Here is a 102,461-nt window from a genome sequence, read left to right as displayed (position 1 = left end):
GGTCGGCGCCCCGCCCGGGGGTGGCGGCGGTGCGGGAGGTTTCCGAGGCCGTCCCGGTGGCGGTGGTGGTGGTGGCCGCCCCGGTCAGCGCGGCGGCGCGGCCGGCGCGTTCGGCCGTCCCGGCGGTGCGCCGCGACGTGGCCGCAAGTCCAAGCGGGCGAAACGCGCCGAGTACGAGAACATGCAGGCGCCGGTCGTCGGCGGCGTGCGGTTGCCGCACGGCAACGGCGAGACGATCCGGCTGGCCCGCGGCGCGTCGCTCTCCGACTTCGCCGACAAGATCAACGCCAACCCGGCCTCGCTGGTCCAGGCGCTGTTCAACCTCGGGGAGATGGTGACGGCCACCCAGTCGGTCGGCGACGAGACGCTCGAGCTGCTGGGCAGCGAGATGAATTACGTCGTCCAGGTCGTCAGCCCGGAGGACGAGGACCGCGAGCTGCTGGAATCCTTCGACCTGACCTACGGCGAGGACGAGGGCACCGAGGAGGACCTGCAGACCCGGCCGCCGGTGGTGACCGTGATGGGTCACGTCGACCACGGTAAAACCCGGCTGCTGGACACGATCCGGAACGCCAGCGTGCGCGAGGCCGAGGCCGGTGGCATCACCCAGCACATCGGCGCGTACCAGGTTTCCGTCGACCTCGACGGCAACGAGCGGCTGATCACCTTCATCGACACCCCGGGTCACGAGGCGTTCACCGCCATGCGTGCCCGCGGCGCGAAGGCCACCGACATCGCGATCCTGGTGGTCGCCGCCGACGACGGCGTGATGCCGCAGACGGTGGAGGCCATCAACCACGCGCAGGCGGCCGACGTGCCGATCGTGGTGGCGGTCAACAAGATCGACAAGGAGGGCGCCGACCCGGCCAAGATCCGGGCACAGCTCACCGAATACGGTTTGGTGGCCGAGGACTTCGGTGGCGACACGATGTTCGTCGACATCTCCGCCAAGGAGGGCACGAACATCGAAGCGCTCGAAGAGGCGGTGCTGCTGACCGCCGACGCGGCCCTGGACCTGCGGGCCAACCCCGACATGGAGGCCCAGGGGGTGGCGATCGAGGCGCACCTGGACCGCGGTCGCGGCCCGGTCGCCACGGTGCTGGTGCAGCGCGGCACGCTGCGCGTCGGCGACTCGGTGGTCGCCGGCGACGCCTACGGCCGCGTTCGGCGCATGGTCGACGAGCACGGCGACGACGTCGAGGAGGCGCTGCCGTCGCGGCCGGTGCAGGTCATCGGCTTCACGTCGGTCCCGGGCGCCGGGGACAACTTCCTCGTCGTCGACGAGGACCGCATCGCCCGCCAGATCGCCGACCGGCGCAGCGCGCGGCGACGCAACGCGCTGGCGGCGCGGTCCCGCAAGCGCATCAGCCTGGAGGACCTGGACTCGGCGCTGAAGGAAACCAGCCAGCTCAACCTGATCCTCAAGGGCGACAACGCCGGTACGGTCGAGGCGCTCGAGGAGGCCCTGATGGGCATCCAGGTCGACGACGAGGTGGAACTGCGCGTCATCGACCGCGGCGTCGGTGGCATCACCGAAACCAACGTCAACCTGGCGTCGGCGTCGGACGCGGTGATCATCGGGTTCAACGTGCGCGCCGAGGGCAAGGCGACGGAGCTGGCCAACCGCGAGGGTGTGGAGATCCGCTACTACTCGGTGATCTACCAGGCGATCGACGACATCGAGAAGGCCCTGCGCGGCATGCTCAAGCCGATCTACGAGGAGCAGGAGCTGGGTCGCGCCGAGATCCGCGCGATCTTCCGGTCCTCCAAGGTCGGCATCATCGCCGGCTGCATGATCAGCTCCGGGGTGGTGCGGCGCAACGCGAAGGCCCGCCTGTTGCGGGACAACGTCGTGGTCACCGAGAACCTGACGATCAACTCGCTGCGCCGGGAGAAGGACGACGTGACCGAGGTGCGCGAGGGCTTCGAGTGCGGTATGACGCTGGGCTACTCGGACATCAAGGAAGGCGACATCATCGAGTCCTACGAGCTCGTGCAGAAGGAGCGCGCCTGACACCGCCGACGATGCGAAAAGGGATGTGTGTGATGAGGTGGGGGTACCCCCGCGAGCGGGGGAAAGGCGGTGAATAAATAATGGCGGACCCCGCAAGGGCGCGCCGACTGGCCAAACGCATCAACGCGATCGTCGCTTCGGCGATCGAATTCGAGATCAAGGATCCCGGGCTGGACGGGGTGACCATCGTCGACACGAAGGTCACCGCCGACCTGCACGATGCGACGGTGTTCTACACCGTGATGGGCCGCACCCTCGACGAGGAGCCGGACTATGCCGCCGCGGCGTCCGCGCTGGAGCGGGCCAAGGGCGCGCTGCGGACCATGGTGGGGGCGGGCACCGGCGTGCGCTTCACGCCGACCCTGACCTTCACCCGCGACACCACGCTGGACACCGTGGCGCGGATGGACGAATTGCTGGCGCGCGCCCGCGCCGCGGACGCCGACCTGGCGCGGGTCCGCTCGGGGGCCAAGCCGGCCGGGGATGCCGATCCATACTGCTCCAGCGGGTCAAGCGACGAGGACACCGGTGACGACGACCGACGCGAAGACTGAGCCGTCCCGCGCCGCGGGCGCCGGGGCACGCGTCGACGCCCGCGGCGCGGTCGAATTGCTCTCGGCCGCAGCGACTATCGCGGTGGTCGCCCATGTGCACCCCGACGCCGACACCATCGGCGCGGGGCTGGCGCTGGCCTTGGTGCTGGACAAGTGCGGCAAGAGCGTCGAGGTCGGTTTCGCCGAACCGGCGGCGCTGCCGGAGTCGCTGGCGTCGCTGCCCGGCTGTGGGTTGCTGGTCGGTCCGGAGGCGATGCGGCGTGACGTCGATCTGGTTGTCACCGTTGATGTTCCGAGCGTCAAGCGGCTCGGCGCGCTGAGCGAGCTGGCCGGTGCGGGCCGGGAGGTGCTGGTGATCGACCACCACGCCTCCAACCAGCTGTTCGGGACCGCGAACTTCGTTGACGTGTCGGCGGACTCGACCACGATGCTGGTCGCCGACATCCTCGACGCGTGGGACAAGCCGATCGACCCGGACGTCGCGCACTGCATCTACGCCGGGCTGACCACCGACACCGGGTCGTTCCGCTGGGCCACCGCCCGGGCGCTGCGGCTGGCGGCCCGGCTGGTCGAGGCGGGCGTCGACAACGCCGCGATCAGCCGGACGCTGATGGACAGCCACCCCTTCGACTGGCTGCCGCTGCTCTCCCGCGTGTTGGGGTCCGCCCACCTGCTGCCCGACGCCGCCGGTGGCCGGGGGCTGGTGTATGCCGTTGTCCGGCACCAGGATTGGGTCAGTTCGCGCCCGGAGGAAGTCGAGAGCATCGTCGACATCGTGCGCACCACGCAGCAGGCGGAGGTGGCCGCGGTGTTCAAGGAGGTCGACCCCCAGCAGTGGTCGGTGTCGATGCGGGCCAAGGCCGAGGTGGACCTTGCCGCGGTCGCGTCCGCGTTCGGCGGGGGTGGCCACCGGCTGGCCGCCGGCTATTCGACAAGCGGCCCGATCGACGACGCGGTGGCCTCCCTGCGCAGCGCCCTGGGCTGATTGCCCGACTCTCCCCCGCGAGCGGGAGGTGCCCCCACCGCACCTCGCTCCGCGAGCTGCTGCGTAGTCGGGCGGGCTAGAACGCCCAGCTGCCCGAACGCTGCAACACGAACCCGTGGTCGCCGCTGGTGGTGTCCAGGCAGGCCACCAGGTTGTCGGCACCGACGGCGCACGTGACGTTCAGGTGCGTCAGCTTCTGACCCACTCCCAGCAGCTTGCCGCCCGGCGGCAGGGCCGCCGGATTGCCGTCGCAGCCGCCGTAGGACATCCGGCTCAACTGATAGCCCGGCCCCTTGAAGTCGGCCGACCCCACCAGGCAGTCGCCCGGGTGCGGGCGCCCGCCGAGCACCGGAACGTCGTCGATCCCCGGCATGTCGCCCTTGCACTTGATGTCCTGTGACGGCTGCGGCGCGGGCGCGGGACCGCCGTAGAAGTCGCACGCCAGCGAGTACGGGGTGGAGAAACTGATCCGGGGAGCCGTGCCCGGCCCGGAGCTGACCACATAGCCGTCCGCCGGGACGGGGGCGAAACCGTCCAGGCTGGGAAAGCCCGGCGGTGGCTGCGCGGCCGCCCGCGGCGCCGCGGGCCCCACGACGGCGAACGCGAGCGCCAGAGCGCCCAGAAGGACCCTCACGGTGACGTCGACGATCGCACGCATCAGCTGATCGTATGGGTTGCCCTCAGTTCACCCATAAACCAGCGGCGATCAAAACCGACCCGAGGGCCATGACCAGGCCTAATGCCGGCCATTTCCACATCCGGGGCCGCCGGCGCGCGCCCGTGAGAAGCGCCCCGATGCATGACACCAGCAGCGCCAGGGCGATCCCGCCGACGATGACGACCGTCCCGGTGAAGGTGCGGTGGACGAAGTGGGTGACCCCGGGGCTGTCGCAGTTGTCGCTGCATATCGGCAGCATCAACCACATCGAGGACAACAACGCCACGGCGAACGCGCCGGCGCTGACCACCAGCTGCGCGACGAAGAGCAGCGCGGTCGCGACGGTGTCCGCGGTCGCTCGTCCGCGCCGCTGAGCCGGCGGAAAGGGCGTCACCGGTTCCGGCGGTCGGCTAACGGACCTGGGCCCGTCCGCGCCGCAGCACCGCCTCGCGGTTGGCCGCGATGTCGTCGCCGCTGGTCCGGAACTGGCGGGCCGCCATCGCTTCCAGCCACAGCCCCGCGCTGGTCTGCGAGTCGTCGATCCGGTGATAGGACGCCAGCAACGCGCGCACCGCATCCTGGTTGTTGCCGACGATCGACGCCGCCACGCCGCGGGCGGCGCTCAACAGCTGTGCGTGCGGCACCACCTCGGTCACCAGGCCGGCGCGCAGCGCGTCGGCGGCCGACAGGTAGTCCCCGGTCATGCTCATGCGCCGGGCCAGCCCGACGCCCACCTTCTGCGGCAACCGCACGCTCAGCCCCCAGGTCGGCAGCAGGCCCACGCGGGCGTGGGTGTCGGCGAACCGGGCGTTCTCGGAGGCGATCAGGATGTCGCAGTACAGGGCCAGCTCCAGGCCGCCGGTCACCGCGGCGCCGTTGATCGCACCGATGACCGGCTTGCTCAGCGGTGGCCACCGCGGGGAGATGTCCGGAAGCGCCGAGGAGCCGCCCAGCTCCTTGAGGTCCAGGCCCGCGCAGAACACCGGGTCGGTCCCGGTGACGATGATGACGTCGACGTCATCATCGGTTTCCGCGTCGGCCAGGGCCCCGAAAAACTGATCCCGCAGCGCCGAGGACAGCGCATTCCGGGACTGCGGCCGGTTCAGGGTCAGGGTGCGCACCCGCTCGTCGGTCTCGATCAGCAGGATGTCGTCGGTCATGAGATCACCGTAGAGGGTCGCCGGCCGCGCCTATCGTTGGAGGCATGTGCCGGAACATCACCGAGCTGCGGGGCTTGCAGCCGGCGGCCACGCCCGAGGAGATCGCGGCGGCGGCGCGCCAGTACGTGCGCAAGGTCAGCGGCATCACCCGCCCCAGCGCGGCCAACGTCGAAGCCTTCGAAGCCGCCGTCGCCGAGGTCACCGAGACGACGGCGCGGCTGTTGGCGGCCCTGCCCCCGCGGCGTCAGCCGCCCAAGACCGTCCCGCCGTTGCGCCGGCCCGAGGTGGTCGCCCGGCTGGCCGGGGCGCAATGACGCTCAGCGCCACGACCCCTACCACGACGCCCGCGCTGAAGGAGTGGAGCGCGGCGGTGCACGCCCTGCTGGACGGGCGACAGCAGGTGCTGCTGCGCAAGGGCGGCATCGGGGAGAAGCGCTTCGAACTTGCCGCCGACGAGTTCCTGCTGTTCCCGACGGTCGCGCACAGCCACTTCGAGCGCGTGCGGCCCGAGCATCGCGACCTGCTGGCGGCGGCCGCCGCCGACAGCACCGAGGAGCGGCTGGTGATCCGGGCGGCCGCCAAAGTCGTTGCGGCCGTGGCGGTTAACCGGCCCGACGGCCTGCCGGCGATCGAGGACCTGCACATCTGGACCGCCGATTCGGTGCGCGCCGACCGGCTCGACTTCCGCCCGAAGCACAAGCTGGCCGTGCTGGTGGTGTCGGTGCACCCGCTGGCCGAGCCGGTGGACATCGCCCGCGCACCCGACTACGGCGGCTGCAAAAGCTGGGTGGAGCTGCCCCTGCGGGCGCCGCTCGCGGCGCCCGTTCACGACGACGCCGCGCTAGCCGAGGTCGCCGCCCGCGTCCGCGGCGCCGTTGGCTGACAGGTCGAGGGGGCCGACGGGCAGCAGCAGCCGGGAGCGCCCGTAGCGCACGGTGTGGGTGGCCGGCTTGGACTGCCGGCCCGTCAGGATCGGCTCGTCGGTGCCCAGGTTGCGCGCGTAACGGGGGAACCAGCTGCCGGCGATCAGCACCCGGATGCGGTTCCCGGCGCGGAAGCGGTGGGCGGTGCCGTCGAGTTCGATCCGGACGGTTTTCTTCGAGTTCTTGGCGGCGGAGGCCAGCCGCCGGTAGCCGTCGCTGACGTTCGTCGACCGGCCTTTCTGGTCGACCTCGCTGACCCGGACGAACAGGTCGACGTGGGGATTGTCCGCGCCGTGGGCCAGCTCGACGACGGGGCTGCCGTAGACGCAAAGGTCCTGAGTGAGGGTGAGGCTGGTGAAGGCCAGCACGTCGTCGCGCGCGGCGAGCCGGCTGTCGTCGCGGTAGCCGCCGTTCGGCGACAGCAAGGGGCCACCCGTCGTGGGTGTCGGATCGGCGGGGTCGTAGCGGAAGGTGGCCGGCGCCAGCCGCGCCAGGTCCGTCGGCGCCGTCTCGCCGAGGTGGCCGCCCGGCCGCAGGTACAGCGCGCGTTCGGTGGTGGCAGGCGGCCAGTCCGCCACGTTGCGCCAGCCCTGCCCGGTGACGCAGACCCGCACCCGGCTGGGCCGGCCCGCGGGCGCGCCGCCCAGATGGGTGTCCAGCCAGTCCAGGGATTCCCGCATGCAGGTGCTCAGCCCGGTGGTGAGCACCTGGGCGTGCGTCCAGGGGCCCATCGTGAGCGCGACGTCGAGGCCCCGGCGGCGCAGGTGCGCGTATTGCTGCAGCGTCTGCCTGACGAAGATGTCCTGCCAACCGCCGATCAGCAGCACGGGCGCGTCGACGCGATCCAGCGCGTCGCCGCAGCGCAACGCGTCCCAGAACGGGTCGCTGGGGTCGGTGTGCTCGACCCACGACTCGAACCAGGGCGCGCCGGCGCCCAGCAGCGCGCGGGCCGTGTCGCCGACCGGGAGCCCGAGGGCCGCCTGCGCCACCTTGCTGCGGTTCTGCAGCTGGCGCAGCGCGGCGCGGACCCGTACCGGATCCTCCTGATGGGCCACCATGTCGCTCCAGCCCAGGAAGTCGTTGATGGCGAACGAGCCGGTGCCCCAGACGGATTCGTTGAAATCGTGCGGGCCCACGGTGATGACGGCCGCGGCCAGCTCCGGCGGGGGATCGGTCAGCAGCGCCCATTGGGTGAACCCGAGGTAGGACAGGCCGACGGTGGCGAAGCTGCCGGTGAACCACGGCTGGTCGCGCAGCCACGCCACGGTGTCGGCGCCGTCGGCCGCCTCGTGGGCCATCGGCTCGAAATCCCCGCCCGACCCGAACGTCCCGCGGACGCTCTGCAGCACCACGTGGTAGCCGCGGCTCGCATACAGGGCCCCGAACAGCAGCGAGAACGGCAAGGCGCGCCCGTAGGGCCCCCGGGCCAGCACGGTGCCGACGGCCGACGCGGTGGCTGGTGCGTAATGATCGGCCACCAGGTCGATCCCGTCCCGCATGGGCACCCGTACGCGTTCGACGGTGTAATCGGTGGTGGCCGGCCGCAGCCCCAGCAGCCGGCCGACGGCCTTTCCGCCGATGTGCCGCAGGGTGTGCAGGGCGGGCTGGGCGGGTCGCGTCGAGGTGATACTCACGGTGCCCAGGTTAAGACCCGGCGTCGGTCAGAACTTGTAGTAAGGCGCCAGGTCGTTGGCGCGCTGCAGATTGGTGGACATGCAGTCCACCTCGGGGTTGGAGTAGACCGTCGAGTAGTACAGCGCCTGCTGCAGCACGCCGTAGCTGGTCTTGAACACGACCATGCAGGAGTAATACCAGTAGCTGTTGTGATAGGTCGGCTTGAGCACCCAGTACTGCGCGGCGCGATGGCCCGCGATGGTGGTCTCGACGGCGTCGGGCGGCAGCGTCTCATCGTAGGTGCGCCAGATGATCGGCTCGACGGCCACCTGATAGTTACCCGCGTCGAAGTGGCAGCGCAGGCCGTCTTCGTGCTCGGGCGGTGTGAATCCCAGGCCGAGCCGCTGGATCACATCGAACGGGATGTCCTCGCACGCGTCGAAGGGGCGCGGGTCGGTGGTCGCCACGATCGGGCTCTTCATCGTGGTCTCCATCGGCGCCGCGGTCGAGCGCAGCTCGACGCCTCCGCCGCCCGTCGGCCCGGGCGCGGCTCCGAGGGACCCCGCCGTGCCTGCGACGGCCGCTGCGACCAGGGCGCCCACCGCCCCGATCAGACGCACCTTGGCGAACACGACACCCCCTGACGGCTCGGCGCTTCCTGCCGGGAGTGTACAAGCCGCGTCGATGAGGCCACAGGGAAACAAGAACACGTTCTAATGCGGCGGGCAAGGGCCGGTACTGCCCGGCCCGGACTCCGGTTCATTAGGCTGGTTAATCGTGGCTGGTCAAAATGCGGGGCACGAATCGCCCAACGGGGGACAACCGACGCTGTGGGCCGTCTCCGACCTGCACACCGGCCACCTCGGCAATAAGCCGGTCACCGAATCCCTGCACCCGTCGTCCCCGGACGATTGGCTGATCGTCGCCGGTGACGTCGCCGAACGCACCGACGAGATCCGCTGGGCGCTGGACCTGCTGCGCCGGCGATTCGCGAAGGTGATCTGGGTGCCCGGCAACCACGAGTTGTGGACCACGACGCGCGACCCCGTGCAGATCTTCGGCAAGTCCCGCTACGACTACCTGGTCAACATGTGCGACGAAATGGGCGTCGTCACCCCCGAGCATCCGTTCCCGGTGTGGACCGAGCGCGGTGGCCCCGCGACGATCGTGCCGATGTTTCTGCTCTACGACTACAGCTTCTTGCCCGAGGGGGCGACGAGCAAAGCCGAGGGCCTGACCATCGCGCGGGAGCGCAACGTGGTCGCGACCGACGAGTTTCTGCTCTCGCCGGAGCCGTATCCCACCCGGGAGGCCTGGTGTCAGGAGCGGCTCGCCGCCACGCGGGCCCGCCTCGAGCAACTCGACTGGATGACACCGACGGTTCTGGTGAACCATTTCCCGCTGGTGCGTGAGCCCTGCGACGCGCTGTTCTACCCCGAGTTCTCGCTGTGGTGCGGGACCACCAAGACCGCCGACTGGCACACCCGCTACAACGCCGTCTGCTCGGTCTACGGTCACCTGCACATCCCGCGCACCACCTGGTACGACGACGTGCGCTTCGAGGAGGTGTCGGTGGGCTACCCGCGGGAATGGCGGCGCCGCAAGCCGCACAGCTGGTTGCGCCAGGTGCTGCCCGACCCGCAGTACGCGCCCGGCTACCTCAACGACTTCGGCGGCCATTTCGAGATCACTCCCGAGATGCGGCAGCAGGCCGCGCAGTTCCGGGAACGGTTGCGCCAGCGGCAGTCTCGATGACCGAGCAGTTGCTGGTCTCCTCGGTACTGCCCGATGTGGGCGAGCTGGCCTCCTCCGAGCTGTATTCCGACCCGCCGGGCCTGGCTCCCTTGCCGGAGGAGGAGCCGCTGATCGCCAAGTCGGTCGCCAAGCGGCGCAACGAATTCATCACCGTGAGGCACTGCGCGCGCGTGGCGATGGGTGAGCTCGGCCTGCCGCCGGTGCCGATCCTCAAGGGTGAGAAGGGCGAACCGTGCTGGCCCGACGGCGTGGTCGGCAGCCTCACCCACTGCACGGGCTACCGCGGCGCGGTCGTGGGCCGCACCGAGGCGGTGCGCTCGGTGGGCATCGATGCCGAGCCGCACGACGTGTTGCCCGACGGCGTGCTGAACGCGATCACGCTGCCCGAGGAGCGCCACGAGCTGGCCGCGTTGCCGGCGGGCCTGCACTGGGACCGAATCCTGTTCTGCGCCAAGGAAGCAACGTACAAGGCCTGGTTTCCGTTGACCAAGCGCTGGCTGGGTTTCGAGGACGCCCACATCGTGTTCGACCTCGACCCGCCCGACGGCGGGACCACCGGGGTGTTCGTCTCCAAGATCCTGATCGACGGGCAGACCCTCGACGGTCCACCGCTGACCGCGCTGAGGGGCCGATGGTCGGTCGAGCGGGGACTGGTGCTGACCGCCATCGTGCTATGACGTCGAGCCGCAGCGGCCCGGCGCCCGATCCCGGGTTGGTCGTCGTCGACAAGCCGGCCGGGATGACGAGTCACGACGTGGTGGGACGCTGTCGCCGCATCTTCGGCACCCGCAGGGTGGGGCACGCCGGGACGCTGGACCCGATGGCCACCGGCGTGCTGGTGATCGGTGTGGAGCGCGCCACCAAGATCCTCGGCCTGTTGACGGCCACCTCCAAGTCGTACGCCGCCACCATCCGGCTCGGGCAGACCACGTCCACCGAGGACGCCGAAGGGGAAGTGCTACAGAGTGTTTCGGCGGCGCACCTGACCCGTGCGGAGATCGACACCGCGGTCGCCGGGCTGCGCGGCGACATCGACCAGGTGCCGTCGGCGGTGAGCGCGATCAAGGTGGACGGCCGCCGCGCCTACCGCCTGGTTCGCGAGGGCCTGGCCGTCGAACTCGCGGCCCGCCCCGTCCGCATCGACCGGTTCGAGGTGTGCGACGTTCGCTCCGATGGCCCCTTCGTCGACGTCGACGTGGAGGTCGACTGCTCGTCGGGAACCTACGTTCGCGCGCTGGCCCGCGACGTCGGCGCCGCGCTCGGCGTCGGCGGGCACCTGACGGCCCTGCGGCGCACCCGGGTCGGCCGCTTCACGCTGGAGCGGGCCCGTTCGCTCGACGAGCTGGCCGAGCGGCCCGCCCTGTCGCTGACCCTGGACGACGCGTGCCTGCTGGTCTTTCCGCGCCGCGACCTGACCGGCGAGGAGGCCGAGGCCGCGGCCAACGGGCGGCCGCTCGCGCCGGCCGGAATCGACGGCGTCTACGCCGCCTGCGACCCCGACGGCCGGGTGATCGCCCTGCTGCGTGACGAGGGCTCGCGGACCAAGTCGGTGGTGGTGATCCGCCCGGCGACGCTGTAGCCGCCGGCTCGATGACGAGGCGAGAGTTCCGGACGGGGGCCGGCGGGGTTAAGTTGCAGTGGGGACTTGGCCGCTGGAAAGGGACGAAGATGTCTAACAAGGTGTACGTCGTCGGCGTCGGCATGACGAAATTCGAGAAGCCGGGCCGCCGCGAAGGCTGGGATTACCCCGACATGGCGCGCGAGTCCGGAACCAACGCGCTGAGCGACGCGGGCATCGACTACCGCGAGGTGCAGCAGGGCTACGTCGGCTACGTCGCCGGCGATTCGACGTCGGGGCAGCGCGCCCTCTACGAGCTGGGCATGACGGGGATCCCGATCGTCAACGTCAACAACAACTGCTCGACCGGCTCCACCGCGCTCTTCCTGGCGGCCCAGGCGATCCGCGGCGGGATCGTCGAGTGCGCCATCGCGCTCGGCTTCGAGAAGATGCAACCCGGCTCCCTGAGCGGGGGCGCCCAGGACCGCGAATCGCCGATGGGCAAGCACGTCAAGGCGATGGCGGAGATCGACGAGTTCGCGATGCCCGTCGCGCCCTGGATGTTCGGCGCCGCCGGCCGCGAGCACATGCGCCAATACGGCACCACGGCAGAGCATTTCGCCAAGATCGGCTACAAGAATCACAAGCACTCGGTCAACAACCCGTTCGCGCAGTTCCAGGAGTCCTACACGCTCGACGACATCCTGGCGGCGCGGATGATTTCCGACCCGCTGACGAAGCTGCAGTGCTCGCCCACCTCCGACGGGTCGGGCGCGGCGATCCTGGCCTCGGAGAGCTTCGTCGACAGCCACGGGCTGGCCGGCCAGGCGGTCGAGATCGTCGGTCAGGCCATGACGACCGACTTCGAGTCGACGTTCGACGGAAGCGCCAAGAACCTGATCGGCTACGACATGAATGTCCAAGCCGCGCAACAGGTTTACGATCAGTCCGGGCTGGGTCCCGAGGACTTCCAGGTGATCGAGTTGCACGACTGCTTCTCGGCCAACGAGCTGCTGCTCTACGAGGCGCTGGGACTGTGCGGTCCGGGTGAGGCGGCCAAGCTGATCGACAACGGCGACACCACCTATGGCGGGCGCTGGGTGGTCAACCCGTCGGGCGGCCTGATCTCGAAGGGCCATCCGCTGGGCGCGACCGGGCTGGCGCAGTGCGCCGAGCTGACCTGGCAGCTGCGCGGCTCCGCGGACAAGCGCCAGGTCGACAACGTCACCGCCGCACTGCAGCACAACATCGGGCTGGGCGGCGCGGCCGTCGTCACCGCCTACCAGCGCGCCGAACGCTAGCGGCGGCGCCGGCCTCGAACGTGCTCTCAGGGCGAAAAAACGGTCGAAATTCCGCCATGACTGCACGTTCGGCGCTGTGAGAGTCAGCCTGATGGCGGCGACCCGCTTCGCCCGGCTTCGCCGCGCTTGCGATCGCCAGCCTGATGGCGGCGACCCGCTTCGCCCGGCTTCGCCGCGGCTGCGATCGCCGGCCTGATGGCGGCGACCCGCTTCGCCCGGCTTCGCCGCGCTTGCGATCGCCGCTAGTCCACCACCCAGATCGCCCGCGCGGCCGGGCTGCCGAGGTCGACCCTCGTCTCGGCGCCGTCGCCCGAATCGATCGCCACCGAGATCATCCCGGCGAATTCCCGCCGGGTCAGGACCCGCAGCTGGGAGTCGAGGTTGATACCGACGTCGGCGAAATAGCGCAGCATCTGCGGGTCGGCGTCGGAAATCCGGGCGACCGTCCCGGTGTCGCCGTCGTCGCACGCCCAGAGCTGACGCGCGGGCGGGGTGGGCACCTGCCCGTCCGACGCGGGGATCGGGTCCCCGTGCGGGTCGCGCTGCGGGAACCCCAGCTTGGCGTCGATGCGGGCGACCAGCCGGTCCGACACCGCGTGCTCGAGCACTTCGGCCTCGTCGTGCACCTCGTCCCAGCCGTAGCCAAGCTCGTTCACCAGGAAGGTCTCCAGCAGGCGATGCCGGCGCACCATCGCCAGCGCCGCCCGCCGGCCCGCCTCGGTCAGCGACACGGCGCCGTACTTCTCGTGGTCGACCAGGCCCTGTTCGGCCAGTTTGCGGATCGACTCCGAGGCGGTGCTGGCCGACACCCCGATCTTCTCGGCCAGCATCTTGGTGCTGACCTTCTCGACCGACCACTCCTGAGCGTTCCAGATGGCCTTCAAATAGTCCTGGCCGACGGCGGTGAGACCGCCACGCTCTTCGTCAGCCTTCACAACGAGAAAGTTTAGGCAACCCAAGCCTGATCGTGTGCTCCTCGACACCTCGCGCAGGCGGATCTCCCGATGGACGGCTGCGGGCCGTAGGCTTGCGGTCGTGCAGCGGTGGCGCGGCCAAGACGAGATTCCCACGGACTGGGGCAGGTGCGTGCTCACCATCGGGGTGTTCGATGGTGTGCACCGGGGCCACGCCGAGCTGATCGCGCACGCGGTGAAGGCCGGGCGGGCCCGCAACGTGCCGACCGTCTTGATGACCTTCGACCCGCACCCGATGGAAGTGGTCTACCCGGGCAGCCATCCGGCGCAGCTGACAACGCTGACGCGCCGGGCGGAGCTGGTCGAGGAGATGGGCATCGACGTGTTCCTGGTGATGCCGTTCACCAGCGACTTCATGAAGCTCACGCCGGAGCGCTACGTCCACGAGCTGCTGGTGGAACACCTGCATGTCGTGGAGGTCGTGGTGGGGGAGAACTTCACCTTCGGCAAGAAGGCGGCCGGCAACGTCGATACGCTGCGGCGCGCGGGGGACCGGTTCGGGTTCGCGGTCGAGGCGATGTCGCTGCTGTCGGAGCACCACAGCAACGAGACGGTGACGTTTTCCTCCACCTACATCCGCTCCTGCGTCGACGCCGGTGACGTGGTGGCGGCCATGGAGGCGCTGGGGCGTCCCCACCGCGTCGAGGGCGTCGTAGTGCGCGGCGAGGGGCGGGGCATGGAGCTCGGATTCCCGACCGCCAACGTCGCGCCGCCGATGCATTCGGCGATTCCGGCCGACGGCGTGTACGCCGCCTGGTTCACCCTGCTCGGGCACGGGCCGGTGACCGGCACCGTCGTCCCGGGCGAGCGCTACCAGGCCGCGGTGTCGGTCGGCACCAACCCGACCTTCTCCGGGCGCACCCGCACCGTCGAGGCATTCGTCCTGGACACCACGGCCGACCTCTACGGCCAGTACGTGGCGTTGGACTTCGTCGCGCGCATCCGCGGGCAGCGCAAGTTCGATTCGGTGAAAGAGCTCATCGACGCGATGGGCAAGGACACCGACCGGGCCCGCACGATGCTGTTGGCGCAGGACTGAGCTGCCGCAGCGTCAGGAAGCAACCAGGTCATCGATCTGGTTGATCGCCGACGTGGAGCCCTCGACGACGCCCATGTCCAGCACCTGCTGAAGCGCCTCGGCCGATTCGAAGGTGCACACGTAGGTCGCGCGCGTACCTCCGTCGTGCTCGGTGAAGGTGTAGACGTTCTGTGCGACCGGGAGTTCGGGGTTCGGGTTGAAGTCCAGGTCGGCGAAGCCGTCGAGAAACGAGAAGCTGTTCGGTTCGTCAACGGCCGTGATCTCCCAGTACCCGGCGTACTTCTCGCCGTCCGGGCCGGTCATGAAGTACGTCGTGCGACTGCCGGGCGTGAGGCTGTGGTCGACGACGGTCGCCGGGTGCGACGGTGGCCCCCACACCTTCTCCAATTGCCGCGGGTCGGCGTACACCTGCCAGATCCGGGCCACCGGTGCGGCGAAGTCCGCGGTGATGGTCAGCGTCAGGGCGTCCGGGTCATGCTTGACGTCGGTCACGGGCATGGGTCAGTCCTCCTCGTTCGGGTCGGTCGAGATGAGTTCGTCGATGCGGGCGACGCGGCCCCGCCACACCTGTTCCAGCTCGGTGAGCATGCCGGCCACCGACCGCACCGCCGCCACGTCACCGCTGGCCAGCTGCTCGCGGCCGCTGCGCCGTTTGGTGATCAGGCCGGCCTTTTCCAGCACGACGACGTGCTTCTGCACCGCCGCGAAGCTCATGTCGTAGTTGCCCGCCAGCGCCGAAACCGAGTGTTCCCCGGCCAGCGTCCGGCGCATGATGTCGCGCCGGGTTCGATCGGCGAGCGCGTGGAACAGCGCGTCCACCCGGTCTTCCTGGTCTACGGTCACGCGGTTAACATACAACCAAATGGTTGTAGGTTGTCAAGCGCACGCCGCTGGCCTGCGATTTCCGCGGACGTCATCGCCGCTGATAGACTCGCCAGCCGATACGGCGTGTGCTGCAGTCCGCGGCGGCCACGCACGAGGAGTTTTCGCGGCACCGATTGATGGAGATGTTTTCGTGGCGCTGACCGCCGAGCAAAAAAAGGAAATCCTGGGCACCTACGGCCTGCACGGTACCGACACCGGTTCCCCGGAGGCGCAGGTCGCGCTGCTGACCAAGCGGATCGCCGACCTCACCGAGCACCTCAAGGTGCACAAGCACGACCACCACTCGCGGCGCGGCCTGTTGCTGCTGGTCGGTCGCCGGCGCCGGCTGCTCAAGTACGTCGCCCAGATCGACGTCGAGCGGTACCGCTCGCTGGTCGAGCGCCTGGGCCTGCGCCGCTGACCCGGGTCTACTGACCGCTACGCCCGCCCGTGTAGAGTGGGAGCGTTCTGGGCCGGTTCGGCCCGAGCGAACGGTGCGGCTACGCAGATCCGCGTGTGCCGTTCCAGCGTGTCATGACGGGAGCAGCCCAGTCTGTATCGGGCGGTCTTCGGTAGTGGCTGCCGGGCTCTCCGGATCTGGGGCAGGTCGGCCGCTTCGATCGATGGCCGTAGCCGCATTCAGACTTTTTCCTCTCGTAGGAAAGCTCTCGGGTTCAAGCGTGACGACGCGAAACAGCTGAATACCCAGAGAGGCCGTACGGACACCTATGTCTGTCGCTGAAATTGAAGAAGGCGTGTTCGAGTCAACCGCCGTTATCGACAACGGGAGCTTCGGCACCCGCACCATCCGTTTTGAGACCGGCCGGCTGGCCCAGCAGGCCGCCGGCGCCGTCGTCGCCTACCTCGACGACGAGAACATGCTGTTGTCGGCGACCACCGCCAGCAAGAGCCCCAAAGAGCACTTCGACTTCTTCCCGCTGACCGTGGACGTCGAGGAGCGGATGTACGCCGCCGGCCGCATCCCCGGTTCGTTCTTCCGTCGCGAGGGCAGGCCCTCGACCGACGCGATCCTGACCTGCCGCCTCATCGACCGGCCGCTGCGCCCGTCCTTCGTGTCCGGGCTGCGCAACGAGATCCAGGTCGTGGTGACGATCCTGAGCCTGGACCCCAACGACCTCTACGACGTCGTGGCGATCAACGCCGCGTCCGCGTCCACCCAACTGAGCGGCCTGCCGTTCTCCGGCCCCGTCGGTGGCGTGCGCGTGGCGCTGATCGACGGCACCTGGGTGGCGTTCCCGACGGTCGAGCAGCTCGAGCGGGCCGTGTTCGACATGGTCGTCGCCGGCCGCAAGGTCGACGATGACGTCGCGATCATGATGGTCGAGGCCGAGGCCACCGACAAGGTCATCGAGCTCGTCGAGGGTGGCGCGCAGGCGCCGACCGAGACCGTGGTGGCCGAAGGCCTGGAGGCGGCCAAGCCGTTCATCGCCGTGCTGTGCACCGCGCAGGAGGAGCTCGCCGGGGCGGCCGCCAAGCCGACCGCCGACTACCCGACGTTCCCCGACTACCAGGAAGACGTGTACTACGCGGTTGCCTCGGTGGCCACCGACGAGCTGGCCAAGGCGCTGACCATCGGCGGCAAGGCCGAGCGCGACGCGCGCACCGACGAGCTCAAGGCCGAGGTGCTCGCGCGGCTCGCCGACACCTACGAGGGCCGGGAAAAAGAGGTCAGCGCCGCGTTCCGTGCGCTGACCAAGAAGCTGGTTCGCCAGCGCATCCTGACCGACCACTTCCGCATCGACGGCCGCGGCATCACCGACATCCGTGCGCTGTCGGCCGAAGTCGCCGTGGTGCCGCGGGCGCACGGCAGCGCGCTGTTCGAGCGCGGCGAAACCCAGATCCTGGGCGTCACCACGCTCGACATGGTCAAGATGGCCCAGCAGATCGACTCGCTGGGGCCGGAGACGTCCAAGCGCTACATGCACCACTACAACTTCCCGCCGTTCTCCACCGGTGAGACCGGCCGGGTGGGTTCGCCCAAGCGGCGTGAGATCGGGCACGGCGCGCTCGCCGAGCGGGCCCTGATCCCGGTGCTGCCCAGCGTCGAGGAGTTCCCCTACGCGATCCGGCAGGTGTCGGAAGCGCTGGGCTCCAACGGCTCGACGTCGATGGGCTCGGTGTGCGCGTCCACGCTCGCGCTGCTGAACGCCGGCGTGCCGCTCAAGGCGCCGGTCGCCGGCATCGCCATGGGATTGGTCTCCGACGACGTCGAGGTCGACGGCAAGACCGAGCGGCGCTTCGTCACCCTGACCGACATCCTCGGCGCCGAGGACGCGTTCGGCGACATGGACTTCAAGTGCGCCGGCACCAAGGACTACGTCACCGCGCTGCAGCTCGACACCAAGCTGGACGGGATTCCCTCCCAGGTCCTGGCGAGCGCCCTCGCGCAGGCCAAGGACGCACGCCTGACGATTCTCGAGGTCATGGCCGAGGCCATCGACGGTCCCGACGAGATGAGCCCGTACGCGCCGCGGGTCACCACGATCAAGGTCCCCGTGGACAAGATCGGTGAGGTGATCGGGCCCAAAGGCAAGGTCATCAACGCCATCACCGAGGAGACCGGCGCGCAGATCTCCATCGAGGACGACGGCACCGTGTTCGTCGGCGCCACCGACGGGCCCTCGGCGCAGGCCGCGATCGACCGGATCAACGCCATCGCCAACCCGCAGCTGCCGACCGTCGGCGAGCGGTTCCTCGGAACCGTCGTCAAGACAACCGATTTCGGTGCCTTCGTGTCGCTGCTGCCGGGCCGCGACGGGCTGGTGCACATCTCCAAGCTCGGCAGGGGCAAGCGCATCGCGAAGGTCGAGGACGTCGTGAACGTCGGCGACAAACTGCGGGTCGAGATCGCCGACATCGACAAGCGCGGCAAGATCTCGCTGGTCCTGGTGGAGGACGACAGCTCGGCCCCGGCCGACGCCCCGGCGGCCGCACCTGCCGATGCCGCGACCGCCAGCAGCTGAGCGTGCCGCGGCGCTGCGCCGCGCCAAGCACACCCCTGAGGTCGAAACCTCGACCGCGCTGCGCCGCAGCACGCTTCCGGGCGGCCTGCGCGTCGTCACCGAGTACCTGCCGGCGGTGCGGTCGGCCTCCGTCGGGGTCTGGGTCGGTGTCGGATCCCGCGACGAGGGGGCCACGGTCGCGGGGGCGGCGCACTTCCTCGAGCACCTGCTGTTCAAGTCGACGCCCACCCGCAGCGCGGTGGACATCGCGCAGGCGATGGACGCCGTCGGCGGGGAGCTGAACGCCTTCACCGCCAAGGAGCACACCTGCTACTACGCGCACGTGCTGGACAGCGACCTGGAGCTGGCGATCGACCTGGTCGCCGACGTGGTGCTCAACGGTCGCTGCGCCGCCGAGGACGTGGAGCTGGAACGCGACGTGGTGCTCGAGGAGATCGCGATGCGCGACGACGACCCCGAGGACGCGCTGGGCGACATGTTCCTGGGCGCGATGTTCGGTGACCACCCGGTGGGCCGGCCGGTGATCGGCACCGCGCGGTCGGTGTCGTCGATGAGCCGGGCCCAGCTGCACTCCTTCCACGTGCGGCGCTACACGCCCGAACGCATGGTGGTCGCGGTGGCCGGCAACGTCGACCATGACGAGGTGGTCGCGCTCGTGCGCGAGCATTTCGGGCCGCACCTGGTCCGCGGGCGCCGGCCCATCGCCCCGCGCAAGGGGGCAGGCCGGGTCACCGGACGGCCCGGGCTGATGCTGGGCAACCGAGACGCCGAGCAGACCCACGTCTCGCTCGGCGTACGGACCCCCGGGCGTAGCTGGCGGCACCGCTGGGCGCTGTCGGTGCTGCACAGTGCCTTGGGCGGCGGCCTGAGTTCCCGCCTGTTTCAGGAGGTTCGGGAGCTGCGCGGGCTGGCCTACTCGGTGTACTCCACGGTGGACATCTTTGCGGACAGCGGCGCGCTTTCCGTCTACGCCGCCTGTCAGCCCGAGCGGTTCGCCGAGGTGATGCAGGTGACCAACGAGGTCCTCGAGTCGGTGGCGCGCGACGGCATCACCGAGGCGGAATGCCGCATCGCCAAGGGGTCGCTGCGGGGCGGGCTGGTCCTTGGCCTGGAGGATTCCAGCTCCCGGATGAGCCGGCTGGGCCGCAACGAACTGAACTACGGCGAGCACCGCAGCATCGAGCACACCCTGCGCCAGATCGACCAAGTGACCGTCGAGGAGGTCAACGCCGTGGCCCACCGGCTGCTGAGCCAGCCGTACGGCGCCGCGGTGCTGGGCCCGTATCCCTCCAAACGGTCACTGCCCCAACAACTTCGGGCGATGGTAAATTAGCCCCGTGGTACTGGGCTTTTGGGACATCATGGTGCCCATCGTTGGCGCGCCGATGGCCGGCGGACCGGGCACGCCCGAGCTGGCCGCGGCGGTGTCCAACGCGGGTGGGCTCGGGTTCGTCCCCGGCGGCCATCGCAGCGCGGACCGGTTTGCCGAGGACATCGCCGCGGCGCGCGCGGCGACCACCGGCCCGCTGGGCGTCAACCTGTTCGTGCCGCAACCCAGCGTCGCCGACTGGATGGCGCTGGATTACTACGCCGAAGAACTCGAGGAGATCGCCGACTACTACCAGGTCGAGGTCGGCCACCCGCACTACGGCGACGACGACGACTGGGAGCGCAAGCTCGAGGTGGTGGCCGACGTGCGGCCCGAGTTGGTGTCCTTCACCTTCGGGGTGCCGCCGCCCGACGTCATCCGGCGGCTGGGCGCGCTCGGCCTGCTGGTGATGGTCACGGTCACCTCGCCGTACGAGGCGGGGGTGGCCGTCGCCGCCGGCGCGGACAGCCTGATCGTCCAGGGTCCGGACGCGGGCGGGCACCGGGGCACCTTCGCGCCCGACATGGAGCCCGGCAACGAATCGCTGCATCATCTGATCGACCGCATCCGCCACGCCCATGACGTGCCGATCATCGCGGCCGGCGGCCTGGGTAACGCCCGCGACGTCGCCGCCGTGCTGCACCGCGGCGCGGTGGCCGTGCAGGTCGGCACCGCGCTGCTGCTCAGCGACGAGGCCGGCACCAGCACCGCGCACCGCACCGCCCTGAAGAATCCCGTCTTCGGCACCACCGTCGTCACCCGCGCGTTCTCGGGCCGCTACGCCCGCGGCCTGGAGAACAACTTCACCCGCCTGCTCGACAACGTGGCGCCGCTGGGCTATCCGGAGGTGAACCAGATGACCTCCCCGATCCGCGAGGCGGCCGCCGCCATGGAGGACCCGAACGGCATACCGCTCTGGGCCGGAACGTCGTTCAAGGAGGCCCAACCCGGGCCGGCGGCCGACATCATCGCCAGCCTGGTCGAGGCCGATTAGGCCAACACGCTCGCCGGATCGGTGAACGGCAGGCCCAGGTCCGTGGCCACCCGCTCGGACAGCAGTGCGCCGTCGTGCGTCGAAAGGCCTTTGGCCAGAGCGGGATCCGACCGGCACGCCGCCTGCCAGCCGCGGTCGGCGAGTTGCAGCACGTAGGGCATCGTCGCGTTGGTCAGCGCCACGGTCGACGTCTTGGGCACCGCGCTGGGCATGTTCGCCACGCAGTAGAACTGGGTGTCGTGCACGGCGAACGTCGGGTCGTCGTGAGTGGTCGGCCGCGAATCGGCGAAACAACCACCCTGGTCGATCGAGATGTCGACCAGCACCGCGCCTGGCTTCATCTGCGCGACAAGCGAATTAGAAACAAGCTTGGGTGCCTTGCCGCCCGGCAGCAGGACCGCCCCGATCAACAGATCGGCGCGCGTGACGGTGCCCTCCAGCTCGTAGGCCGACGAGTAGCGGGTGCGGACCTGTCCGCCGAACTCCGCATCGAGGAGCCGGAGCTTGCCGATGTTGACGTCGAGCACCGTCACGCTCGCGCCCATGCCGTTGGCGACGCGGGCGGCGTTGTAACCGGCCGTACCGGCGCCGATCACCACCACGTCGGCGGGCTTGACGCCCGGAACCCCGCCCATCAGCACCCCCCGGCCCCCGTGGGACCGCATCAGATGATAGGCGCCGGCCTGCGCCGAGAGCCGGCCGGCGACCTCGCTCATCGGAGCCAACAACGGGAGCGCGCCATCGGCGGTCTGCACGGTCTCGTAGGCGATCGACGTTGTGCCGGAGGACAATAGCGCGTCGGTGCAGGCGCGGGAGGCGGCCAGGTGCAGGTAGGTGAACAGCACCTGCTGCGGGCGCAGCAGGCCGTATTCGGACGCGATCGGTTCCTTCACCTTGAGCAGCAGATCGGCATCCGCCCACACCTGTTCGGCCGAGTCGGCCAATTGGGCGCCCGCCGCCTTGAATTCCTCGTCGGGGATCGACGATCCCTCCCCGGCGCCCGCCTGGACGAGCACCTCGTGGCCGCGGCGGCTCAGTTCGGCGACGCCGGCGGGCGTGATCGCCACCCTGAATTCGTTGGCCTTGGTCTCGGTCGGTACGCCGACTCGCATGGTCACCCCTTGCTTTGGTTCGCCCTCAAGTGTGGAGAAAGTTCGGATGCGCCGCAATCGACGTGGAGCGGTGAGCGCCGTGGCTATGATCGGCGCATGACTGACCCCTGCGTGACGGAAACCGTGCAGGTCAACGCCCGCCCCGACGTGGTGTACCGACTCATCACCGACCTGCCCACCCTGGCCTCGTTCGCCGAGGAAGCCGAGGCGATGGAATGGCGCAAAGGGAACGCGGCGCGCCCCGGGGCGGTGTTCACCGGGCACAACGCGAGCGCCAAACGGCGCTGGAGCACCACGTGCACGGTCACCGACGCGGAGCCGGGCCGGCTGTTCGCGTTCGACGTGCGGCACTCCATGCTGCCGATCGCGCGCTGGCAGTACGACATCGAGGCCGCCGACGGTGGTTGCCGGGTCACCGAGAGCACCTGGGACCGCAGGCCCGGCTGGTTCCGCAAGATCGCGGGCAAGGCCACCGGTGTTCCAGATCGCGTGGCCGCCAACGCCGAACACATCCGGCTCACCTTGCAGCGCCTCAAGCAGCGCGCCGAGTCCGAGTAGCCGTGACTCCGCGACGCGAACCCGCCGTAGCCGTCGTCGGAGCGGGCATGTCGGGGCTGTGCGTCGCAATAGCGTTGCTGCGCAGCGGCATAACCGATGTCACGATCTACGAGAAGGCCGACGAGGTGGGCGGGACCTGGCGCGAAAACACCTATCCCGGCCTGGTTTGTGACATCCCGTCGCGGGTGTACCAGTACACGTTCGCCCAAAACCCCAACTGGTCGCACCTGTTCTCGCCCGGCGGCGAGATTCAGGCCTACTTCCGCGACGTCGCCGACCGCTTCGGGCTGCGCGATCGCATCCGGTTCGGCACCGAAATCTCCCACGCGCGCTTCGAGGGCGGCCGCTGGCGGCTGCGGACGGCGGACGGCGTGGAGTCGACCGCGGACTTTCTGATCTGTGCGACCGGCGTACTCCATCATCCGCGCCTGCCGTCGATCCCCGGCCTGGACGAGTTCGGCGGGCACGCCTTTCACTCGGCGCGCTGGGATCATTCCGTCGACGTTCGCGGGCGCCGGGTCGCGATCGTGGGCAACGGGTCGACCGGAGTGCAGCTGGTCTGCGGCCTGGCCGGGGTCGCCGGTCGCGTCATGCTCTTCCAGCGCACCGCGCAGTGGGTGCTTCGCCTACCCAACCCGCGCTACAGCAGGCTCACCAACATCACCCACAACCGGTTCGGCTGGCTCGACCGGCTGGCCTACCGCTGCTACAGCTTCGGTTACGACACTTTCGCCGCCGGGCTCACCAAGCCCGGCCTGCGCCGAAAGATCATGGGGGCCTTGTGCCGCGCCAGCCTGCGCGAGGTCCGCGATCCCGAGTTGCGGCGGGCGCTGACGCCGGACTACACCCCGATGTGTAAAAGGCTGGTGATGTCCAACGGTTTCTACCGCGCCATGCAGCGCGACGATGTCGAACTCGTCACCGCCGGGATCGACCACGTGGAACGTCGCGGCATCGTGACCGACGACGGCGTCCTGCACGAGGCGGACGTCATCGTGCTCGCCACCGGATTCGACACGCACGCGTTCTTCCGGCCGATGCAAGTGATCGGCCGCGACGGCATCGCCGCCGACGACGTGTGGCGCGACGGCCCGCGGGCCTATCGGACGGTGGCGCTGCCGGGCTTCCCCAACTTCTTCATGATGCTGGGGCCGCACAGCCCGGTCGGCAACCTCGCGCTGACCACCGTCGCCGAATCGCAGGCCGACCACATACTGCGGTGGATTCAAAGGTGGCGCCGGGGCGAATTCGACACGGTGGAGCCCACATGGCCCGCGACCGAGAGCTTCAACGCCAAGCTGCGCGCCGCGATGCCGGACACCGTCTGGACCACCGGCTGCCAAAGCTGGTATCTGAACAAGGACGGGGTGCCCGAAGTATGGCCCTTCACGCCGGGGGAACATCGCGCCATGCTGGCCAGCACCGATCTCGACGAGTACGACGTGCGCCGACACGTCAGCGCCGGCTGAGCCGATAGCCCAGGTGGGCGACCTTGACACCGGCCAGCGGCTCCCAATCCAGGGTGCGGCCGTCGGTGCGAAAGCCGTTGCGTTCGTAGAAGGTTCGTGCCCGGTGGTTGTGCTCGGCGCACCACAAGACGACGTCCCCCGAGGGGCTTTCACGCAGCGCGGTGGCGAGCAGTCGCGCGCCGACGCCGCGTCGTTGGGATTCCGCGACGATGTACAGCGAGTCGAGTTCCACCTGCTCGGGGTTCGCTTGATCGGGGCCGAACATGGTCATACCGATTGTCGCCGAACCGGATTCGGCGACCCACATGCTCCAGTGCGGGCGTTGCAGGATTCGCGGGTAGGCGAGGATGGCCCAGCGCCGCGGCGATCCGAGCACGTCGAGCGTGGAATCGGGCAGGATGCCGGTCCAGGATTGTCGCCAGACCGGGTAGTGCATCTCGGCGACCGCGACGAAATCACTCGGTCCGGCTCGGCGGATCGTGACGCCGCCGGCGGTCACGGCCTGGACTGCTCCAGGTAGGCCGCCAGCGCATTGGTCAGGCCGCGCCGCGCCATGTCCAGGTCGGCGTACGAGCCGAGCTGGCGCTCGGAGACCAGCCCGCGCATCGCGCCGGGGATCAGCGCGGCCACCTCGCGCACCCGATCGGGGTCGACGTCGAGGCCGGCGAAGGCGTTCTGGCAGGTTTCCAGCCAGCTCTTGCCCCAGGAGAACAGCTCGGCCGCGGTGCGGGGGAACAGGCGCTCGAGCTCGCCGGGGTCGCGGGGGAGGGCCGCCCGCAGGTTCTCGATCGCGCGCGAGTCCGCCGACGCGAGTCCGCCGTAGAGGGTGTCGATGATGGCGCCGACCCGCTCGCGCAGGGGCGCGTCGGGTGAGATCGGCGTCGACAGCGTCGAGAAGGTCGCGGCCCGCCGCTCGGCGGTGCGGTGCAGGACCGCCGCCCAGAACCCGTCGGTGTCGCCGAACTGGTATTGCACGGCACCCCAGGTGGCGCCGATCTCCTTGGCGATGCGATTGGCCGACACCGAGCCCGGGTCGCCGGAGGCCAGCGACGTCAGCGCGGCCTCGAGCATGCTCTCGCGCGTGGCGTTGCCGCGACGGTTGGGGCGCCGGTTCGCCGTCCCGGCCCCGCTCACCTGCCGAGTCATTTGCCGAGCCTATCGCGCAGCGCGCCAGAAGTTTCATAGAGGGTACTTTGATTTCTTGTCGGCCCGGCCTATCATTCGGTGCAAGGAGGGATCCCGCATGGCTAAGCCGCCCTTGTCGATGAAACCGACCGGCTGGTTCCAGGTCGCCTGGTCCGACGAGATCGGTGTCGGCGACGTGCACAAGATGAAGTACTTCGGCCAGGAAATGGTCGCCTGGCGGGCCGAGTCCGGACAGCTCACCGTCATGAACGCGTACTGCGAACACCTCGGCGCGCACCTGGGGTACGGCGGCAAGGTCGTCGGCGAAATCCTGCAGTGCCCCTTCCATGGGTGGCAGTGGAGCCAGGAGGGCCGCAACGTCTGCATCCCCTACCAGGATCGGCCCAACCGTGGCCGGCGCATCCGCACCTACCCCGTGGTGGAACGCAACTCGTCGGTCTACATCTGGCACGACGTCGAGCGCCGGGAGCCGTACTTCGAGGCACCCGATGTGTTCGGCGCGTTTCACGATGGCAGCGGCGCCGACGACTACTACCCGCAGCAGCGGTTGTACCGGCCGGCCCTGGAGCTGCATCCGCAGTACGTGCTGGAAAACGGCGTCGACTTCGCGCATTTCAAGTTCGTGCACAACACGCCCATCGTGCCGGTATTCACCCGGCATGACTTTGCCAAGCCGGTGTCGTTCGTCGACTTCACCATCACGTTCGAGGGTGACCACGGGCAGAAGATCGAGGACGTCAACAGCGGCGTCGAGGCCGTCAACGGCGGCCTGGGCATCGCGGTGACCAAGAGCTGGGGGATGATCGACAACCGCACCATCTCCGCGGTCACGCCGGTCGACGAGTACACCTCCGATGTCCGGTTCATGGTCTACATCGGCCGCACCCCCGGCAAAGATCCGGACCGGGCCGAGCGCAAGGCGGCCGAGTTCGGTCGCGAGGTGATTCGGCAGTTCGAGCAGGACATCGACATCTGGCAGCACCAGCGCTACTCCGACCCGCCGGCGCTGGCCACCGACGAGTACGAGGGCTTCACCGCTATCCGCAAGTGGGCCAAGCAGTTCTATCCCGATGGTATCGGTGGCAGCGCCGCCGAGGTTTACGCAGCAGCTGAGAAAGGCTCGATGGAATGAATGCACCCGCTGGCCCGATTCGCGTCTTCCAGGTCGGAAGCGGAAACGTCGGTTCGGAGATGATCAAGCGGATCGCCACCTATCCCGATCTCGAACTCGTTGGCGTGCATTGCTATTCGCCCGAGAAGGTCGGCAAGGACACCGGTGAGTTTGCCGGCGCATCACCCAACGGGGTGAAGTTCACCGGCTCCATCGAGGAGATCATCGCCGCCAAGCCCGACGTGCTCACGTTCCACGGCGTGTTCCCCGACGAGGACCTGTACGTGCAGGTGCTCGAGGCGGGCATCGACATCGTGACCACCGCCGACTGGATCACCGGCTGGCACCGCGACAAGAACCACCCGCACCCGTCGGGCAAGCCGGTGAGCCAACTGCTGGCCGAGGCTTGTGAAAAGGGCGGCGCGACGTTCTACGGGACGGGAATGAACCCGGGCCTGAACCAGATACTCGGCGTGGTGTGCTCGGCCGACGTCGCCGACATCGAGAACGTCACCACGATCGAATCCGTCGACGTGTCATGCCACCACTCGAAGGACACCTGGATCGAGGTGGGCTACGGCCAGCCGGTCGACGATCCGGAGATCCCCGCGAAGCTGGAGAAGTACACCCGGGTATTCGCCGACAGCGTGCTGATGATGGCGGACTGCTTCGACCTGCCGTTGGACGAGGTCAAGTTCAGTTACGAGCTGGGCGCCTGCACCAAGGATGTCGACCTGGGCTGGTACACGCTGCCCAAGGGCTCGCTGGGCGGCAACTACATCAAGTACCAGGGCATGGTGGACGGGGTGCCCAGAGTCGAAACGCACCTGGAGTGGCAGATGACGCCGCACACCGACCCGAGCTGGAATATCAAGGGCTGCTACATCACTCAGATCAAGGGTGACCCGTGCATCTACAACAAGCACATGATCTTCCCCAAACCCGGCGTGGACCTGTCGAACCCGGACAACTTCGCCTCCATCGGCATGACCGTCACCGGCATGCCCGCGCTCGCGGCCATCAAGTCGGTCGTGGCGGCGCCGCCGGGGCTCATCACCAGCGCCGACCTGCCGCTACGCGGATTCGCGGGGCGGTTCAAGCGGTAAGCGCTCGGGTCAAGGGTCTTCGAAGCGCTCGGGATGGTGGTAGTCGTTCGTGCGCTGCCCCCGGTCTTGGTCGGGTGGCGGTAGCCACTCGGTCCGGCCATCGGGCAGCTTCCTTGTCCGCCAGCCCTTTTCGATCAGCTTGTGATGCGGCGTGCAGGCGAAGGTGAGCCTGTCGGCGTCGGTCCGTCCGCCGGCGGCCCACTCGTCGAGGTGGTGCGCCTCGCACCAGTAGCCCGGCGCGTCGCAGCCCGGGTGCGTGCAGCCGCGGTCCTTCGCGTACAGGACGATGCGCTGATCCGGCGTGGCGATTCGTCGTGACCGGCCGAGATACAGCGGGCGGCCCGAGTGCTCATCGAACACGGCTAGGTAGTGGTAGGCATGGCGTGCCATCCGGATCACGTCGGGCATCGGCAGCACCGTTCCACCCCCCGTCACCGCGCGCCCGGTGCCGGCCGCCAGCTCCTGCAACGTGGTGGAGACGATGACCGTGACGGGTAACCCGTTGTGCGCGCCCAGCTGCGGATTGCCCAGCTGACCGCGCACCAGGGCGTTGATCGCGTCGTGCTGGCGCTGCGCGTGACTGCGTAAGTCCCTGCCCGCCGACTCGTCATCGGGTTCACCGCCGACGCAGGGCTTTTCGTCGTCCGGGTTGCACATGCCGGGAGCGGCGAAGCGCGCGAGCCAGGCGTCGAGGTTGGCCCGCAGGTCCGGGGAGGCGACCAGTCTGCCGATGCTCATCCCGTCCGGCCGCTGCCCGGCCCACGTGAAGCCGCGCTGCCTGGCGCGGTCGATGTCGGAGAATTTCCCATCGGGGTTGATCCGCAGCGCGCACCGGTGCGCAACCTTTTCGAGCTGGTCGGGCCGCAACTGCGTCGCCTGCCGGGCCAGGAAACGTTCGGCGGCTTCGACCGTCGCGGCGGGCACGGCATCCGGCAGGTCGCGCACGAAGGTCTGAATCACGCGCAGGTGCTGTGCGTCGAGCGCGCCGTCCCGCCAGGCCCCGGCGGTGGCGGCCAGCTCCGGCGGCAGTTCCTGGCCGGTGAGGGTGAGGCGCGGCGAGAGCTGCCTGGCGTCTCGAAGCCGTCGGGAGGCCTCGCTGTAGCTGATCCGCAGCCAGTCACCGATGACCTTGTGGACGGGTCCGCCCAGGTCGGCGGGATCCTCCTGCGCCAGGCCGGCAATCAGGTCGTGACTCGTCGCAACCTGCTGCCGACGTGCGGTCTCCATCCGCTCCAAAACCTGCAGCCGCACGCCGGGGCTCAGCCCCCGCAGGTTGAGCGCGCGCACCGACGCGCCGGCAGCGTCGAGCGCATCCAACGCCGCTGTCACCTCCGGCGGCATCTCTATCGAACGCATGTTCGAACAGTATGCGAAGCCGCGCCCCCGTGAAAGAAGCGGAAACGACGGCTGTGGATAAACACCCGACTGTGGATGAATCGGCCCGGTCTAGGGTGAAGCTCATGCGGGTAGGCGTCTTGGGAGCTAAGGGCAAGGTCGGTTCGGCGATGGTGGCGGGAGTGCAGGCCGCCGAGGATCTGACGCTGTCGGCGGAGGTCGACGCCGGCGATCCGCTCGGCATGTTCACCGACTCCGGCACCGAGGTGGTGATCGACTTCACCCACCCCGACGTGGTGATGGGAAACCTGGAGTTTCTGATCGCCAACGGAATTCACGCCGTCGTCGGCACCACCGGCTTCACGCAGGAGCGCCTCGACCAGGTTCAGGGGTGGTTGGCCGACAAGCCGGGCGCGAGCGTGCTCATCGCCCCCAACTTCGCGATCGGTGCGGTGCTGTCAATGCATTTCGCCAAGCAGGCGGCGCGCTTCTTCGATTCGGTGGAGGTGATCGAGCTGCACCACCCGCACAAAGCCGACGCCCCCTCGGGAACCGCCGCCCGCACCGCGAAGCTGATCGCCGAGGCGCGAAAAGGACTGCCGCCCAACCCCGACGCCACCAGCACCGGCCTGCCCGGGGCCCGCGGTGCCGACGTCGACGGCATCCCGGTGCACTCGGTGCGGCTGGCGGGACTGGTCGCCCACCAGGAGATCCTGTTCGGCACCGAGGGGGAGACGCTCACCATCCGCCATGACAGCCTTGACCGCACCTCGTTCGTGCCCGGCGTGCTGTTGGCCGTGCGTCGCATCAAGGAACACCCCGGCCTCACCGTCGGGCTCGAGCCGCTGCTCGATCTGCAGTGACCCCGCAATGAACGCCGCCCTGCGCACCCAATTGCTGATCGCGTTCCTGTGCGTGGCGATGCTGGTGTACTTCGTGCTACTGGGGCGGATGGCCGTCGCGATGATCGCGTCGGGACGGGCCGCCGCGGTGGGGCTGGGCCTGGCCGTGTTGATCATGCCGCTGATCGGGCTGTGGGCCATGGTGGCGACCCTGCGGTTCGGGTTCGCACACCAGAAGCTCGCCAATCTCATTGCGGCCGAAGGCATGGAGCTCGACACCAGCGCGTTGCCACGGCGGGCGTCGGGCCGCATCGAACGCGCCGCCGCCGACGCGCTGTTCGCCTCCGTGCGCACCGAAGTCGAAGACCACCCCGACGACTGGCGACGCTGGTACCGGCTGGCCCGCGCCTACGACTACGCGGGGGACCGCCGCCGGGCGCGGGAAGCCATGAAGACGGCCCTGGAACTGCAGGACCGCCGGTGAGTAAGACGCTGCTCATCGTTCACCACACACCGTCACCGCACTGCCACGAGATGTTCGAGGCCGTCGTCTCCGGGGCTACCGACCCCGAGATCGAGGGCGTCGAGGTCCTGCGTCGGCCGGCGCTCACCGTGTCCCCGGCCGAAATGCTGGCGGCCGACGGCTACGTGCTGGGCAGCCCGGCGAACCTGGGCTACATGAGCGGTGCGCTCAAGCACGCCTTCGACTGCGCCTATTACCAGCTGCTCGACTCGACGCGCGGGCGCCCGTTCGGCCTGTACCTGCACGGCAACGAGGGCACCGAGGGCGCCGAGCGCGGCGTCATGTCCATCACCACCGGGCTCGGCTGGACCAAAGCCGCAGCGACCGTGCTGGTTTCGGGCAAACCGGACGGGGTCGACCTGCAGGCCTGTTGGGAACTCGGCGCGACGGTCGCTGCCCAGCTGATGGAATGAGCCATCTAGGTGTGGGTCGGCTTGAACGCCTCGGCCGGCTGGGCCAGGGCCAGCGCCGAGCTGGTGCCGATCGGACCGTGCCGATCGAACAGCGTGGCGGCGCCGGTGGCCACCCCGGCCGCGCCGTAATGGCTTTGCGCCGCCAGCCCCAGGAATTCGCCGTCGGGCAAGCGGCTGGCGGTGACGGTGTAGTCCGCATTGATGTAACGCAATCCGCCAGTGCCCCAATGGGTCAGCGAACTCGTGATGTCACCGGCGAAAGCCAGCCGGGTGAACGGGGTCAGGGCGTAGCCCTGGACCATCGGGCGAAAGATCCTTGTCCACGCGAACTTCTGGGAATGGGACTGCTCCCACTCGCCGGCCGCGATGCCCGGGCTGCCCGCGGTGGTGGCCCCGTAGCCCCAAATCAGAAACGGCATGTCGGCCGGGAATCCGCCGGAATCGGCCGGCAGCGGCGGCATGGCCAGGGGTGCCGACCACACCGTCCCGTCGGGATGTTCCCCTCGGCGCAGGAACAGTGCGCTGGCCCGCGCGACGGTGTTGCCGTTCTGCACCAGCGCGCCGTCGACAAGCTTGATCCGCCGGCCTTCCCGCTGCACAGAGGTCCGGATCTGCACCGGCTCGAGCAACGCCGGGCGGAGCAGGTCGACCGTCAGGCGGGCCGGCTGAAAGTCGGGCTCGATGCCGGATTGCTCTATGCCCCAACCCAACAGACCGCCGACATTCTGGCCGCCCATCGCGGCGCCCCACGGTCCCCGGGTCAGCGGGCCCGGCACGTAGGAGTCGCCGTCGACAGTGAAGAACGCCTCGGGCATGATGGCGGAATCGTCGACCGTCACGGCCATCACGATAGGACACCGGATAGTAAGGACCGGGCATGCCTCCAGTGATCGAAATTCCGCGCGACCACAATCCGTTCGCGACGACAGGCGTGACCCGCGACGCCGACGGCGTCCCGCACTACGAAGATCTGCCCGCCACGCTGCTGGACATGCTCGCCGAGCAGGTCGATCGGCGCCCGGACAGCGAGGCGGTGGTCGAGCTCGGCGCCGGCCGACTGACCTACCTTCAGCTCTGGGACCGCGCGGCGCGTGTCGCCGGTGGACTGCGCGCGGGCGGGCTGCGGCCCGGTGATCGTGTCGCGGTGCGTTACCCCGCAGGCATCGACTGGGTGCTGGCGTTCTGGGGCATCGTGATGGCCGGGGGCGTTGCGGTGGCCATCAATACGCGCTCGGCGCAACCGGAGGTCGACTTCGTGCTCGGCGACTCCGGGGCGACGCTGGACCTGGCGGCCGATACCCCGCTGCCCGACGGCTCGCCCTATGTGACGGAGGGGCGGGGCCGCTCCGATGTGGCCGCGCTGTTTTACACGTCGGGCACCACCGGCCATCCCAAGGGCGTCCCGACGACCCACGAAGCCTTCCTGACCAACACCGAGAACGCGATTCGCTGTCTCGACCAGCCGCGCGACCTCGGCGAAGCCATGCGCACGCTCATTTCGGTGCCGCTGTTCCACGTGACCGGTTGCAACTCCCAGCTGCTGGCCGCAACCCGGTTGGGCGGGGCGTCGGTGATCATGCCCGCCCTCAGCCTGGACGGGTTGATCGACACGCTGACCGCCGAGCGCATCTCTGTCATGGTCACCGTCCCGGCCGTCTACGCACTGATGTTGCGGCACAATGGCTTTGCCGACGCCGACGTCTCCGGTGTGCGTTGGGTGGGTTACGGCGGCGCCCCGATCGCCCCGTCGCTGGTGCGTTCGGTGAAGAACGCCTTTCCGCAAGCCACGGTCTTCAATGGCTACGGCATGACCGAGTCGGCCTCGCTGATGACGGTGCTGCCGAGCCGGGAGGCCGTCGAGCACGCCGACTCGGTCGGGTACGCGGTCCCGTCCGTCGATCTCGGCCTGAATCCGTTCGGCGGCGACGAGCACGGCGTCGGCGAGCTGGTGGTGCGCGGCGCGAACATCACCGCCGGCTACTGGAACCGGCCGGAGGCGACCGCGGCGACCATCGTGGACGGCTGGCTGCATACCGGCGATGTCGTGCGCGTCGACGAGGCGGGCCGCGTGCACATCGTCGACCGGCTCAAGGACATCATCAACCGCGGCGGTGAGAACGTCTCCAGCGTCGAAGTGGAAGCCGTGCTGCTGGCCGCGCCCCATGTCGCGGACGCGTGCGTGCTGGCGGTTCCCGACGACGTCATGGGCGAGAAGGTGGGCGCGGTGCTGTTCGGCGGGTCGGACGACATCGACGTGCCTGCGGTGCTCGAGCACTGCCGCGAACAACTCGCGGACTTCAAGGTTCCCCAGTACGTCACGGTGGTCGACAGCGCGCTGCCGCGCAACGCCGGCGGCAAGCTGCTCAAGGGCAAACTCTGCGAGCAGGTCCGCTGGGGGGAACCGCTGCGATGAGCGCGACGGTGCTGGTCGCCAATCGCGGCGAGATCGCGCTCCGAATCATCCGCACCGCAGTCGAATTGGGCGTCCGCACCGTCGCGGTTTACGCCGAGGACGATGCCGAGACTCCGCACGTGCACGCGGCGGACGAAGCGATCGGCCTTCCCGGCGCCGGACCGCGGGCCTACCTGGACCAGGCCGCCGTGCTGGCGGCGGCGAAAAGCTCCGGCGCCGAGCTGATTCACCCGGGTTACGGATTCCTCAGCGAGAACGCCGATTTCGCGCGGGCGTGCGCCGGCGCCGGGCACACGTTCGTCGGACCGGACGCCGACGTGCTCGAACTCGTGGGCAACAAGTCTTCCGCCCGCCGCGCGGCCGTCGCGGCCGGGGTGCCGGTATTGCCGGCGACCGACGGGCCGAGCACCGTCGCGGACGTCGAGGCGTTCTTCGCGGCACAGGGCGGCGCCATCATGATCAAGGCGCTGGCCGGCGGGGGCGGCCGGGGCATGCGCACGGTGCGCAGCGCCGACGAGATCGGCGGCGCGTACCAACAGTGCGCCGCGGAGGCGCAACTGGGCTTCGGGGATCCTTCACTGTTCGCCGAGGCGCGCCTCGACGGCGCGCGGCACATCGAGGTGCAGGTGGTCGCCGCGCCGGCGGGGCACCAGACACGCGCGCTCGCGCTCGGCGACCGCGACTGCAGCATCCAGCGGCGTTACCAGAAAATCGTCGAAATCGCGCCCGCCCAAGGGATTTCCGATGGGCTCCGGCATGACGTGCACCGGGCTGCGGCCCGGTTGTGCGCGCGAGTCGGTCTGCGCGGACTGGCCACGGTCGAATTCCTGGTGGCCGGTGAGGAGTTCGTGTTTCTCGAGGTCAACCCGAGAATCCAGGTCGAGCACACCGTCACTGAGGAAACGACCGGGTTCGACCTGGTCGCAGTCCAGCTGGCGATCGCCGGAGGCGCATCCTTCTACCAGCTCGGGCTACCGGCCGGAATCGCCTCCGACGGCAACGAAGTCATGGGCGAGCCCGCCGCCCACCGCGGCATCGCGATTCAGGCCAGGGTGAACATGGAGACGTTCGCCGCGGACTTGTCGGTCGTGCCCGCGGCCGGCACCATCAGCGCGTTCTCGCCGCCGAGCGGGCCGGGGATCCGCGTGGACACCTACGGCCGGGCCGGACTCGTCGTCAGCCCGCACTACGACTCACTGCTGGCGAAGGTCGTCGCCCACGTACACGGGTTGTCGCCGCGGGCGGTGCTGCGTAAGGCCCGCACCGCCCTGGGGGAGTTCGGCATCGAGGGCGTCCGCACCAACATCGACTTCCTGCGCGAGCTGCTGTCCCATCCGCAGGTCGAATCCGGTTGGGTGAGCACGGGTTTCCTCGACCAGACGCTGCCCGAGCTCGCCTCGGCCGCGGCGTCGCACCGGCAGGAGGTCCCCGCCGCGCCGGTCGAGCTGTATCCCGGCGAGGACGTGCTGCGCGCCCAGTTGGCGGGCACCGTGATCGAGGTGGCGCCCGAGGGCGTCCACGTCAGCGCGGGCAGCCAGCTCGTCGTCCTCGAAGCGATGAAGATGCAGCACGTGCTCGCCGCACCCGACGCGCTTCGGACGGTCCGCGCGCTGGTGGCGCCCGGGCAGGTGGTGGGAACCGGCGACCCGTTGCTGGTGTTCTCGCGCACCGGCGAGGGCCAGGGGGGCGAGTCCGCAGCCGATGCCACGGATCTCGACCGGCCGCGCGCCGACCTCGACGAGGTGCGCAGGAGGCATCTCTTCACCCTCGACGAGGGCCGCGAGGCCGCGGTTGCCAAGCGGCACAAGCAAGGTCGGCGGACCGCGCGGGAGAACGTCGCCGACCTGATCGACCCCGGCAGCTTCGTCGAATACGGCGCGCTGGCCATTGCCGCGCAGCGCAGTCGCCGCTCGGAAGACGACCTCATCGCCAACACGCCGGCCGACGGCCTGATCGCCGGGCTGGCCACGATCGGCGCGGACCGCTTCGGCCCAGCGGCGGCCGAGGCCGTCGTGGTGTCCTACGACTACACCGTGCTGGCCGGCACCCAGGGCATGCGCAACCACGCCAAGACCGACCGCGCGTTCGACCTGGCCGCCCGAAAACGGTTGCCGGTGGTGCTGTTCGCCGAGGGCGGCGGTGGGCGGCCGGGGGACACCGACGTCGGCGGCGCCGCCGGCCTGGACGTTCCGACCTTCCGGATGCTGGCCGCGCTGAGCGGTCGGGTGCCGCTGATTTCGATCGTGTCGGGCCGCTGCTTCGCCGGAAACGCCGCGCTGGCAGGGGTGTGTGACGTGATCATCGCGACCCCGGACGCCAACATCGGGATGGGTGGGCCCGCCATGATCGAGGGCGGCGGGCTCGGGGTGTATCCGCCGGAGGCGATCGGGCCTATCGGCGTCCAGCGCCGCAACGGCGTCGTCGGCCTGGTCGCCCGCGACGAGGCGCACGCGGTGTCGTTGGCCAAACAGTATCTGGCCTATTTCCAGGGCGGCGTGGACGACTGGGCGGCGCCGGACCCGCGGTTGGCCCGGCATGTGGTGCCGCAGAACCGGTTACGCGCCTACGACGTGCACCGGGCGATCGACGCGATCGTCGATACCGGCTCCGTGCTGGAGCTGCGGCCGGACTACGGCGTCGGCATCGTCACCGCGTTGGTCCGCGTCGAGGGCGCGGCCTACGGGCTGATCGCCAACAGCACCCACCACCTCGGCGGCGCTATCGATGCCGAGGCGGCCGACAAGGCCGGCGACTTCCTCACTTTGTGCGAATCGTTTCGGCTGCCGGTGATTTCGCTGTGCGACACCCCCGGCTTCATGGTCGGCCCCGACGCCGAGAAGGACGCGGCCGTCCGCCGGTTCGGGCGGATGTTCGTGCTGGGCGCGCGGCTGACCGTGCCGGTCGGGATGATCATTTTGCGCAAGGGATACGGGCTCGGCGCGATGGCGATGGCCGGCGGGTCCTTCCGGGCACCGCAATTCACCGTCGCCTGGCCGACCGGCGAGATCGGCGGGATGGGCCTGGAGGGCGCCGTCCGCCTCGGGTTCAGCAAGGAGCTGGCCGCCGAGGCCGACCCAGCTCGGCGCCAGGAACTGTTCGACAAGCTGGTGGCCGCGGCCTACGAGCACGGCAAGGCGCTACGCGCGGCCACCACATTCGAACTCGACGACGTCATCGACCCCGCGGACACCCGGGCCTGGATTGCCAGACTGCGGGAGGTTCGGAGCTGATCAGGCGTGGCCGGAACCGCAGCCGACGCCGGGCAAGCAACCCTGTCCGCCCGGTATTCCGCCGGGCCCCGCGTTCGGGCCGCCCGAGCCGCAGCCGACGCCCGGGACGCAGCCCTGACCGCCGGGACCGCCGCCCGGGCCCTGGTTCTGGCCGCCCGAGCCGCAGTTGCCGTTGCCGTCGCAACCGCCGCCGCCCGGGTCATCCTTGATGACCACATGGGAGGGCGCCGCGGACGGCGCGGGTGCCGAGCCGAGGGAACCGGTCATGGCGATCGGGGCAACCGCGATCGCGGCGGCCGCAGCCCCGCCCACCACCAGTCTTTTCGTAAGGGTTAATTTCGAGAACATGCGGGGTCGCATACCACCGACACACCCGTGTAAACATCCATGTAGCGAACGGGAGACCGTTGGCTTTCGCGCGACGGAAGGCGCACCACGATGACCTCACAGGACCTGACCGGCCGAACCGCGATCATCACCGGCGCCTCGCGCGGGATCGGGCTCGCGATCGCCCAGCAGCTCGCCGCCGCCGGAGCCAACGTGGTGCTCACCGCCCGCAAGCAGGAGGCCGCCGACGAGGCGGCCGCACAGGTCGACGGCAACGCCGTGGGCGTCGGCGCGCACGCGGTCGACGAGGACGCCGCCCGGCGCTGCGTGGACCTCGCGGGCGAGCGTTTCGGGAGCGTGGACATCCTGATCAACAACGCGGGCACGAACCCCGCGTACGGTCCCCTGATCGACCAGGATCACGCCCGTTTCACCAAGATCTTCGACGTGAACCTGTGGGCGCCGCTGCTGTGGACCTCGCTCGTGGTCAAAGCAGGGATGGGCGAGCACGGCGGAGCGATCGTCAACACCGCCTCCATCGGCGGCCTGCACCAATCGCCGGCCATGGGCATGTACAACGCCACCAAGGCCGCGCTGATCCACGTCACCAAGCAGTTGGCGCTGGAACTTTCGCCGCGAATCCGGGTCAACGCCATCGCCCCCGGGGTGGTGCGCACCCGCCTCGCCGAGGCGTTGTGGAAGGACCACGAGGACCCGCTCGCATCGTCGATCGCGCTCGGACGCATCGGCGAGCCGGCCGACGTCGCCGGCGCCGTGGCCTTCCTGGTTTCCGACGCCGCGAGCTGGATCACCGGCGAGACCCTCGTGATCGACGGCGGACTGCTGCTCGGTGCCGCACAAGGCTTTCAAACTCGGCCGCAGGGCTAGCCATGACCACCGAAGATGTGGCGGTGGACCTGAAGGCGCGGGTGCAGGCGCTGCTCGACGAGCACGACCCGGCCACCACCGAACCGCGGGAATTCCTTGCCGCGCAGTATGACGCGGGCCTGGCATGGGTGCACCTGCCGCCCGGCTTCGGCGGGCTGGGCCTGCCACGCAAGGCCCAGGAGCTCGTCGACGCCGAGCTCGCCGCCGCGGGCGCGCCGGTGGGGGGCACCGCCAAGAACTACATCGGCATGGGCATGGCGGCGCCGACGATCGCGGCGTTCGGGACCGACGAGCAGAAGCGAAAGTTCCTGCGCCCGTTGTTCAGCGGCGAACAGATCTACTGCCAGTTGTTCAGCGAGCCCGGTGCCGGTTCGGACTTGGCCGGCGTCTCCACGCGCGCGGTCCGCGACGGGGACGACTGGATTGTCAACGGGCAGAAGGTGTGGACGTCGCAAGCGCAGCACGCGACCATGGCCATCCTGGTCGCGCGCACCGACCCGACGGTGCCCAAACACGCCGGCCTGACGTATTTCCTGTGCGACATGACGCAGCCCGGCGTGGAAGTGCGCCCGCTGCGCCAGATCACCGGCGAGGCGGAATTCAACGAGGTGTTCCTCACCGACGTCCGGGTGCCCGACGCCAATCGGCTCGGCCCGGAGGGCGGCGGCTGGCGCGTCGCGACCACCACCCTGAACAACGAGCGCGTCGCGATCGGCACCCGCGCCGGGACGCCGCGGGAGGGCGGCCACATCGGCAAGGTCACCAAGGCCTGGCGAAACCAGCCGGCGCTGCGGGACCCCGCCATGCACGACGAGTTGATGCGGTTGTGGGTCGAGGCTGAGGTTCTGCGGCTCGCGGGTGAGCGGCTGCGCCAGCAGGCGAGCGTGGGTCAGCCCGGACCGGAGGGTGCGGGTATGAAGGTGGCCTTTGCCCGCCTGGCCCAGGCGATCTCGGGCTTCGAGATCGAACTGCACGGTGAGGCCGGGCTGCGCTACGACGACTGGACCATGCGCCGACCGGAAACGGTCGACCTGGTCGGTCGCGAGCCGGGATACCGCTACCTGCGGGCTCGCGGTAACTCCATCGAGGGCGGCACGTCGGAGGTGTTGCGCAACACCATCTCCGAGCGGATCCTCGGCCTGCCGGGCGAACATCGCGTGGACAAGGACAAACCGTGGAAGGACCTGGACCGGTGACAGACCTGCTGTACTCCGACACCGAGGAGGCGTTGCGGGACAGCGTGCGTACCCTGTTCGCCGACCGGTGCCCACCCGAATCGGTGGTGCGAGCCTATGACCCTGAGCCGCAGGGCTTTTCATCCCTGTGGCGGACCCTGGCAGCCGAGCTCGGCGTGGCGGGGCTGCTGGTGCCCGAATCGCTCGGCGGGGCCGGCGCGGGTGCGCGCGAGGCCGCGGTCGTGATGGAGGAGATCGGCCGGGCCGTCGCGCCGGTGCCGTTCTTGTCCAGCGCGGTGCTGGCCACCGTCGCCCTGTTGTGCGCCGGCGACACCGAGACGTTGCCCGCGTTGGCGCAGGGTGAGCTGACCGCCGCCCTGGCGGTGCCGCTGACCGCCGCGCCGGGTGATCGGATCGGGCTGGCCACGATCGGCGCCGACGGGCTGAGCGGATCGGTCACCAGCGTCGCCGGCGCGGCCGAGGCGGACGTGCTGGTGGTGCCGGCCGAGGGACCGGACGGGCCCGAGCTGCACACCGTCTCACGCACCGCGGCGGGGGTGGAGGTGTCGCCCATACTGGCGTTTGACATGACGAGACCCCTTGCCGACGTGAGCTTTTCGGCCGTGGAGTCGTCGCGCGTCGGGCCGGCGGACCGGCCGGTCGCCGAGGCGCTGCGGACGGGGGTGGCGCTGCTGGCATCCGAGCAACTCGGGGTCGCGCAATGGTGCTTCGAGACCACGCTGGATTATGTCAAGCAGCGCAAGCAGTTTGGCCGCGCGATCGGCTCCTACCAGGCGATCAAGCACCGGCTGGCCGATCTGTGGTTCGAGGTCGGCGCCGCGACGGCGGCGGCCCGCTACGCCGCCGACACCTGCGCTCGCGCCGACGAAGACGCGGCCGTCGCGGCGGCGCTGGCCCAGGCGTACTGCAGCGGCGTCGCCGTGCACGCGGCCGAGGAGTGCGTCCAGTTGCACGGCGGCATCGGCATGACGTGGGAGTATCCCGCGCACCTTTACCTCAAGCGGGCCAAGAGCGATCAGTTGATCTTCGGCACCGCCCACCGTCACCGTGCCCGACTGGCGGAGTTGGTCGACCTGCCCCCAACCTAGTTGGGCTCGGATTGATTTTTTCCCCGCCGACCGTCGGAGAACCACGAAATACGTTGGCGCGCAGCCATATTCACGGCGGTATGCGCTCCTCGTTGAACGACCGACACCCGCGGCGGCCGCCGTTTCGTGAGACATTGTCGGTCCGCGGTGGCCGACGACGTGGCCGGCCGCGCCTTGCGGAGGTGAAAAGCATCGGAATGCGCGTGCTGCTGTCCACTCACGATTCCCGCGGGGCGGTCGAACCGCTGGCGGCACTCGGGGTGCAGTTGCGGGCGCTCGGCGCCGAAGTCCGGGTGTGCGCGCCGCCGGATGAGGAATTCGCGGACCTGCTGGCCGGAATCGAACTGCCGCTGAGGCCCTTCGGCGATTCATGGCGCGCGACGGCGGCAGTGCTCACGCCGTCCGAGGTCGAGCTGCGCCGGCACCTGGACGGGCTCGTCGCCGCGCAATTCGACACGGTGGCCGACGCGGCCGACGGGTGTGACCTGCTGGTGACGACCGGCTTCCCCCCGGTGGCCGCGGGAGCGCGGTCGGTGGCCGACCGCCTGGGCATCCCCTATGTCTACGTCAGCTACCAACCGACGATTCTGCCGTCGTCGCACCACCTGCCCCCGACCTACGACGGCCACATCCCGCCGGGCGTGATCGACAACCGGGTGCTGTGGCGGATGGACGCGCAGCACATGCACGCGCTGTTCGGCGCCACGCTCAACGATCACCGCGCGGCACTGGGCCTGCCGCCGGTCGATGACGTCCGCGACTACGCCCTGACCGAGCGGCCGTGGCTGGCGGTGGACCCGACCCTGGGCCCATGGCCGGAAGGCGGCGGGCTGGAGGTGGTCCAGACGGGGGCGTGGCTGCTGCCCGATGAACGGCCTCTGCCGGCGGCCGTGGTGGCGTTCCTCGACGCCGGGCCGCCACCGGTGTACGTCGGCTTCGGCAGCATGCCCATGCGCGCCGCGAACGACCTGTCCCGCGCCGTCGTCGAGGCCATCCGCGCCCTGGGGCACCGCGCGATTCTCTACCGGGGCTGGTCAGGCCTGAGCCCCATCGACGACCGGGACGACTGCCTCGCGGTCGGTGAGCTCAACCACAGGGCGCTCTTCGGCCGGGTGGCAGCCGTCGTGCACCACGGCGGCGCGGGCACCACGACCACCGCCGCGCTGGCCGGCGCACCGCAGGTGTTGGTGCCGCAGGGGGCCGACCAGCCGTACTGGGCAGGTCGAGTGGAGCAGCTAGGCATCGGCACCGCGCATGACGGCCCGGCCCCCACCGCCGATTCCCTGGCGACCGCCCTGAAGACCGTCCTGACGCCAGAGACCCGTGCGCGGGCGGGCGCCGTGGCCGCCAGCATCCGCACCGACGGGGCGATGCTGGCCGCGTCGTTGCTGCTGGATGGCTTAACGCGGTAGCGCCGCGCCGAAGACCTCGGTCATGGCCTGCCAGTGCCGCTCGGCCGCGGCTGGGTCGTATGGCGCGTTGTCGGGCACCGCGAACCCGTGGCCGGCCGGATACCACTCGATGGTGTGCTGCACCCCGGCCGCGGTCAGCGCCTTGTCCAGCTGTTCTGCCTGGTCACGTGTGAAGGACGCGTCGTCCTTGGCGCCGCCCACGTACACCGTCGCGCTCATCCGGTCGGCCAGCAGGTGGGGGCTGTCCGCGGAGTCGGTCACCAGGCCGCCGCCGTGGAACGACGCCGCGGCGGCAACGCGCTCCGGCAGCCGGCCGGCGACGATCAGCGACGCCCGCCCGCCCATGCAGTAGCCGCAGACGCCGAAGCGCTCCCCGGATACCTCCGGCCGGGCCGCCAGGTAGTCGAAGAAGGCGGCGGCGTCGCCGGCCATCTTGTCCGGGGTGACGCTGCCGATCATGCCGAACAGCCGCCTGCGCTCCCGCTCGTCGCCGAACACGGTGGCCATGTCGAACGGGGCCCAATCGCCGCTGCGGTAATACACGTCGGGCAGCAGCACCGCGTAACCGAAGCCGGCCAGCTTGGCGGCCATCTGGTCGAAGGTGTCACGCACCCCGCCGGCATCGCAGTACATGACGACTCCCGGCCAGGGGCCCGGGCCGTCAGGGGTGAACAGGCCGACGGGACAGGTGCCATCGGCGGTGGTGACGCTGTCGGTGATTTTCGGCATGACCTCCGTTTTACTCCCGGGGCCCGGGCGGGATTTTTTGGCGTCGATCCGCCGCGCCCGGCTTCGCCGTGCTTGCGATCGCCGCGGGATTTTTTGGCGTCGATCCGCCGCGCCCGGCTTCGCCGTGCTTGCGATCGCTGCGGGATTTTTTGGCGTCGATCCGCCGCGCCCGGCTTCGCCGCGCTTGCGATCGCCGCTAAGCTTTCGGCGTGCCGATCCCGACGCCCTACGAGGACCTGCTGCGCCTGGTGCTCGAGCGGGGCACGGCCAAATCGGACCGCACCGGCACCGGGACCCGCAGCCTGTTCGGCCAGCAGTTGCGCTACGACCTGTCGGCCGGATTCCCGCTGCTGACCACCAAGAAGGTGCATCTCAAGTCGGTCGTCTACGAGTTGCTGTGGTTCTTGCGCGGCGATTCCAACGTCGCCTGGCTGCACGAGCATGGCGTCACCATCTGGGACGAATGGGCAAGCGACACAGGCGATCTCGGGCCGATATACGGTGTGCAGTGGCGGTCGTGGCCCACGCCGACCGGTGAGCACATCGACCAGATCAGCGCGGCGCTGGAGTTGCTGCGCACCGACCCGAACTCGCGGCGGATCATCGTGTCGGCCTGGAACGTCGGGGAGATCCCGCAGATGGCGCTGCCGCCGTGTCACGCCTTCTTCCAGTTCTACGTGGCCGACGGCCGGTTGAGCTGCCAGTTGTATCAGCGCAGCGCCGACCTGTTCCTCGGCGTGCCGTTCAACATCGCCAGCTACGCGCTGCTCACCCACATGATGGCCGCCCAGGCCGGTCTGTCGGTCGGTGAGTTCGTCTGGACGGGCGGCGACTGCCACATCTACGACAACCACGTCGAGCAGGTCCGCACCCAGCTCAGCCGCGAGCCGCGCCCCTACCCGGAACTGGTACTGGCGCAGCGTGATTCGATCTTCGACTACACCTACGAGGACGTGGTCGTGAAGAACTACGATCCGCATCCGGCAATCAAAGCCCCCGTCGCGGTATGACGGAGCTGGGGCTGATCTGGGCTCAGTCGACATCCGGCATCATCGGTCGCGGCGGCGACATCCCCTGGCGAGTGCCCGAGGACCTGATCCGGTTCAAAGAGCTGACCATCGGGCATACCGTGGTGATGGGCCGGCGCACATGGGAGTCCTTGCCGACCAAGGTCCGGCCCCTGCCGGGACGCAAAAATGTCGTACTCTCGCGACGGAGCGACTTTGTGGCCGACGGGGCGCAGGTGGTCGGGTCGCTCGAGGCGGCTCTCGCCGGATGCGACGGTGAGCCGCGGACCTGGGTGATCGGCGGCGAGCAGGTCTACCTGCTCGCGCTGCCGCACGCCAACCGGTGTGAGGTCACCGAGGTCGAAGTCGACCTGCGGCGCGACGACGACGACGCGCTGGCGCCGGTGCTCGACGACACCTGGCTGGGTGAGACGGCGGAGTGGCAGGTCAGCCGCACGGGGCTGCGGTACCGGCTGCACAGCTACCGTCGGGCATAAAGGTTGGTCTCCGCGACCGTGACATACTCGGACGCGGGGGTCGGTCTCACCAGGTCACAACACGTTGCCAGAAGGGGGATTGGCAGTGATAACCGAACCCACGAAAGCGTTCACCCGCATCTTCAGGGGTTATGAGCCGTCCGCGGTTGACGCCCACATCGAGATGTTGACCACCAAGCAGCAGTTGTTGCTCGACGACGTCGAGAACCTGAGAAGCCGGCTGAAGGCCGCCGGCGACGAAACGGCCGCGCTGCGCAAGGAGGTCGCCGTCCTCACCGACACCTCACCCTCTCCCCACGCGGTGCAGCGCCGGATGGCGCAGATGCTGCGTCGCGCGGTCGACGAGGTTGCCGAGATGCAGGCCGAGGCGCGCAGCGAGGCGGACGCGATGATCGCAGCGGCCGAGGCCGAGGTTCAGGCCGCGCAGCGAAAGCACGAAGAGGAGTTGGCGGAGATGGCCGAGCAACGAAAAGCCATGGAAACCGATTACGAAGAAGCCAAGAAGCAGCTCGAGGCCGAATTGGCCAAGATGCGCGCCGAAACCGAAGCGGCGATCGACAAGGCCTGGCGAGACGCCCAGCGGGAGGCCGACCACTATCGCGAGCAGGCCCAGCGCGCGGCGGACGAGGCGATCCGCCAACGGATCAGCGTCCTCGAGCAGCTGATGGGCGTATTCCGCGACCTCGAAGCCGTTCCGGCGGCCCTCGAGTCGGCCTACCAGGAGCAGAAGAACGCCCCGGAGCCCAGCGTCGTCGTGCCGCTGGACGGCAAGGTCAGCACGGGTTAGCCGGCCCCGGCCGGGGTAAGGCCGCGTCGACGCCGAGCGTTGTCGCACCCGGCCGGTATTCTCGGCGCCGTGTCGATCCCGACCCGCAGGCTGTCGGCCGCGCAAGCCCGGCGAATCGCCGTTGCGGCCCAAGGTTTTACCGAGCCCCGGCCCGTCGGTCCGATCACCCGCGCCCACTTGAGGCGCTTGATATCCAGAATCCAAGTGCTGCAACTTGATTCGGTGTCGGTCGCGGTGCGTGCGCATTACGCGCCGGTGTTCAGTCGGCTCGGGCCCTACGACCGCGACGTGTTGGATCGCGCCGCCTGGGGCCCGCGTTCGGCGCGGCTGCTGGCCGAATACTGGGCGCACGAGGCCGCGCTGGTGGCCGTCGACGACTGGCCGCTGCTGCGGTGGCGAATGCGCCAGTACCGCCACGGTCGCTGGGGCACCCACATCGTTAAGGCCAACCCTCAACTCGCCGAGGACATCGTCGCCGCCGTCGGCGAACTCGGCCCCAGCACCGCAGGGCAGATCGAGGCGCACCTCGCCTCGAAATACGCCGCGCCGCGCCGCAAGAAGGGCACCTGGTGGAACCGCAGCGACACCAAGTGGGTCGCCGAGGCGTTGTTTGCCGCCGGCGTGCTCACCACGGCCACGCGGGTGGGCTTCGCCCGCCACTATGACCTGGTCGAACGCGTGCTGCCGGCGGACGTGCTGGCGCGGCAGGTCGACGACGACGAGGCCGTCCGGGAACTCACGCTGCGGGCGGCCACCGCGCTGGGCGTCGGCACCGAGGCCGACATCCGCGATTACTTCCGGCTGTCGGCCCAGCAGGTCAAGCCGGCCGTCGCCGCCCTGCTCAGCGCGGGCGAGATCGAGCGGGTCGAGATCGACGGCTGGCCCGCGCCGGCCTACCTGCGCGCCGGTCGGGCGGTGCCACGGGCCGACCGCGGCACGGCGCTGTTGTGTCCGTTCGACCCGCTGATCTTCTTCCGGCCCCGGGTGGAGCGGCTGTTCGGTTTTCATTACCGCATCGAGATCTACACGCCGGAAGCCAAGCGTCAATACGGCTACTACGTGTGGCCGCTGCTGATGAACGGGCAGCTGGTCGCGCGGGTCGACCTCAAGGCCGACCGGACCGCCGACACGCTGCGCGTCATGGGCGCCTTCGGCGAGCCCGACGCCCCGCGGCCCCGCGTGGTCGAGGCGCTGGCCGGCGAACTGCGGTCCATGGCGTCGTGGCTGGGGCTGGGCGGCTTCAGCGTCGCGACCCGGGGCGACCTGGCCGCCGACCTGCGGGCGGCCTGCTGATGCGGGCGACGGACAAGGACCTCAAGGACACGCTCTGGAGTGCGGCGAACAAGCTGCGCGGCTCGCTGTCGGCCGGCCAGTACAAGGACGTCATTCTCGGGCTGGTGTACCTCAAGCACGCGGCTGCCCAGCAGTGGAAGTCGTTGGTGGACAACGCGGAATCGTCGAACGCCGGGCGCCTCCTCGATGACGCGATGGAGGCCGCGGCGCTGCCGCGGCTGTACGAGAACCTCGACCGGCGCCGGCTCGGGGAGCTGCTTCGCCTGCTCGACGCCGCGCGGTTCGGCGAGCCGGGCCGCGCGCGGGACCTGATGGGCGAGGTGTACGAGTACTTCCTGGGCAATTTCGCGCGCGCCGAGGGCCGGCGGGGCGGGGAATTCTTCACCCCGCCCAGCGTGGTCCGTGTGCTCGTCGAGGTGCTGGAGCCGTCGAGCGGTCGGGTGTATGACCCGTGCTGCGGATCGGGCGGCATGTTCGTGCAGACCGAGCGGTTCATCGCCGAGCACGACGGCGATCCCGCGCAGGTCACCATCTGCGGGCAGGAAAGCGTCGAACAGACCTGGCGGATGGCGAAGATGAACCTCGCCGTGCACGGCATCGACAGCACCGGCCTGGGCGCGCGCTGGGCCGACACGTTCGTCGACGACCTGCATGCCGGCGTGCAGATGGACTACGTGATGGCCAATCCGCCGTTCAACATCAGGGATTGGGCGCGCGACGAGCGCGACCCGCGCTGGCGGTTCGGTGTCCCGCCCGCCGGCAACGCCAACTACGCCTGGATTCAACACATCCTGTCGAAACTGGCCCCAGGCGGTAAGGCCGGCGTCGTCATGGCGAACGGCTCGATGTCGTCGAACACGTTGGGGGAGGGCGCTATTCGCGCACGGATCGTCGACGCCGACCTGGTGTCGTGCATGGTCGCCCTGCCCGCGCAACTGTTCCGGAGCACCTCGATTCCGGTGTGCCTGTGGTTCTTCGACACCGACAAGGGCGAGCGGTCCGGTCAGGTGCTGTTCATCGACGCCCGCGGGTTCGGCCGCCTGGTGGAGCGCGCCGAGAGGGAGCTGACGGACCAGGAGATCGTCCGGATCGGCGACACCTATCACGCGTGGCGTGCGTCGGAATCCGCGGCCGCGAAGGGCATTGCCTATCAGGACATTCCGGGATTCTGCGCGTCCGTGTCGCTCGACGACATCGCGGCGGCCGGTTATCCGCTCACGCCGGGCCGCTATGTCGGTGCGCCCGCCACCGAAAACGACACCGAGCCGGTCGAGGCCAGGATCGTCCGGCTGACCGGCGACCTGCTGTCGGCGCTCGACGACTCCGCGCGCCTGGAAGGCGTTGTGCGCCAACAATTGGAGCGCCTGCGGTGAACACCACGCTGGGCGACCACCTGGACTTCGGCAGCGGCGGCAGGGCGCCGCGGCAGACGCAGGGCGGACGCTTCCGCGTCTACGGCGCCAACGGGTCGATCGGTTATGCCGCCGAGCACAACGCTTCCGGGCCGGTGATCGTCCTCGGGCGCGTCGGGTCGCAGTGCGGCAGCCTGCGCTACTGCGACGCGGACGTCTGGGTCACCGAGAACGCGCTGGTATGCCGGGCGAAGGACCCGCGTGAGACGCGGTACTGGTACTACGCGCTGCAAACCTGCCGGTTGGGGGATCACCGAGCCGGATCGGGGCAGCCGCTGCTCAGCCAGCGGATCCTGCGCGACGTCGCGGTGCACAGCGTGGCGGCGCCGCAGCGCCAGGCGATCGCCGAATTGCTCGGCGCCCTCGACGACAAGATCGCGGCCAACCACCGGGTGGTCGAGGCCGCCGAGAACCTGATGGTGGCGATCGCCGCGTCGGCCCCCGGGCGCGCGCCGGTGTCCAGCCTGGCGAGCCGGTCGACGGCGTTCCTCGAGGCGGCCGAATTCGACGATGTCGTCGCGCACTTCAGCCTTCCGGCGTTCGACGACGGGGCGAACCCCGATCTGGTGGGCGGCGCGTCCGTCCGCAGCGGCAAGTACCTCCTGTCGGGGCCGTGCGTGTTGTTCGCGAAGCTCAACCCGCGGATCCCGCGGGTCTGGAACGTGCTCCGCCTGCCCTCGGAAATGGCGTTGGCCAGCAGCGAGTTCGTCGTGCTGGTGCCGGCGGGTGTGGACGCGTCGGCCCTGTGGTCGGGCTTGCGGCAACCGGAGGTCTCCGAATGGCTGCAGCGTCGGGTCGCCGGTACGTCGGGGAGCCACCAGCGGGTCCAACCGCGCGATCTGCTCGACGTCGAGGTCCCCGACGTCCGGCGCCTGCCCGCCGCGCAGTTGGAGACGATCACCGGCCTGGGCGCGCTGTGCCATGCGCGCCGCGACGAGAGCGCGCGGCTGTCCGCGCTGCGCGACGCGCTGCTCCCGCCGCTGATATCGGGTGAGCTTGCCATTCGGTCGCCACGTTAAGGTGAGCGCCGTGGCCGAGACCGCGCCGCTACGCGTGCAACTGATCGCCAAGACCGAGTTCTTGGCACCGCCGGACGTGCCGTGGACCACCGACGCCGACGGCGGGCCGGCATTGGTCGAATTCGCCGGCCGCGCCTGCTACCAGAGCTGGTCGAAGCCCAATCCCAAGACCGCGACCAACGCCGGCTACATCAAGCACATCATCGACGTGGGCCATTTCTCCGTGCTCGAGCACGCGAACGTGTCGTTCTACATCACCGGCGTCTCCCGATCGCTCACGCACGAGCTGATCCGGCACCGGCATTTCTCCTTCTCGCAGCTGTCGCAGCGCTACGTGCCGGAGGGTGACTCGCAGGTCGTGGTGCCGCCGGGCATGGAGGACGACCCCGAACTGCGGCGCATCCTGACCGAGGCCGCCGACGCCAGCCGGGCCACCTACGCCGACCTGCTGGCCAAGCTGGAGGCAAGGTTCGCCGACCAGCCAAACGCCATCCTGCGGCGCAAGCAGGCGCGGCAGGCCGCTCGGGCCGTGCTGCCGAACGCGACCGAAACCCGCATCGTCGTGACCGGCAACTACCGGACCTGGCGGCACTTCATCGCCATGCGGGCCAGCGAGCACGCCGACGTGGAGATCCGCCGGCTGGCGATCGAGTGTCTGCGCCAGCTCGCCGACGCCGCGCCCGCGGTGTTCGCCGACTTCGAGATCTCGACCCTGGCCGACGGGACCGAGGTGGCCACCAGCCCGCTGGCGACCGAAGCCTGAGCTCCCAGCTCTCACTGCCGTCACCTCGCCAAGGGCATGCGGGGTTGTGCCCGCCTCTGAGCGACAACCACCCCGATGAGCGGCCCGAGACGTTGTCGCTCAGAGGCGGGCACTTCGGCGATACCCGGACTTATCGGGGCGGGTGGGGCCAGTGAGGCTGGCCGTGCGCCCGCCGCCAACCGGAACGCGGGCCCGCGCCGTTGCTAAAGAGCTTGCCGCCGCCAGGTAACCTAAAGACCGTGAGCACCGTCGGATTCGACGCCCCGGCCCGGTTGGGAACCGTGCTGACCGCGATGGTGACACCATTCGCTCCCGACGGTTCGCTGGACACCGCCACCGCCGCGCAATTGGCGAACCACCTGGTGGACGCCGGATGCGACGGCCTGGTCGTCTCCGGAACCACCGGCGAGTCGCCGACCACCACCGACGACGAGAAGCTGGAGCTGTTGCGCGCCGTGCTGGAGGCCGTGGGCGATCGCGCCCGGGTCATCGCCGGGGCGGGCACGTATGACACCGCTCACAGCGTCCGCCTGGCCAAGGCCTGCGCGGCCGAGGGCGCCCACGGGCTGCTGGTGGTCACGCCCTATTACTCGAGGCCGCCGCAGAGCGGGCTGATCGCACACTTCACCACCGTCGCCGACGCGACCGAGCTGCCGGTGCTGCTCTACGACATTCCGCCGCGGTCGGTGGTGCCGATCGAGCCGGACACGCTCCGCGCGTTGGCGTTGCACCCCAACATCGTCGGCGTCAAAGACGCCAAGGCCGACCTGCACGGCGGCGGCCAGATCATGGCCGAGACGGGACTGGCCTACTACTCCGGCGACGACGCGCTCAACCTGCCGTGGCTGGCCATGGGCGCCACCGGATTCATCAGCGTGATCTCGCACCTGGCCGCGGGTCAGCTGCGAGAGATGTTGTCCGCCTTCGCATCCGGCGACATCGCCACCGCACGCAAGATCAACGGCACCGTCGCGCCGCTGTGCGACGCGATGAGCCGGCTGGGCGGTGTGACGCTGTCCAAGGCGGGTCTGCGCCTGCAGGGCTTCGAGGTTGGCGATCCCCGGTTGCCGCAGATGCCGGCCACCCCCGAGCAGATCGACGCCCTCGCCGCCGATATGCGCGGGGCGTCGGTGCTGCGGTGAGGCAGAGGGTGGCCGATAAGTGGATGTAGACCTCGCTCCTCCTGGTCCCTTGACCACGGGTGGGTTGCGGGTCACCGCGCTGGGCGGCATCAGCGAAATCGGCCGCAACATGACGGTTTTCGAGCACCTCGGCCGGCTGTTGATCATCGACTGCGGGGTGATGTTCCCCACCCACGACGAGCCCGGGGTGGACCTGATCCTGCCGGACCTGCGCCATATCTCCGACCGGCTCGACGACATCGAGGCGCTGGTACTGACCCACGCGCACGAGGATCACATCGGCGGCATCCCGTTCCTGCTCAAGCTGCGCCCCGACATCCCGGTCGTCGGATCGAAGTTCACCCTGGCGCTGGTCGCGGCGAAATGCCGTGAGCACCGGCTCAAGCCGGTGTTCGTCGAGGTGACCGAGGGGCAGCGCAGCACCCACGGCGTCTTCGAATGCGAGTACTTCGCCGTCAACCACTCCATTCCCGACGCGCTGGCGATCGCCGTCCACACCGGCGCGGGAACCGTCTTGCACACCGGTGACATCAAGCTCGACCAGCTTCCCCTCGACGGCCGGCCCACCGATCTGCCCGGCATGTCCCGCCTCGGTGACGCCGGGGTGGACCTGTTCCTGTGCGACTCGACCAATTCCGAGATCCCCGGCGTGGGGCCGTCGGAAAGCGAAGTGGGACCGACGCTGCACCGCCTGATCCGGGGTGCGGAGGGCCGCGTCATCGTGGCGTGCTTTGCCTCCAACGTGGACCGGGTGCAGCAGATCATCGATGCCGCTGTCGCTTTGGGCCGGCGGGTGTCCTTCGTCGGGCGCTCGATGGTGCGCAACATGGGCATCGCCCGCGAGCTCGGGTTCCTGCGGGTGGACGATTCCGACGTGATCGACATCGGCGCGGCCGAGATGATGCCGCCCGAGCGGGTCGTGCTGATCACCACCGGCACTCAGGGCGAGCCCATGTCGGCGTTGTCGCGGATGTCGCGCGGCGAGCATCGCAGCATCACGCTGACGGCGGGCGACCTGATCGTGCTGGCCTCGTCGCTGATCCCGGGCAACGAGGAGGCGGTCTATGGCGTGATCGACTCGCTCGCCAAGATCGGTGCCCGCGTCGTCACCAATGCCCAAGCCCGCGTGCACGTTTCGGGCCACGCCTACGCCGGGGAACTGCTGTTCCTCTACAACGGTGTGCGGCCGCGCAACGTCATGCCGGTGCACGGCACCTGGCGGATGCTGCGCGCGAACGCCAAGCTGGCGGCCAGCACCGGAGTGCCGGAGGAGTCGATCCTGTTGGCGGAGAACGGGGTCAGCGTCGACCTGGTGGCAGGCACGGCGTCGATCGCCGGGGCGGTGCCGGTCGGCAAGATGTTCGTCGACGGGCTGATCGACGGCGACGTCGGGGACATCACGCTCGGGGAGCGGCTGATCTTGTCGTCGGGCTTCGTCGCGGTCACCGTCATCGTCCAGCGCGGCACCGGGCGCCCGGTGGTCGCGCCCCACCTGCACTCACGGGGTTTTTCCGAAGACCCCAAGGCGCTCGAGCCCGCCGGGCGCCGGGTCGAGGCGGAGCTAGAACTGCTCGCCGCCGACAACATCACCGACCCGGGCCGAATCGCCCAGGCCGTGCGCCGCACCGTCGGCAAGTGGGTGGGCGAGACCTACCGGCGGCAGCCGATGATCGTGCCGACGGTCATCGAGGTCTAGTGGCGATCGCGAGCGCGGCGGAGCCGGGCGAAGCGGGTCGCCACCATCGAGGTCCAACCCGTCCTACAACTTCTCCGCGTAGGCCGACCATTCCAGTTGCGAAGCCTTGAGTTTGCGACCGGTCGGCTCCACGTAGCGCTGGACGAGCTCGTCGGGGCCAGCCTGCTCCAGCAGCCGCCAGCCGTAATCCCCGATGAACGCGCCGACCTCATCGGGCTGTAAACCGAAGCGCCACAACCGCCGGACGCTGTGATAGAGCGTCCGGGTGCCGTACCGGTTCTTGCCTTCGATGAAATCCCGCCGGACGTAGGTGAATACCAGACGACTGCCCGGCGCGGCCGCGCGCAGCCCCTCCAGCGTCCGTCGGACGGTGGCCTCGCTCAGGTACTGCGTGACGCCCTCGCAGATGAAGAAGGCCCGGTAGTCGGTGCGATAGCCGTGCTCGGCCAGGGCGGTGAGCAGGTCGTCGCGCTCCAAGTCCAGCGCCACCTGCCGGACCGACATCGGCGGGCCACCCAGCACCCGTAGGACCGTCTTGACCTTCCGGGCGACGTTGACGGGCAGGTCGACCTCGAAGACGGGGATGCGAATCTGCCGGGTCAACAGGTAGGCACGGGTATCCAGTCCGGCGCCGAGTATGACGACCGCGTCGATCCCGTCGAGCGCCTCGGCCAGCTTGTCGCCGGTAAAGCGCTTGCGGCAGGCCAGGTTCGCCCACAGCCCGCGGCCCGACCACTCCGATCCGCGCATCATCAAGCGCCGCACGGGCCGGACGCGCGTCGCCGCGACGAGCAACCGCAGCGGCGCCGGCAGGAAAAGTTCCGCCAGGTCGTCGTCGACCAGTCGGCGGCTCGGTGGCTCGTTCTGTTCGACGGCGGCCAGCACCATCGGTCCAAAGGCGGTCTGCGCTGCGCGGTTTCGTGCCATTCGACTACTTGTTCAGGAAGCCCGCATCCACCGGCAACGTCACGCCGGTGATGTAGCGGGCCTGGTCGCTCACCAGCCACGCCACCGCGTTGGCGACGTCCTCGACGTCCAGCACCTCCACCGGCATGGCGTTGCCCATGGCGCCGGGCGTGTCGGTCGCGGCGGCCATCTTGGCCAGCCACTCCCGGGTGAACTCGTTGTTGATCATCGGGGTCTCGACACCCGAGGGGTGTATCGAGTTGACCCGAATGTACTGCGTTGCAAGCAGATTCGCATACACCCGCATCAACCCCACCACGCCGTGTTTGGCGGCGGCATACCCCACCGAACCGGCGTCCGGGCTGCCGACGCCGGCCAGGCCGGCGCTCGAACTGATCAGCACGATCGAGCCCCCGGTGCCCTGCTTGACCATGGTCGGGATGGCGGCCTTGATGGTGTTGTAGACGCCGGTGAGGTTGACGTCGATGACATCGCGCCAGCCGTCGTCACCGGACTGCATCGGCGCGATGCCGGCGTTGGCGACGACGATGTCGAGCCGGCCGAACTCGTCGAGGCCGGCCTGCAGGGCGGCCGACAGCGACGCGCGGTCGCGGACGTCGCCACGAGCGGCCACGATGCGCGAGCCCGTGTCCTCGACCAGTTTGACGGTCTGCGCGAGGTCTTCCTCGGTGGCCAGCGGATAGGGGACGCTGGCGATCTGGTCGCACAGGTCGACCGCGATGATGTCCGCGCCGTCGGAGGCCAGCCGCACCGCGTGCGCTCGCCCCTGGCCGCGCGCCGCGCCGGTGATGAAGGCGACCTTGCCCTCGAGTGGCCGGGTCATCAGGACCGCAGCTGACCCTTGTCCGGGTCCCCGGCGGGAACGGGCTGCAGCATCTTGATGTCCGGCGCCCCGGCGAGGTGGTCGCCGGCCGCGGTGAACATCTTGGTGACGGCGGGCGCGGTGCTGTGGGCCTTGAGCGCCTCGGGGTCGGCCCATTGTTCGACGAAGACGAAGGTCTCACCCGACTGGTGCAGGGAGTACAACTGGCAGCCCGGTTCGTTGTGCACTTCCTCCACCGCCTGCGTGAGGATGTCGCGGACTGTGTCGACCGATTCCGGTTTGACGGTCATGGTGGCAACGACGACGACGGGCATGCTGGGGCCTCCTGGGGCTCACGGGGTGGGTGACGTGCATGACTTTGTTACCTGGGTCACCGGTTGTCCACCCTACTCAAACGGCCTCGCGGGCCACCCGTCAGATGGGTCACATGACCAAACCGTTACCAGTGTGGCGGGTGGTGCAGATGATGTCGATGCGACTACCCTTGCCGACATGGCTAACAAGACCGCCGCCCGCTCCAAAGCTCGAACGAGCAGGTCAAAGGCCGCTTCGCGAAGTGGCTCGGGTCGTGCGCGGCCGGCGGCGCCTCGCAAGCGGCCGAGCAGGCCCGCGAAACGGCGCAACCAGTCGCTGCTGGTGGCCGCCGGCCTGACCGGCGGCCGCGCCTTGCGCGCCACCTGGCTGATGGCCGCGCGCAGCACCGGCGGCGCGGCGCGCTCGATCGGGCGCGCCCGCGACATCGACCCCGGACACCGCCGCGACGGGGTCGCGCTGATGCTGCTCGGCCTGTCCGTCGTGGTCGCCGCGAGCTCGTGGTTCAACGCCGCACGGCCGGTCGGTGCGTGGGTCGACACGCTGTTGCGGACCTTCATCGGCGCCGGCGTGCTGGCGCTCCCGGTCGTCACCGCCGCGGTGGCGGTGACGCTGATGCGCACCCAGCCCAACCCCGACGCGCGCCCCAGGCTGATCCTGGGCGGCACCCTGATCGCGCTGTCGGTGCTCGGCCTGCGGCACCTGTGGTCCGGCTCTCCCGAAGACCCCGAAGCGCGGCGTCGCGCGGCGGGATTCATCGGCTTCGCCATCGGCGGCCCGCTGTCGGACGGGCTGACCGCCTGGATCGCCGCGCCCCTGTTGTTCATCGGCTTCATGTTCGGCCTGCTGTTGCTGACCGGGACGACGATCCGTGAGGTGCCCGACGCGGTCCGCGCCATGTTCGGCGCCCGGCTGCCCGGCGACGACGAATACGACTACGACGACTACGACGACTACGACGACGTGGATTCCGCTGCGCCCGAGGACTTCTCCGGCGACTACTACGACGAGAACGCGCTCGACCCCGACGACGGGCCACAGGCCTGGCCGACGGCGGACGCGGCCCCGGCCCTGCGGGACAACGAGGACGACATCCCGACCACGCCGGAGCCGGCCATCGGCAAGAGCCGCCGTCGCGACAAGAAGAAGACCGAGGTGCTGGACCGGGTCGTCGAGGGCCCCTACACCCTGCCCTCGCTCAGTCTGCTGGTGGCGGGGGACCCACCGAAGAAGCGCAGTGCCGCCAACACCGTCATGGCCGACGCCATCAGCGAGGTGCTCACTCAGTTCAAGGTCGACGCCGCCGTCACCGGCTGCACCCGCGGCCCGACCGTCACCCGCTACGAGGTCGAGCTGGGGCCCGGCGTCAAGGTCGAGAAGATCACCGCGCTGCAGAAGAACATCGCCTACGCGGTGGCCACCGAGAGCGTGCGCATGCTGGCCCCGATTCCCGGCAAATCCGCCGTCGGCATCGAGGTGCCCAACACCGACCGGGAAATGGTGCGACTCGCCGACGTGCTGACCGCGCCGTCGACCCGCCGCGACCATCACCCGCTGGTGATCGGGCTGGGCAAGGACATCGAGGGTGACTTCATCTCGGCCAACCTGGCCAAGATGCCGCACCTGCTGGTCGCCGGCTCCACCGGGTCCGGTAAATCGAGCTTCGTCAACTCCATGCTGGTGTCGCTGCTGACCCGGGCCACCCCCGAGGAGGTCAGGATGATCCTGATCGACCCGAAGATGGTGGAACTGACGCCTTACGAAGGCATTCCGCACCTGATCACCCCGATCATCACGCAGCCGAAGAAGGCGGCGGCCGCGCTGGCCTGGCTGGTCGAGGAGATGGAGCAGCGCTACAAGGACATGCAGGCCTCCCGGGTGCGCCACATCGACGACTTCAACGAGAAGGTCCGTTCCGGAGCGATCACCGCCCCGCTGGGCAGCCAGCGCGAATACCGGCCCTACCCCTACATCGTCGCGATCGTCGACGAGCTGGCCGACCTGATGATGACCGCGCCGCGCGACGTCGAGGACGCCATCGTCCGGATCACCCAGAAGGCCCGCGCCGCGGGCATCCACCTGGTGCTGGCCACCCAGCGCCCGTCGGTCGACGTGGTCACCGGGCTGATCAAGACCAACGTGCCGTCCCGGCTCGCGTTCGCCACGTCGTCGCTGACCGACAGCCGGGTGATCCTGGACCAGGCCGGCGCGGAGAAGCTGATCGGCATGGGCGACGGCCTGTTCCTGCCGATGGGCGCGAGCAAGCCGCTGCGCCTGCAGGGCGCCTACATCACCGACGAGGAGATCCACGCCGTCGTCACCGCCTGCAAGGACCAGGCCGAGCCCGAATACACCGAGGGCGTCACCGCCGCCAAGCCCACCGGCGAGCGCACCGACGTCGACCCGGACATCGGCGACGACATGGACGTCTTCCTGCAGGCCGTCGAGCTCGTGGTGTCCAGCCAGTTCGGCTCCACCTCGATGCTGCAGCGCAAACTGCGCGTCGGCTTCGCCAAGGCCGGCCGGCTGATGGACCTGATGGAGACCCGGGGCATCGTCGGGCCCAGCGAGGGATCCAAGGCGCGCGAGGTGCTGGTCAAGCCCGACGAGCTGGCCGGAACGCTGGCGTTAATCCGGGGCGGTGCCGACGCCGGCGCCGGCGACGCCGACGACTAGCGCCGACGACTAGCGCCGAGCGTGCTCTGAGGGCGACAAAATGGCCGAAATCTCGCCATGAGAGCACGTTCGGCGGGCTACAGCACCAGCAGCATGCGGGAATTGCCCAGAATGTTGGGCTTGACGTAGCTCAAGTCCAGAAACTCCGCGACACCGATGTCGTAGGAGCGGCACATCTCCTCGAACACCTCCGCGGTCACCGGCGTCCCCTCGATCTCGGTGAACCCGTGCTTGGCGAAGAACTCGGTCTCGAATGTGAGCACGAACAGCCGCTTGAGCTGCAGCTCGCGCGCGACCTCCAGCAACCGGTCGACGATCGCGTGGCCGACACCATGGCCCGTCATCGCCGGATCGACCGCGACGGTGCGGATCTCGCCCAGATCCGACCACATCACGTGCAGCGCGCCGCATCCGACCACCGCGCCCTCGGATTCGGCCACCCAGAATTCCTGGACGGCCTCGTACAGCGTCACCAGGTTCTTCTCGAGCAGGATCTTGCCGGCGTAGGTGTCGACGAGTTGTTTGATCGCGGGAACGTCGGAGGTCCGCGCGCGTCGCACCAAGCAGTCCTGCGAACTATCGGTCACGGCTAACAGTATCGGCATCGGGAACGGGTGCGCTGGTCAACAGTTATTCTGATGCCGTGTCGGGGCAGCCGCAAACGGGTCCGTTGATGGGACCGCCGGGCCGCGTCCACATCGCCAACCTCGCCAACACCCTCACACTGCTGCGGCTGGTGTTGGTTCCGATCTTCCTGCTCGCGCTGTTCGCCAAGGACGGTCACGACGCCGCCTTCCGGATCGTGGCGTTCGTGATTTTCGCGCTGGCCTGCATCACCGATCGGTTGGACGGGCTGCTGGCCCGCAACTACGGCATGGCAACCGAATTCGGGGCGTTCGTCGATCCGATCGCGGACAAGACGCTGGTCGGATCGGCGCTGATCGGCCTGTCGATGCTCGGCGACCTGCCCTGGTGGGTCACCGTGCTGATCCTGGCCCGCGAGTTCGGGGTGACCGTGCTGCGGCTGGCCGTGATCCGCCGCGGGGTCATCCCGGCCAGCTGGGGCGGCAAAGTCAAAACCGTGGTGCAGGCGGTGGCAATCGGCCTGTTCATCCTGCCGCTGTCGGGCCCGCTGCGGGTGGCGGCGGCGGTGGTGATGGGTGTGGCCATCCTGCTGACCATCGTCACCGGCATCGACTATGTGGTCTCGACCGTGCGGGAAGTGCGCCGGACACCCGACTGATTCTGGGATCGCCGAACGGGAACCAACACCCCGCCGCCCGCGTTTCACCCTGTAAGGGCCTGCAGTCGCGGTCGATCCGTGCCGGGCAGGCTGACTGGACGAAGGAGGGCAGGAATGCCGTCATTAGTGCGCGAGGTCATCGGGGACGTGCTGCGTGAGGCCCGCATGACGCAGGGCCGGACGCTGCGCGAGGTCTCCGATTCGGCGCGGGTGAGCCTCGGGTACCTGTCCGAGGTGGAGCGCGGGCGCAAGGAACCGTCCAGCGAACTGCTCAATGCGATCTGCGAGGCGTTACAGGTCCCGCTGTCGTCGGTGCTGACCGACGCCGGCGAGCGGATGGCGGGCGAGGAACGGGCCCGCGAGCGCCTGGCCCACAGCGCGCCGGCCGAGGGGCCGCGCGGCCCCAGCATCGACGCCGAGACCAAGGTCGTCATCCCGCCGGTGGCCTCGCTGGCCATCGCCTGAGCGACACCCGGGCGCAAGGATCGGCCGCTAGGGGTAGGGCGATCGGCGCCGACCCATTAAATTGAGCGACAAGCGACGGCCCATCCCGGGACCATCCGGCCTACAAGAAGCGAAGGTGGAGCTCACTCATGGCCAATCCGTTCGTCAAAGCGTGGAAGTACCTGATGGCGCTGTTCAACGCGAAGATCGACGAGCACGCCGACCCCAAGGTGCAGATCCAGCAGGCCATCGAGGAGGCGCAACGCACGCATCAGGCGCTGACCCAGCAGGCCGCCCAGGTGATCGGCAACCAGCGTCAACTCGAGATGCGGCTGAACCGGCAACTCGCCGACATTGAAAAACTGCAGGTCAACGTCCGTCAGGCGCTGACGCTGGCCGACCAGGCCACCGCCGCCGGGGACGCCGCCAAGGCCGCCGAGTACAACAACGCCGCCGAGGCGTTCGCGGCCCAGCTGGTGACCGCCGAGCAGAGCGTCGAGGACCTCAAGACGCTGCACGACCAGGCGCTGGCCGCGGCCGCCCAGGCCAAGAAGGCGGTTGAGCAGAACGCGATGGTGCTGCAGCAGAAGATCGCCGAGCGCACCAAGCTGCTCAGCCAGCTCGAGCAGGCGAAGATGCAGGAACAGGTGAGCGCCTCGCTGCGCTCGATGAGCGAGATCGCCGCGCCGGGCAACGTGCCCAGCCTCGACGAGGTGCGCGACAAGATCGAACGCCGCTACGCCAACGCGATCGGATCGGCCGAGCTCGCGCAGAGCTCGGTGCAGGGCCGCATGCTCGAGGTCGAGCAGGCCGGCGTGCAGATGGCCGGTCATTCCCGGCTCGAGCAGATCCGCGCGTCGATGCGCGGCGAAGCGTTGCCCACCGGCGGAACGCCCGCCGCCGGGGCCACGCCGCAGGCGGCTCCCGCACCCGCCGAGACGACCGGGGGCGCGGCCACCGAGAAACCCTTTGGCCAGTAGCCGGGTGGTGTCGTGGCGGTGAGCGAGACACGGGGTGGGCTCTGGCGCACGTTGCTGGGGCGTGGATTGGCCACCGCCGCCGACCTGTCCGACCTGGTAGCCCAAAAGCTCAGCGCCGCAGCGGATCCCCGTGCGCGGCTGTTGCGTCGGCGTCGCCGCGCGCTGCGATGGGGCCTGATATTCGCCGTCGGCTGCGTGTTCTGGGCGGCGGTGACGATGCTGCTCGCGGCGTGGGGGTGGTTCGCGCTGCTGCTGGAGATCACCGGCGCCGTCGCGGTCATCATGGCCGTCCCGGCGACGCTGCTGTTGCTGCGCTACCGGTGGTTGCGTTCCGAGCCGCTGCCCACGCCCCGGCCGGCGAACGTGCGACGGCTGCCGCCGCCCGGCTCGGCGGCGCGGCCCGCGATGTACGCGCTGGGTGCCTCCGAGCGCGGATTCCTCTCGCTGCTGAACGTGATCGAGCGCGGATCGATGCTGCCGACCGCCGAGATACGCGACCTGACCTCGGCGGCCAGCAAGACCTCGGCGGCCATGGCGGCCACCGCCGCGGAAGTGGTGTCGATGGAGCGGGCGGCGCAGTCCAGCGAATCATCGCGGACGTATCTGGTGCCCACCATCAACGCGTTCACCGCGCAGCTGAGCGCCGGTGTTCGCCAGTACAACGAAATGGTCACCGCCGCAGCGCAATTGGTGTCCTCCGCCAACGGCGATCAGTTGGCGGCCTCGCAGCGCTACCGCGCCGAGCTGACCGGGGCCACCGACCGCCTGGTCGGCTGGGCGCAGGCGTTCGACGAACTCGGCGGTCTGCGCGGAGCCAGCTAGAACGTCGCCTTCAACGACGGCAGCACCACCGCCGCCAGGCCGCGAATGGTGGCCTTCAACATGTCGAAGAAGTCAAAATAGTCGCGCCACAACGTGATTCGTCCGTCATGCACCTCGAACACCCCGCACACCCAGAACTGCAGCCGCACCGGGCCGAAGATCAGGGCGTCGGTGCGTTCGGTGAGCACCGCCCCGCCGTCGGCGGCGATGCGGTGGATCTTCACCTCGAAGGCGGCGCGGCCGTCCATCTGGCGAAACAGCTTCATGGCCCTGGCGCGGCCATGGATCGTCGGCAGCCCGACATTTTCGTAGACGAGGTTGTCGTCCAGTGCCGCGTCGGCGGCGTCGTAATCGGCGTCCTGCAGGGCGTTCAGGAAGGTCTCGACCGTGCGGGTGTTCGCAGCGGTTGTCCCGGTCAGCTCGGTCATGATCGCCAGCGTAGGCGAGCGTCACGCTCGCGTGTTGTGGCAGGGTAAGGCCGATGCGCGTCGCCGTCGTCGCCGGGCCGGATCCCGGGCACTCCTTTCCCGCGATCGCGCTCAGCCAACGCTTCGCCCGCGCCGGTGACCAACCCACGCTGTTCACCGGCGCCGAGTGGATCGACACCGCCCGCGCCGCCGGCATCGACGCCGCCCCGCTGGACGGGCTGGTGGCCACCGACCAGGACGTCGACGCCGGCGCCCGCATCCATCGGCGTGCCGCGCGGATGGCCGTCCTCAACGTGCCGGCGTTGCGCGAGCTGGCGCCCGACCTGGTGGTGTCCGACGTCATCACCGCCGGCGGCGGCATGGCCGCCGAGCTGCTGGGCATCCCCTGGATCGAGCTCGACCCGCATCCGCTGTATTTGCCCTCGAAGGGATTGCCGCCGATCGGCAGCGGGCTGGCGCCGGGCACCGGCCTTCGCGGCCGGCTCCGCGACACCACGATGCGGGCGCTCACCGCGCGGTCCTGGCGCGCGGGCCTGCGGCAACGCGCCGCGGTGCGGGTCGAGATCGGGCTGCCGGCCCACGACCCCGGCCCGCTGCGGCGGCTGATCGCGACCCTGCCCGCCCTCGAGGTCCCCCGGCCGGACTGGCCCGCGGAGGCCGTGGTGGTGGGCCCGCTGCACTTCGAACCGACCGATCGGGTGCTGGACATCCCGGCGGGCTCGGGCCCCGTGGTGGTGGTGGCGCCGTCGACGGCCGCGACCGGCACCGAGGGCCTGGCCGAGGTCGCCCTGGCCCACCTGCGGCCGGGGGAGACGCTGCCCGCCGGATCGCGGCTGGTGGTCTCCCGGCTGAGCGGGGCGGATCTGCCGGTGCCCCCGTGGGCGGTGGTCGGGCTGGGCAGCCAGGCCGAGTTGTTGACGCACGCCGACCTGGTGATCTGCGGCGGCGGGCACGGCATGGTGGCCAAGACGCTGCTGGCGGGGGTGCCGCTGGTGGCGGTGCCCGGCGGCGGGGATCAGTGGGAGCTCGCGAACCGGGTGGTCCGGCAGGGCAGCGGGCGGCTGGTCCGGCCGCTGACCGGCGAGGCGCTGGTGGCCGCGGTGAACGAGGTGCTGTCGTCGCCCCGATATCGGCGGGCCGCGCAGACCGCCGCCGCTAGCATCGCCGGTGTGGCCGATCCGGTGCGGGTGTGCCACGAGGCGCTCGCTCTGACCGGATGAGGGCCAAGGCCGCGCAAGGGAGGGCAACGCCATTGAAGGCAGTGAAATCGATCGCGGCCGGCGGCCTGCTGCTCGCGCTGATGTTCAGTTCGGGCGTCGCCTGCGCCGACGCCGGCGACGAGCAGCAGGCGTGCCAGTTGATGGACGACCCGACCGCCGCCGAACAGGGCTATGCGCCGGCCGAGTACGCCTTCATGCTGCTGCGCTCCCGGATGTCGGCGCAACGGGCGCGGACCACGATGTCCGAGGCCGTGCAGGACTATTGCCCCAACCACCTGATCGACCTGCCGGCCAGCTGGCGGTGACGCGCCCGGTGTCCGATCGGCGCGCGGTGGGTATCTTGCTGGCGTGCGGCTAACGGAATTCAACGAGCGGGTCGTCCTGCGATTCGGTGCGGCGTACGGGTCTTCGGTGCTGGCGGATCATGTGCTGACCGGCTTCGACGGCCGCACCGCCGCGCAGGCGATCGAGGACGGAGTCGAGCCCCGCGACGTGTGGCGGGCCCTGTGCGTCGACTTCGACGTGCCGCGCGATCAGTGGTGAGGGCGGGGCACGACGCTATTCGTAGGGCGCGTATTCGTTCCGCCGCAGCAGGGCCGCGAGGTGGACGGCGTTGCGGGCCGCCGTCTCGGTCGTGGCCGCCACCGCCGCCGGCGCCGCCTTGCCCACCATCCGAGGCCGTCCGGCGTCGTCCTTGTCCAGGTCAACGCGAGGGCGCGCAGGGGGTCTCGGTGGGCATGGTGCTCACGTACCCCTGCGCCAATGGGGCAAACGACGCGACAGCTAGGTGCGGTTTGGCGGTGACGTCTCGAACACGCAGTCGCCACAGACGGATCCGCCGGGCAGGCGGTAGAAGAGGCAGCAACTGCGTCGCCTGAAGCCCAGGCGGGGGCCGGTCACTTCGCCCGACCCGGCCAGCAGGCCGGTGCCCAGCAGTGCACGGGCCAGCGCGATGATCCGCGGGCCGAGGTCGGGCCGCACCGCGAGCAGGGCCCGGGCGGCTCCGATCAGCGCCGAAGCGATGTTGCCCGCGAGCAGCGCGGGCGCCAACCCCACCCGCAGACCGGCGGCGAGCTGCTGCATGTGCTCTTGCACCACCAGCCGGTACAGCGCGTCCGGTGAGCCGGCGGGGATCCCGACCGGCGCGGGCAACCGCAGTTGCGCTCCGGCGTCGGCGCGCTGCAGGTCGGTGAGGTCGGGCACGACGCCGTGGCCCAGCGCGCACGCGAGCACGGGTGACCACAGACGGGTGGCGTGTCCGAGGTGAACCAGCGAGGCGGCGATCCGCAGATCCGTCGTGTGATAGCGCCGGGCGGTGGCGTGGACCAGGTCGGTGAACCCGTCGGCGTAGGACTGCCGGACCGGGTGCCACCCGGCCGCGTCGCCGCCCACTGTCAACGCGAAAAAGCCTCCGTACGAAGATATTTCGGTCAGTTCAGCGGAGATGTCTCGGACGTCCATGGATGCGCAACCAGACCTCTCCAGGGGAAATCCGCCCCAGTTGTCGGGAGGAAGCGCTGACGGTGAGTGTCTGGCTCTCGGGAGGGGGCACCCCAGCCCGGGTCACAGTGGCGGGACCGCACCGGATTCACACCGGTTTCCTCGGGCGCTATGGCCCCGTCAGCCTTTCGGTGGCAAATGTTGCCACACGCGGTGGGGTTCGGCGTGTCCGCTTGAATCGAACAGGTGTTCGGCTACTGTGGGGAACGTTCGGTGAGTCAACTTGTCGGTGGCCTTCTCTAGTGTCACGGCCAACCGACCGATACCGGTCACCGAACACACCGAACCATAGGAGAGGCACCATGACGCAAGCCCCCGACCGCGAGAAGGCTCTCGAACTGGCGATGGCCCAGATCGAGAAGAGCTACGGCAAAGGCTCGGTGATGCGTCTCGGCGACGAGATGCGTCAGCCGATCTCGGTCATCCCGACCGGATCCATCGCACTGGACGTGGCCCTGGGCATCGGCGGCCTGCCCCGCGGCCGGGTCGTGGAGATCTACGGCCCGGAATCCTCGGGTAAGACCACCGTCGCCCTGCACGCGGTGGCCAACGCCCAGGCCGCCGGCGGCGTCGCGGCGTTCATCGACGCCGAGCACGCCCTGGATCCGGACTACGCCAAGAAGCTCGGCGTCGACACCGATTCCCTGCTGGTCAGCCAGCCCGACACGGGGGAGCAGGCCCTCGAGATCGCCGACATGTTGATCCGCTCCGGCGCGCTGGACATCCTGGTCATCGACTCGGTGGCGGCGCTGGTGCCGCGCGCCGAACTCGAGGGTGAGATGGGCGACAGCCATGTTGGGCTGCAGGCCCGGCTGATGAGCCAGGCGTTGCGGAAAATGACTGGCGCGCTGAACAATTCGGGCACCACCGCCATCTTCATCAACCAGCTGCGCGAGAAGATCGGGGTGATGTTCGGCAGCCCCGAAACCACCACGGGTGGAAAGGCTTTGAAGTTTTACGCGTCGGTGCGCATGGACGTGCGCCGGATCGAGACCCTCAAGGACGGCACCAACGCGGTGGGCAACCGCACCCGGGTCAAGGTCGTCAAGAACAAGGTGTCGCCGCCGTTCAAGCAGGCCGAGTTCGACATCCTCTACGGCAGGGGGATCAGCCGGGAGGGCTCGCTGATCGACATGGGGGTGGAGCAGGGCTTCATCCGCAAGTCGGGTTCCTGGTTCACCTATGAGGGCGAGCAGCTCGGCCAGGGCAAGGAGAACGCCCGGACCTTCCTGATGGAGAACGCCGACATCGCCAACGAGATCGAGAAGAAGATCAAGGAAAAGCTTGGCATTGGTGCGGTTGTGACCGATGACGACGTCTTGCCCGCCCCCGTCGATTTCTGAGCCCTCCCGCGAGGAGCAGGCGCGCACCCTGTGTCTGCGCCTGCTCACCGTGAGGGCCCGGACCCGCGCCGAGCTGCATGGCCAACTGGCGAAACGCGGCTACCCGGAGGACATCAGCGCCGCCGTGCTCGACCGCCTCGCCGCCGTCGGTCTGGTCGACGACGCCGACTTCGCCGAACAGTGGGTGCGGTCCCGCCGGGCGAAGGCCGGCAAGAGCAAGCGCGCCCTGGCCGCCGAATTGCACACCAAGGGCGTCGACCGGGACGTGATCGCCTCGGCGCTGTCCGAAATCGACGCCGGTGCCGAACGGGACCGGGCCGAGGAGTTGGTGCGGACCAAGCTGCGCCGCGAGACGTTGGACGGCGACGACGCGCGCGTGACCCGCAGGCTGGTCGGAATGTTGGCGCGTCGCGGCTACAGCCAGAACCTGGCCTGCGAGGTCGTGCTCGCCGAATTGGCCGCCGAACGGGACCGCCGCCGGGTCTAGCTGCGGTTTCCCGGGTGCCGCCGGGTCGCCGTACCATGGCCCCGTGACTTCGATGGTGGTGCGGGACGCCGCGGGTGTGCCCGACGGCGCCGGTGCGCGCACCTATCAGGTCCGCACCTACGGCTGTCAGATGAACGTCCACGACTCCGAGCGGTTGGCGGGCCTGCTGGAAACGGCCGGTTACCGGCGCGCCCCCGAGGGGGCCGACGCCGACGTGGTGGTCTTCAACACCTGCGCCGTCCGCGAGAACGCCGACAACAAGCTGTACGGCAACCTCAGCCACCTGGCCCCGCGCAAGCGCGGCAACCCCGAGATGCAAATCGCGGTCGGGGGCTGTCTGGCGCAGAAGGACCGGGACGCGTTGCTGCGCAAGGCGCCCTGGGTCGACGTCGTCTTCGGCACGCACAACATCGGGTCGCTGCCCACGCTGCTCGAGCGGGCCCGGCACAACAAGACCGCCCAGGTGGAGATCGCCGAGTCGTTGCAGGAATTCCCTTCCTCGCTGCCGAGTGCACGCGAATCGGCTTACGCCGCTTGGGTTTCCGTCTCCGTCGGGTGTAACAACAGCTGCACGTTCTGCATCGTGCCCGCGCTGCGCGGCAAGGAGGTCGACCGCAGCCCGGCCGACATCCTGGCCGAGGTGCGGGCCCTGGTGGACGACGGCGTGCTCGAAGTGACGCTGCTGGGCCAGAACGTCAACGCCTACGGGGTGTCCTTCGCCGATCCGGCGCTGCCCCGCGATCGCGGCGCCTTCGCGCGGCTGCTGCGGGCCTGCGGGGACATCGAGGGGCTGGAACGCGTGCGATTCACCTCCCCGCATCCGGCGGAATTCACCGACGACGTCATCGACGCGATGGCGCAGACACCCAATGTCTGCCCCGCCCTGCACATGCCGCTGCAGTCGGGCTCCGACCGGGTGCTGCGCGCGATGCGGCGCTCCTACCGCGCCGAGCGGTACCTCGGCATCATCGACCGCGTGCGTGCGGCCATGCCGCACGCCGCCATCACCACCGACCTGATCGTCGGCTTCCCCGGTGAGACGGAAGAGGACTTCGCCGCCACGCTGGACGTGGTCCGGGAGGCCCGGTTCGCGGCCGCGTTCACCTTCCAGTACTCCAAGCGGCCCGGCACCCCGGCCGCCGAACTCGACGGGCAGCTCCCGAAAGCCGTTGTGCAGGAACGGTACGAGCGGCTGGTCGAGCTGCAGGAGCAGATCTCGCTGGAGGGCAATCGCGCGCTGATCGGTCAGACCGTGGAGTTGCTGGTCGCCGCCGGCGAGGGGCGCAAGGACACCCGCACCGCCCGGATGACCGGCCGCGCCCGCGACGGCCGCCTGGTGCACTTTGGCTTGGACAACTCCGGGGCCGACCGGGTGCGACCCGGGGACCTCGTCACCGCGGTCATCACCCAGGCGGCGCCGCACCACCTCATCGCCGACGCCGGCATCCTCAGCCATCGCCGAACCCGCGCGGGTGACGCGCACGCCGCCGGGCAGCGCCCGGGCGGCGTCGGCCTCGGCATGCCCGCCGTCGGACCGCCCACCGACCCCACAGAACCCCTTGGATGTGCCCGATGATGGAAGAACACCCCGACCTCGACGCCCTGCGCACCGAAATCGAGGCCGCCGAACGCCGGGTGGCACGCGGATTCGACCCGGGCCCACGCGGTTTCGTCGTGGCGATCCTGGTTTTCGTGCTGCTGGGATCGTTCATCCTGCCGCACACCGGGGCGGTGCGGGGCTGGGACGTGTTGTTCAGCAGCCACGGCGCAGGCGCTGCGGCGGTGGCGTTGCCGTCGCGGGTGTTCGCCTGGCTGACCCTGGTGTTCGGCGTCGGATTCTCCATGCTGGCGCTGGTGACGCGGCGCTGGGCGCTGGCCTGGACCGCGCTCGCGGGCTCGGCGCTCGCCGGGGCGGCCGGACTGCTCGCGATCTGGTCGCGCCAGACGGTCGCCGCCGGGCACCCGGGCCCCGGGGTGGGGTTGATCGCGGCGTGGATCGTCGTCCTCGCGCTGACCTACCAGTGGGCGCGGGTGGTGTGGTCGCGCACCATCGTCCAGCTCGCGGCCGAGGAGCAGCGTCGCCGGGTCGCGGCGCAACAGCAGTCGAAGACGCTGCTGGACAGCCTCAACGACGAAGCTGGGCCCGACGGCCCGGGACTTACCGGAAAGCCGGCGCCCCGGGACCCCGACGCCTAGGGCTTACGCGTCAGCGCCTCGGCGGCCGCCTGCGCCCACTGCCGCCACTGTTCGGCGTTGGCCCTGGCCTCCTCGGCCTCTTTGGTGCGGCCCGCCGCGGCGGCCTTCTGCGCCTGCTGCTCGTACTGTTCGGCGCGGATGCGGAACTGCTCGGCGCGGGCCTGAGCCTGGGGATCCGACCAATCGGCCTCGCCCGCGTCGCGCACCTTCTTCTCGACGGCACGCAGCCGGCGTTCCAGCTCGGCGGACCGCTCCCGCGGCACCTTGCCGATGGCATCCCACTTCTCGGCGATCGAGCGCAGCGCCGCACGGGCCGCGTCGTGGTTGCTGGTGTCGATCTTCTCCGCCTCGGCGAGCAGTGCCTCCTTGGCCGTGGCATTGGCCCGCAGCTCGGCGTCCTTTTCGGCCGTCGCGGCGTTGCGCGCCGTGAAGAACACGTCCTGGGCCGCCTTGAACCGCCGCCACAGGGCGTCGTCGACGTCCCTGGCCGCCCGGCCGGCCGCCTTCCACTCGGTGAGCAGCTTGCGGAACTCGGCGCTGGTGGCGGTCCAGTCCGTCGAATCGGACAACGCCTCGGCGCGTTCGCACAGTTGTTCCTTGGCCTGCCGGACGCCCATGCGTTCGCGGTCCAGCTCGGCGAAGTGTGACCCCCGCCGGCGGTTGAAGGCCTCGCGCGCCGCCGAATAGCGCTTCCACAGCGCGTCGTCGACCTTCCGGTCCAGGCCGCTGATGGTCTTCCACTCGTCGAGAATGGCCCGCAGCCGGTCACCGGCGGCCTTCCACTGCGTCGAGTTCGCGGCCAATTCCTCGGCCTCGGCGGCCAGCGCCTCCTTGCGCGCGGTCTGGGCGGCGCGATGCTCGTCGCGGCGGGACCGCTCCTGCGCGACGGCCGCCTCGACCTGGTTGATGAGGCTGGCCAGCCGGCCGGCCAGCGCGTCGACGTCGCCAAGCACGGCCGCCGTCGGCAACGTTTCGGCCAGCTCGGCGGCGTGTGCCTTGATCTTGCGGGCGTCACCGGTCCCCGCCGCGAGTCGCTCCTCCATGAGCGTGACCTCGGTGCTCAGGTCGTCGAAGCGGCGACCGAAGTGGGCGAAAGCGGCTTCGCGGTCACCGGCCTGCCACGAGCCGACGATGCGCTCGCCGGCGGCGGTGATCAACCAGACCGTGCCGTCGTCGTCGACGCGCCCGAACTGGTGCGGGTTGCTGCGCGGCGGCGCCGGAATCGGGTGGACGACGGGCCGCGGCGCCGAGCTTGACGGCCGGGGGCCGGGACGCGGTCCCGGGCGTGGCACCGGGCGTGAAACCGGTTGCGGCACCGGCCCGGCCGGGTCCGGTCCCTGGGGTTCGTCAGCCGTCATGCGCTCGTCACCTACCCTTCGCGCGGTCGGAACTCCGCGCACCTGCCGCGCGTAGCGGCACCGTCTGCTACATCTGTGGGCCGGCCCTCACGGCCTTCCCAACAGCTGCTTAACAGTATTCAAGCAGCTTGTCGGCGCATCCGCCGCCACCTCAGATCTTGCCGTCCGAGATGCGCCGGCGCAGGCGCATCGGGTATCACACTTGTCTCCTACCCCGACTCGAACGGAGAACCCATGGCCACGGTGGACATCGCCGCTTTGCTCGCGCTGGCGTCCGCGCTCTGCGTCGCGATCGGTGACGTGCTGCAGCAGCGCGCGACCCACCGGATCGCCGACACGTCGATCGGGCAGCTCGAACTCTTCCGCAGGCTGCTCGGCAACCGGCGGTGGCGGTGGGGGGCCGTGATGCTCGTGGTCAGCATCGTGTTGCAGGCGGCGGCCCTGGACCAGGGTTCGGTGTTGTTGGTGCAGGCGCTGCTCGTGCTCTCCCTGCTGTTCGCGTTGCCCATCAGCGCGCGCCTGGCCGGCCGCGCCGTCACCGCCCGGGAGTGGGCCTGGGCCGTGGTGCTGACCGCCGCGGTGATCGTGATCGTCACGGTCGGCAACCCGCGGGCGGGCCACTCGACGGCGTCGCCGCGGACCTGGGCCGTCGTGGCGGCGGTGCTGGCGCCGCTGCTGCTCGCCTGCCTGCTGGCCGCCCGGGTGTGGGGCGGCGCGCTGGCCGCCGCGCTGCTCGCCTTCGTTTCCGGTTCGCTGTGGGCGGTTTTCGCGGTGCTCGCCAAGGGAGTGGTGCACCGGGTCGGCGACGGTGGGTGGGCGGTGGTCCGGACACCCGAGCTGTACGCGTGGCTGCTGGTCGCGGTCGCGGGATTCGCCTGGGAGCAGTCGGCTTTTCGCGCCGGCGCCCTGACCGCCTCGATGCCGACGCTGGAGGTGTCGCAGCCGGTCGTGGCAGCCGCGCTGGGCGTCGCCGTCCTCGGTGAGACGCTCGACACAGGGCGCGCCGGAATGCTGGCGCTGGCGGTCGCGGCGCTGGTGATGGCGGCCGCCACGGTCGCGCTCGCGCGCGGCGACGCCTCCGCGACGCAGGACAGAGTCGCGGCGCGCGTTCCGGATGCCGCAGCGCAACCGGCGTAGCCGGGCCGCGGTTAACCGGATCGCAGCGTTGCCCACAGCGCTTCCTTAGGTTAATGCCGTAAGAACAAAGGGTGTTTCGTCGAACGCGCCGCAGCGTGGGCGACGTCATACAGTTGTTGCTGAACTGATCGCAAATATTGCGTGTATTTGCCCGAGCCCCAGGGAAAGCTGGTCGGGGCAATCGTGAGGTGAGGGGTCGCTCATGTCGAAGGTTGATGTCGCGGCGTTGATTGCGTTGTGCGCCGCGCTGGCATCCGCGGTCGGCGACGTAATCCGTCAGCGCTCTGCGCAGGAGATCACGGACAAGCAGGTGGGCCACCTGGAGCTGTTCCGCATGTCGCTGAAGGACACCCGGTGGTGGCTGGGCGGCCTGGCGGCGATCATCAACTACAGCCTGCAGGCCGGGGCCCTGGCCTGGGGCTCGGTGGTGCTGGTGACGGCGCTGCAGGTGACCGCGTTGCTGTTCGCCCTGCCGATCTACGCGCGGCTGACGAAGCGCCGGGTCACCCGCTGGGAGTGGGTCTGGGCGGTGGTGCTCGCGGGCGCCCTGGCGGTGGTCATCATCGTCGGCGACCCGGCCTCCGGCCATCAGCGCGCATCGGTCGAGACGTGGGCCATCGTCGCCGCCGTGATGGTGCCGTTGTTGGTGGCGTGCGTGGTGGCCGCGCGGATCTGGTCGGGCAGCCCGTTCGCGGCCGCGCTGCTCGCGGTGGTCGCGGGTTCGGCGCTGGCGTTGTTCGCGGTGCTCACCAAGGGGATCGTCGAGGTCGGCGAGGACGGCCCGCTGGCCGTGTTGACCGCGCCCGAATTCATCCCGTGGCTCCTGCTGGCGCTCACCGGGATGATCTTCCAGCAGTCGGCGTTCCGCGCCGGCGCGCTGACGGCCTCGATGCCGACGATGACCGTGGCGAAGCCCGTGGTGGCCGGCCTGCTCGGGATCTTCGTGCTCGGCGAAACGCTGGGCGCGTCCGGTCCCAAGGCCTTGGTGCTGGTCGCGGCGATCGCGGTCGTGATCGTGGCAACGGTCGCGCTGGCCCGCGGCGAGGCCGCCACCATGGTCGCTGAGGTCGGCCGTGACGACGGAACCATCGCGCCGGACGGCTGGTCGCCCGCGGAGGGCGAGGCCGACCCTTTTAGCACCGGCCCCGTAGTCGTGGCCGCCGAGGCCTGAGCGCACGCGTCGCCGAACCATTAGTTTGGTGGCGTGCTCAGCGGGATTGCCATCGTTCCCTCGGCGCCGCTGCTGGTGCCCGAGCTCGCCGGCGGGGCCGCCGCGGAGGTGACCGACCTGGTCGCCGCGGTGCTGGCGGCGGCCGCCTTCCTCCCCGCCCGCTGGACCGTCATCGGTGCCGCGGCGCGCGACGGCGTGTGGGGGCCCGATGCGGCCGGCACGTTCGCCGGTTTCGGTGTGGACGTCCGGGTTGGGCTTTCCCCCCGCGCCGCGGCACCCGCCGACCTGCCCCTGTCCGCGCTGGTGGCCGGCTGGGTTCGCGGCCAGGTCCGCCCCGACGCGACCGCGGAGGCGCGCATCTACCGCACCGACCGCGACGCTGAGACCGCCCTGGCCGAGGGCCGGGCGTTGCGCGCCGAGCTCGACCGGTCAGCCGAGCCGATCGGGGTGCTCGTCGTGGCCGACGGCGCAAACACGTTGACTCCGGCCGCGCCCGGCGGCTACGACCCGGCCAACGCCGACGCGCAGCTGACCCTCGACGACGCCCTGGCGACCGGCGACGTCGCCGCCCTGGCGCGGCTGCCGCGCCAGATCCTGGGACGCGTCGCCTTCCAGGTGCTGGCCGGCCTGGCCGAACCCGGCCCCCGATCGGCCAAGGAGCTATACCGGGGGGCGCCCTACGGCGTCGGCTACTTCGCCGGCGCCTGGCAGGTCTGAGGCGATCGTGCGACCACTGGCGATCATCGGCCCCACCGGCACCGGCAAGTCACAGCTGGCGCTCGACGTCGCCGAACGGCTCGGCACCGCCGAGATCGTGAACGCCGACGCCATGCAGCTCTATCGCGGCATGGACATCGGCACGGCCAAACTGCCCGTCGGGCAACGCCGCGGCATCCCGCATCACCAGCTCGACGTGTTGGACGTGACCGCGACGGCGACGGTCGCCCGCTATCAAGGCGCGGCCGCCGCGGACATCGAGGCGATCGCGGCCCGCGGCGCCGTCCCGATCATCGTGGGCGGCTCCATGCTCTACATCCAATCCCTGCTCGACGACTGGTCGTTCCCGGCGACCGACCCCGCGGTGCGGGCGCGCTGGGAGCGGCGGCTGGCCGAGGTCGGCGTCGGCGGGCTGCACGCCGAGCTGGCCCGTCGGGATCCCGCCGCCGCGGCGGCCATCCTGCCGACCGACGCCCGGCGCACCGTGCGGGCGCTCGAAGTGGTCGAGCTGACCGGACGGCCGTTCGCCGCGTCCGCCCCGCGCATCGGCGCCCCGAGGTGGGACACCGCCATCGTCGGATTGGACTGCCAGACAACGACTCTGGACGAGCGCCTGGCCCGCCGCACCGACGCCATGTTCGACCAGGGCCTGGTCGACGAGGTGAGCGCGCTGCTTTCCGAGGGCCTGCGCGACGGGGTCACCGCCTCGCGCGCCCTGGGCTACGCCCAGGTGATCGAGGCGCTCGACGCCGGGGGTGGCGCCGAGCGGCTGCGGGACGCGCGCGAACAGACCTACGTGGGCACCCGACGCTATGTGCGCCGGCAGCGGTCGTGGTTCCGCCGCGACCACCGGATTCATTGGCTGGACTCTGAAAAAGGGGGCGCCCGGCTCGTCGACGAAGCGCTGGCAGTTCTGAGCCACGTATCCTGAGCAGGTGATTTTCGCGAAGGGCCACGGCACGGAGAACGACTTCGTGGTGCTCCCGGACGCGGAGGCCGCCCTCGACCTCGCCGCCGCCCGGGTGGCCGCCCTCTGTGACCGGCGGCGCGGATTGGGCGCCGACGGCGTGCTGCGGGTCACCACCGCCGGGGCCGCGGTGGCGGCCGGCGTGCTGGACCGCCTGCCCGACGGCGTGGCCGCGCCCGACTGGTACATGGACTACCGCAACGCGGACGGTTCCATCGCCCAGATGTGTGGCAACGGCATCCGGGTGTTCGCGCATTACCTGCGGGCCAGCGGCATGGAGTCCCGCGACGAGTTCGTGATCGGGTCGCCCGCCGGTCCGCGGCCGATCACCGTGCACCACGCCGGCGCGACGCACGCCGACATCAGCGTCGACATGGGCAAGGCCAACGCGCTGGGCCCCGGCAGCGCAGTCGTCGGTGGCCGCCGGTTCTCCGGCCTGGCGGTCGACGTCGGCAACCCCCATCTCGCGTGCGTGGACCCCGACCTGACCGTTGAGGAACTCGCCGGGCTGGACGTGGCGGCGCCGGTGACCTTCGATCACGCCCAGTTCCCCGAGGGGGTCAACATCGAAGTCCTCACGGCGCCGGCCGACGGCGCGGTCCGGATGCGCGTGCACGAGCGGGGCGTCGGCGAGACCCGCTCCTGCGGCACCGGCACGGTCGCGGCCACGGTCGCCGCGCTGGCCGCCGCCGGCGCGGACACCGGCACGCTGAACGTGCGGGTGCCGGGCGGCGACGTCGTCGTCACCATCACCGACGCCACCAGCTACCTGAGGGGATCATCGGTGTTGGTGGCGCACGGGGAGATCATGGGGGAATGGTGGGAAGCGCAGCGACGTTAATTCGAGTGCACGACGCCGATCCGCCGTGCATCATCTTGTATTGCCTATGACACATCCTGAATTCTCCAAACCCGCTGTGCCGGAGCCGAGCACCGGCGAACTCGCCCTGGAAGAACGGTCGGCGCTGCGCCGCGTCGCCGGGCTGTCCACCGAACTCACCGACGTATCCGAGGTCGAGTACCGACAGCTCCGCCTGGAGCGCGTCGTGCTCGTCGGCGTGTGGACCGACGGCACCGCCGCCGACAGCGAGGCCAGCATGGCCGAGCTGGCCGCCCTGGCCGAGACCGCCGGTTCCCAGGTGCTCGAAGGCCTCATCCAGCGCCGCGACAAGCCCGACCCGTCGACCTATATCGGCTCGGGCAAGGCCCAGGAGCTGCGCGAGGTGGTGCTGGCGACCGGCGCCGACACCGTGATCTGCGATGGTGAACTGTCCCCGGCGCAGCTCACCGCCCTGGAAAAGGCGGTGAAGGTGAAGGTCATCGACCGCACCGCGCTGATCCTGGACATCTTCGCCCAGCACGCCACCAGCCGGGAGGGCAAGGCGCAGGTGTCGCTGGCCCAGATGGAGTACATGCTGCCGCGGCTGCGCGGCTGGGGTGAGTCGATGTCCCGGCAGGCCGGTGGCCGTGCGGGCGGCAGCGGGGGAGGCGTGGGCCTGCGCGGTCCAGGTGAAACGAAGATCGAGACCGACCGCCGCCGCATCCGCGAACGAATGGCCAAGCTGCGCCGCGAGATCAAGGACATGAAACAGGTCCGCGACACCCAGCGCAGCCGCCGCAGGCAGAGCGACGTGCCGTCGATCGCGATCGTCGGCTACACCAACGCCGGCAAGTCGAGCCTGCTCAACGCGCTGACCGGGGCCGGGGTGCTGGTGCAGGACGCGTTGTTCGCCACGCTGGAGCCCACCACCCGCCGCGCGGAGTTCACCGACGGTCGGCCGCTGGTGCTCACCGACACCGTCGGGTTCGTCCGGCACCTGCCCACCCAACTCGTCGAAGCCTTCCGCTCCACGCTGGAGGAGGTCGTCGACGCCGACCTGTTGCTGCATGTGGTCGACGGATCCGACGTCAACCCGCTGGCCCAGATCAACGCCGTGCGCGAGGTGATCTCCGACGTGATCGCCGACCATCACGGCGACCCGCCGCCCGAGCTGTTGGTCGTGAACAAGGTCGACGCCGCGAGCGGCCTGACGCTGGCCGAACTGCGTCACGCCCTGCCCGGCGCCGTGTTCGTCTCGGCCAGGACGGGGGAAGGCATCGAGGCCCTGCGGTGCCGGATGGGCGAGCTGGCCATCCCCGCCGACACGGCCGTGGATGTGGTGATTCCGTACGACCGCGGTGACCTGGTTGCCAGGCTGCACGCCGACGGGCGCGTGCAGCAAGAGGAGCACAACCCCGACGGCACCCGGATCAAGGCGCGGGTCCCGGTGGCGCTGGCCGGGCGCCTGCAGGAGTTCTCCACGGGCTGACCCGGCCCGGCCGGGTCACCCGGCCTCTGCCGACCAACCGTCTGGTTGGTATATGTTGGGCGGCAGAGTTTCCAGTCGCCGGAGGTCATCCACATGGGCAGTGCCGTCAAGTACCAGCGCACTCTTTTCGAGCCGGAGCACGAGCTGTTCCGCGAGTCCTACCGCGCCTTCCTCGAGCGCCACGTGGCGCCCCACCACGACGAATGGGAGAAGGCGAAGATCGTCGACCGCGGCGTGTGGCTCGAGGCCGGCAAGCAGGGCTTCCTGGGCATGGCCGTCCCCGAGGAATACGGCGGCGGGGGCAACCCGGACTTCCGGTACAACACGATCATCACCGAGGAGACCACCGCCGGTCGCTACAGCGGCATCGGCTTCGGGCTGCACAACGACATCGTGGCGCCCTACCTGCTGGCCCTGGCCACCGAGGAGCAGAAACAGCGCTGGCTGCCGAAGTTCTGCACCGGCGAGCTGATCACCGCCATCGCGATGACCGAACCAGGAACCGGCAGCGACTTGCAAGGCATCAAGACCCGCGCCGTCAAGCAGGGCGACCACTACGTGCTCAACGGCGCAAAGACGTTCATCACCAACGGAATCAACTCCGATCTGGTGATCGTGGTTGCGCAGACCGATCCGGAGAAAGGCGCGCAAGGCTTTTCGTTGCTCGTCGTCGAACGCGGCATGGAGGGCTTCGAGCGCGGCCGGCACCTGGACAAGATCGGGCTGGACGCGCAGGACACCGCCGAGCTGTCGTTCACCGACGTGCACGTTCCCGCCGAGAACCTGCTGGGGCAGGAGGGCATGGGGTTCATCTACCTGATGCAGAACCTGCCCCAGGAGCGGATCTCGATCGCCATCATGGCGGCCGCGGCGATGGAGCAGGTACTGGAAGACACGGTGCAATACACCAAGGAACGCAAGGCATTTGGTAAGCCGATCGGCAGCTTCCAGAACAGCCGCTTCGTGCTGGCCGAGCTGGCGACCGAGGCCACCGTGGTGCGCATGATGGTCGACGAGTTCATCCGCCTGCACCTGGACAAGAAGCTGACGGCCGAACAGGCGGCCATGGCCAAGTGGTACTCCACCGAGAAGCAGGTGCACCTGATCGACCGTTGCCTGCAACTGCACGGCGGCTACGGCTACATGCGCGAATACCCCGTCGCCCGAGCCTATCTGGACGCGCGGGTGCAGACCATCTACGGCGGCACGACCGAGATCATGAAGGAGATCATCGGCCGCAGCCTCGGGGTCTAGACCCGCAACGGCATCGCACAAGAACGGTCAATTCGCGGCGGTCGGCAAACGCCGTCAATGTCCGCCGGCCGGCCATTTTCGGGTGGATCGTCGCTGAGTTAATGGCTTCACGTACCGTCGGCGCATGTGTTTTGGGTACACCCGTGCAATGGCGCATCGGGAAAACCGCGGCACGGGCGACAAGCCGGGCCGGTTCGGCCACGCGTGTGCCCCATTGCGCAGGCGTGCGCCCGGTTCGGAAGTCGGCGCGATAAGCCGGACGTCACGCCGGCGACGGTGCGGTCCGTCGCGATTTGAGCGTGGCTCGGCATCATTTCGACATCGGCGTGGTATCCGTTTTTGTAATATGCGTGATTTGACTTCGTATTTCTCGTTGGTTGGAGCAAAGTTATGCGAGCCCGGCGATAATGCGGATCGGCGCGGGGCTGTTTCCGCGCGGTCGGAGTACGGCCCCCTCGCCGGCTGTGCAGCTACGGGCATAGCCGCTGATAGAGCCGTAGCCGTTGGCTGGGAGGCTTGGTGAACGGGCAGAGAGGTCACATGCGCAGGCTGGTCGGGAGCGCACTGGTCACCTTGACCGCCATCGCCACCACCGCCGCCTTGCTGGCGCCTTCCGCGGCGGCGTCTCCGATCGGCGACGCCGAGGCGGCCATGATGGCCGCCTGGGAGAAGGCCGGCGGCGACGGTTCACCGCTGGGCCCCCGCAAGGGTGACGTGTACCCCGCCGGTGACGGCTTCGAGCTGGACTTCGACGGCGGCAAGATGTTCTTCACGCCGGCGACCGGCGCCAAATTCGTCTACGGGCCGATCCTCGACAAATACGAGATGCTGGGCGGACCCGCCGGCAGCGATCTGGGCTTCCCGGCGATCAACGAGGTGCCCGGGCTTGCCGGCCCCGACAGCCGGGTCGCCACCTTCTCGGCCAGCGACAAACCGGTGATCTTCTGGACGCCCGACCACGGCGCGTTCGTGGTGCGCGGCGCGATCAACGCCGCGTGGGACAAGCTCGGCAGCTCGGGTGGGGTGCTCGGCGTTCCGGTCGGCGACGAAACCTACAACGGCGAGGTGTCCGCCCAGAAGTTCAGCGGCGGCCAGGTCTCGTGGAACCGGCAGACCAAGCAGTTCACCACGGAGCCACCGGGATTGGCCGACCAGCTGAAGGGTCTGCAGGTGGCGATCGATCCCACCGCGGCCATCAACATGGCCTGGCGCGCCGCCGGCGGCCCGAACGGACCGCTCGGCGTCAAGAAGGGCGCGCAGTACCCGATCGGCGGCGACGGCATCGTCCAGGACTTCGCCAACGGCAAGGTGTATTTCAGCCCGGCGACCGGGGCGAACGCCGTCGAGACCAACATCCTGGCCAAGTACGAGTCGCTCGGCGGCCCGGCCGGCAGCGACCTGGGTTTCCCCACCGCCAACGAAGCCGACGGTGGCATCCCGTCCAGCCGCGTCGTCACCTTCTCCGGTGCCGACAAACCGGTGATCTTCTGGACGTCGGAGCGCGGCGCGTTCGTGGTGCGCGGCGCCATGAAGGCGGCGTGGGACAAGCTGCGCGGGCCGACCGGCAAGCTGGGCGCGCCCGTCGGCGACCAATCCGTGGACGGCGACGTGGTCTCCCAGCAGTTCGTCGGCGGCAAGATCTCGTGGAACCGGGCGAAGAACACGTTCAGCACCGACCCGGCCAATCTCGCGCCGTTGCTCTCGGGCCTGCAGGTCTCCGGGCAGAACCAGCCGAGCACTTCGGCGACGCCCGCCCATGCCAAGAAGTTCGCGTGGCAGTGGTGGTGGCTGCTGGCCGGCATTCCGGTGCTGGTGCTGATCGTCTTGGCCGGGTTGCTGGCCCTCGGCTGGCGCCGGCGGCGGGTCGCACGTGCCGGCGCCGGCTACGAGCCGCACCGCGACCTCGGTTACGAGCCCGCGGGCGAGGAGCACTGGGGGCCCGGTGACGTCAGCTCCGAGCAGTTCGCCGGCCAGCCGGAGGCGCCCGAAGCCGAGGCTGCCGGGCGGGTCAGCTGGCGGCGGCGCGGCGCGGACGAGGGTGCGTACGGGGACGAGGAGCAGGACCCCGACGCGGTGGACACCGACTCCTTCGCCGCGGTGTCCCCGGCGGCGCTGTCGGAGGCCGGCTACCCCGAAACGGAACCCGGCTACGCCGAAAGCGATTATGCCGAGCCCGATTACGCCGAATCCGAGTACAGCGACGCGGATTACGCCGAGACCGAGTACATCGAAGGCGAGTACGCCGGCGACGCGCACGAGCCCGCCTACCCGCAGGCCGACCGCGCGGACGGGGAGTACGTGGACGCCGAGTACCTCGACGCCGGGGTGCCACCCACTCCTCCGGAGTACGAGGACGGCGCACCCGAAGCCCTCGCCGACGAGCCCCAACATCCGGATGTGGCCGTGCCGCACGTCCCCGCAGACGTAGCCGAGGCCCCCACCCCGGAGGATGCCGCTCCGGAAGCCGCGGCTCCCGAGCCGGCCGCCGCGGCCGTCGTCGCACCCGAGCAGCGGGGCGGGCGGCACGCGGCCGCGGACGACGAGGACGGCGACGCGCCGGGATTGCCGGGGCGCCCGACCATCCACCTACCGTTGGACGACCCCTACCAGGTGCCCGAGGGATACCCGATCAAGGCGAGCGCCCGCTTCGGGCTGTATTACACGCCGGGCAGCGAGCTCTACCACGACACGCTCGCCGAGATCTGGCTGGCCAGCGAAGAAGTCGCGCAGGCCAACGGCTTCGTCAAGGCGGACTGAGCCCGCCCCGGTTAGACCTTGCGGATCACCGTGACGACCTTGCCGAGCACGGTCGCCTCGTTGCCGGGAATCGGGTCGAACGCGGGGTTGTGCGGCATCAGCCATACCTGACCGCCGGCGCGCTTGAACGTCTTCACGGTGGCTTCCCCGTCGAGCATGGCCGCGACGATGTCGCCGTTGTCGGCGACGTTCTGCTGACGCACCACGACCCAGTCGCCGTCGCAGATCGCGGCCTCGACCATCGAGTCGCCGACGACCTTGAGCAGGAACAGCGTGCCCTCGCCGACCAGCTCGCGCGGCAGCGGGAAGACGTCCTCGACGGCTTCCTCGGCGAGGATCGGCCCGCCGGCGGCGATGCGCCCGAGGACCGGCACGAACGTCGGCTCCGGCAGGGCATCCGAGCCGGCGACGTCGGTGGCCGGCGCCGCCACCTCGTCGTCGGCGCCGCGGACGTCGACCGCCCTGGGGCGGTTCGGGTCGCGACGCAGGTACCCCTTGCGCTCCAGCGTGCGCAGCTGATGAGCCACCGACGACGTCGACGTCAGGCCGACGGCGTCACCGATCTCCCGGATGCTCGGCGGGTAGCCGCGGCTGGTGACCGACGCGCGAATGACGTTCAGGATGGTGCGCTGCCGTTCGGTCAGCGATGAATCCACGGCGTGCAACCGGCCGTCCGTGCCGGCCGATGAGGTGTCGCTGCTGTCGCTCATGGCACTGAATGTAACCCCCCCGCGCCCAAGAATCAAACATGTGTTCGACTAGCGTGTCGCGCGGCCTCCTGGCGCCGAAAAGCCGCGCCGAAGTCGTGAATCACAAAGGTGTAACTCTTCGGCAGATCGGGTATTTCGATCGCATGTCAGCTCTAGCGGCCACGAAGTTGTCGGTGGCGTGGTCTAGCGTTCGACTCGTGCGACACGCTTCGCTCACATGTTCGGATTTCGAACACACGAGCGATACAGTCGAACAGCTGAGCGAATCAAGTTGACCGGAGGAACGCAGATGACAACCATCCACACGCTGGCGCCGCGTACCACCAGCCCTCGGCGTCCGGTCAACGGACCCGCCCAGGGGCTTCGCTACGGCCGGGACGGCCTGGCCCGGTCCCGGCGGCCCGCGCCGTCGAGGCCCGCGGGCGCACCCACCCGCTACTACGGCACCGGCGTCGCGGTGTCGGCGGCGCCCCACCGCAAGCGTCCCGTCACGGTGGTAACCACGATCTGGCTCGCCCTGGCCGCCGGCGCGATCACGCTCTGGCTGGGCCTGGTCGGCAACGTCGGTCAGGTGCTCAACGGCGACTCCGGCAGCTCGGCCGCGCACGTCCCGGACCGGTTGGCCGTCGTGCGCGTGGAGGCGGGGGAGTCGCTGCAGGACGTGGCGCACCGGGTGGCGCCGGACGCGCCCGCCCGCCAGGTCGCCGACCGCATCCGTGAACTCAACGACATGAACTCGCCGAACCTGGTGGCGGGCCAGACCTTGATCGCCCCGGTCGGCTGACGGCCGCTCGCTTGACGGCCGATCGGCGGGCGCCCGTTCCGCGCTGAGTCGTTACCCGCGCAGGTGAGGCCGCGGGTACGCTCGAAGTGCTGCGGTACCTGGTTGTCGGCACGGCGAAGGAGCGGTCATGCATTGCCCGTTCTGTCGTCATCCCGATTCCCGGGTGATCGACTCGAGGGAAACCGATGAGGGGCAGGCCATCCGGCGTCGCCGATCGTGCCCCGAGTGCGGGCGGCGTTTCACCACCGTGGAGACCGCGGTGCTGGCCGTGGTCAAACGCAGCGGAGTCACCGAACCCTTCAGCAGGGAGAAGGTCATCAGCGGTGTGCGCCGGGCCTGCCAGGGCCGCCAGGTGGACGACGACGCGCTGAACCTGCTGGCCCAGCAGGTCGAGGACACGGTGCGGGCCGCGGGCTCGCCGGAGGTCGCGAGCCACGAGGTGGGTCTGGCCATCCTCGGCCCGCTGCGCGACCTCGACGAGGTGGCCTACCTGCGGTTCGCTTCGGTGTATCGCTCGTTCGAGTCCGCGGACGATTTCGAACGCGAGATCCAGGCGCTGCGCGAACACCGACAGGTCACGACACCGAGCTGACGGCCCGCGCCGCGGGGCTAGTCTCGGTTTCATGCCCCCCGACTTGCATCCCGATCTCGCGGCCCTGGCGCCGCTGCTGGGCACCTGGGCCGGCCAGGGCGCGGGCGAGTACCCGACCATTGAGCCGTTCGACTACCTCGAAGAGGTCGTGTTCTCCCACGTCGGTAAGCCGTTCCTGGCGTACGGGCAAAAGACCAAAGCGGCGGCAGACGGCAAACCGTTGCACGCCGAGACCGGCTACCTGCGCGTGCCGGCGCCCGGTCGCGTCGAACTGGTGCTGGCCCACCCGAGCGGCATCACCGAGATCGAGGTGGGCACCTACGCGGTCACCGACGACGTGATCGACATCGAGCTGTCCACCACGGATGTCGGCCTCACCCCGACCGCCAAAGAGGTGACCGCCCTTGGCCGTTCGTTGCGCGTCGACGGCGACGAACTGTCGTATTCGGTGCGGATGGGCGCCGTCGGGCAGCCCTTGCAGCACCACCTCGCCGCGGTGCTGCGCCGGAAGAGCTGAGCGCGGGCCGGCCGTCAGTCCAGATGTCGCACACCGTCGTTGACGACGCGCCCGGCCACCCCCACCCAGCCCTCGGCGTTCCAGGTCGTCTCGATGACCGAGCCGCGGCCCTGGGTTATGTGCAGGTCGCGGCTGAGGTAGTCGGTGATCCGCATCGCCGCCGAGCCGGTCGCCTCGTCCTCCGGCACGCCGAGGCTCGCGAAAAACCCGCGGGCGCGCAGGGCACCGGCGGCCCGGTCGGTCCAGGCCCACAGGTAGTGCGCCGTGTCGTCGGGGAAATCGCCCTGATCGGCGGCGAGAAGCGCTGCGGCGGAATCGAATTCGTGCAGGGCCACCTCCGGCGCCCAGTCCGAGCGGGCGCTGACGAGGGTGAGGTCGCCGGCGTAGCTCACCTGCACGAGGCCGGCCGGCACCTGCAGGGTGTTGATCGGCGTGCCGCTCTCCCGCAGCCACCACGAGGCGCCGACCGTGGGGTGCCCGGCGAACGCGAGCTGGACCCGCGGGGTGTAGATGGTGGCGTGCGCGGTCGTCGAACCGGCATGCGGGAGATCGACGAAAACCGTTTCGCTGTACCCCAATTGCGTCGCCAGCCGTTGCCGGTCGGCGGGCCCGACGTGGGCGGCGTTCACCACCCCGAGCGGATTGCCGAAATTGCCTTCCGCATCGGTGAACACCCGCAACACCGTGACGTCGATCCTCATGGACCGACTGTACGACCCCCGGGGCGGCCGCACCGATCAAGGTGGTTCAGGTGGCGCTGCGCTCGTCGGAGCCCATCGCGTTCAGCACGGCGACGCGGGTGGGCGCGGGGCCGCTGACGGCCTTCTCGCCGCCGCCGCTGCGCAGCAGCGCGCGCAGGGCGGCCTGGTCGTATTCGGCGGGAGCGGTGGAATCGATGAAGCGTTCGACGACGTCGATGAAGCGGGCCGGGTCGTCGTGGAACGGGAAGTGGCCGGAGCCTTGGAAGATCTCGAGGCGGGAGCCCGGCATCGCGGCGTGCGCCATCCACGCGTGTCGGACGGGAACCACCACATCCTTGGTGCCCCATACGATCTGCACCGGGATCGCTTCGGTCAGGTAGCAACGATCGAGCATGGTGACGATCTGCCCGCGCCAGTCCACCACCGCGCGCAGTGTGCGGCTGAAGGCCGCCGAGGCCGTGGGCTCCGGCAGGTCGTCGAGGATCCGCAGGACGTTGGGCAGGTCGCGGCCCAGGCCGGTCGATCCGATCGCCAAGCCGGCGATCCGGCCCGCCAGCTGCACGGCCGGCAGTACGAGGGGGAGCCGCAGCAGGGCCAGGGCCTCGCTCCCCATCGGCAGCGACGCGAGCCGGAGCGCGACGTTGACGTCCTTGGTGACGCCGCCGGCGGCGACCAGGATGAGCCGGTCGACCAAATGCGGGAATTGGTAGGCGAATTGCATGGCCACGCCGCCGCCCAGTGAATGACCGACGACCGTCACCCGCTCGATGTCGAGGACGCTGAGCAGGTCCCGCATCCCGTTCGCGTAGGCGGCGACGGAGTAGTCGGCGCGCGGCTTGTCGGATCGCCCGTGACCGAGCAGGTCCGGCGCGATCACCGTGAACCGCTGAGCGAGCTTGGCCTGCACGGTGTTCCAGGTGGTGGAGTTGTCCCCGATGCCGTGGACCAACAGGATCGCGGGCCCCTCACCGGCGATCCGGTAGGCCCGCCGGTAGCCGTGGATGGTGCGAAACTCGAGCCGGGGCGCCGCGACCTCGCGCACCGGGCGGAGAGTGGTCTTGCGCTTCCGCTCGGTCATCTCGCCAACCTTCGGGTCGGGCCGGGGTTAGGGCCGGGTGGAAAGGTCAGGCCTGGTCGTCGTCGCCGCGCTTCTTCTCCGCCTCCTGGGCGAGGAATCGCTCGAACTCGGCACCAAGCTCGTCGCCGCTAGGCAGGTCCTCGTCGTGAGTTAGTAACGACCTGTTTTCCTGAGCGTCGATGAAGGCATCGTACTGGCGCTCGAGCGCGGTCACCACCTGAGCAACCTCCGCGCTGGCCTCGACCTGCTCGTCGATCTTGGTCCGTATCACCGCCGCCGCTTCGGTCAACGCGGTCAGCGGTAGCTCGAGCGACGCGATCTTGGCCACCTGCTCGAGCAACGCCTCGGCGGCGGCCGGGTAGTCGGTCTGCGTCAGGTAGTGCGGGACGTGCACGGTGTAGCCGACGACCTCGTGGCCGTGCTGGGCCATCCGGTATTCGAGCAGGTTGGACGCGCTGCCCGGGACCTGGATCTCGGAGATCCACGGGGTGAACTCGGCGATCAGCTCGGGATTGTTGGAGTGCGCGGTCATCGTGATCGGCCGCGTGTGGGGCACCGCCATCGGGACGGTGCCCAGGCCGATGGTCTGGCGCACGTTCAGGCGCTCGGCGAGCAGGCGCACCGCGGTGATGAAGCGCTCCCACTTCAGATCCGGTTCCATCCCGGCGAGCAGCAGAAACGGGGTGCCGATCGTGTCCCGCAACGCGTACAAGCTCAGTTCCGGCTCGTCGTAATTCGTGAAGTGATCGGTTTTGAACGTCATCAGCGGCCGCCGCGACCGGTAATCCAGCAGCTCGTCGATGGCGAACGAGGCCACCAGCTCGGTGTCCAGCGCCGCCTTGAGGTGCGAGGAGGCCAGCCGGATCGCGTGACCGGCGTCCGAAAAACCCTCCAACGCGTGCACCAGCACCGGGCCGCGGCCATCCGAGGTCGACAACTGCGGCGCCGGCAGCTCGAGCTCGTACATGCCGGCCTGTCCGGGCTGGTAGTGCTGCTCCTGCGCTTCCTGACTAGCCATCGGGATCGCCTCCTCTCGAGGGTCCATCCATGGTGCCCTACCAGTGTCCCCCGAATCGGTGGGCACCAAAATCGAACAGCGGTGTGAAGTTCGCGTTTAATCCGCAAGCGAACACGCCGGTGGGCGGCGGCCGCGAGCGGTGTGCGCGGCGACGCGTCGGAACTGCTCGCCACGCCCATGTCAGGCATGATGAAACCGATGCGCGTACCGACCCTGTTGCTGTGCCTGGTGGTCGCCGTGGCGACGTCGGAGACGTCGTGCAAGCGGCCGCCGCACGATCGTGCGGCGGCCCCGCCGGAGCCCGCGGTGCGCACCAGCGCGCCGGCGCAGCGCCTGGGCCAGCCGCAGCAAAAGGCGGTGGCGGGGCCGGTGGACCCGGACAAGCGCGTCGGCGCCATCTTCATCGACGGTGGGCCGCTGCACGTGTGCACGGGCTCGGTGGTGCATTCGACCGGCGGCAACCTGATGATGACGGCGGCGCACTGCCTGGCCGGGGCCTCCAAGATCACCTTCGTGCCGGGCTTCGCCGGGGACGCGCCGCCGGCCCCGGCCGACATCTGGAAGGCCGACGCCGTCTACCTGGATCCGCGCTGGAGCGCGAGCAAGGATCCCAACGCGGACTACGCGATCGCGCGGCTGAGCAACGACGCCGGGGGTTCGGTGGAGGCCCGAGCGGGCCTGGCGCTGACGCTGGGCACGACGCCGCCGCCCGGCAGCCACGTCACCGTGATGGGCTATCCGGCCGGCGTGGGCGGCTCGCCCATCGGGTGTCAGGCCAGCACGTCGGTGACCGAGGGAGGTTTCCCGTTGTTCCCGTGCGAGGGCCTGGTGGACGGCACCAGCGGCGCGCCCTGGGTGAGCGGCACCACCCTCACCGGGGTGATCGGTGGTTTCGAGCGCGGCGGCTGCGCCGCGAACGTGTCGTATTCGGCGCCGTTCGACGCGCGAACCGCGCAGTTGCTGGCCCGCGCCGACGCCGGCGGCCCCGGCGATCCGGTTCCCGGAGAACTCGACGACAGCTGTTAGTGGCGGAACTGGTTGAGCGCCCGCACTTTGTTCATCACGTCGAGCGCGGCCACCTTGTAGGCCTCGGAAAAAGTGGGGTAGTTGAACACGGCGTCCACCAGGTATTCGACGGTGCCGCCGCAGCCCATCACGGCTTGCCCGATGTGCACCATCTCGGTGGCGCTGGTGCCGAAGATGTGCACGCCCAGCAGCTTGAGGTCCTCGGTGGACACCAGCAGCTTGAGCATCCCGTAGGAGTCGCCGGCGATCTGGCCGCGGGCCAGCTCCCGGTAGCGGGCCACCCCGACCTCGTAGGGGATCGCGTTCTTGGTCAGTTCGACCTCGGTGGCCCCCACGTAAGAGACCTCGGGGATCGAGTAGATGCCGATCGGCTGCAGTTCGGTGATGCCGTCGGTCGGCTCCCCGAAGGCGTGGTAGGCGGCCAGCCGGCCCTGTTCCATGGAGGTCGCGGCGAGCGCGGGGAAGCCGATGACGTCGCCGACGGCGTAGATGTGCGGCACCTTGGTCTGGAAGAAGTCGTCGACGAAGATCCGGCCGCGGTTGTCGGCCTCCAGTTCGGCGTTGTGCAGGTCGAGGTGGTCGGTCTGCCCTTGGCGCCCAGCGGAATACATCACCGTCTCGGCGGGGATCTGCTTGCCGCTGGCCAACGTGGTGACGGTGCCCGCCGCGCCGACGTCGACCGCGGTCACCTCCTCGCCGAACCGGAACGTCACCGCGAGGTCGCGCAGGTGGAACTTCAGGGCCTCCACGACCTCGGGGTCGCAGAAGTCCAGCATGTCGCTGCGCTTCTCCACGACCGTGACCTTGGTGCCCAGCGCGGCGAACATCGAGGCGTATTCGATGCCGATCACCCCGGCGCCGACCACCACCATCGAGGTGGGCAGCGACTTGAGGTCGAGGATGCCGTCGGAGTCGAGCACCCGCTCCTCGTCGAACTCCACGCCGGACGGCCGCGCCGGCCGGGTCCCGGTGGCGATGACGATGTGTTTGCCGCTGACGGTGAGTTTTTCGCGACGGGAGGGGTCTTCGACCTCGATGGTGTGCGGGTCGACGAACCGGCCGTGACCCAGCAACAGGTCGATGCGGTTGCGCATCAGCTGGTTGCGCACCACGTCGACCTCCTTGCCGATCACGTGCTGCGTGCGGGCCAGCAGGTCGGCCGGGGTGATCTTCTCCTTGACGCGGTAGCTTGCGCCGTACAGCTCACGCTGGCTCATGCCGGTGAGGTAAAGGACGGCCTCGCGCAACGTCTTTGACGGGATGGTGCCGGTCTGGACGCACACCCCACCGAGCATCTGGCCGCGTTCGACGACCGCGACCGACTTGCCGAGCTTGGCCGACGCGATGGCGGCCTTCTGGCCGCCGGGCCCCGAACCGATGACCACCATGTCGTACTCTTGCGCCGAACTCATGGAGTAACAGTAGATCAGCAGCACTCACAGTGCTGGGTTCATTCACAGCCGCGGGATTCCGCCTGTTCCCGCGAGCACCGGCTGACGGTAATGGCCGTCAGCGTGGTGCCCATGACGACGCATCGACCTGACTTCAAACTGAACCGGCCCGGCGCACTCATCGCCGCGCTGCCGGCCGTTCTCGGCTTCGTTCCCGAAAATTCATTGGTATTGGTGTCTTTGGACGGCGGCGACCTGGGGGCGGTGATGCGGGTCGACCTGTCCGACGAACTCACCGGCCGGGTCGGGCACCTGGCCGACGTCGCCGCCGCGGCACGTCCCGACGCCGCGATCGTGGTGATCGTCAACGAGGAGGGGGCGCACTGCCCCAGCTGCAACGAGGATTACCGGCGGCTGTGCGAAGCGCTGGCAAACTCCTTGGCGCACAACGGCATCGAGCTGTGGGCCGCCCATGTGGTGGACCGCGTCGCGCTCGGCGGCCGCTGGCACTGCGTGGACGGGTGCGGTTCGAGCGGCGTGGTCGACGACCCATCCGCGTCACCGCTGGCGGCCGCGGCGGTGCTCGACGGTAGGCGGCTCTACGCGCGACGCGCCGACCTGCAGGCCGTCATCGCGGTCGAGGACGCGGCGCGCAGCGCCGCACTGACCGGGGTGATCGACCGGTACGCGACGCGGCGCCTCGCGGCCCAGCGCGCGGATCCGGCCCGGCGGGCCCGGGCCGACGTCAGACACGCGATGACATCCGCAACCCGTGTCGCCGCCGGCGGTGCGCTGTCCTCGACCCAGCTGGCCAAGCTGAGCTGCGCGCTGAGCGACGCGCAGGTGCGCGACATCCTCTACGCCCTGGCGGTCGGCGAGAACGCCGGCGAGGCGGAAACGTTGTGGGCGTTGCTGGCGCGCACCCTGCCCCCGCCGTCGCGGGTCGAGGCGCTGGTACTGCTCGCGTTCAGCGCCTACGCCCGCGGCGACGGGCCGCTGGCCGGGGTGTCGCTGGAGGCCGCGCTGCGCTGCGATCCCGAGCATCGGATGGCGGGCATGCTGGACACCGCGCTGCAATCGGGGCTGAGGCCGGAAGACATCCGGGATTTGGCGCTCACCGGCTACCGGCTGGCCAAGCAGCTCGGGGTGCGGTTACCGCCGCGGCGGCCGTTCGGGCGCCGGGCGGGGTAGCCCGGCGACAGGCCGGCGGTCAGACCTTCTCGACCTTGACGGCGTGCGCCATCTCGTGCGGCAGGGTGACGTTCTCATGCCCCGGGATGACGATGGTCACCCCGGCCGGTCCGGTCTCGACGGTCACCCGGGCATTGGGGACGACGCCGGCGTCCTTCAGGCGGGTGATCAGGTCGATGTCGCCCTGCACGTGTTCGGTCAGCTGGCGGACCACGACGGCCACCGGCGAGCCGGGCGGCAGCTCGGTCAGCCGGACGAGGTTGGCGTCGTCGGCGCCCGACTCGGGGCCGACGCCCAGGTCCAGGAGCCCGGGGATCGGGTTGCCGAAGGGGGAGGTGGTCGGGTGGTTGAGCACCTTCACCAGCCGCCGCTCGACGTCCTCGCTCATCACGTGCTCCCACCGGCAGGCCTCGGCGTGCACTTCCTCCCAGGGAACACCGATGACGTCGACGAGCAACCGCTCGGCGAGGCGGTGCTTGCGCATGACGGCGATGGCCAGCGCGCGGCCCTTGTCGGTGAGCTCGAGGTGCCGGTCGCCGGCGACGTGCAGCAGCCCGTCGCGCTCCATGCGGGATACGGTTTGGCTGACAGTCGGCCCGCTCTGGTCGAGGCGCTCGGCGATCCGGGCCCGAAGCGGCGTCACGCCCTCTTCTTCGAGGTCGTAGATGGTCCGCAAGTACATCTCGGTGGTGTCAACCAGGTCGTTCATTCAGCACCTTCCATCGACGCCGAGTCTACTTGGCCAGCTGCGTGAATGGGTGTAACGCTTCCCCGACAAGCAGTATGCCCGCCGCGTCCGCGGCGGGCATACAGTCGTGCTACTAGCTCAGGGGTCCTAGCTTGCGTACGACCGTAGCCGGTCGGCGCGCTCGCCGTGGCGCAGTTTGGACATTACGTCCCGCTCGATCTGGCGGACCCGCTCACGCGACAGGCCGAACAGCTTGCCGATCTGGTCCAGGGTGCGCGGCTGGCCGTCGTCCAAGCCAAAACGCAGCCGGATCACCTGGTGCTCACGCTCGTCGAGAGTGGCGAGCACGCTGCGGATGTCGGTGTGCAGCAGCTCGGCGATCACCGCGTTCTCGGCGGACATCGCCTCGGCGTCCTCGATGAAGTCGCCCAGCGGGGCCTCCTCTTCGGAGCCCACCGGCATGTCCAGGCTTACCGGGTCGCGGCTGTGCTCGAGCAGGTCGTTGATCTTCTCGACCGGGATGCCGGACTCGGCGGCCAGTTCCTCGTCGGTGGCCTCGCGGCCCAGGTTCTGGTGCATCTCCCGCTTGATCCGCGCCAGCTTGTTGACCTGCTCAACCAGGTGCACGGGCAGGCGGATGGTGCGGCTCTGGTCGGCCATGCCGCGGGTGATGGCCTGACGGATCCACCACGTGGCGTACGTGGAGAACTTGAAACCCTTTGTGTAGTCGAACTTTTCCATCGCGCGGATCAGCCCCAGGTTGCCCTCCTGGATCAAGTCCAGCAGCGGCATGCCGCGACCGGTGTAGCGCTTGGCCAGCGACACCACCAGCCGCAGGTTCGCTTCGAGCAGGTGACGGCGGGCGGCCTGGCCGTCGCGCACCACGGCCTCGAGGTCGCGTCGGCGGTTCTCCCCGAGGCGCTTGCGGGTTTCGAGCAGGTGCTCGGCGTAGAGCCCGGCCTCGATGCGCTTGGCCAGTTCAACTTCGCCCGCCGCGTTCAGCAGTGCCGTCTTCCCGATGCCATTGAGATAAACGCGCACGAGGTCCGCTGCGGGGCTCTGAGCATCCAGATCGCCGTCAAATCTGCTCGTGCTGGCGTTCGCCATAGCGACCTCCCATTCGGCTTTGTGCTGTCATCGAGTTCAACGACGGACCAGCCCTGAGAGTTCCCAGCGGTTTGTGATCTCACACGTCTTGACGTGCACAAATGTGCCGCCGACCTGAGAATGTCCTGAGAAGTCGGAGCAGTCGCTTCTCAGCGCGCCTGACCGATGTCGCCGCCCGGGCCCGGGGGCCAGCCCGGTTGCGGGTGGCGCCGGGACTCGAGCGCCAGGCGCTCGGCGGTCGGGAACAGCGGGGTGCGCCGCCGGCCGTCGTCGAATCGCCGCGGTTCGTCGGCGCTGCGCGGCGGCCGGTCGTTGGCGATCAGCACGGCCATCCACGGCAACGGGATCGACAGGGCCACGATCGCCAGCGAGATGAGACCGTTGTGCCAGGCGCCGTAGGCGACGGCGGCCAGGATGAGCGCCGGAATCCGGAAACCCATCAGCGTCAGGTACTTACGCACCCGTGCCCGGTGCTGTTCTTCGTAGGAGGGAGCGGCGGCGGTGATGAGGATCGGCCTGCCATCATCGTCGAACCCCAACTCGGAGCCGCGCGTCATTCTTCCACTGTCCCACACGACGGCGATTCCGGCAGAAGCGAGTTACGGGCACAATGTCAGGCATGGATACCCAGACGATCGAACGCACCGAGACCGACGAACGCGTCGACGACGGGACCGGCAGCGATACGCCGAAATACTTCCACTACGTCAAGAAGGACAAGATCGCCGAGAGCGCGGTCATGGGTAACCACGTGGTGGCGTTGTGCGGGGAAGTGTTCCCCGTCACCAAGGCGGCCAAGCCGGGCTCGCCGGTGTGCCCCGATTGCAAGCAGATCTACGACCGGATGAAGAAGGACTAGTTCGGCCGCGGGGGCCAGGCCGTCACAGCGCCGCGTTGTCGGCGGCCGCCGGCTCCGGCGCGGGAGCCGCCGTCCCCTTCAGCGGAGTGATGCGCGACTGCAGCCATTTGCGGAGCCGGTGCGCGTGCGTCTTCGGCGCCGGGAACTCCTCCTGGATCGCGGCGTTGAGCTCGGCGCCCAGCATGACGGCGAAACCGCCGAAGAACGCGAACAGCAGGAACGCGATCGGGGTGGACAGCGCCCCATAGGTGTATCCCGTGCTGGTGATCCACCGCAGGTAGACGCGAAGGCCCAGCGTCGCGATCAGAAACACCGCCATGGCGAGCACGGCGCCGAAGATGAGCCGGTGCGTCGGCAGGGGCTCAGGCAGCGCCACCCGATACAGGATGACCACCCCGATCAGCAGGCCCAGGATCAGCGCCGGGTAATACCCGTAGCGCAGGACATTGGCCAGGCTGTCCGGGATGTGTTCGCTCAGCTTGCGCGGCCCCACCACCAGCACCGGCGCGGCCCCCACGACGAACACCAGCATCACCACGTAGAGGAACAGGGCGAAGAGCCGCTGCCGCACGGGGTGCCGCAACGGGGTCTGGTCGTGCGCCTCCACCACCGCGTCGACGTAGGCCGAGATGGCCGACGACCCCGCCCACATCGAGATCAGGAAGCCGACCGACACCACCTCGCCGCGGGCGTTGGCCGTGACGTCGCGGATGGTCGGCTCGATGATCTCGTTGACGACGCTGGGGGAGAAGAAGCTGCGGATCGCGGAGATGATGCTCTTCTCGACGGCCGACAACGTATCGGGCCCGAACAGCGGCGCCACATAGGCGAGGCTGCCCAGCATCCCCAACAGCAGCGGCGGTAGCGACAGCGCCGACCAGAAACCCGCCTGGGCCGACTCGGAAAAGATGGAATCATCCCAGCTTTTCGAGAGGGTCCTCAGGGTGAGTCGCCAGATGTGATGGCGCGACGGCTTTGCGACTTGATCGCTCATACCCGTCCAGCATTACCGAACTCCGCCCCGCTCGCCCGCATTGCCGAGGGGTGAGTTCGGCGGGACTAGCTTCCGCTGACCTCCAGGACGGCGGACAGCTCGGTCAGCTTCGCCTCGTGCTCGTTGGCGTGATGCTGGCAGAAGAGAAGCTCAGCTCCTGAAGGCAGCGTGGCACGGACTCGAGCGGCGGCACCGCAGCGGTCGCAACGGTCCGCGCGGGTTAGCTCGGGACTGGTCAGAGTTGCATTCATGGCTTCTCCGTTCTTGCTTTTATTCACTCTCTCAGACGTATGGGGTTTTTGCGTTGTTCCCCGATCGTTATCGGGTGTGTCGTTTCTCACGAGCTGTAAACGTTTCGTTTCGAACAACTCTCTACAGTGATCATCCGTGACTTTCGCTCCTGACCTGCTGGTACATCTGTGCGGGCGCGACGAGTGGTCCCGTGCCCGCGCCGCTGGGGAGATTCGCCCCGACGCGTCCGGCGGCGGCCGGTTCATCCACCTGTCGTCGCCCGAGCAGGTCCACTTGCCGGCGAACCGGCTCTTCCGCGGCCGCGACGATTTGGTGTTGCTGCACATCGACCCCGCGCGCCTGGACTCCGAAGTGCGTTGGGAGCCCGGCGTACCAACGGATCCGGACGCGATGCTGTTCCCACACCTGTACGGCCCGCTGCCCACGGCCGCTGTGATTCGGGTCACCGACTACCGGCCGGCGTCGGACGGCACCTTCCCGCCGGTCGGCGATTCCACGTAGGCGTCGGCTTCGATCTCCACCAGCAGTTCGGGCGCGATCAGCGCCGACGCCTGCACCATGGTGGCCGCCGGGCGGATGTCACCGAACACCTCGGCGTGCACCGCCGCGACCTCGCGCCAGCGCGAGATGTCGGTGACGTAGATGCGGGTGCGGACCACGTCGGTGAGCGCCGCGCCCGCCTGGTCGAGCGCAATCTCGATGCGGCGCAACGCCTCTCGGGCCTGGGCCGCGACGTCGCCGGCCGGGCCGGAGCCGGTGGTCCCGGCAACCCATACGTGCGGGCCAACCCGGACGGCGCGCGAATAGCCGACGGCCGTCTCGAACTCGGAGCCGGAGGAGACCTGGGTGCGGTTCATGCCGCCACCGTACGACGGCCGGCGCCGCCGGCGCGACGGGTTTTCCGTGGAGTCCGTTGCGCGCCAAGCGGTCCGGCGGGTCGCTTAGTCGAGGTAGTCGCGCAGCACCTGGGAACGGCTGGGGTGGCGCAACTTTGACATCGTCTTGGACTCGATCTGACGGATGCGCTCGCGGGTGACGCCGTAGACCTGGCCGATCTCGTCGAGGGTGCGCGGCTGGCCGTCGGTGAGCCCGAAGCGCAGCCGTACCACGCCGGCCTCGCGCTCGGAGAGCGTCTCGAGCACCGACTGCAGTTGGTCCTGCAGCAGCGTGAACGACACCGCGTCGACGGCCACCACGGCCTCGCTGTCCTCGATGAAGTCACCCAGCTGGCTGTCGCCCTCGTCGCCGATGGTCTGGTCCAGCGAGATCGGCTCACGCGCGTATTGCTGGATCTCCAGCACCTTTTCGGGCGTGATGTCCATTTCCTTGGCCAGCTCTTCGGGCGTGGGCTCGCGGCCCAGGTCCTGCAGCAGCTCGCGCTGGATGCGGCCCAGCTTGTTGATCACCTCGACCATGTGCACCGGGATACGGATGGTGCGCGCCTGGTCGGCCATGGCGCGGGTGATGGCCTGGCGGATCCACCACGTCGCATAGGTGGAGAACTTGTAACCCTTGGTGTAGTCGAACTTCTCGACCGCGCGGATCAGGCCCAGGTTGCCTTCCTGGATGAGGTCCAGGAACGCCATGCCGCGGCCCGTGTAGCGCTTGGCCAGCGACACCACCAGGCGCAGGTTGGCTTCCAGCAGATGATTTTTCGCGCGATCGCCGTCGCGGCAGATCCACATCATGTCGCGGCGCTGGGCGGCGGGCAGCTTGTCGCCGCGCTCGGCCATCTCGGCCATCAGCTGGGTGGCGTACAGGCCGGCTTCGATCCGCTTGGCCAGCTCGACCTCTTCCTCGGCGTTGAGCAGCGCCACCTTGCCGATCTGCTTGAGGTAGGCGCGCACCGAGTCCGCCGACGCGGTGAGTTCGGCGTCCTTGCGAGCCTGGCGCAGCGCCTCGGACTCGTCTTCGTCCCACACGAAATCGCCGGAGGCCTTGTCCTTTTCGGAGGGCTCGGCGATTTCCTCGTCCTCATCGGCGGCGGCCTCGCCGGCAACGGCCGCGGCCGGGGCGGCGACCTCTTCCTCGCTGTCGTCGGAGTCGGCGGGCTCGATTTCGGCGTCCTCGCCGTCGGCCGCGACGTCGTCTTCCAGGTCGTCCAGGCTCAGGTCGGCGGCGTCGATCTCGAGGTCTTCACCGGGCTCGGCGTCGAGCTCGGTGTCGTCGAGGTCTTCGACGACCTCGAGGTCTACCTCGGCGTCGGCCGGGGCGCCCTTGGCCGCCTTCGTCCCGCGGCCCGCCGGGGCCTTGGCGGCCCGGGTCTTCTTGGCGTCGCCGTCGGCCTCCTGGGCCGGCGCCTTGGCGGCACGCTTGGCGGGGGCGGCGTGGGCGGCCTTGGCCGCCGGTCGCTTAGCGGGGGAGGGCTTCGTGGCGGTCCGTTTCACCGGCGCGTCGGTTGCCGGGCTTGCCTTGGTCGCTGCCACTTACACCCCTTCGTTTGGGCTCACTTTCGGTGGGTATGGGCATGGTTAACCGAAAGTGTCTGCTATGTCGATGTCGGCGTTGGATCAGCGTGGGTACTTGCACGCTATCGTTCGGGCGGTCGCCGATGACCATTGTAACGACAGTCAGCGGTCGAACGGCTCCGCCGGGGAAAAATCAGTGGGTCACGTCGGAGGTCGAGGCCATGGCGGCGCCCACTATCCCGGCGGTGTTGAGCAGGGCCGCCGCCACCACCGGGGTGCGGTTTTCGAGCAGCGGTAGCCACTTGTCGGCCTTGCGGCTGATGCCGCCGCCGGCGATGAACAGGTCCGGCCACACCGCGTTCTCGATGGCAACCAGCACGCGGGTGACCTGCTTGGCCCACTTCTCGAAGGTCCAGTCGTTCTTCTCTTTGACCGACGACGCCGCCCGCTGTTCGGCCTCCTTGCCGCCGACCTCGAGGTGCCCGAACTCGGTGTTCGGGATCAGCGTGCCGTTGTGGATGACCGCGGAGCCGATCCCGGTGCCGAACGTCAGCAAAACGACCAGGCCGGACTGGTTCCTGCCCGCGCCGTAGTGTTCCTCGGCCAGGCCGGCGGCGTCGGCGTCGTTGAGCACCGTGACGTCCTGGCCGCCCAGCTCGGCGCTGATGATGTCGCGCGCGTTGGTGCCGATCCAGGATTTGTCGACGTTGGCCGCCGTCTGGACGACGCCGTGGGTGACGACCCCGGGATAGGTGACCCCGAGCGGGCCGGTCCAGCCGAACGCGTTGACGACCTCGGCGATGGTCTTGGCGACCGCTGCGGGTGTCGCCGGCTGCGGGGTCAACAGCTTGACCCGCTCGCCGATCAACTGTCCGGTGTCCATGTCGACGATGCCGCCCTTGATGCCGCTGCCGCCGACGTCGATGCCGAATCCACGACGCTGTGGGGTGCCGACGGCGGTGCCGGTGCCGGGCGTATCCGTGGTCGAGTCGGTGCTGGTCATCGAAGCTCCTGGGCGTGGCTTGGCTGTCCGCCCACCTTAGCCCGGCGCCGATGTGCCGACGGGGTATCTGCGGGGCCGCGCCGCCTGTGATGCGATAGACCGGTGACCCGCCCAGAGGACGAGCCCGCCCGGTTGCGCACGGTGGCCGAGTCGTTGGCCGCCGAAGCCGCCGAATTCGTGCGGCGCCGGCGCGCCGAGGTGTTCGGGGCGGCGGCGGGCTCGGCATCTCCCGGCGGCGGGGCGGTGCGGTCGAAGAGCACCCCCACCGATCCCGTGACCGTCGTCGACACGGAAACGGAGCGCCTGCTGCGGGATCGGCTGGCCGAATTGCGGCCGGGCGACCCGATTCTCGGCGAGGAGGGCGGCGGCCCCGCCGATCCGGCGGGCACGCCCGCGGGCGCGGTCACCTGGGTGCTCGATCCCATCGACGGCACCGTGAACTTCGTCTATGGCATCCCGGCATACGCGGTGTCGGTCGGCGTGCAGGTCGACGGCGTGTCGGTGGCGGGCGCGGTCGCCGACGTCGTCGGTGACCGGGTGTACTCGGCGGCGACGGGGCGAGGCGCACACGTCATCGACGAGGACGGGGCCCGGCCGTTGCGGTGCGCCGCGGTCGAGGACTTGTCGATGGCCTTGCTGGGCACCGGGTTCGGTTATTCACGGCAGCGCCGGGCGACGCAGGCGGCGTTGTTGGCGCGGCTGCTGCCGGTGGTCCGCGACGTTCGGCGTATCGGCTCGGCGGCGCTCGACTTGTGCATGGTCGCGGAGGGCCGGCTCGACGCTTTCTATGAGCACGGCCTGCAGCCGTGGGATTGCGCCGCCGGCGCGCTGATCGCGGCCGAGGCCGGGGCGCGAGTCACGTTGCCGCCGCCGGGCATCGAGGGCGCCGGGCTGGTGCTGGCCGCCGCGCCGGGAATCGCCGACGCGCTGCTGGCCGCGCTGAACGAAGTCGACGGCCTGGACCCGATTCTCGAGTGACTCAGCAGCTGCTGGAGTGAATCTTGGTGAGCAGCGCGGGGTCTGAGGGCTCGGTGGTGCCGGGGCGCAGGGTGGCCAGCACGGCATCGATGTCGTCGTTATGGGCCAGCGCGGTGAAGTCCGTTCCCAACGACAGGTCGACTGAGTCGTCGGCGCGGTTGTCGTTGAACAACTCCATGCAGGGCGCCACCAGCCACACCGTCGCCGCGGTGGCTTGCCCGGCGGTGCCGAACCGGATCTGGCCCTGGCAGGTGAGCCGGGTGCCCGCGTAGAGCGGGTCGTTGGCGGCGGTCGGCTGGGCGAATCCCAGATCTTTCAGCGCCCCGGCGACGTCGCCCGCCTGTCCGCCGCGGCCGCTGGCGTTGAGCACGCGGACCTTGGTGTCGTTGAGCTTGGCGGGCGTGACATCCATCATCGCGCTCCGCGACACCTGCTCACCGAGCTGAGCCGGGGCCGAATTGGCCGCCTTCGGCGGGGGGTTGCACACCGCGACCTCGTGCACCTTGGCCGGGCGGGTCAGCGCGATCGTCCACACCACGGCCGTCGCCACCACCAGGAGAACCACCACGACGATGGCGGGGCGGGGATTGCGTCGCCGGAAGGGACGGCCGTGCTTGTCGAAGGCAGTACCCTCGGTGATTTGTGCGACCACAGGTGCACTCTAGTCGCACCCTAAACGCACTGTTCAAAGGCGAACGCAAGGGCCAATATGAGTGTGTGACGCAAATCACACATTAACGGACCGCTATCCGGGCACGAATCATTTGGTGGATGCGTTCGACGCTGGTACAAAGCGATGCTTGAGCTACGAGGGCATGCAGAGGCAATAGGGCAGGGGAACAGATATGCCTACCGACTACGACGCTCCACGGCGCACCGAGACCGACGATGTCTCGGAGGACTCGCTGGAGGAGCTCAAAGCACGACGCAACGAGGCGGCCTCGGCCGTGGTCGACGTCGACGAATCCGAAACCGCTGAATCTTTTGAGCTGCCCGGCGCCGACCTGTCGGGGGAAGAACTGTCGGTGCGCGTCATTCCGAAGCAGGCTGACGAGTTCACCTGCTCGAGCTGCTTCCTGGTGCAACACCGCAGCCGGCTGGCCAGCGAGAAGAACGGCCTGATGATCTGTACCGACTGCGCAGCCTGATCGGTCAGCTGCGCAATGCCGACAGCACCCGCTCCGGGTGGCGGCAACTCACCAGCCAGTACGGCGTCGGGTCGTCCGGGTCATCGAGGACGACCAGAATCATCGGGCCGATCCACGCCCGATGCAGGACGAAAGCCGCCGGGTCGAGTTGGCGGCCCAGCGCCGCGGACTTGGCCGACGCGGCGACCGAAGCGGACCGGGCGATCGCGGTGACCGGCAGGTGCGCCTCACCGGCCCACAGTTCGACCCCGCCCCGGGCGTTCGGGTCGGCGGTGACCCGGATTTCCACCCGGCCCAACCACAACAGCGCCCCGGCCGCCACGGCGAACAGCGTCGCGTACGGCAGCCACGAGGGTCGGGGGGCGACACCCATGTTGACTTCGAAGGCGATCAGGCCTGCCAGCCCGAAGGCCAACGGCCACCACCACCATGGGACCCACAGTCGTTCGCGATATCGCACACTGTGCGGCGCGACGCGCGTACCGGACACGGAGTCAAGGGTAATCTTTGGCCCCGTGTCGACCAGTCTGGCCATCCTCCGCCTCGATCCCGAGCTCCCACTGCCCACCCGCGCGCACGAGGGTGACGCGGGGGTGGATCTCTACAGCGCGGAAGACCTGAAGCTGGAACCGGGGCGGCGCGCCCTGGTGCGTACCGGTGTTGCGGTCGCGATCCCGTTCGGGATGGTCGGGTTGGTCCACCCGCGTTCGGGATTGGCGTCGCGCGTGGGACTTTCGATCGTCAACAGTCCCGGCACCATCGACGCCGGCTATCGCGGCGAGATCAAGGTCGCGCTGATCAACCTCGACCCGGCCGAGCCCATCGTGGTGCATCGCGGCGACCGCATCGCCCAGCTGCTGGTGCAGCGGGTCGAGTTGGTCGAGCTGGTCGAGGTGTCGTCCTTCGACGAGGCCGGGCTGGCCGAAACCTCCCGTGGCGACGGTGGCCACGGTTCCTCCGGCGGACATGCGAGTTTGTGATGGCAATCAAGAGACGTAACGACGACAGCGACGAGCCGGTGGACGCGGAAGCCGCCGCCGACCCGATCGACGAGGAGTTCGACGAGGAACTCGAGGGCCCGTTCGACATCGACGATTTCGACGACCCGTCGGTCGCGGAGCTGGCGCGGCTGGACCTGGGCTCGGTGCTCATTCCCATGCCGGAGGCGGGTCAGCTGCAGGTGGAGCTGACCGAGACCGGGGTCCCGAGCGCGGTGTGGGTCGTCACGCCGAACGGCCGCTTCACCATCGCCGCCTACGCGGCGCCGAAGACGGGCGGATTGTGGCGCGAGGTGGCCGGCGAGCTCGCCGATTCGCTGCGCAAGGACTCGGCCAAAGTCAGCATCAAGGACGGCCCGTGGGGCCGCGAGGTGGTCGGCTCCGCGTCCGGGGCGGTGCGCTTCATCGGGGTCGACGGCTACCGCTGGATGATCCGCTGCGTCATCAACGGCCCCCACGAGACCATGGAAGCGCTCGAGCAGGAGGCGCGAGCGGCGTTGGCCGACACGGTGGTTCGCCGTGGTGACACGCCCCTTCCGGTGCGCACGCCGTTGACGGTGCAGCTGCCCGAGCCGATGGCGCAGCAGCTGCGCGAGGCCGCGGCGGCCCAGCAAGCCGAGGCGCAGCAGGCCGCGGCGGAGTCGCGATCCAACGAACCGGCGGCGCGCCGCAGCGTCGAGGGCTCGGCCATGCAGCAGCTGCGCACCACCACCGGCGGCTGACCCGCGGTCAGCTGACGTCGGCGAGCGCGGCCAGGCACGCCGCGCCCAACGCGGCGGCGTCCAAGCCGATCTGGTCGAGCGTCACCGTGCGCAGCGCCGCCCGCGGCGCTGCGTCGACCCACTCCACACCGACCTCCAGCGGATGGATGGGGTCGTCGACAGCGGCCGCCACCGCTAGGGGCACCGCCAGCCGGGCCAGCGCGGCCCGGGTCGGCGCCACGTAGGCGGCGGCCTCGTCCATCGCATCGGGCAGCTGGGGCCACTGCGCCCGCCACGAACGGGCGAGTTCGTCGGCCAGCCACGGCGGGCTGGACGCCCGCATCTGCCCGGTCGCCACCGCCAGCCCGTCGGCGCGCAGCTGCGACGCCGTGTACCGCGCCGCGAGCGCCGCCGGCGCCGCTTCCGGGGCCCCGGCCCACGCCGGCAGCGCGGCCAGGACGGCGACCGCCTGGTCCGCGTGGGCGAGCGCCCAGGCGGCCGCCACCGCCGCCCCGATGGACACGCCACCGACCGCGATCGGGCCCGTGCGCGCGGCGGCGTCCAGGGCCGACACGTAGCCCTCGATCAACCGATCAGGCCGGGGCGGCGGGGCCACCAGCACCGCGCCGACGTCGCCCAACGGACCCGAAAACGCCCGGTGAACGTAGTCGTCGTCGGACCCGGTGCCGGGCAACAACACCGTCGTGACACCCCGCAGATCGACAGCCACCAACTGATACTGCCCCGGCGTTCAGCCGCGCTCCAACACGACGTTTGAGTCGGTTGGCGTGCGGGAACCAACAGGTCTACGGTGTCCGTTGGCATAAGTGAAGCGCCGAGGCTTAACAGCATTGTCAGGAGTGGCCATGGGGGCCCAAGGATATCTGCGCCGGCTCACCCGTCGTTTGACGGAGGCGCCGGAGCAACGCGACTCCGAGGAGTTGTCCGACGAGGTCGCGAGCACTGGCGCGCAACGGGTTATCGATTGCGAGCGTGGCCAAGAGGTCACGATGGTCGGCACGCTGCGCAGCGTGGAATGTAACGGCAAGGCCTGTGCGGGCGGTGTCCGCGCCGAGCTGTTCGACGGCAGCGACACCGTCACTTTGGTCTGGTTGGGGCAGCGTCGGATCCCCGGCATCGATTCGGGCCGCAAGCTGCGGGTGCGGGGCCGGCTGGGCAAGCTGGAGAACGGCACCAAGGCCATCTACAACCCGCATTACGAAATTCAGCGGTGACCCAACCCGACAATCTGGGGTCGAGTTCGGGACCCCACGAGTCGGGCGCTGCTGAGCGCGCGACCGTCAATCGCGTCACGGCCGAACGGCTACTGCGCCAGGCGGGCGGGGTCAGCGGCGTCATCTATTCATCGCTGCCCGTTGTGATCTTCGTCATTGCGTCGAGTCTGTCGGGCTTGTTGGCGGCCATCGCGTCCGCGTTGACCGCGGCCGCGCTGGTCCTGGTGTGGCGCCTGATCCGGCGGGATTCCATACAGCCGGCCCTCTCCGGATTTTTCGGCGTGGCGATCTGCGCGCTCGTTGCCTACGTCGTGGGGGAGTCCAAGGGTTACTTCCTGCTCGGGATCTGGATGTCGCTGGTGTGGGCGGTGGTCGTCGCGGTGTCCATCGTCATCCGGCGGCCGCTGGTCGGCTACGTGTGGACCTGGGCCACCGGGCGGGGCCAAGGTTGGCGCGACGTTCCGCGCGCCGTCCACGCGTTCGACCTCGCCTCGATCTGCTGGGTGCTGGTGTTCGCCGCCAGGTTCGTCGTCCAGGGCCTGCTCTACAACGCCGACCAGACGGGGTGGCTGGCCGTCGCGCGCATCGCGATGGGGTGGCCGCTGACCGTGGCGGCCGCGCTCGTGACGTACCTGGCGATCAAGTCCGCGCAGCGGTCCATGCTCGCGGTCGGCGACTCCCGCGCCCCGATCGACGCCGACCCCGTCAGCGACTAGCGCTGCGGGCGCCAGGCCCCGCGGTGATCGCAAGCGCGGCGGAGCCGGGCGCTGCGGGTCACCGCCAGAGGCCCCTGTGGTGATCGCAAGCGCGGCGGAGCCGGGCGCTGCGGGTCACCGCCAGAGGCCCTAGTCGTCGAGCCCCGGGCCGTCCGGCAGCAGGAGCTTGCGTAGATCCTCTTCGGCCTCGGCGACCGCGACGAAGAGCAGCTCGTCGCCGCCCTCCAGCGGCTCGTCCGCCTCGGGCACGATCACCCGCGGCCCGCGCAGGATCGTCACCAGGGAGGCGTCGCGGGGCAGCTGCAGCCGGCGCACCGGCTTGCCGCCCCAGGGGGTGTCGTCCGGCAGCGTGATCTCGACGAGGTTGGCTTGCCCGCGCCGGAATTCCATGAGCCGCACCAGATCACCGACGGCGACGGCCTCTTCGATCAGTGAGGCCAGCATGCGCGGCGTGGACACCGCCACGTCGACCCCCCAGGCGTCGGTGAACAGCCACTCGTTGCGGGGGTCGTTGACCCGGGCCACCACCCGGGGCACCGCGAACTCGGTCTTGGCCAGCAGGCTGAGCACCACATTGGCTTTGTCGTCGCCGGTTGCGGCCACCACCACGTCGAACTCGTGCAGGTGCACCGATTCCAGCAGGCTCAGCTCGCAGGCGTCGCCCAGCCGCCAGTGCGCGGCGGGGATGGCGTCGACGTCCACGTGATCGGGGTTTCGCTCGATCAGCGTCACATCGTGGCCGTTGCCGATGAGTTCGCGACTGACGGAGCGGCCGACCGCGCCGGCCCCGGCGACAGCTACTTTCATTTGCCGCTCCTTAACCGAGGTCTTCGCTGGGTGGCAGGGCCGCGATCGCCACGGCCTCAGCCGCGCGGCCGGAGATCGCGGCGACGTAGACCTGATCGCCGGATTGCAGGACTGTCTTCGGTTCCGGCAAGACGCCGGCGCCGAACCGGATCAGGAAGGCGACGCGGGCGCCGGTGGCCTGCTCGAGGTCGGTGACCCGGTGCCCGATCCACTCCTCGTGCAGGACGACCTCGGCGACGGCCACCGTGCCGGTCGGGTCCCGCCACTTGGCGGTCTCGGTGTCCCGCAGCAGGGCGTTGAGCAGCCGGTCGGTGGTCCAGGGCACGGTGGCGATCGTGGGGATACCGAGGCGTTCATAGACCTCGGCCCGCTTGGCGTCGTAGATCCGGGCGACGACGCGCTTGACGCCGAAGGTCTCCCGGGCCAGCCGCGCCGAGATGATGTTCGAGTTGTCCCCGGACGACACGGCGGCGAACGCGTCCGCCTCCTCGATGCCGGCCCGTAGCAGTACGTCCCGGTCAAACCCCTGCCCCAGCACCCGCTCGCCGGCGTATTCCGGGCTGAGTCGGTTGAAGGCGGTGCTGTCGCGGTCGATGACCGCGACGTCGTGGCCGATCCGCGACAGCCCGTCGGCCACCGAGGAACCGACCCGGCCGCAGCCCATCACCACTACTCGCACTTACGATCCTCTCGGCCGCGTCCTGCGTCTCCCATCGGCAACCCACGTCGGCCAGCCGATTTCGGGTCGGCAAACATTCTCACCTACGAAGCTACCGCCAAACCCGTGTGGGCTTACTCTTGGCTCTCGTGTCCAAACTTTCAACCGCAGCGCGTCGGTTGCTGATTGGCCGGCCGTTCCGGAGCGACCGGCTGAGTCACACCCTGCTGCCCAAGCGGATCGCCTTGCCGGTGTTCGCCTCCGACGCGTTGTCCTCGGTGGCGTACGCGCCCGAAGAGGTCTTCCTGATGCTCTCGGTGGCCGGCGTGACGGCGTACGCGTTGACACCCTGGATCGGCCTCGCCGTGGCCGCGGTGATGCTGGTGGTGGTCGCCAGCTATCGGCAGAACGTGCACGCCTACCCGTCGGGCGGGGGCGACTACGAGGTCGTCACCACAAACCTCGGCGATACCGCCGGCCTGGTGGTCGCCAGCGCGTTGATGGTGGATTACGTTCTTACCGTTGCTGTTTCGACGGCCTCGGCCATGTCCAACATCGGCTCGGCCATCC

General features: G+C 69.7%; 110 protein-coding genes, 1 pseudogene and 1 riboswitch (1 of these 112 running past the window's edge). Of the genes and pseudogenes, 70 read left to right on the top strand and 41 right to left on the bottom strand.

Translation table 11 applies throughout. The features are described 5' to 3' along the window. The 3 genes from infB to A5681_RS02765 form a co-directional block, all read left to right on the top strand. Positions 1-2,014: translation initiation factor IF-2 (gene infB / locus A5681_RS02775; RefSeq protein WP_082968174.1), on the top strand; the 2,014-nt coding region annotated here is incomplete at its 5' end. A gap of 80 nt (positions 2,015-2,094) precedes the next feature. After that, entirely contained in the window at positions 2,095-2,568 is a 474-nt protein-coding gene (rbfA, locus tag A5681_RS02770) for a 30S ribosome-binding factor RbfA (protein ID WP_067269117.1), read from the top strand. Continuing rightward, a complete protein-coding gene (locus tag A5681_RS02765) occupies positions 2,543-3,553 on the top strand; it encodes a DHH family phosphoesterase (protein WP_067269115.1) in 1,011 nt (336 codons plus the stop codon). Before rbfA ends, A5681_RS02765 begins: the two co-directional genes overlap by 26 nt. Positions 3,554-3,629: 76 nt before the next feature. On the opposite strand, the gene A5681_RS02760 is transcribed toward A5681_RS02765, so the two are convergent. Genes A5681_RS02760 through A5681_RS02750 form a run of 3 tightly spaced genes read right to left on the bottom strand, consistent with a single transcriptional unit; the run spans position 3,630 to position 5,371 of the window. Further along, entirely contained in the window at positions 3,630-4,211 is a 582-nt protein-coding gene (locus tag A5681_RS02760) for a hypothetical protein (RefSeq protein ID WP_067269113.1), read from the bottom strand. 22 nt (positions 4,212-4,233) lie between these two features. After that, the gene (locus tag A5681_RS02755; protein WP_067269110.1) at positions 4,234-4,605 is read right to left on the bottom strand and encodes a hypothetical protein; all 372 of its coding nucleotides are present in this window, start codon (positions 4,603-4,605) and stop codon (positions 4,234-4,236) included. Between the two features lie 16 nt (positions 4,606-4,621). Next, the gene (locus A5681_RS02750) at positions 4,622-5,371 is read right to left on the bottom strand and encodes an enoyl-CoA hydratase (protein ID WP_067269108.1); all 750 of its coding nucleotides are present in this window, start codon (positions 5,369-5,371) and stop codon (positions 4,622-4,624) included. Positions 5,372-5,415: 44 nt separating this feature from the next. Between A5681_RS02750 and A5681_RS02745 the strand changes: the two genes are divergently transcribed. Together A5681_RS02745 and A5681_RS02740 are read left to right on the top strand one after the other, a co-directional pair. Then, positions 5,416-5,685 carry a DUF2277 domain-containing protein gene (locus A5681_RS02745; RefSeq protein WP_067269106.1) on the top strand — a complete coding sequence of 90 codons (270 nt, stop codon included), beginning with the start codon at positions 5,416-5,418 and terminating at the stop codon, positions 5,683-5,685. Then, positions 5,682-6,254, top strand: coding sequence for a DUF1802 family protein (locus A5681_RS02740; protein WP_067269104.1), 573 nt, complete (start codon positions 5,682-5,684; stop codon positions 6,252-6,254). The genes A5681_RS02745 and A5681_RS02740 overlap by 4 nt, the downstream gene beginning before the upstream one ends. Here A5681_RS02740 and A5681_RS02735 read toward each other — a convergent pair. Next, positions 6,213-7,928 carry a CocE/NonD family hydrolase gene (locus A5681_RS02735; RefSeq protein ID WP_067269102.1) on the bottom strand — a complete coding sequence of 572 codons (1,716 nt, stop codon included), beginning with the start codon at positions 7,926-7,928 and terminating at the stop codon, positions 6,213-6,215. The genes A5681_RS02740 and A5681_RS02735 overlap by 42 nt on opposite strands. 27 nt (positions 7,929-7,955) lie before the next feature. Then, a complete protein-coding gene (locus A5681_RS02730) occupies positions 7,956-8,540 on the bottom strand; it encodes a DUF3558 domain-containing protein (RefSeq protein ID WP_067269100.1) in 585 nt (194 codons plus the stop codon). A 145-nt stretch (positions 8,541-8,685) separates the two neighbouring features. Here A5681_RS02730 and A5681_RS02725 point away from each other — a divergent pair, with 145 nt between their 5' ends. The 4 genes from A5681_RS02725 (at position 8,686) to A5681_RS02710 (ending at position 12,522) form a co-directional block, all read left to right on the top strand. Continuing rightward, complete coding sequence (locus A5681_RS02725; protein WP_067269098.1) at positions 8,686-9,663, top strand: metallophosphoesterase family protein; 978 nt, start codon at positions 8,686-8,688, stop codon at positions 9,661-9,663. After that, the gene (locus A5681_RS02720) at positions 9,660-10,340 is read left to right on the top strand and encodes a 4'-phosphopantetheinyl transferase family protein (protein ID WP_067269096.1); all 681 of its coding nucleotides are present in this window, start codon (positions 9,660-9,662) and stop codon (positions 10,338-10,340) included. The genes A5681_RS02725 and A5681_RS02720 overlap by 4 nt, the downstream gene beginning before the upstream one ends. Next, the gene (truB, locus tag A5681_RS02715; protein ID WP_067269095.1) at positions 10,337-11,242 is read left to right on the top strand and encodes a tRNA pseudouridine(55) synthase TruB; all 906 of its coding nucleotides are present in this window, start codon (positions 10,337-10,339) and stop codon (positions 11,240-11,242) included. The genes A5681_RS02720 and truB overlap by 4 nt, the downstream gene beginning before the upstream one ends. Positions 11,243-11,331: 89 nt before the next feature. Then, positions 11,332-12,522, top strand: a complete 1,191-nt coding sequence (locus A5681_RS02710) for a lipid-transfer protein (RefSeq protein WP_067269094.1) — start codon at positions 11,332-11,334, stop codon at positions 12,520-12,522. Positions 12,523-12,764: 242 nt separating this feature from the next. Here the strand turns inward: A5681_RS02710 and mntR are convergent, their stop codons facing one another. Beyond that, entirely contained in the window at positions 12,765-13,457 is a 693-nt protein-coding gene (mntR, locus tag A5681_RS02705; protein WP_067269093.1) for a manganese-binding transcriptional regulator MntR, read from the bottom strand. A gap of 100 nt (positions 13,458-13,557) precedes the next feature. On the opposite strand from mntR, the gene A5681_RS02700 reads away from it, so the two are divergent. Then, entirely contained in the window at positions 13,558-14,535 is a 978-nt protein-coding gene (locus A5681_RS02700) for a bifunctional riboflavin kinase/FAD synthetase (RefSeq protein ID WP_067269092.1), read from the top strand. A 12-nt stretch (positions 14,536-14,547) separates the two neighbouring features. Here the strand turns inward: A5681_RS02700 and A5681_RS02695 are convergent, their stop codons facing one another. Both A5681_RS02695 and A5681_RS02690 read right to left on the bottom strand, forming a co-directional pair. Beyond that, a complete protein-coding gene (locus tag A5681_RS02695) occupies positions 14,548-15,033 on the bottom strand; it encodes an SRPBCC family protein (RefSeq protein WP_067269091.1) in 486 nt (161 codons plus the stop codon). 3 nt (positions 15,034-15,036) lie between these two features. Further along, positions 15,037-15,378, bottom strand: coding sequence for an ArsR/SmtB family transcription factor (locus tag A5681_RS02690; RefSeq protein ID WP_067269089.1), 342 nt, complete (start codon positions 15,376-15,378; stop codon positions 15,037-15,039). Between the two features lie 172 nt (positions 15,379-15,550). Here A5681_RS02690 and rpsO point away from each other — a divergent pair, with 172 nt between their 5' ends. From rpsO to A5681_RS02670, 4 genes are all read left to right on the top strand, one after another. Then, complete coding sequence (gene rpsO / locus A5681_RS02685; protein ID WP_067269087.1) at positions 15,551-15,820, top strand: 30S ribosomal protein S15; 270 nt, start codon at positions 15,551-15,553, stop codon at positions 15,818-15,820. Positions 15,821-16,127: 307 nt separating this feature from the next. Beyond that, entirely contained in the window at positions 16,128-18,383 is a 2,256-nt protein-coding gene (locus A5681_RS02680; protein ID WP_197498484.1) for a polyribonucleotide nucleotidyltransferase, read from the top strand. Next, on the top strand, positions 18,361-19,716 hold the full coding sequence (locus A5681_RS02675; protein WP_067269083.1) for a M16 family metallopeptidase: 1,356 nt from the start codon (positions 18,361-18,363) through the stop codon (positions 19,714-19,716). Before A5681_RS02680 ends, A5681_RS02675 begins: the two co-directional genes overlap by 23 nt. Positions 19,717-19,720: 4 nt before the next feature. Next, positions 19,721-20,746 carry a nitronate monooxygenase gene (locus tag A5681_RS02670; RefSeq protein WP_067269081.1) on the top strand — a complete coding sequence of 342 codons (1,026 nt, stop codon included), beginning with the start codon at positions 19,721-19,723 and terminating at the stop codon, positions 20,744-20,746. Here the strand turns inward: A5681_RS02670 and ald are convergent. Continuing rightward, entirely contained in the window at positions 20,743-21,858 is a 1,116-nt protein-coding gene (gene ald / locus A5681_RS02665; RefSeq protein WP_067269166.1) for an alanine dehydrogenase, read from the bottom strand. The two genes, A5681_RS02670 and ald, sit on opposite strands and share 4 nt — an antisense overlap. Positions 21,859-21,954: 96 nt before the next feature. On the opposite strand from ald, the gene A5681_RS02660 reads away from it, so the two are divergent. Then, entirely contained in the window at positions 21,955-22,416 is a 462-nt protein-coding gene (locus A5681_RS02660; RefSeq protein WP_067269079.1) for an SRPBCC family protein, read from the top strand. 2 nt (positions 22,417-22,418) lie between these two features. Next, the gene (locus A5681_RS02655; RefSeq protein ID WP_082968170.1) at positions 22,419-23,885 is read left to right on the top strand and encodes a flavin-containing monooxygenase; all 1,467 of its coding nucleotides are present in this window, start codon (positions 22,419-22,421) and stop codon (positions 23,883-23,885) included. Here the strand turns inward: A5681_RS02655 and A5681_RS02650 are convergent. Together A5681_RS02650 and A5681_RS02645 are read right to left on the bottom strand one after the other, a co-directional pair. Beyond that, positions 23,872-24,384 carry a GNAT family N-acetyltransferase gene (locus A5681_RS02650; protein ID WP_067269075.1) on the bottom strand — a complete coding sequence of 171 codons (513 nt, stop codon included), beginning with the start codon at positions 24,382-24,384 and terminating at the stop codon, positions 23,872-23,874. The genes A5681_RS02655 and A5681_RS02650 overlap by 14 nt on opposite strands. After that, positions 24,381-24,956, bottom strand: a complete 576-nt coding sequence (locus tag A5681_RS02645; RefSeq protein ID WP_156737816.1) for a TetR/AcrR family transcriptional regulator — start codon at positions 24,954-24,956, stop codon at positions 24,381-24,383. The genes A5681_RS02650 and A5681_RS02645 overlap by 4 nt, the downstream gene beginning before the upstream one ends. Before the next feature lie 172 nt (positions 24,957-25,128). On the opposite strand from A5681_RS02645, the gene A5681_RS02640 reads away from it, so the two are divergent. Next, a complete protein-coding gene (locus tag A5681_RS02640; RefSeq protein ID WP_067269071.1) occupies positions 25,129-26,163 on the top strand; it encodes a Rieske 2Fe-2S domain-containing protein in 1,035 nt (344 codons plus the stop codon). After that, positions 26,160-27,248, top strand: coding sequence for a dihydrodipicolinate reductase (locus A5681_RS02635; protein ID WP_067269069.1), 1,089 nt, complete (start codon positions 26,160-26,162; stop codon positions 27,246-27,248). Before A5681_RS02640 ends, A5681_RS02635 begins: the two co-directional genes overlap by 4 nt. A gap of 9 nt (positions 27,249-27,257) precedes the next feature. Here A5681_RS02635 and A5681_RS02630 read toward each other — a convergent pair whose 3' ends face one another. Further along, positions 27,258-28,604 carry an HNH endonuclease signature motif containing protein gene (locus A5681_RS02630; protein WP_067269067.1) on the bottom strand — a complete coding sequence of 449 codons (1,347 nt, stop codon included), beginning with the start codon at positions 28,602-28,604 and terminating at the stop codon, positions 27,258-27,260. Between the two features lie 104 nt (positions 28,605-28,708). On the opposite strand from A5681_RS02630, the gene dapB reads away from it, so the two are divergent. Genes dapB through A5681_RS02615 form a run of 3 tightly spaced genes read left to right on the top strand, consistent with a single transcriptional unit; the run spans position 28,709 to position 30,361 of the window. Then, entirely contained in the window at positions 28,709-29,446 is a 738-nt protein-coding gene (dapB, locus tag A5681_RS02625) for a 4-hydroxy-tetrahydrodipicolinate reductase (RefSeq protein WP_067269165.1), read from the top strand. 7 nt (positions 29,447-29,453) lie between these two features. After that, entirely contained in the window at positions 29,454-29,909 is a 456-nt protein-coding gene (locus A5681_RS02620; RefSeq protein WP_067269065.1) for a hypothetical protein, read from the top strand. 50 nt (positions 29,910-29,959) lie between these two features. After that, positions 29,960-30,361 (top strand): flavodoxin family protein, encoded by a 402-nt coding sequence (locus A5681_RS02615; protein WP_197498488.1) that lies wholly within the window; start codon positions 29,960-29,962, stop codon positions 30,359-30,361. 5 nt (positions 30,362-30,366) lie between these two features. On the opposite strand, the gene A5681_RS02610 is transcribed toward A5681_RS02615, so the two are convergent. Next, positions 30,367-31,200 (bottom strand): acyl-CoA thioesterase domain-containing protein, encoded by an 834-nt coding sequence (locus tag A5681_RS02610; RefSeq protein ID WP_197498483.1) that lies wholly within the window; start codon positions 31,198-31,200, stop codon positions 30,367-30,369. Positions 31,201-31,238: 38 nt separating this feature from the next. Between A5681_RS02610 and A5681_RS02605 the strand changes: the two genes are divergently transcribed. Next, on the top strand, positions 31,239-32,774 hold the full coding sequence (locus tag A5681_RS02605) for a class I adenylate-forming enzyme family protein (protein WP_197498482.1): 1,536 nt from the start codon (positions 31,239-31,241) through the stop codon (positions 32,772-32,774). Then, on the top strand, positions 32,771-36,004 hold the full coding sequence (locus tag A5681_RS02600) for an acetyl-CoA carboxylase family protein (RefSeq protein WP_067269058.1): 3,234 nt from the start codon (positions 32,771-32,773) through the stop codon (positions 36,002-36,004). The genes A5681_RS02605 and A5681_RS02600 overlap by 4 nt, the downstream gene beginning before the upstream one ends. Here the strand turns inward: A5681_RS02600 and A5681_RS02595 are convergent, their stop codons facing one another. Next, the gene (locus tag A5681_RS02595) at positions 36,005-36,352 is read right to left on the bottom strand and encodes a PE-PGRS family protein (RefSeq protein WP_067269056.1); all 348 of its coding nucleotides are present in this window, start codon (positions 36,350-36,352) and stop codon (positions 36,005-36,007) included. 90 nt (positions 36,353-36,442) lie between these two features. Here A5681_RS02595 and A5681_RS02590 point away from each other — a divergent pair, with 90 nt between their 5' ends. From A5681_RS02590 to A5681_RS02575, 4 genes are all read left to right on the top strand, one after another. Continuing rightward, a complete protein-coding gene (locus tag A5681_RS02590) occupies positions 36,443-37,219 on the top strand; it encodes an SDR family oxidoreductase (protein ID WP_067269054.1) in 777 nt (258 codons plus the stop codon). Between the two features lie 2 nt (positions 37,220-37,221). Then, complete coding sequence (locus tag A5681_RS02585) at positions 37,222-38,415, top strand: acyl-CoA dehydrogenase family protein (RefSeq protein WP_067269052.1); 1,194 nt, start codon at positions 37,222-37,224, stop codon at positions 38,413-38,415. Next, positions 38,412-39,503 carry an acyl-CoA dehydrogenase family protein gene (locus A5681_RS02580; protein WP_067269049.1) on the top strand — a complete coding sequence of 364 codons (1,092 nt, stop codon included), beginning with the start codon at positions 38,412-38,414 and terminating at the stop codon, positions 39,501-39,503. The genes A5681_RS02585 and A5681_RS02580 overlap by 4 nt, the downstream gene beginning before the upstream one ends. A gap of 197 nt (positions 39,504-39,700) precedes the next feature. Then, positions 39,701-40,915, top strand: coding sequence for a glycosyltransferase (locus A5681_RS02575; protein ID WP_067269047.1), 1,215 nt, complete (start codon positions 39,701-39,703; stop codon positions 40,913-40,915). Here the strand turns inward: A5681_RS02575 and A5681_RS02570 are convergent. After that, positions 40,904-41,644 (bottom strand): dienelactone hydrolase family protein, encoded by a 741-nt coding sequence (locus A5681_RS02570; protein WP_067269039.1) that lies wholly within the window; start codon positions 41,642-41,644, stop codon positions 40,904-40,906. The genes A5681_RS02575 and A5681_RS02570 overlap by 12 nt on opposite strands. 209 nt (positions 41,645-41,853) lie before the next feature. On the opposite strand from A5681_RS02570, the gene A5681_RS02565 reads away from it, so the two are divergent. The 9 genes from A5681_RS02565 to A5681_RS02525 all read left to right on the top strand — a co-directional run bounded on the left by A5681_RS02565 (position 41,854) and on the right by A5681_RS02525 (position 51,260). After that, positions 41,854-42,654 (top strand): thymidylate synthase, encoded by an 801-nt coding sequence (locus tag A5681_RS02565; RefSeq protein ID WP_067269037.1) that lies wholly within the window; start codon positions 41,854-41,856, stop codon positions 42,652-42,654. Next, a complete protein-coding gene (locus A5681_RS02560; RefSeq protein ID WP_067269035.1) occupies positions 42,651-43,148 on the top strand; it encodes a dihydrofolate reductase in 498 nt (165 codons plus the stop codon). Before A5681_RS02565 ends, A5681_RS02560 begins: the two co-directional genes overlap by 4 nt. An 85-nt stretch (positions 43,149-43,233) precedes the next feature. Next, positions 43,234-43,935, top strand: a complete 702-nt coding sequence (locus A5681_RS02555; RefSeq protein ID WP_067269033.1) for a cell division protein DivIVA — start codon at positions 43,234-43,236, stop codon at positions 43,933-43,935. A gap of 39 nt (positions 43,936-43,974) precedes the next feature. Continuing rightward, entirely contained in the window at positions 43,975-45,228 is a 1,254-nt protein-coding gene (locus A5681_RS02550; RefSeq protein WP_197498481.1) for a winged helix-turn-helix domain-containing protein, read from the top strand. After that, positions 45,228-46,601, top strand: a complete 1,374-nt coding sequence (locus A5681_RS02545) for an N-6 DNA methylase (RefSeq protein WP_067269030.1) — start codon at positions 45,228-45,230, stop codon at positions 46,599-46,601. The genes A5681_RS02550 and A5681_RS02545 overlap by 1 nt, the downstream gene beginning before the upstream one ends. Next, positions 46,598-47,659 carry a restriction endonuclease subunit S gene (locus A5681_RS02540; RefSeq protein ID WP_067269028.1) on the top strand — a complete coding sequence of 354 codons (1,062 nt, stop codon included), beginning with the start codon at positions 46,598-46,600 and terminating at the stop codon, positions 47,657-47,659. The genes A5681_RS02545 and A5681_RS02540 overlap by 4 nt, the downstream gene beginning before the upstream one ends. Positions 47,660-47,669: 10 nt before the next feature. Further along, a complete protein-coding gene (thyX, locus tag A5681_RS02535) occupies positions 47,670-48,422 on the top strand; it encodes an FAD-dependent thymidylate synthase (protein WP_067269161.1) in 753 nt (250 codons plus the stop codon). A 239-nt stretch (positions 48,423-48,661) separates the two neighbouring features. Then, on the top strand, positions 48,662-49,564 hold the full coding sequence (dapA, locus tag A5681_RS02530) for a 4-hydroxy-tetrahydrodipicolinate synthase (RefSeq protein ID WP_067269026.1): 903 nt from the start codon (positions 48,662-48,664) through the stop codon (positions 49,562-49,564). Positions 49,565-49,583: 19 nt separating this feature from the next. Next, on the top strand, positions 49,584-51,260 hold the full coding sequence (locus A5681_RS02525; protein WP_067269024.1) for a ribonuclease J: 1,677 nt from the start codon (positions 49,584-49,586) through the stop codon (positions 51,258-51,260). Between the two features lie 63 nt (positions 51,261-51,323). Here A5681_RS02525 and A5681_RS02520 read toward each other — a convergent pair whose 3' ends face one another. From A5681_RS02520 to A5681_RS02510, 3 genes are read right to left on the bottom strand one after another with little or no spacing between them, the layout of a single operon-like run. Next, on the bottom strand, positions 51,324-52,187 hold the full coding sequence (locus tag A5681_RS02520; RefSeq protein ID WP_067269021.1) for an SAM-dependent methyltransferase: 864 nt from the start codon (positions 52,185-52,187) through the stop codon (positions 51,324-51,326). Positions 52,188-52,191: 4 nt separating this feature from the next. Then, positions 52,192-53,013 carry a mycofactocin-coupled SDR family oxidoreductase gene (locus A5681_RS02515; RefSeq protein ID WP_067269159.1) on the bottom strand — a complete coding sequence of 274 codons (822 nt, stop codon included), beginning with the start codon at positions 53,011-53,013 and terminating at the stop codon, positions 52,192-52,194. Further along, positions 53,010-53,324 (bottom strand): putative quinol monooxygenase, encoded by a 315-nt coding sequence (locus tag A5681_RS02510; protein ID WP_065440787.1) that lies wholly within the window; start codon positions 53,322-53,324, stop codon positions 53,010-53,012. The genes A5681_RS02515 and A5681_RS02510 overlap by 4 nt, the downstream gene beginning before the upstream one ends. A 178-nt stretch (positions 53,325-53,502) precedes the next feature. Here A5681_RS02510 and A5681_RS02505 point away from each other — a divergent pair, with 178 nt between their 5' ends. Then, a complete protein-coding gene (locus A5681_RS02505) occupies positions 53,503-55,998 on the top strand; it encodes an FtsK/SpoIIIE family DNA translocase (RefSeq protein WP_082968169.1) in 2,496 nt (831 codons plus the stop codon). A gap of 77 nt (positions 55,999-56,075) precedes the next feature. Here A5681_RS02505 and A5681_RS02500 read toward each other — a convergent pair whose 3' ends face one another. Next, on the bottom strand, positions 56,076-56,603 hold the full coding sequence (locus A5681_RS02500) for an amino-acid N-acetyltransferase (RefSeq protein WP_067269019.1): 528 nt from the start codon (positions 56,601-56,603) through the stop codon (positions 56,076-56,078). A 68-nt stretch (positions 56,604-56,671) separates the two neighbouring features. Between A5681_RS02500 and pgsA the strand changes: the two genes are divergently transcribed. The 4 genes from pgsA to pspM all read left to right on the top strand — a co-directional run bounded on the left by pgsA (position 56,672) and on the right by pspM (position 59,487). Next, positions 56,672-57,241: a CDP-diacylglycerol--glycerol-3-phosphate 3-phosphatidyltransferase gene (gene pgsA, locus A5681_RS02495; protein WP_067269017.1), complete on the top strand. Its 570-nt coding sequence runs from the start codon at positions 56,672-56,674 to the stop codon at positions 57,239-57,241. Positions 57,242-57,355: 114 nt separating this feature from the next. Beyond that, entirely contained in the window at positions 57,356-57,706 is a 351-nt protein-coding gene (clgR, locus tag A5681_RS02490; protein WP_067269015.1) for a transcriptional regulator ClgR, read from the top strand. A gap of 128 nt (positions 57,707-57,834) precedes the next feature. Further along, positions 57,835-58,665 carry a phage shock protein PspA gene (gene pspA / locus A5681_RS02485; RefSeq protein ID WP_067269013.1) on the top strand — a complete coding sequence of 277 codons (831 nt, stop codon included), beginning with the start codon at positions 57,835-57,837 and terminating at the stop codon, positions 58,663-58,665. 12 nt (positions 58,666-58,677) lie between these two features. Then, positions 58,678-59,487 (top strand): phage shock envelope stress response protein PspM, encoded by an 810-nt coding sequence (gene pspM, locus A5681_RS02480; protein ID WP_067269011.1) that lies wholly within the window; start codon positions 58,678-58,680, stop codon positions 59,485-59,487. Here the strand turns inward: pspM and A5681_RS02475 are convergent. Continuing rightward, positions 59,484-59,915: a limonene-1,2-epoxide hydrolase family protein gene (locus tag A5681_RS02475; RefSeq protein WP_067269009.1), complete on the bottom strand. Its 432-nt coding sequence runs from the start codon at positions 59,913-59,915 to the stop codon at positions 59,484-59,486. The two genes, pspM and A5681_RS02475, sit on opposite strands and share 4 nt — an antisense overlap. A gap of 53 nt (positions 59,916-59,968) precedes the next feature. On the opposite strand from A5681_RS02475, the gene A5681_RS02470 reads away from it, so the two are divergent. Genes A5681_RS02470 through A5681_RS02460 form a run of 3 tightly spaced genes read left to right on the top strand, consistent with a single transcriptional unit; the run spans position 59,969 to position 61,678 of the window. After that, a complete protein-coding gene (locus A5681_RS02470; protein ID WP_067269007.1) occupies positions 59,969-61,135 on the top strand; it encodes a glycosyltransferase in 1,167 nt (388 codons plus the stop codon). Positions 61,136-61,167: 32 nt separating this feature from the next. After that, entirely contained in the window at positions 61,168-61,440 is a 273-nt protein-coding gene (locus A5681_RS02465; RefSeq protein ID WP_197498479.1) for a hypothetical protein, read from the top strand. Positions 61,441-61,483: 43 nt separating this feature from the next. After that, a complete protein-coding gene (locus A5681_RS02460; protein ID WP_067269003.1) occupies positions 61,484-61,678 on the top strand; it encodes a DUF3046 domain-containing protein in 195 nt (64 codons plus the stop codon). A gap of 15 nt (positions 61,679-61,693) precedes the next feature. Here the strand turns inward: A5681_RS02460 and A5681_RS26255 are convergent. Together A5681_RS26255 and A5681_RS02455 are read right to left on the bottom strand one after the other, a co-directional pair. Continuing rightward, a pseudogene (locus tag A5681_RS26255) lies at positions 61,694-61,834 on the bottom strand (flavodoxin); the annotation flags it as partial. A gap of 84 nt (positions 61,835-61,918) precedes the next feature. Beyond that, positions 61,919-62,596 carry a (2Fe-2S)-binding protein gene (locus tag A5681_RS02455; protein ID WP_067269001.1) on the bottom strand — a complete coding sequence of 226 codons (678 nt, stop codon included), beginning with the start codon at positions 62,594-62,596 and terminating at the stop codon, positions 61,919-61,921. A gap of 43 nt (positions 62,597-62,639) precedes the next feature. Continuing rightward, a riboswitch (cobalamin riboswitch) is annotated at positions 62,640-62,772 on the bottom strand. Positions 62,773-62,937: 165 nt separating this feature from the next. Between A5681_RS02455 and recA the strand changes: the two genes are divergently transcribed. From recA to A5681_RS02435, 4 genes are read left to right on the top strand one after another with little or no spacing between them, the layout of a single operon-like run. Further along, positions 62,938-63,978 (top strand): recombinase RecA, encoded by a 1,041-nt coding sequence (gene recA / locus A5681_RS02450; RefSeq protein WP_067268999.1) that lies wholly within the window; start codon positions 62,938-62,940, stop codon positions 63,976-63,978. Then, entirely contained in the window at positions 63,944-64,465 is a 522-nt protein-coding gene (gene recX, locus A5681_RS02445) for a recombination regulator RecX (RefSeq protein WP_067268996.1), read from the top strand. Before recA ends, recX begins: the two co-directional genes overlap by 35 nt. A gap of 52 nt (positions 64,466-64,517) precedes the next feature. After that, positions 64,518-66,041: a tRNA (N6-isopentenyl adenosine(37)-C2)-methylthiotransferase MiaB gene (gene miaB / locus A5681_RS02440; protein WP_067268994.1), complete on the top strand. Its 1,524-nt coding sequence runs from the start codon at positions 64,518-64,520 to the stop codon at positions 66,039-66,041. Then, positions 66,038-66,661 (top strand): hypothetical protein, encoded by a 624-nt coding sequence (locus A5681_RS02435; protein WP_067268991.1) that lies wholly within the window; start codon positions 66,038-66,040, stop codon positions 66,659-66,661. Before miaB ends, A5681_RS02435 begins: the two co-directional genes overlap by 4 nt. Here the strand turns inward: A5681_RS02435 and A5681_RS02430 are convergent. Continuing rightward, positions 66,658-68,019: a DUF349 domain-containing protein gene (locus A5681_RS02430; protein ID WP_067268990.1), complete on the bottom strand. Its 1,362-nt coding sequence runs from the start codon at positions 68,017-68,019 to the stop codon at positions 66,658-66,660. The genes A5681_RS02435 and A5681_RS02430 overlap by 4 nt on opposite strands. A 234-nt stretch (positions 68,020-68,253) precedes the next feature. Between A5681_RS02430 and A5681_RS02425 the strand changes: the two genes are divergently transcribed. The 8 genes from A5681_RS02425 to A5681_RS02390 all read left to right on the top strand — a co-directional run bounded on the left by A5681_RS02425 (position 68,254) and on the right by A5681_RS02390 (position 78,331). Beyond that, complete coding sequence (locus A5681_RS02425) at positions 68,254-69,156, top strand: DMT family transporter (protein WP_067268989.1); 903 nt, start codon at positions 68,254-68,256, stop codon at positions 69,154-69,156. Positions 69,157-69,358: 202 nt separating this feature from the next. Then, positions 69,359-70,327, top strand: a complete 969-nt coding sequence (locus A5681_RS02420; protein WP_067268987.1) for a DMT family transporter — start codon at positions 69,359-69,361, stop codon at positions 70,325-70,327. Positions 70,328-70,360: 33 nt separating this feature from the next. Further along, on the top strand, positions 70,361-71,044 hold the full coding sequence (locus A5681_RS02415; protein WP_067268984.1) for a hypothetical protein: 684 nt from the start codon (positions 70,361-70,363) through the stop codon (positions 71,042-71,044). A 7-nt stretch (positions 71,045-71,051) separates the two neighbouring features. Beyond that, positions 71,052-71,975: a tRNA (adenosine(37)-N6)-dimethylallyltransferase MiaA gene (gene miaA / locus A5681_RS02410; protein ID WP_067268982.1), complete on the top strand. Its 924-nt coding sequence runs from the start codon at positions 71,052-71,054 to the stop codon at positions 71,973-71,975. A 4-nt stretch (positions 71,976-71,979) separates the two neighbouring features. After that, positions 71,980-72,852: a diaminopimelate epimerase gene (gene dapF / locus A5681_RS02405; RefSeq protein WP_067268980.1), complete on the top strand. Its 873-nt coding sequence runs from the start codon at positions 71,980-71,982 to the stop codon at positions 72,850-72,852. A 46-nt stretch (positions 72,853-72,898) separates the two neighbouring features. Further along, a complete protein-coding gene (gene hflX, locus A5681_RS02400) occupies positions 72,899-74,320 on the top strand; it encodes a GTPase HflX (protein WP_067268978.1) in 1,422 nt (473 codons plus the stop codon). Positions 74,321-74,413: 93 nt separating this feature from the next. Further along, a complete protein-coding gene (locus A5681_RS02395) occupies positions 74,414-75,574 on the top strand; it encodes an acyl-CoA dehydrogenase family protein (protein WP_067268976.1) in 1,161 nt (386 codons plus the stop codon). 540 nt (positions 75,575-76,114) lie between these two features. Next, on the top strand, positions 76,115-78,331 hold the full coding sequence (locus tag A5681_RS02390) for an LGFP repeat-containing protein (RefSeq protein ID WP_067268975.1): 2,217 nt from the start codon (positions 76,115-76,117) through the stop codon (positions 78,329-78,331). An 11-nt stretch (positions 78,332-78,342) separates the two neighbouring features. On the opposite strand, the gene lexA is transcribed toward A5681_RS02390, so the two are convergent. Further along, on the bottom strand, positions 78,343-79,041 hold the full coding sequence (lexA, locus tag A5681_RS02385) for a transcriptional repressor LexA (RefSeq protein ID WP_067268974.1): 699 nt from the start codon (positions 79,039-79,041) through the stop codon (positions 78,343-78,345). A gap of 289 nt (positions 79,042-79,330) precedes the next feature. Between lexA and A5681_RS02380 the strand changes: the two genes are divergently transcribed. From A5681_RS02380 to A5681_RS02370, 3 genes are all read left to right on the top strand, one after another. After that, positions 79,331-79,825 carry a LysM peptidoglycan-binding domain-containing protein gene (locus A5681_RS02380; protein ID WP_067268971.1) on the top strand — a complete coding sequence of 165 codons (495 nt, stop codon included), beginning with the start codon at positions 79,331-79,333 and terminating at the stop codon, positions 79,823-79,825. A 127-nt stretch (positions 79,826-79,952) separates the two neighbouring features. Next, positions 79,953-80,417: a transcriptional regulator NrdR gene (gene nrdR / locus A5681_RS02375; RefSeq protein WP_046184812.1), complete on the top strand. Its 465-nt coding sequence runs from the start codon at positions 79,953-79,955 to the stop codon at positions 80,415-80,417. Positions 80,418-80,448: 31 nt separating this feature from the next. Further along, entirely contained in the window at positions 80,449-80,934 is a 486-nt protein-coding gene (locus A5681_RS02370) for a peroxynitrite isomerase (RefSeq protein ID WP_067268969.1), read from the top strand. A 14-nt stretch (positions 80,935-80,948) separates the two neighbouring features. Here the strand turns inward: A5681_RS02370 and A5681_RS02365 are convergent, their stop codons facing one another. Genes A5681_RS02365 through A5681_RS02355 form a run of 3 tightly spaced genes read right to left on the bottom strand, consistent with a single transcriptional unit; the run spans position 80,949 to position 83,731 of the window. After that, positions 80,949-81,635 carry a PhzF family phenazine biosynthesis protein gene (locus A5681_RS02365; RefSeq protein ID WP_067268968.1) on the bottom strand — a complete coding sequence of 229 codons (687 nt, stop codon included), beginning with the start codon at positions 81,633-81,635 and terminating at the stop codon, positions 80,949-80,951. A gap of 46 nt (positions 81,636-81,681) precedes the next feature. Continuing rightward, positions 81,682-82,713 carry an alpha/beta fold hydrolase gene (locus A5681_RS02360; RefSeq protein WP_067268967.1) on the bottom strand — a complete coding sequence of 344 codons (1,032 nt, stop codon included), beginning with the start codon at positions 82,711-82,713 and terminating at the stop codon, positions 81,682-81,684. A 46-nt stretch (positions 82,714-82,759) separates the two neighbouring features. Next, complete coding sequence (locus tag A5681_RS02355) at positions 82,760-83,731, bottom strand: proteasome assembly chaperone family protein (RefSeq protein WP_067269153.1); 972 nt, start codon at positions 83,729-83,731, stop codon at positions 82,760-82,762. Positions 83,732-83,917: 186 nt separating this feature from the next. Here A5681_RS02355 and A5681_RS02350 point away from each other — a divergent pair, with 186 nt between their 5' ends. Further along, positions 83,918-84,757 (top strand): trypsin-like serine peptidase, encoded by an 840-nt coding sequence (locus tag A5681_RS02350; RefSeq protein WP_067269151.1) that lies wholly within the window; start codon positions 83,918-83,920, stop codon positions 84,755-84,757. Here the strand turns inward: A5681_RS02350 and sthA are convergent. After that, entirely contained in the window at positions 84,754-86,169 is a 1,416-nt protein-coding gene (sthA, locus tag A5681_RS02345) for a Si-specific NAD(P)(+) transhydrogenase (RefSeq protein ID WP_067269149.1), read from the bottom strand. The two genes, A5681_RS02350 and sthA, sit on opposite strands and share 4 nt — an antisense overlap. A gap of 111 nt (positions 86,170-86,280) precedes the next feature. Here sthA and A5681_RS02340 point away from each other — a divergent pair, with 111 nt between their 5' ends. Beyond that, positions 86,281-87,339 (top strand): DUF4192 domain-containing protein, encoded by a 1,059-nt coding sequence (locus A5681_RS02340; protein WP_067269147.1) that lies wholly within the window; start codon positions 86,281-86,283, stop codon positions 87,337-87,339. 19 nt (positions 87,340-87,358) lie between these two features. Here the strand turns inward: A5681_RS02340 and ideR are convergent, their stop codons facing one another. The 3 genes from ideR to A5681_RS02325 form a co-directional block, all read right to left on the bottom strand. After that, the gene (gene ideR / locus A5681_RS02335) at positions 87,359-88,048 is read right to left on the bottom strand and encodes an iron-dependent transcriptional regulator IdeR (protein WP_067268966.1); all 690 of its coding nucleotides are present in this window, start codon (positions 88,046-88,048) and stop codon (positions 87,359-87,361) included. A 126-nt stretch (positions 88,049-88,174) separates the two neighbouring features. After that, positions 88,175-89,134 carry a sigma-70 family RNA polymerase sigma factor SigB gene (gene sigB, locus A5681_RS02330; protein ID WP_040623889.1) on the bottom strand — a complete coding sequence of 320 codons (960 nt, stop codon included), beginning with the start codon at positions 89,132-89,134 and terminating at the stop codon, positions 88,175-88,177. A gap of 149 nt (positions 89,135-89,283) precedes the next feature. Further along, positions 89,284-89,709 carry a DUF3099 domain-containing protein gene (locus A5681_RS02325; RefSeq protein WP_419866287.1) on the bottom strand — a complete coding sequence of 142 codons (426 nt, stop codon included), beginning with the start codon at positions 89,707-89,709 and terminating at the stop codon, positions 89,284-89,286. Positions 89,710-89,753: 44 nt separating this feature from the next. Here A5681_RS02325 and A5681_RS02320 point away from each other — a divergent pair, with 44 nt between their 5' ends. Next, on the top strand, positions 89,754-89,993 hold the full coding sequence (locus A5681_RS02320) for a DUF3039 domain-containing protein (protein WP_067268964.1): 240 nt from the start codon (positions 89,754-89,756) through the stop codon (positions 89,991-89,993). A gap of 22 nt (positions 89,994-90,015) precedes the next feature. On the opposite strand, the gene A5681_RS02315 is transcribed toward A5681_RS02320, so the two are convergent. Both A5681_RS02315 and A5681_RS26245 read right to left on the bottom strand, forming a co-directional pair. Then, the gene (locus A5681_RS02315; RefSeq protein WP_067268963.1) at positions 90,016-90,987 is read right to left on the bottom strand and encodes a YihY/virulence factor BrkB family protein; all 972 of its coding nucleotides are present in this window, start codon (positions 90,985-90,987) and stop codon (positions 90,016-90,018) included. 65 nt (positions 90,988-91,052) lie between these two features. Continuing rightward, positions 91,053-91,238, bottom strand: coding sequence for a DUF7455 domain-containing protein (locus A5681_RS26245; protein ID WP_007171575.1), 186 nt, complete (start codon positions 91,236-91,238; stop codon positions 91,053-91,055). Between the two features lie 136 nt (positions 91,239-91,374). Here A5681_RS26245 and A5681_RS02310 point away from each other — a divergent pair, with 136 nt between their 5' ends. Further along, positions 91,375-91,740 carry a DUF952 domain-containing protein gene (locus tag A5681_RS02310; RefSeq protein ID WP_067268962.1) on the top strand — a complete coding sequence of 122 codons (366 nt, stop codon included), beginning with the start codon at positions 91,375-91,377 and terminating at the stop codon, positions 91,738-91,740. Here A5681_RS02310 and A5681_RS02305 read toward each other — a convergent pair. From A5681_RS02305 to ppgK, 3 genes are all read right to left on the bottom strand, one after another. Beyond that, the gene (locus A5681_RS02305; protein WP_067268961.1) at positions 91,689-92,096 is read right to left on the bottom strand and encodes a RidA family protein; all 408 of its coding nucleotides are present in this window, start codon (positions 92,094-92,096) and stop codon (positions 91,689-91,691) included. The two genes, A5681_RS02310 and A5681_RS02305, sit on opposite strands and share 52 nt — an antisense overlap. A gap of 84 nt (positions 92,097-92,180) precedes the next feature. Further along, complete coding sequence (locus A5681_RS02300) at positions 92,181-93,665, bottom strand: RNA polymerase sigma factor (protein WP_082968167.1); 1,485 nt, start codon at positions 93,663-93,665, stop codon at positions 92,181-92,183. 175 nt (positions 93,666-93,840) lie between these two features. Next, positions 93,841-94,650, bottom strand: a complete 810-nt coding sequence (gene ppgK, locus A5681_RS02295; RefSeq protein WP_067268959.1) for a polyphosphate--glucose phosphotransferase — start codon at positions 94,648-94,650, stop codon at positions 93,841-93,843. Positions 94,651-94,752: 102 nt separating this feature from the next. Here ppgK and A5681_RS02290 point away from each other — a divergent pair, with 102 nt between their 5' ends. Continuing rightward, positions 94,753-95,628, top strand: a complete 876-nt coding sequence (locus A5681_RS02290) for an inositol monophosphatase family protein (protein WP_067268958.1) — start codon at positions 94,753-94,755, stop codon at positions 95,626-95,628. Position 95,629: 1 nt separating this feature from the next. On the opposite strand, the gene cei is transcribed toward A5681_RS02290, so the two are convergent. Beyond that, the gene (gene cei, locus A5681_RS02285; RefSeq protein WP_067268957.1) at positions 95,630-96,280 is read right to left on the bottom strand and encodes an envelope integrity protein Cei; all 651 of its coding nucleotides are present in this window, start codon (positions 96,278-96,280) and stop codon (positions 95,630-95,632) included. A gap of 193 nt (positions 96,281-96,473) precedes the next feature. On the opposite strand from cei, the gene A5681_RS02280 reads away from it, so the two are divergent. Next, positions 96,474-96,776: a DUF4193 domain-containing protein gene (locus tag A5681_RS02280; protein ID WP_007171590.1), complete on the top strand. Its 303-nt coding sequence runs from the start codon at positions 96,474-96,476 to the stop codon at positions 96,774-96,776. Between the two features lie 4 nt (positions 96,777-96,780). Here A5681_RS02280 and A5681_RS02275 read toward each other — a convergent pair whose 3' ends face one another. Further along, positions 96,781-97,266, bottom strand: coding sequence for a DUF3093 domain-containing protein (locus A5681_RS02275; RefSeq protein WP_067268956.1), 486 nt, complete (start codon positions 97,264-97,266; stop codon positions 96,781-96,783). Between the two features lie 25 nt (positions 97,267-97,291). On the opposite strand from A5681_RS02275, the gene dut reads away from it, so the two are divergent. Next, complete coding sequence (gene dut / locus A5681_RS02270; RefSeq protein WP_067268955.1) at positions 97,292-97,756, top strand: dUTP diphosphatase; 465 nt, start codon at positions 97,292-97,294, stop codon at positions 97,754-97,756. Then, complete coding sequence (locus tag A5681_RS02265; RefSeq protein WP_067268954.1) at positions 97,756-98,496, top strand: DUF3710 domain-containing protein; 741 nt, start codon at positions 97,756-97,758, stop codon at positions 98,494-98,496. The genes dut and A5681_RS02265 overlap by 1 nt, the downstream gene beginning before the upstream one ends. Before the next feature lie 7 nt (positions 98,497-98,503). Here A5681_RS02265 and A5681_RS02260 read toward each other — a convergent pair whose 3' ends face one another. Beyond that, a complete protein-coding gene (locus A5681_RS02260) occupies positions 98,504-99,205 on the bottom strand; it encodes a hypothetical protein (RefSeq protein ID WP_067269145.1) in 702 nt (233 codons plus the stop codon). Positions 99,206-99,341: 136 nt separating this feature from the next. Here A5681_RS02260 and A5681_RS02255 point away from each other — a divergent pair, with 136 nt between their 5' ends. Both A5681_RS02255 and A5681_RS02250 read left to right on the top strand, forming a co-directional pair. Next, on the top strand, positions 99,342-99,710 hold the full coding sequence (locus A5681_RS02255; protein ID WP_067268953.1) for an OB-fold nucleic acid binding domain-containing protein: 369 nt from the start codon (positions 99,342-99,344) through the stop codon (positions 99,708-99,710). A 14-nt stretch (positions 99,711-99,724) separates the two neighbouring features. Continuing rightward, entirely contained in the window at positions 99,725-100,426 is a 702-nt protein-coding gene (locus A5681_RS02250) for a DUF3159 domain-containing protein (RefSeq protein WP_067269143.1), read from the top strand. A 129-nt stretch (positions 100,427-100,555) separates the two neighbouring features. Here the strand turns inward: A5681_RS02250 and A5681_RS02245 are convergent, their stop codons facing one another. Further along, a complete protein-coding gene (locus A5681_RS02245; RefSeq protein WP_067268952.1) occupies positions 100,556-101,233 on the bottom strand; it encodes a potassium channel family protein in 678 nt (225 codons plus the stop codon). A gap of 10 nt (positions 101,234-101,243) precedes the next feature. Further along, the gene (locus A5681_RS02240; protein ID WP_156737812.1) at positions 101,244-101,912 is read right to left on the bottom strand and encodes a potassium channel family protein; all 669 of its coding nucleotides are present in this window, start codon (positions 101,910-101,912) and stop codon (positions 101,244-101,246) included. A 128-nt stretch (positions 101,913-102,040) separates the two neighbouring features. On the opposite strand from A5681_RS02240, the gene A5681_RS02235 reads away from it, so the two are divergent. Then, positions 102,041-102,461, top strand: partial view of an APC family permease gene (locus A5681_RS02235; RefSeq protein ID WP_067268950.1) — the start only. It continues 1,574 nt past the right edge of the window; 421 of the gene's 1,995 nt are visible here — the first part of the coding sequence; its start codon is at positions 102,041-102,043; the stop codon falls past the right edge of the window.

Source organism: Mycobacterium scrofulaceum (assembly GCF_001667885.1).
GTDB lineage: Bacteria > Actinomycetota > Actinomycetes > Mycobacteriales > Mycobacteriaceae > Mycobacterium > Mycobacterium scrofulaceum_C.
Note: the sequence above shows the minus strand (reverse complement) of the source record. Positions and strands in the feature narration are given on the sequence as shown.

What these genes read in the sequence shown, in the direction of transcription:
- rbfA (WP_067269117.1), top strand. Translation starts at nt 2,095, where the DNA reads ATGGCGGACCCCGCAAGGGCGCGCCGACTGGCCAAACGCATCAACGCG.
- A5681_RS02760 (WP_067269113.1), bottom strand. Translation starts at nt 4,211, where the DNA reads ATGCGTGCGATCGTCGACGTCACCGTGAGGGTCCTTCTGGGCGCTCTG.
- A5681_RS02750 (WP_067269108.1), bottom strand. Translation starts at nt 5,371, where the DNA reads ATGACCGACGACATCCTGCTGATCGAGACCGACGAGCGGGTGCGCACC.
- A5681_RS02745 (WP_067269106.1), top strand. Translation starts at nt 5,416, where the DNA reads ATGTGCCGGAACATCACCGAGCTGCGGGGCTTGCAGCCGGCGGCCACG.
- A5681_RS02740 (WP_067269104.1), top strand. Translation starts at nt 5,682, where the DNA reads ATGACGCTCAGCGCCACGACCCCTACCACGACGCCCGCGCTGAAGGAG.
- A5681_RS02720 (WP_067269096.1), top strand. Translation starts at nt 9,660, where the DNA reads ATGACCGAGCAGTTGCTGGTCTCCTCGGTACTGCCCGATGTGGGCGAG.
- truB (WP_067269095.1), top strand. Translation starts at nt 10,337, where the DNA reads ATGACGTCGAGCCGCAGCGGCCCGGCGCCCGATCCCGGGTTGGTCGTC.
- A5681_RS02710 (WP_067269094.1), top strand. Translation starts at nt 11,332, where the DNA reads ATGTCTAACAAGGTGTACGTCGTCGGCGTCGGCATGACGAAATTCGAG.
- A5681_RS02695 (WP_067269091.1), bottom strand. Translation starts at nt 15,033, where the DNA reads ATGCCCGTGACCGACGTCAAGCATGACCCGGACGCCCTGACGCTGACC.
- A5681_RS02680 (WP_197498484.1), top strand. Translation starts at nt 16,128, where the DNA reads ATGTCTGTCGCTGAAATTGAAGAAGGCGTGTTCGAGTCAACCGCCGTT.
- A5681_RS02675 (WP_067269083.1), top strand. Translation starts at nt 18,361, where the DNA reads ATGCCGCGACCGCCAGCAGCTGAGCGTGCCGCGGCGCTGCGCCGCGCC.
- ald (WP_067269166.1), bottom strand. Translation starts at nt 21,858, where the DNA reads ATGCGAGTCGGCGTACCGACCGAGACCAAGGCCAACGAATTCAGGGTG.
- A5681_RS02660 (WP_067269079.1), top strand. Translation starts at nt 21,955, where the DNA reads ATGACTGACCCCTGCGTGACGGAAACCGTGCAGGTCAACGCCCGCCCC.
- A5681_RS02645 (WP_156737816.1), bottom strand. Translation starts at nt 24,956, where the DNA reads ATGCTCGAGGCCGCGCTGACGTCGCTGGCCTCCGGCGACCCGGGCTCG.
- A5681_RS02640 (WP_067269071.1), top strand. Translation starts at nt 25,129, where the DNA reads ATGGCTAAGCCGCCCTTGTCGATGAAACCGACCGGCTGGTTCCAGGTC.
- A5681_RS02635 (WP_067269069.1), top strand. Translation starts at nt 26,160, where the DNA reads ATGAATGCACCCGCTGGCCCGATTCGCGTCTTCCAGGTCGGAAGCGGA.
- A5681_RS02630 (WP_067269067.1), bottom strand. Translation starts at nt 28,604, where the DNA reads ATGCGTTCGATAGAGATGCCGCCGGAGGTGACAGCGGCGTTGGATGCG.
- dapB (WP_067269165.1), top strand. Translation starts at nt 28,709, where the DNA reads ATGCGGGTAGGCGTCTTGGGAGCTAAGGGCAAGGTCGGTTCGGCGATG.
- A5681_RS02620 (WP_067269065.1), top strand. Translation starts at nt 29,454, where the DNA reads ATGAACGCCGCCCTGCGCACCCAATTGCTGATCGCGTTCCTGTGCGTG.
- A5681_RS02615 (WP_197498488.1), top strand. Translation starts at nt 29,960, where the DNA reads ATGTTCGAGGCCGTCGTCTCCGGGGCTACCGACCCCGAGATCGAGGGC.
- A5681_RS02605 (WP_197498482.1), top strand. Translation starts at nt 31,239, where the DNA reads ATGCCTCCAGTGATCGAAATTCCGCGCGACCACAATCCGTTCGCGACG.
- A5681_RS02600 (WP_067269058.1), top strand. Translation starts at nt 32,771, where the DNA reads ATGAGCGCGACGGTGCTGGTCGCCAATCGCGGCGAGATCGCGCTCCGA.
- A5681_RS02595 (WP_067269056.1), bottom strand. Translation starts at nt 36,352, where the DNA reads ATGTTCTCGAAATTAACCCTTACGAAAAGACTGGTGGTGGGCGGGGCT.
- A5681_RS02590 (WP_067269054.1), top strand. Translation starts at nt 36,443, where the DNA reads ATGACCTCACAGGACCTGACCGGCCGAACCGCGATCATCACCGGCGCC.
- A5681_RS02585 (WP_067269052.1), top strand. Translation starts at nt 37,222, where the DNA reads ATGACCACCGAAGATGTGGCGGTGGACCTGAAGGCGCGGGTGCAGGCG.
- A5681_RS02575 (WP_067269047.1), top strand. Translation starts at nt 39,701, where the DNA reads ATGCGCGTGCTGCTGTCCACTCACGATTCCCGCGGGGCGGTCGAACCG.
- A5681_RS02570 (WP_067269039.1), bottom strand. Translation starts at nt 41,644, where the DNA reads ATGCCGAAAATCACCGACAGCGTCACCACCGCCGATGGCACCTGTCCC.
- A5681_RS02560 (WP_067269035.1), top strand. Translation starts at nt 42,651, where the DNA reads ATGACGGAGCTGGGGCTGATCTGGGCTCAGTCGACATCCGGCATCATC.
- A5681_RS02545 (WP_067269030.1), top strand. Translation starts at nt 45,228, where the DNA reads ATGCGGGCGACGGACAAGGACCTCAAGGACACGCTCTGGAGTGCGGCG.
- A5681_RS02520 (WP_067269021.1), bottom strand. Translation starts at nt 52,187, where the DNA reads ATGGCACGAAACCGCGCAGCGCAGACCGCCTTTGGACCGATGGTGCTG.
- A5681_RS02510 (WP_065440787.1), bottom strand. Translation starts at nt 53,324, where the DNA reads ATGCCCGTCGTCGTCGTTGCCACCATGACCGTCAAACCGGAATCGGTC.
- A5681_RS02505 (WP_082968169.1), top strand. Translation starts at nt 53,503, where the DNA reads ATGGCTAACAAGACCGCCGCCCGCTCCAAAGCTCGAACGAGCAGGTCA.
- A5681_RS02500 (WP_067269019.1), bottom strand. Translation starts at nt 56,603, where the DNA reads ATGCCGATACTGTTAGCCGTGACCGATAGTTCGCAGGACTGCTTGGTG.
- pgsA (WP_067269017.1), top strand. Translation starts at nt 56,672, where the DNA reads ATGGGACCGCCGGGCCGCGTCCACATCGCCAACCTCGCCAACACCCTC.
- clgR (WP_067269015.1), top strand. Translation starts at nt 57,356, where the DNA reads ATGCCGTCATTAGTGCGCGAGGTCATCGGGGACGTGCTGCGTGAGGCC.
- pspA (WP_067269013.1), top strand. Translation starts at nt 57,835, where the DNA reads ATGGCCAATCCGTTCGTCAAAGCGTGGAAGTACCTGATGGCGCTGTTC.
- A5681_RS02475 (WP_067269009.1), bottom strand. Translation starts at nt 59,915, where the DNA reads ATGACCGAGCTGACCGGGACAACCGCTGCGAACACCCGCACGGTCGAG.
- A5681_RS02470 (WP_067269007.1), top strand. Translation starts at nt 59,969, where the DNA reads ATGCGCGTCGCCGTCGTCGCCGGGCCGGATCCCGGGCACTCCTTTCCC.
- A5681_RS02455 (WP_067269001.1), bottom strand. Translation starts at nt 62,596, where the DNA reads ATGGACGTCCGAGACATCTCCGCTGAACTGACCGAAATATCTTCGTAC.
- recA (WP_067268999.1), top strand. Translation starts at nt 62,938, where the DNA reads ATGACGCAAGCCCCCGACCGCGAGAAGGCTCTCGAACTGGCGATGGCC.
- recX (WP_067268996.1), top strand. Translation starts at nt 63,944, where the DNA reads ATGACGACGTCTTGCCCGCCCCCGTCGATTTCTGAGCCCTCCCGCGAG.
- miaB (WP_067268994.1), top strand. Translation starts at nt 64,518, where the DNA reads ATGGTGGTGCGGGACGCCGCGGGTGTGCCCGACGGCGCCGGTGCGCGC.
- A5681_RS02435 (WP_067268991.1), top strand. Translation starts at nt 66,038, where the DNA reads ATGATGGAAGAACACCCCGACCTCGACGCCCTGCGCACCGAAATCGAG.
- A5681_RS02430 (WP_067268990.1), bottom strand. Translation starts at nt 68,019, where the DNA reads ATGACGGCTGACGAACCCCAGGGACCGGACCCGGCCGGGCCGGTGCCG.
- A5681_RS02425 (WP_067268989.1), top strand. Translation starts at nt 68,254, where the DNA reads ATGGCCACGGTGGACATCGCCGCTTTGCTCGCGCTGGCGTCCGCGCTC.
- A5681_RS02420 (WP_067268987.1), top strand. Translation starts at nt 69,359, where the DNA reads ATGTCGAAGGTTGATGTCGCGGCGTTGATTGCGTTGTGCGCCGCGCTG.
- hflX (WP_067268978.1), top strand. Translation starts at nt 72,899, where the DNA reads ATGACACATCCTGAATTCTCCAAACCCGCTGTGCCGGAGCCGAGCACC.
- A5681_RS02395 (WP_067268976.1), top strand. Translation starts at nt 74,414, where the DNA reads ATGGGCAGTGCCGTCAAGTACCAGCGCACTCTTTTCGAGCCGGAGCAC.
- A5681_RS02390 (WP_067268975.1), top strand. Translation starts at nt 76,115, where the DNA reads ATGCGCAGGCTGGTCGGGAGCGCACTGGTCACCTTGACCGCCATCGCC.
- lexA (WP_067268974.1), bottom strand. Translation starts at nt 79,041, where the DNA reads ATGAGCGACAGCAGCGACACCTCATCGGCCGGCACGGACGGCCGGTTG.
- A5681_RS02380 (WP_067268971.1), top strand. Translation starts at nt 79,331, where the DNA reads ATGACAACCATCCACACGCTGGCGCCGCGTACCACCAGCCCTCGGCGT.
- nrdR (WP_046184812.1), top strand. Translation starts at nt 79,953, where the DNA reads ATGCATTGCCCGTTCTGTCGTCATCCCGATTCCCGGGTGATCGACTCG.
- A5681_RS02370 (WP_067268969.1), top strand. Translation starts at nt 80,449, where the DNA reads ATGCCCCCCGACTTGCATCCCGATCTCGCGGCCCTGGCGCCGCTGCTG.
- A5681_RS02365 (WP_067268968.1), bottom strand. Translation starts at nt 81,635, where the DNA reads ATGAGGATCGACGTCACGGTGTTGCGGGTGTTCACCGATGCGGAAGGC.
- A5681_RS02360 (WP_067268967.1), bottom strand. Translation starts at nt 82,713, where the DNA reads ATGACCGAGCGGAAGCGCAAGACCACTCTCCGCCCGGTGCGCGAGGTC.
- A5681_RS02355 (WP_067269153.1), bottom strand. Translation starts at nt 83,731, where the DNA reads ATGGCTAGTCAGGAAGCGCAGGAGCAGCACTACCAGCCCGGACAGGCC.
- A5681_RS02350 (WP_067269151.1), top strand. Translation starts at nt 83,918, where the DNA reads ATGATGAAACCGATGCGCGTACCGACCCTGTTGCTGTGCCTGGTGGTC.
- sthA (WP_067269149.1), bottom strand. Translation starts at nt 86,169, where the DNA reads ATGAGTTCGGCGCAAGAGTACGACATGGTGGTCATCGGTTCGGGGCCC.
- A5681_RS02340 (WP_067269147.1), top strand. Translation starts at nt 86,281, where the DNA reads ATGACGACGCATCGACCTGACTTCAAACTGAACCGGCCCGGCGCACTC.
- ideR (WP_067268966.1), bottom strand. Translation starts at nt 88,048, where the DNA reads ATGAACGACCTGGTTGACACCACCGAGATGTACTTGCGGACCATCTAC.
- sigB (WP_040623889.1), bottom strand. Translation starts at nt 89,134, where the DNA reads ATGGCGAACGCCAGCACGAGCAGATTTGACGGCGATCTGGATGCTCAG.
- A5681_RS02320 (WP_067268964.1), top strand. Translation starts at nt 89,754, where the DNA reads ATGGATACCCAGACGATCGAACGCACCGAGACCGACGAACGCGTCGAC.
- A5681_RS02315 (WP_067268963.1), bottom strand. Translation starts at nt 90,987, where the DNA reads ATGAGCGATCAAGTCGCAAAGCCGTCGCGCCATCACATCTGGCGACTC.
- A5681_RS26245 (WP_007171575.1), bottom strand. Translation starts at nt 91,238, where the DNA reads ATGAATGCAACTCTGACCAGTCCCGAGCTAACCCGCGCGGACCGTTGC.
- A5681_RS02305 (WP_067268961.1), bottom strand. Translation starts at nt 92,096, where the DNA reads ATGAACCGCACCCAGGTCTCCTCCGGCTCCGAGTTCGAGACGGCCGTC.
- ppgK (WP_067268959.1), bottom strand. Translation starts at nt 94,650, where the DNA reads ATGACCAGCACCGACTCGACCACGGATACGCCCGGCACCGGCACCGCC.
- A5681_RS02280 (WP_007171590.1), top strand. Translation starts at nt 96,474, where the DNA reads ATGCCTACCGACTACGACGCTCCACGGCGCACCGAGACCGACGATGTC.
- A5681_RS02265 (WP_067268954.1), top strand. Translation starts at nt 97,756, where the DNA reads ATGGCAATCAAGAGACGTAACGACGACAGCGACGAGCCGGTGGACGCG.
- A5681_RS02255 (WP_067268953.1), top strand. Translation starts at nt 99,342, where the DNA reads ATGGGGGCCCAAGGATATCTGCGCCGGCTCACCCGTCGTTTGACGGAG.
- A5681_RS02245 (WP_067268952.1), bottom strand. Translation starts at nt 101,233, where the DNA reads ATGAAAGTAGCTGTCGCCGGGGCCGGCGCGGTCGGCCGCTCCGTCAGT.